The sequence below is a fragment of the Cupriavidus sp. 01L415 genome (assembly GCF_056400065.1).
In genome coordinates this window covers 1-113,419 of record NZ_JBFTSP010000001.1, presented here as the reverse complement: position 1 = coordinate 113,419, position 113,419 = coordinate 1, and the positions used below count along the sequence as shown (strand labels likewise).

The 113,419-nt window shown below is 64.0% G+C and carries 97 protein-coding genes, 1 tRNA gene and 3 pseudogenes; 53 read left to right on the top strand and 48 right to left on the bottom strand.

What is annotated here, in order from left to right:
- Positions 1-105 precede the first annotated feature (105 nt).
- Positions 106-737: pseudogene (locus tag AC1DOX_RS00505) on the bottom strand (ComF family protein).
- 150 nt (positions 738-887) lie between these two features.
- On the opposite strand from AC1DOX_RS00505, the gene AC1DOX_RS00500 reads away from it, so the two are divergent.
- The 8 genes from AC1DOX_RS00500 (at position 888) to AC1DOX_RS00465 (ending at position 7,656) form a co-directional block, all read left to right on the top strand.
- On the top strand, positions 888-1,826 hold the full coding sequence (locus tag AC1DOX_RS00500) for a methyltransferase domain-containing protein (protein ID WP_441623748.1): 939 nt from the start codon (positions 888-890) through the stop codon (positions 1,824-1,826).
- Between the two features lie 249 nt (positions 1,827-2,075).
- Positions 2,076-2,591 (top strand): DUF2244 domain-containing protein, encoded by a 516-nt coding sequence (locus AC1DOX_RS00495; protein ID WP_092135757.1) that lies wholly within the window; start codon positions 2,076-2,078, stop codon positions 2,589-2,591.
- Between the two features lie 61 nt (positions 2,592-2,652).
- Positions 2,653-3,930 (top strand): cytochrome c oxidase subunit II, encoded by a 1,278-nt coding sequence (gene coxB / locus AC1DOX_RS00490; RefSeq protein WP_092135758.1) that lies wholly within the window; start codon positions 2,653-2,655, stop codon positions 3,928-3,930.
- Positions 3,931-3,972: 42 nt separating this feature from the next.
- Positions 3,973-5,580, top strand: a complete 1,608-nt coding sequence (gene ctaD / locus AC1DOX_RS00485; RefSeq protein WP_092135760.1) for a cytochrome c oxidase subunit I — start codon at positions 3,973-3,975, stop codon at positions 5,578-5,580.
- A gap of 90 nt (positions 5,581-5,670) precedes the next feature.
- Positions 5,671-5,817 (top strand): cytochrome oxidase small assembly protein, encoded by a 147-nt coding sequence (locus AC1DOX_RS00480; RefSeq protein ID WP_176860894.1) that lies wholly within the window; start codon positions 5,671-5,673, stop codon positions 5,815-5,817.
- Between the two features lie 39 nt (positions 5,818-5,856).
- Positions 5,857-6,450, top strand: coding sequence for a cytochrome c oxidase assembly protein (locus tag AC1DOX_RS00475; protein WP_441623751.1), 594 nt, complete (start codon positions 5,857-5,859; stop codon positions 6,448-6,450).
- 1 nt (position 6,451) lies between these two features.
- Entirely contained in the window at positions 6,452-6,664 is a 213-nt protein-coding gene (locus AC1DOX_RS00470) for a DUF2970 domain-containing protein (RefSeq protein ID WP_441623753.1), read from the top strand.
- Positions 6,665-6,795: 131 nt separating this feature from the next.
- A complete protein-coding gene (locus AC1DOX_RS00465) occupies positions 6,796-7,656 on the top strand; it encodes a cytochrome c oxidase subunit 3 (protein ID WP_092135766.1) in 861 nt (286 codons plus the stop codon).
- Between the two features lie 138 nt (positions 7,657-7,794).
- Here AC1DOX_RS00465 and AC1DOX_RS00460 read toward each other — a convergent pair whose 3' ends face one another.
- Entirely contained in the window at positions 7,795-8,004 is a 210-nt protein-coding gene (locus AC1DOX_RS00460; protein ID WP_092135767.1) for a twin transmembrane helix small protein, read from the bottom strand.
- Between the two features lie 66 nt (positions 8,005-8,070).
- Between AC1DOX_RS00460 and AC1DOX_RS00455 the strand changes: the two genes are divergently transcribed.
- The 5 genes from AC1DOX_RS00455 (at position 8,071) to AC1DOX_RS00435 (ending at position 12,247) form a co-directional block, all read left to right on the top strand.
- On the top strand, positions 8,071-8,817 hold the full coding sequence (locus AC1DOX_RS00455) for an SURF1 family protein (protein ID WP_441623756.1): 747 nt from the start codon (positions 8,071-8,073) through the stop codon (positions 8,815-8,817).
- 10 nt (positions 8,818-8,827) lie between these two features.
- The gene (locus AC1DOX_RS00450) at positions 8,828-9,484 is read left to right on the top strand and encodes an SCO family protein (protein WP_441623758.1); all 657 of its coding nucleotides are present in this window, start codon (positions 8,828-8,830) and stop codon (positions 9,482-9,484) included.
- Between the two features lie 6 nt (positions 9,485-9,490).
- Positions 9,491-10,594, top strand: coding sequence for a COX15/CtaA family protein (locus tag AC1DOX_RS00445; protein ID WP_441623760.1), 1,104 nt, complete (start codon positions 9,491-9,493; stop codon positions 10,592-10,594).
- 8 nt (positions 10,595-10,602) lie between these two features.
- On the top strand, positions 10,603-11,529 hold the full coding sequence (gene cyoE, locus AC1DOX_RS00440; protein WP_441623762.1) for a heme o synthase: 927 nt from the start codon (positions 10,603-10,605) through the stop codon (positions 11,527-11,529).
- Positions 11,530-11,632: 103 nt separating this feature from the next.
- Positions 11,633-12,247, top strand: coding sequence for an SCO family protein (locus AC1DOX_RS00435; protein WP_441623764.1), 615 nt, complete (start codon positions 11,633-11,635; stop codon positions 12,245-12,247).
- An 84-nt stretch (positions 12,248-12,331) separates the two neighbouring features.
- On the opposite strand, the gene rpoH is transcribed toward AC1DOX_RS00435, so the two are convergent.
- Entirely contained in the window at positions 12,332-13,267 is a 936-nt protein-coding gene (gene rpoH / locus AC1DOX_RS00430) for an RNA polymerase sigma factor RpoH (protein ID WP_092135777.1), read from the bottom strand.
- A 361-nt stretch (positions 13,268-13,628) separates the two neighbouring features.
- On the opposite strand from rpoH, the gene AC1DOX_RS00425 reads away from it, so the two are divergent.
- Entirely contained in the window at positions 13,629-14,504 is an 876-nt protein-coding gene (locus AC1DOX_RS00425) for a pirin family protein (protein WP_441623766.1), read from the top strand.
- A gap of 19 nt (positions 14,505-14,523) precedes the next feature.
- Here the strand turns inward: AC1DOX_RS00425 and ybiB are convergent, their stop codons facing one another.
- The 5 genes from ybiB to AC1DOX_RS00400 all read right to left on the bottom strand — a co-directional run bounded on the left by ybiB (position 14,524) and on the right by AC1DOX_RS00400 (position 19,797).
- Positions 14,524-15,534 carry a DNA-binding protein YbiB gene (ybiB, locus tag AC1DOX_RS00420; RefSeq protein WP_441623768.1) on the bottom strand — a complete coding sequence of 337 codons (1,011 nt, stop codon included), beginning with the start codon at positions 15,532-15,534 and terminating at the stop codon, positions 14,524-14,526.
- A gap of 118 nt (positions 15,535-15,652) precedes the next feature.
- The gene (locus AC1DOX_RS00415) at positions 15,653-16,456 is read right to left on the bottom strand and encodes an ABC transporter ATP-binding protein (RefSeq protein WP_441623770.1); all 804 of its coding nucleotides are present in this window, start codon (positions 16,454-16,456) and stop codon (positions 15,653-15,655) included.
- Positions 16,457-16,471: 15 nt separating this feature from the next.
- Entirely contained in the window at positions 16,472-17,383 is a 912-nt protein-coding gene (ntrB, locus tag AC1DOX_RS00410; protein ID WP_441623772.1) for a nitrate ABC transporter permease, read from the bottom strand.
- Positions 17,384-17,459: 76 nt separating this feature from the next.
- Positions 17,460-18,767: a CmpA/NrtA family ABC transporter substrate-binding protein gene (locus AC1DOX_RS00405; protein ID WP_092135784.1), complete on the bottom strand. Its 1,308-nt coding sequence runs from the start codon at positions 18,765-18,767 to the stop codon at positions 17,460-17,462.
- 394 nt (positions 18,768-19,161) lie between these two features.
- Positions 19,162-19,797, bottom strand: a complete 636-nt coding sequence (locus AC1DOX_RS00400) for an ANTAR domain-containing response regulator (protein WP_441623775.1) — start codon at positions 19,795-19,797, stop codon at positions 19,162-19,164.
- A 189-nt stretch (positions 19,798-19,986) separates the two neighbouring features.
- On the opposite strand from AC1DOX_RS00400, the gene AC1DOX_RS00395 reads away from it, so the two are divergent.
- Positions 19,987-20,688 (top strand): fumarylacetoacetate hydrolase family protein, encoded by a 702-nt coding sequence (locus tag AC1DOX_RS00395; RefSeq protein ID WP_092135786.1) that lies wholly within the window; start codon positions 19,987-19,989, stop codon positions 20,686-20,688.
- A gap of 4 nt (positions 20,689-20,692) precedes the next feature.
- The gene (gene maiA / locus AC1DOX_RS00390; RefSeq protein ID WP_092135787.1) at positions 20,693-21,340 is read left to right on the top strand and encodes a maleylacetoacetate isomerase; all 648 of its coding nucleotides are present in this window, start codon (positions 20,693-20,695) and stop codon (positions 21,338-21,340) included.
- A 98-nt stretch (positions 21,341-21,438) separates the two neighbouring features.
- Here the strand turns inward: maiA and ftsY are convergent, their stop codons facing one another.
- On the bottom strand, positions 21,439-22,764 hold the full coding sequence (gene ftsY / locus AC1DOX_RS00385; RefSeq protein WP_477101345.1) for a signal recognition particle-docking protein FtsY: 1,326 nt from the start codon (positions 22,762-22,764) through the stop codon (positions 21,439-21,441).
- A gap of 60 nt (positions 22,765-22,824) precedes the next feature.
- Here ftsY and AC1DOX_RS00380 point away from each other — a divergent pair, with 60 nt between their 5' ends.
- The 5 genes from AC1DOX_RS00380 to AC1DOX_RS00360 all read left to right on the top strand — a co-directional run bounded on the left by AC1DOX_RS00380 (position 22,825) and on the right by AC1DOX_RS00360 (position 27,488).
- On the top strand, positions 22,825-24,378 hold the full coding sequence (locus tag AC1DOX_RS00380; RefSeq protein ID WP_441623608.1) for a M16 family metallopeptidase: 1,554 nt from the start codon (positions 22,825-22,827) through the stop codon (positions 24,376-24,378).
- A 9-nt stretch (positions 24,379-24,387) separates the two neighbouring features.
- The gene (locus AC1DOX_RS00375) at positions 24,388-25,752 is read left to right on the top strand and encodes a M16 family metallopeptidase (protein WP_441623606.1); all 1,365 of its coding nucleotides are present in this window, start codon (positions 24,388-24,390) and stop codon (positions 25,750-25,752) included.
- Between the two features lie 88 nt (positions 25,753-25,840).
- A complete protein-coding gene (gene rsmD / locus AC1DOX_RS00370; protein ID WP_441623604.1) occupies positions 25,841-26,479 on the top strand; it encodes a 16S rRNA (guanine(966)-N(2))-methyltransferase RsmD in 639 nt (212 codons plus the stop codon).
- 196 nt (positions 26,480-26,675) lie between these two features.
- Positions 26,676-27,161 (top strand): pantetheine-phosphate adenylyltransferase, encoded by a 486-nt coding sequence (gene coaD / locus AC1DOX_RS00365; protein WP_066739714.1) that lies wholly within the window; start codon positions 26,676-26,678, stop codon positions 27,159-27,161.
- A gap of 66 nt (positions 27,162-27,227) precedes the next feature.
- Positions 27,228-27,488: a YfhL family 4Fe-4S dicluster ferredoxin gene (locus AC1DOX_RS00360; protein ID WP_092135794.1), complete on the top strand. Its 261-nt coding sequence runs from the start codon at positions 27,228-27,230 to the stop codon at positions 27,486-27,488.
- A gap of 140 nt (positions 27,489-27,628) precedes the next feature.
- On the opposite strand, the gene pth is transcribed toward AC1DOX_RS00360, so the two are convergent.
- The 7 genes from pth to AC1DOX_RS00325 form a co-directional block, all read right to left on the bottom strand.
- Positions 27,629-28,225, bottom strand: coding sequence for an aminoacyl-tRNA hydrolase (gene pth, locus AC1DOX_RS00355; protein WP_092135795.1), 597 nt, complete (start codon positions 28,223-28,225; stop codon positions 27,629-27,631).
- A 151-nt stretch (positions 28,226-28,376) separates the two neighbouring features.
- Entirely contained in the window at positions 28,377-28,994 is a 618-nt protein-coding gene (locus AC1DOX_RS00350; RefSeq protein WP_092135797.1) for a 50S ribosomal protein L25/general stress protein Ctc, read from the bottom strand.
- 188 nt (positions 28,995-29,182) lie between these two features.
- Positions 29,183-30,136 carry a ribose-phosphate pyrophosphokinase gene (locus AC1DOX_RS00345; RefSeq protein WP_092135798.1) on the bottom strand — a complete coding sequence of 318 codons (954 nt, stop codon included), beginning with the start codon at positions 30,134-30,136 and terminating at the stop codon, positions 29,183-29,185.
- A 94-nt stretch (positions 30,137-30,230) separates the two neighbouring features.
- Positions 30,231-30,307 (bottom strand) — tRNA-Gln (locus AC1DOX_RS00340).
- A 67-nt stretch (positions 30,308-30,374) separates the two neighbouring features.
- Positions 30,375-31,253, bottom strand: a complete 879-nt coding sequence (gene ispE, locus AC1DOX_RS00335; RefSeq protein WP_441623600.1) for a 4-(cytidine 5'-diphospho)-2-C-methyl-D-erythritol kinase — start codon at positions 31,251-31,253, stop codon at positions 30,375-30,377.
- Positions 31,250-31,864, bottom strand: coding sequence for an outer membrane lipoprotein LolB (locus tag AC1DOX_RS00330; protein WP_441623598.1), 615 nt, complete (start codon positions 31,862-31,864; stop codon positions 31,250-31,252). The genes ispE and AC1DOX_RS00330 overlap by 4 nt, the downstream gene beginning before the upstream one ends.
- A gap of 138 nt (positions 31,865-32,002) precedes the next feature.
- Complete coding sequence (locus AC1DOX_RS00325) at positions 32,003-33,904, bottom strand: tetratricopeptide repeat protein (RefSeq protein WP_441623596.1); 1,902 nt, start codon at positions 33,902-33,904, stop codon at positions 32,003-32,005.
- 222 nt (positions 33,905-34,126) lie between these two features.
- On the opposite strand from AC1DOX_RS00325, the gene mutM reads away from it, so the two are divergent.
- From mutM to mutY, 3 genes are all read left to right on the top strand, one after another.
- Entirely contained in the window at positions 34,127-35,032 is a 906-nt protein-coding gene (mutM, locus tag AC1DOX_RS00320; protein ID WP_441623594.1) for a bifunctional DNA-formamidopyrimidine glycosylase/DNA-(apurinic or apyrimidinic site) lyase, read from the top strand.
- Positions 35,033-35,394: 362 nt separating this feature from the next.
- Positions 35,395-37,338, top strand: coding sequence for a dynamin family protein (locus tag AC1DOX_RS00315; protein ID WP_441623592.1), 1,944 nt, complete (start codon positions 35,395-35,397; stop codon positions 37,336-37,338).
- A 194-nt stretch (positions 37,339-37,532) separates the two neighbouring features.
- Positions 37,533-38,708, top strand: coding sequence for an A/G-specific adenine glycosylase (mutY, locus tag AC1DOX_RS00310; protein WP_441623590.1), 1,176 nt, complete (start codon positions 37,533-37,535; stop codon positions 38,706-38,708).
- 16 nt (positions 38,709-38,724) lie between these two features.
- On the opposite strand, the gene AC1DOX_RS00305 is transcribed toward mutY, so the two are convergent.
- The 11 genes from AC1DOX_RS00305 to AC1DOX_RS00255 all read right to left on the bottom strand — a co-directional run bounded on the left by AC1DOX_RS00305 (position 38,725) and on the right by AC1DOX_RS00255 (position 48,221).
- Positions 38,725-39,378: an LON peptidase substrate-binding domain-containing protein gene (locus tag AC1DOX_RS00305; protein WP_441623588.1), complete on the bottom strand. Its 654-nt coding sequence runs from the start codon at positions 39,376-39,378 to the stop codon at positions 38,725-38,727.
- A gap of 84 nt (positions 39,379-39,462) precedes the next feature.
- Complete coding sequence (gene rapZ, locus AC1DOX_RS00300; RefSeq protein WP_441623586.1) at positions 39,463-40,359, bottom strand: RNase adapter RapZ; 897 nt, start codon at positions 40,357-40,359, stop codon at positions 39,463-39,465.
- A gap of 105 nt (positions 40,360-40,464) precedes the next feature.
- The gene (locus AC1DOX_RS00295; protein ID WP_092135812.1) at positions 40,465-40,797 is read right to left on the bottom strand and encodes a PsiF family protein; all 333 of its coding nucleotides are present in this window, start codon (positions 40,795-40,797) and stop codon (positions 40,465-40,467) included.
- Positions 40,798-41,034: 237 nt separating this feature from the next.
- Positions 41,035-42,006, bottom strand: coding sequence for an HPr(Ser) kinase/phosphatase (gene hprK, locus AC1DOX_RS00290; RefSeq protein ID WP_008650955.1), 972 nt, complete (start codon positions 42,004-42,006; stop codon positions 41,035-41,037).
- 84 nt (positions 42,007-42,090) lie between these two features.
- Positions 42,091-42,546: a PTS sugar transporter subunit IIA gene (locus AC1DOX_RS00285; protein WP_092135813.1), complete on the bottom strand. Its 456-nt coding sequence runs from the start codon at positions 42,544-42,546 to the stop codon at positions 42,091-42,093.
- Positions 42,547-43,037: 491 nt separating this feature from the next.
- Positions 43,038-43,391, bottom strand: a complete 354-nt coding sequence (hpf, locus tag AC1DOX_RS00280; RefSeq protein WP_092135815.1) for a ribosome hibernation-promoting factor, HPF/YfiA family — start codon at positions 43,389-43,391, stop codon at positions 43,038-43,040.
- Between the two features lie 50 nt (positions 43,392-43,441).
- Positions 43,442-44,926: an RNA polymerase factor sigma-54 gene (locus tag AC1DOX_RS00275; RefSeq protein ID WP_441623583.1), complete on the bottom strand. Its 1,485-nt coding sequence runs from the start codon at positions 44,924-44,926 to the stop codon at positions 43,442-43,444.
- Positions 44,927-45,049: 123 nt separating this feature from the next.
- Positions 45,050-45,841, bottom strand: a complete 792-nt coding sequence (gene lptB, locus AC1DOX_RS00270) for an LPS export ABC transporter ATP-binding protein (RefSeq protein ID WP_441623581.1) — start codon at positions 45,839-45,841, stop codon at positions 45,050-45,052.
- A 44-nt stretch (positions 45,842-45,885) separates the two neighbouring features.
- Positions 45,886-46,530: a lipopolysaccharide transport periplasmic protein LptA gene (gene lptA, locus AC1DOX_RS00265; protein ID WP_441623579.1), complete on the bottom strand. Its 645-nt coding sequence runs from the start codon at positions 46,528-46,530 to the stop codon at positions 45,886-45,888.
- A 74-nt stretch (positions 46,531-46,604) separates the two neighbouring features.
- Complete coding sequence (gene lptC / locus AC1DOX_RS00260) at positions 46,605-47,234, bottom strand: LPS export ABC transporter periplasmic protein LptC (RefSeq protein WP_441623577.1); 630 nt, start codon at positions 47,232-47,234, stop codon at positions 46,605-46,607.
- 3 nt (positions 47,235-47,237) lie between these two features.
- Positions 47,238-48,221, bottom strand: coding sequence for a KpsF/GutQ family sugar-phosphate isomerase (locus AC1DOX_RS00255; protein WP_092136641.1), 984 nt, complete (start codon positions 48,219-48,221; stop codon positions 47,238-47,240).
- Positions 48,222-48,369: 148 nt separating this feature from the next.
- On the opposite strand from AC1DOX_RS00255, the gene AC1DOX_RS00250 reads away from it, so the two are divergent.
- Positions 48,370-50,349 (top strand): monovalent cation:proton antiporter family protein, encoded by a 1,980-nt coding sequence (locus AC1DOX_RS00250; RefSeq protein WP_441623574.1) that lies wholly within the window; start codon positions 48,370-48,372, stop codon positions 50,347-50,349.
- Here AC1DOX_RS00250 and AC1DOX_RS00245 read toward each other — a convergent pair.
- On the bottom strand, positions 50,346-50,771 hold the full coding sequence (locus AC1DOX_RS00245) for a ribbon-helix-helix domain-containing protein (RefSeq protein ID WP_441623572.1): 426 nt from the start codon (positions 50,769-50,771) through the stop codon (positions 50,346-50,348). The genes AC1DOX_RS00250 and AC1DOX_RS00245 overlap by 4 nt on opposite strands.
- A 38-nt stretch (positions 50,772-50,809) precedes the next feature.
- Positions 50,810-51,388 (bottom strand): DJ-1/PfpI family protein, encoded by a 579-nt coding sequence (locus AC1DOX_RS00240; RefSeq protein WP_441623570.1) that lies wholly within the window; start codon positions 51,386-51,388, stop codon positions 50,810-50,812.
- A gap of 246 nt (positions 51,389-51,634) precedes the next feature.
- On the opposite strand from AC1DOX_RS00240, the gene AC1DOX_RS00235 reads away from it, so the two are divergent.
- Both AC1DOX_RS00235 and AC1DOX_RS00230 read left to right on the top strand, forming a co-directional pair.
- Complete coding sequence (locus tag AC1DOX_RS00235; protein ID WP_092135827.1) at positions 51,635-52,207, top strand: adenine phosphoribosyltransferase; 573 nt, start codon at positions 51,635-51,637, stop codon at positions 52,205-52,207.
- Positions 52,208-52,622: 415 nt separating this feature from the next.
- Positions 52,623-54,311, top strand: coding sequence for a Na/Pi cotransporter family protein (locus AC1DOX_RS00230; protein WP_441623568.1), 1,689 nt, complete (start codon positions 52,623-52,625; stop codon positions 54,309-54,311).
- 99 nt (positions 54,312-54,410) lie between these two features.
- Here the strand turns inward: AC1DOX_RS00230 and uvrA are convergent, their stop codons facing one another.
- Positions 54,411-57,275, bottom strand: a complete 2,865-nt coding sequence (uvrA, locus tag AC1DOX_RS00225; protein ID WP_441623566.1) for an excinuclease ABC subunit UvrA — start codon at positions 57,273-57,275, stop codon at positions 54,411-54,413.
- A 438-nt stretch (positions 57,276-57,713) separates the two neighbouring features.
- Between uvrA and AC1DOX_RS00220 the strand changes: the two genes are divergently transcribed.
- From AC1DOX_RS00220 to AC1DOX_RS00185, 8 genes are all read left to right on the top strand, one after another.
- Positions 57,714-58,982 carry an MFS transporter gene (locus AC1DOX_RS00220; protein WP_441623564.1) on the top strand — a complete coding sequence of 423 codons (1,269 nt, stop codon included), beginning with the start codon at positions 57,714-57,716 and terminating at the stop codon, positions 58,980-58,982.
- A 317-nt stretch (positions 58,983-59,299) separates the two neighbouring features.
- On the top strand, positions 59,300-59,854 hold the full coding sequence (locus AC1DOX_RS00215) for a single-stranded DNA-binding protein (RefSeq protein ID WP_092135834.1): 555 nt from the start codon (positions 59,300-59,302) through the stop codon (positions 59,852-59,854).
- A 146-nt stretch (positions 59,855-60,000) separates the two neighbouring features.
- Positions 60,001-61,293: a site-specific integrase gene (locus AC1DOX_RS00210; protein ID WP_441623561.1), complete on the top strand. Its 1,293-nt coding sequence runs from the start codon at positions 60,001-60,003 to the stop codon at positions 61,291-61,293.
- Positions 61,283-62,860 carry a site-specific integrase gene (locus tag AC1DOX_RS00205; protein ID WP_441623559.1) on the top strand — a complete coding sequence of 526 codons (1,578 nt, stop codon included), beginning with the start codon at positions 61,283-61,285 and terminating at the stop codon, positions 62,858-62,860. Before AC1DOX_RS00210 ends, AC1DOX_RS00205 begins: the two co-directional genes overlap by 11 nt.
- Before the next feature lie 14 nt (positions 62,861-62,874).
- A complete protein-coding gene (locus tag AC1DOX_RS00200) occupies positions 62,875-64,197 on the top strand; it encodes a hypothetical protein (protein ID WP_441623557.1) in 1,323 nt (440 codons plus the stop codon).
- Between the two features lie 29 nt (positions 64,198-64,226).
- Complete coding sequence (locus AC1DOX_RS00195; RefSeq protein WP_477101343.1) at positions 64,227-65,387, top strand: IS30 family transposase; 1,161 nt, start codon at positions 64,227-64,229, stop codon at positions 65,385-65,387.
- A gap of 141 nt (positions 65,388-65,528) precedes the next feature.
- Positions 65,529-66,077 (top strand): hypothetical protein, encoded by a 549-nt coding sequence (locus AC1DOX_RS00190; protein WP_441623329.1) that lies wholly within the window; start codon positions 65,529-65,531, stop codon positions 66,075-66,077.
- Between the two features lies 1 nt (position 66,078).
- The gene (locus AC1DOX_RS00185; protein ID WP_441623331.1) at positions 66,079-66,537 is read left to right on the top strand and encodes a hypothetical protein; all 459 of its coding nucleotides are present in this window, start codon (positions 66,079-66,081) and stop codon (positions 66,535-66,537) included.
- A gap of 224 nt (positions 66,538-66,761) precedes the next feature.
- Here AC1DOX_RS00185 and AC1DOX_RS00180 read toward each other — a convergent pair whose 3' ends face one another.
- The gene (locus tag AC1DOX_RS00180) at positions 66,762-67,436 is read right to left on the bottom strand and encodes a metallophosphoesterase family protein (RefSeq protein WP_441623333.1); all 675 of its coding nucleotides are present in this window, start codon (positions 67,434-67,436) and stop codon (positions 66,762-66,764) included.
- Positions 67,437-68,182: 746 nt separating this feature from the next.
- Here AC1DOX_RS00180 and AC1DOX_RS00175 point away from each other — a divergent pair.
- On the top strand, positions 68,183-68,479 hold the full coding sequence (locus AC1DOX_RS00175) for a helix-turn-helix domain-containing protein (RefSeq protein WP_441623335.1): 297 nt from the start codon (positions 68,183-68,185) through the stop codon (positions 68,477-68,479).
- A 186-nt stretch (positions 68,480-68,665) separates the two neighbouring features.
- On the opposite strand, the gene AC1DOX_RS00170 is transcribed toward AC1DOX_RS00175, so the two are convergent.
- The gene (locus AC1DOX_RS00170) at positions 68,666-68,836 is read right to left on the bottom strand and encodes a hypothetical protein (protein WP_477101342.1); all 171 of its coding nucleotides are present in this window, start codon (positions 68,834-68,836) and stop codon (positions 68,666-68,668) included.
- Positions 68,837-69,463: 627 nt separating this feature from the next.
- Between AC1DOX_RS00170 and AC1DOX_RS00165 the strand changes: the two genes are divergently transcribed.
- Entirely contained in the window at positions 69,464-69,877 is a 414-nt protein-coding gene (locus AC1DOX_RS00165) for an immunity protein Imm33 domain-containing protein (protein WP_441623339.1), read from the top strand.
- A 369-nt stretch (positions 69,878-70,246) separates the two neighbouring features.
- Here the strand turns inward: AC1DOX_RS00165 and AC1DOX_RS00160 are convergent, their stop codons facing one another.
- The 4 genes and pseudogenes from AC1DOX_RS00160 to AC1DOX_RS00145 all read right to left on the bottom strand — a co-directional run bounded on the left by AC1DOX_RS00160 (position 70,247) and on the right by AC1DOX_RS00145 (position 76,044).
- Complete coding sequence (locus AC1DOX_RS00160; protein WP_441623341.1) at positions 70,247-71,443, bottom strand: hypothetical protein; 1,197 nt, start codon at positions 71,441-71,443, stop codon at positions 70,247-70,249.
- A gap of 452 nt (positions 71,444-71,895) precedes the next feature.
- Positions 71,896-72,343 (bottom strand): annotated as a pseudogene (locus AC1DOX_RS00155) (gamma-glutamyltransferase); the annotation flags it as partial.
- Positions 72,344-72,589: 246 nt separating this feature from the next.
- A complete protein-coding gene (locus AC1DOX_RS00150) occupies positions 72,590-73,702 on the bottom strand; it encodes a trypsin-like serine peptidase (RefSeq protein ID WP_441623343.1) in 1,113 nt (370 codons plus the stop codon).
- Between the two features lie 614 nt (positions 73,703-74,316).
- Entirely contained in the window at positions 74,317-76,044 is a 1,728-nt protein-coding gene (locus tag AC1DOX_RS00145; protein WP_441623345.1) for an AAA family ATPase, read from the bottom strand.
- Positions 76,045-76,510: 466 nt separating this feature from the next.
- Here AC1DOX_RS00145 and AC1DOX_RS00140 point away from each other — a divergent pair, with 466 nt between their 5' ends.
- The 5 genes from AC1DOX_RS00140 to AC1DOX_RS00120 are packed head-to-tail and all read left to right on the top strand — an operon-like array spanning position 76,511 to position 88,051.
- Positions 76,511-77,740, top strand: coding sequence for a Druantia anti-phage system protein DruA (locus AC1DOX_RS00140; RefSeq protein ID WP_441623347.1), 1,230 nt, complete (start codon positions 76,511-76,513; stop codon positions 77,738-77,740).
- Between the two features lie 56 nt (positions 77,741-77,796).
- On the top strand, positions 77,797-79,470 hold the full coding sequence (locus tag AC1DOX_RS00135) for a competence protein CoiA family protein (protein WP_441623349.1): 1,674 nt from the start codon (positions 77,797-77,799) through the stop codon (positions 79,468-79,470).
- Entirely contained in the window at positions 79,467-81,359 is a 1,893-nt protein-coding gene (locus tag AC1DOX_RS00130; protein WP_441623351.1) for a hypothetical protein, read from the top strand. The genes AC1DOX_RS00135 and AC1DOX_RS00130 overlap by 4 nt, the downstream gene beginning before the upstream one ends.
- Positions 81,360-81,371: 12 nt before the next feature.
- Positions 81,372-82,502: a hypothetical protein gene (locus tag AC1DOX_RS00125; RefSeq protein ID WP_441623353.1), complete on the top strand. Its 1,131-nt coding sequence runs from the start codon at positions 81,372-81,374 to the stop codon at positions 82,500-82,502.
- Entirely contained in the window at positions 82,499-88,051 is a 5,553-nt protein-coding gene (locus AC1DOX_RS00120; RefSeq protein WP_441623355.1) for a DEAD/DEAH box helicase, read from the top strand. Before AC1DOX_RS00125 ends, AC1DOX_RS00120 begins: the two co-directional genes overlap by 4 nt.
- A gap of 317 nt (positions 88,052-88,368) precedes the next feature.
- Here AC1DOX_RS00120 and AC1DOX_RS00115 read toward each other — a convergent pair whose 3' ends face one another.
- From AC1DOX_RS00115 to AC1DOX_RS00105, 3 genes are all read right to left on the bottom strand, one after another.
- Entirely contained in the window at positions 88,369-89,817 is a 1,449-nt protein-coding gene (locus tag AC1DOX_RS00115) for an N-acyl-D-amino-acid deacylase family protein (protein ID WP_441623357.1), read from the bottom strand.
- Between the two features lie 17 nt (positions 89,818-89,834).
- Complete coding sequence (locus AC1DOX_RS00110; RefSeq protein WP_477101340.1) at positions 89,835-90,878, bottom strand: asparaginase; 1,044 nt, start codon at positions 90,876-90,878, stop codon at positions 89,835-89,837.
- Positions 90,879-90,948: 70 nt separating this feature from the next.
- Positions 90,949-91,938 carry a Bug family tripartite tricarboxylate transporter substrate binding protein gene (locus tag AC1DOX_RS00105; protein ID WP_441623361.1) on the bottom strand — a complete coding sequence of 330 codons (990 nt, stop codon included), beginning with the start codon at positions 91,936-91,938 and terminating at the stop codon, positions 90,949-90,951.
- Between the two features lie 166 nt (positions 91,939-92,104).
- On the opposite strand from AC1DOX_RS00105, the gene AC1DOX_RS00100 reads away from it, so the two are divergent.
- Positions 92,105-93,004, top strand: coding sequence for a LysR substrate-binding domain-containing protein (locus AC1DOX_RS00100; RefSeq protein WP_441623363.1), 900 nt, complete (start codon positions 92,105-92,107; stop codon positions 93,002-93,004).
- A gap of 64 nt (positions 93,005-93,068) precedes the next feature.
- Here AC1DOX_RS00100 and AC1DOX_RS00095 read toward each other — a convergent pair whose 3' ends face one another.
- Both AC1DOX_RS00095 and AC1DOX_RS00090 read right to left on the bottom strand, forming a co-directional pair.
- Positions 93,069-93,917 (bottom strand): IclR family transcriptional regulator, encoded by an 849-nt coding sequence (locus AC1DOX_RS00095; protein WP_441623365.1) that lies wholly within the window; start codon positions 93,915-93,917, stop codon positions 93,069-93,071.
- Positions 93,914-94,717, bottom strand: a complete 804-nt coding sequence (locus AC1DOX_RS00090) for an IclR family transcriptional regulator (RefSeq protein WP_441623367.1) — start codon at positions 94,715-94,717, stop codon at positions 93,914-93,916. The genes AC1DOX_RS00095 and AC1DOX_RS00090 overlap by 4 nt, the downstream gene beginning before the upstream one ends.
- Positions 94,718-95,079: 362 nt before the next feature.
- Between AC1DOX_RS00090 and AC1DOX_RS00085 the strand changes: the two genes are divergently transcribed.
- The 6 genes from AC1DOX_RS00085 (at position 95,080) to AC1DOX_RS00060 (ending at position 101,334) form a co-directional block, all read left to right on the top strand.
- On the top strand, positions 95,080-96,039 hold the full coding sequence (locus tag AC1DOX_RS00085; protein WP_092135841.1) for an MBL fold metallo-hydrolase: 960 nt from the start codon (positions 95,080-95,082) through the stop codon (positions 96,037-96,039).
- Between the two features lie 61 nt (positions 96,040-96,100).
- Positions 96,101-97,855 carry an FAD-dependent oxidoreductase gene (locus AC1DOX_RS00080; RefSeq protein WP_441623369.1) on the top strand — a complete coding sequence of 585 codons (1,755 nt, stop codon included), beginning with the start codon at positions 96,101-96,103 and terminating at the stop codon, positions 97,853-97,855.
- 36 nt (positions 97,856-97,891) lie between these two features.
- Positions 97,892-98,119 (top strand): DUF2783 domain-containing protein, encoded by a 228-nt coding sequence (locus tag AC1DOX_RS00075; protein WP_441623371.1) that lies wholly within the window; start codon positions 97,892-97,894, stop codon positions 98,117-98,119.
- A 215-nt stretch (positions 98,120-98,334) separates the two neighbouring features.
- Positions 98,335-99,696, top strand: coding sequence for an MFS transporter (locus AC1DOX_RS00070; RefSeq protein ID WP_477113980.1), 1,362 nt, complete (start codon positions 98,335-98,337; stop codon positions 99,694-99,696).
- A 65-nt stretch (positions 99,697-99,761) separates the two neighbouring features.
- Positions 99,762-100,130 (top strand): hypothetical protein, encoded by a 369-nt coding sequence (locus AC1DOX_RS00065; protein ID WP_092135847.1) that lies wholly within the window; start codon positions 99,762-99,764, stop codon positions 100,128-100,130.
- Positions 100,131-100,410: 280 nt separating this feature from the next.
- The gene (locus tag AC1DOX_RS00060; protein WP_441623376.1) at positions 100,411-101,334 is read left to right on the top strand and encodes a transporter substrate-binding domain-containing protein; all 924 of its coding nucleotides are present in this window, start codon (positions 100,411-100,413) and stop codon (positions 101,332-101,334) included.
- A 134-nt stretch (positions 101,335-101,468) separates the two neighbouring features.
- Here the strand turns inward: AC1DOX_RS00060 and AC1DOX_RS00055 are convergent.
- Positions 101,469-102,364 (bottom strand): annotated as a pseudogene (locus AC1DOX_RS00055) (MurR/RpiR family transcriptional regulator).
- 181 nt (positions 102,365-102,545) lie between these two features.
- Here AC1DOX_RS00055 and AC1DOX_RS00050 point away from each other — a divergent pair.
- From AC1DOX_RS00050 to AC1DOX_RS00040, 3 genes are all read left to right on the top strand, one after another.
- Positions 102,546-103,871, top strand: a complete 1,326-nt coding sequence (locus AC1DOX_RS00050) for an aspartate aminotransferase family protein (protein WP_441623378.1) — start codon at positions 102,546-102,548, stop codon at positions 103,869-103,871.
- 12 nt (positions 103,872-103,883) lie between these two features.
- Positions 103,884-104,732 (top strand): beta-keto acid cleavage family enzyme, encoded by an 849-nt coding sequence (locus tag AC1DOX_RS00045; protein ID WP_441623380.1) that lies wholly within the window; start codon positions 103,884-103,886, stop codon positions 104,730-104,732.
- A 119-nt stretch (positions 104,733-104,851) separates the two neighbouring features.
- Positions 104,852-106,057: a pyridoxal phosphate-dependent aminotransferase gene (locus AC1DOX_RS00040; RefSeq protein ID WP_441623382.1), complete on the top strand. Its 1,206-nt coding sequence runs from the start codon at positions 104,852-104,854 to the stop codon at positions 106,055-106,057.
- A 36-nt stretch (positions 106,058-106,093) separates the two neighbouring features.
- On the opposite strand, the gene AC1DOX_RS00035 is transcribed toward AC1DOX_RS00040, so the two are convergent.
- From AC1DOX_RS00035 to AC1DOX_RS00015, 5 genes are read right to left on the bottom strand one after another with little or no spacing between them, the layout of a single operon-like run.
- Positions 106,094-107,626, bottom strand: coding sequence for an efflux transporter outer membrane subunit (locus tag AC1DOX_RS00035; protein WP_441623384.1), 1,533 nt, complete (start codon positions 107,624-107,626; stop codon positions 106,094-106,096).
- 11 nt (positions 107,627-107,637) lie between these two features.
- Positions 107,638-108,834 carry an ABC transporter permease gene (locus tag AC1DOX_RS00030; RefSeq protein ID WP_477101339.1) on the bottom strand — a complete coding sequence of 399 codons (1,197 nt, stop codon included), beginning with the start codon at positions 108,832-108,834 and terminating at the stop codon, positions 107,638-107,640.
- Positions 108,831-109,868, bottom strand: a complete 1,038-nt coding sequence (locus AC1DOX_RS00025) for an ABC transporter ATP-binding protein (RefSeq protein WP_441623388.1) — start codon at positions 109,866-109,868, stop codon at positions 108,831-108,833. Before AC1DOX_RS00025 ends, AC1DOX_RS00030 begins: the two co-directional genes overlap by 4 nt.
- Complete coding sequence (locus AC1DOX_RS00020; RefSeq protein ID WP_441623390.1) at positions 109,865-110,848, bottom strand: HlyD family secretion protein; 984 nt, start codon at positions 110,846-110,848, stop codon at positions 109,865-109,867. Before AC1DOX_RS00020 ends, AC1DOX_RS00025 begins: the two co-directional genes overlap by 4 nt.
- An 18-nt stretch (positions 110,849-110,866) precedes the next feature.
- Entirely contained in the window at positions 110,867-111,613 is a 747-nt protein-coding gene (locus AC1DOX_RS00015; RefSeq protein WP_441623392.1) for a TetR/AcrR family transcriptional regulator, read from the bottom strand.
- Positions 111,614-111,771: 158 nt separating this feature from the next.
- Here AC1DOX_RS00015 and AC1DOX_RS00010 point away from each other — a divergent pair, with 158 nt between their 5' ends.
- Positions 111,772-113,238, top strand: a complete 1,467-nt coding sequence (locus tag AC1DOX_RS00010; RefSeq protein WP_441623394.1) for a carbohydrate porin — start codon at positions 111,772-111,774, stop codon at positions 113,236-113,238.
- A gap of 54 nt (positions 113,239-113,292) precedes the next feature.
- On the opposite strand, the gene AC1DOX_RS00005 is transcribed toward AC1DOX_RS00010, so the two are convergent.
- Positions 113,293-113,419, bottom strand: a 127-nt coding sequence (locus tag AC1DOX_RS00005; RefSeq protein ID WP_477113992.1) for an IS3 family transposase, incomplete at its 5' end; no start/stop codon positions are given.

Here is a 113,419-nt window from a genome sequence, read left to right as displayed (position 1 = left end):
GGGATCTGGGGCTGGAAAACCGGAGCGCAGCTTACCGTGCGGCGCAGTGACTGTCACGGAGCGGCAGCTACCGGATCATTGTCACTGTTGTCACCGAATGCCCGGTCAGGGCGTGCGCAAGGCGGGTAGTGCGGTGACCCGTGAGGCCCCGTGCGCCTTGAGCACACGGGCGGCTTCCCGCAGCGTGGCGCCCGTCGTCATGACATCGTCGACCAGGCCGATATGCAATCCGTCGAGCCGCTCATCGTGTCTGACCGCGAATGCGTCGCGCAGGTTGGCCCGGCGCGGATGCCGAGCCGGCGCGAGAGCGGGCGGGCGATCTCCCACGCCTGATTGAATCCGCGTGCCGCCAGCCGCTGCGGCGACAGCGGCACGGGGACGAGTACGTCGGGAAACGTGTCGGACGCGGCGCAAAGGCGATCGGCCAGCCGGGCGGCGATCCATTTCGCCAGGGGCAGCGCGGCCCCGAATTTCAGGCGGAGCACCAGGGTGTCGAGCGGGCTCGCGTAGTCCCCGAGCGTCCGCGTCGCATCGAGCGGATCGTCGTCGACACAGGCGAGGCAGGCATGGCAAGCGGGCACAGGTCCGCGGGCATCGTCCTGACTGGCGCAGCGCGGACAGCGCGGCGTTGGCTGAAGCGCGATCTCCGCACTCGCCGCACAGACCACTTCCGACTGCACGGCACCGCACAGCGCGCAGGCTGACGGCAACAAGGTGCGCCACAGGCCCGCCACCAATCGCTGGCCGATGCCGCTGCCGGCACCCTGCGCGGCGGGCGCGTATACTTGCGCTCCTGTTGTCGGTGCGCCATGCGCAGCCGACATTTTTCCGCGTGCGACACTTTGTCGCAGCGCCCGCCGATCCGTCTCTTGTTGCCCAGCTTGTCCGTGTCCCTGCATGCCACCAATTCCCCTGATGCCTGGTTGCCGCCTGCGCGGCTGACCCGGCTTGCCTTTGATCGCCGTAGCGCCAGGTTTGGTCAGCTCGATTTCCTGCTGGGCGAGATTGGCCAGCGCATGCAGGAGCGGATGGAAGTCATCCGGCTGGCGCCGCGCCGGGCGCTCGATATCGGCTGCGGTCATGGCCAGGGCTTGGCGGGGCTGCGCGCCCGCTTTCCTGATGCCCAGATTGCAGGGCTGGATGTGTCAGGCGAGATGCTGCGGCAGGCCGGGCAGCGTGATCCGCAGCGCAGGCCCGGCTGGATCGGACGCATGCTCGGCAAGCGCCCCATGTTCGACCTGGTGCAGGGCGATCTTGCCACACTCCCCTTCGACGCCGCCAGCTTTGACCTGCTCTGGTCCAACCTGGCATTGCACTGGCATCCGGAGCCGCATCGCGTGTTCCCGGAATGGCATCGCGTCACCTGCGACGAGGGCCTCGTGCTGTTCTCGCTGTTCGGCCCTGACACGCTGCGTGAACTGCGCGCGGCGTTTGCCGAGGTGGACCTCGATGCGCATACGCTGCGCTTCGTCGACATGCATGACATTGGCGACATGCTGGTTCACAGCGGCTGGTCGACGCCGGTGATGGACATGGAGACGCTGACCGTGACCTATGAATCGCCCGAGACGCTGCTGCGCGAAGTTCAGGCGTTCGGCGGCTTCCGCCGTCCCGGCCCGGCGGGCCTGCGCGGACGCCGCTGGCATGCCGCCGTGCTGGCCGCGCTGGATCGTCAGCGCAATGCCGATGGCGTGATCCCGCTGACGTTCGAAATTGTCTACGGCCACGCGTGGAAGCTGGCGCCTCGCGGCAAGCAGGCGGTCGACGACCAGGGTCGCGCCGTCGTGCCGGTCGACAAAATCGGTCGCGCGCAGCCACGCCGGTAAGCGGTCGCCCGACAATCCGCGGGCATCGATTGTGTTGACTATCGCGCGCGTCGAGGTCATGCACAAAAATTTGAATAGCGCAAGCGCTGCGGTCAAATCCGGCCTTGTTCGAGTATGCGAAGCGCCATATAATGCGCCAGTTTGTCGCAGTGGTCCCCTGGCACAAGAACGCCCCCGGAATGCACTTCGCACGTGCCGGACGGGAGCGCCATTCGTCCCGGGTGTGCATCCGATGCAGAGTGGTTGGCGATGCAAGACTTGGGTATCGCATTCCAGACGGCAGTAGGTGACTCCGGCGGAAATCTCGACGGACGACCTCCCTTGCCGAGCAACGACTGGCTGATGAAGCGAAATTGCTCGCTGTCTCCACGCCAGGTCGGCTGGTTTTACTTCTCCATCGTATGTTTCTCGACTGCCATCGCGGTGTTTCTTGCCGTGTGGCAGGGGGCCTGGCTCGTGCTGCCGTTTGCCGGGCTGGAGCTGCTTGGGCTGGGGATTGCCCTGCTGGTGTATGCGCGCCATGCGGCGGATTATGAACGCGTGAGTGTGACTGACGGGATACTGGTCGTGGAGACAGCCAGTGCCACGCGGGTCACGCGTGAGGAATTCAACCCGCGCTGGGTGCGGGTCGAACTGGGTGAATCGTTCCGGGCGCTGGTGGTCTTGCGGTCGGACAAGCGAGCCGTGCGGGTGGGGTGTTATCTGGACCCGAGGCGGCGACGCAAGTTCGCGCAGGAACTCGCAGCGGCCTTGCATCGCGTCTGAATGGACGGGATGCCGGGCAGGGCGGGGACAGATTTGAATCTGTAAATTGGGTAGATAAACAATGAAAATGTGGAAGAAGGCATCCGCAGCATGTCTGGCAGGCGCGTCCCTGCTTGTCAGCCAGGCGGCCTCCGCGGTCAGTGACATGCCAGGCGGCCCCGCCGTCCGACAGCTGAACCTGACCGAACCCGTTACAAAAATCGCCGAACAGATTCACTGGCTGAACTGGATGATGCTGATCATCTGCACGGTGATCTTCGTCGCCGTGTTCGGCGTGATGTTCTATTCCATCTTCACGCACCGGAAGAGCCGCGGCGCCAAGTCGGCATCCTTCCACGAAAGCATTACCGTCGAAGTCGTCTGGACCATCGTCCCGTTCCTGATCGTGATTGCGATGGCGCTGCCCGCCACCAAGACCGTGGTCGCGATGAAGGACACCACCAACTCCGACATCACCATCAAGGCCACCGGATACCAGTGGAAGTGGGGCTACGACTACCTGAAGGGCCAGGGCGAGGGGATTTCCTTCGTGTCCACGCTGACCACGCCGCGCGAGCAGATCAACAACCAGCAGGAAAAATCGAACACCTACCTGATGGAGGTGGACAACGAGCTGGTGGTGCCGGTCAACAAGAAGATCCGTATCGTCACGACGGCCAACGACGTGATCCACGCGTGGATGATTCCGGCGTTCGGCGTCAAGCAGGACGCCATCCCGGGCTTCGTGCGCGACACCTGGTTCAAGGCCGAGAAGACCGGTATCTACCGCGGCCAGTGCGCGGAGCTGTGCGGCAAGGAACACGCCTTCATGCCGATCGTCGTGCGCGTCGTGTCTGACGCCGACTACACCAAGTGGGTCGACGAGAAGAAGAAGGCCCTGGCTGCGGCGGCGGATGATCCCAACAAGACCTGGACGCTCGACGAGATGAAGGTCCGGGGCGAGAAGGTCTATGCGTCCAACTGCGCGGTCTGCCACCAGCCGAACGGCAAGGGCGGCGGCGCGTTCCCGGCGCTCGACGGCTCCAAGGTCGTGAACGGGCCGAAGGCCGGCCAGATGCACATCCTGCTGGAAGGCAAGGGCGGCATGCCGTCGTGGAAGCAGCTCTCCGATACCGAGCTGGCCGCGGCCATGACGTACACGCGCAACAGCTGGAGCAACCGGACCGGCGAGGTGATCCAGCCGGCTGACTTCGTGAACGCCCGTGCGGGCAAGTTCCCCGAGGGCGGTGGCGCACCCACGGCCGGCGCAGGCGATGCCTCGCCCAAGGCCCAGGCCAAGCCGGCCGCCGCATCCACTGACAAGCAGGCCAGCCTCGCGGGCAACCGCGTCGCAGGCTGACCCGCGGAAGCACCCGCATTCAGGAATTCAGGAGTCATCGCGATGAGTACCGCTACCCCGGAAGCACTGGGTCATCCGCACGATCACGCCCACGATGATCACGCACACGATCATCCGCACGGCTGGCGCCGCTGGCTGTTTGCCACCAACCACAAGGACATCGGTACGCTGTACCTGCTGTTCTCGTTCACGATGCTGCTCTCGGGCGGCGTGCTGGCCCTGCTGATCCGCCTGGAGCTGTTCGAGCCGGGCCTGCAGTTCTTCCGCCCGGAACTGTTCAACCAGTTCACCACCATGCACGGCCTGATCATGGTGTTCGGCGCGATCATGCCGGCCTTCGTCGGCTTTGCGAACTGGATGATCCCGCTGCAGATCGGCGCATCCGACATGGCCTTTGCCCGGATGAACAACTTCAGCTTCTGGCTGATGCCGCCCGCCGCGCTGCTGCTGGTCGGATCGTTCTTCGTCCCGGGCGGCGCCACCGCCGCCGGCTGGACGCTGTACGCGCCGCTGTCGGTGCAGATGGGCCCCGGCATGGACATGGCCATCTTCGCCATGCACATCATGGGTGCATCGTCGATCATGGGCTCGATCAACATCATCGTGACCATCCTCAACATGCGTGCCCCCGGCATGACGCTGATGAAGATGCCGATGTTCTGCTGGACCTGGCTGATCACCGCCTACCTGCTGATCGCCGTGATGCCCGTGCTGGCCGGCGCCATCACCATGGTGCTGACCGATCGCCACTTCGGCACGAGCTTCTTCTCGGCAGCCGGTGGCGGTGACCCGGTGATGTACCAGCACATCTTCTGGTTCTTCGGCCATCCCGAGGTCTACATCATGATTCTGCCGGCGTTCGGGATCGTCTCGCACGTCGTGCCGGCCTTCGCGCGCAAGCGTCTGTTCGGCTACAGCTCGATGGTGTACGCCACGGCCTCCATCGCCATCCTGTCGTTCATCGTGTGGGCCCACCACATGTTCACGACCGGCATGCCGGTGACCGGCCAGCTGTTCTTCATGTACGCGACGATGCTGATCGCGGTGCCGACGGCCGTGAAGATCTTCAACTGGATCGCCACGATGTGGCGCGGCTCGATGACGTTCGAGACCCCGATGCTGTTCGCGATCGGCTTCATCTTCGTGTTCACGATCGGCGGCTTCACGGGCCTGATGCCGGCCGTCGCCCCGATCGACATCCAGCTGCAGGACACGTACTTCATCGTGGCGCACTTCCACTACGTGCTGGTGGCCGGTTCGCTGTTCGCGCTGTTCGCGGGCTTCTACTACTGGGGGCCGAAGTGGAGCGGGTTCATGTACAACGAGACCCGCGGCCAGATCCACTTCTGGGGTTCGCTGATCTTCTTCAACGTGACCTTCTTCCCGATGCACTTCCTGGGCCTGGCCGGTATGCCGCGTCGTTATGCGGACTATCCGACCCAGTTCACGGACTTCAACGCGATCGCGTCGATTGGTGCGCTGGGCTTTGGCCTGATGCAGGTGTATTTCTTCTTCTTCGTGGTGCTGCCGTCGTACCGTGGCGGCCAGCAGGCCGGCGACAAGCCGTGGGATGGCGCCGAAGGCCTGGAGTGGACCGTGCCGTCGCCGGCTCCGTTCCACACCTTCGAAGAGCCGCCGCGGGTCAGGTAATGCCCGGCCAGGTATCACGCAGCAGACAGTAACTGGCAACGGGTGCGTGGGCAGGATGCCCATGCACCCGGCGCCCGAGCAGGTATCGACATGCAGCCCTCAGAAAAAAGCCCGTCACAGCAGGACCGTCAAGCCACGCAGCAAGCCGCCAACCGCCGGCTGGGCTTGATCCTCCTGTCCATCGTGGTGGTCTTCTTCCTGGGATTCTTTGCCAAGATGGTGTTCCTTGGCGGCTGAAACCTTCAAGTCGTAGCAGTACGGAAGCAGGAGACTGGCGTGGACGCGCAGGACAAGGCTCTCGAGAAGCGCTTCAACCGCGGCATGCTGTTGCGGCTGCTGGTGGTGGTGGGTCTGATGTTCAGCTTTGGCTATGCGCTCGTGCCGCTGTACAAGAAGATTTGCGACCTCACCGGCCTCAACGTGGTGACCACGCGCGATCTGTATGGCGGATCGGTGAAGAACACGCAGATCGACAAGAGCCGGACGATCACCGTCGAATTCGATTCCAACGCGCGCGGCCCGTTTGCGTTCCGCCCCGTGAAGAATTCGATGGAGGTCCATCCGGGCGAGCTGACGACGATCGTGTACGAAGTGGCCAACGGGCAGTCGCGCGATATTTCCGCGCAGGCGATCCCGAGCTACGCGCCAAAGCAGGCGACGGAGTACTTCAAGAAGGTGGAGTGCTTCTGCTTCAAGCAGCAGACGCTCAAGGCCAACGAGGCGCGCGAGATGCCGGTGGTTTTCGTGATCGATCCGAACCTGCCGAAGGATGTGAAGAACATCACGCTGTCGTACACGTTCTTCGAGGTCGGCACGCCGGTCGCGCAGGCGCCGCAGGGCGAGTTGGAAGCCCCGGGGCAGGGTAGCTGAGATGGACAACATGGATGATCCGGTGCATCGCAAGGCATCGTTCATGCAGACCATGCGGGCGGTGCTCTGGTCATTCATCGGATTGCGCAAGGGGTCTGAGCATGAGACCGACATGGCGCGCCTGAATCCGGTGCACGTGATCATCGCCGGGCTGATTGCCGTGGCGGTGTTCGTGGCGATACTGATCGGCATCGTGCGCGCCGTGGTGGGGTAGGAGACCGCGGTCGCACGCGGAGCAGGGTTGGACAGAAGATAAGAAAGTAGAGCACGCCGCCGGCCAGCCGTTGGGGCCGGATGTGCGGATAACGACCACTGAATCAAAGACTCTGAGCTGGAGATAGAAGAATGAGTGCGAATCGCGCAAACGCTCCGTACTACTTCGTACCGGGCCCGTCGCGCCATCCGATCACGGCGGCATTCGGCCTGCTGATGACTGGCGCCGGCGCTGCCGGTTGGGTCAACGGGCAACCGTGGGCGCCGTATTTGTGCGGTTTCGGCCTGCTGTGGTTCCTGTTCGTGCTCAAGAGCTGGTTTGGCGATGCCATCCGCGAGTCCGAAGGCGGCCTGTACGGCAAGAACATCGACGTGTCGTTTCGCTGGTCGATGGGCTGGTTCATCTTCTCGGAGGTGATGTTCTTCGCGGCGTTCTTCGGCGCGCTGTTCTATGCCCGCACCATCGCCATGCCGTGGCTGGGTGACCTGAACAACAAGATCATCTGGCCGGATTTCGCGGCCGTGTGGCCCAACGTTGGCCCGGCGGGTACGGTGGAGAGCTTCCAGACGATGGGCCCGTGGCCGATCCCGACGATCAACACCGCGCTGCTGCTGACCTCGGGTGTAACGCTGACCTGGGCGCACCACGCGCTGCTGGCCGGCAAGCGCAGCCAGCTGATCCAGGGCCTGGTGCTGACCATCCTGCTGGGCGCGATCTTCATGTGCCTGCAGGTCTACGAGTACATGCACGCGTACCACGAACTGAACCTGAAGCTGACCTCGGGTGTCTATGGTTCGACGTTCTTCCTGCTGACCGGCTTCCACGGCTTCCATGTGACGATGGGCGCGATCATGCTGGCGGTGGTGCTGGGCCGCGTACTGCGTGGGCATTTCACGCCGGAGCATCACTTCGCGTTCGAAGGCGCCGCCTGGTACTGGCACTTCGTGGACGTGGTCTGGCTCGGTCTCTACGTGGTGGTGTACTGGCTGTAAGCCGTCAACGCGACGGATTGCGACCGATTGCGGCGGATGTCGGGAGATTCTCCCGCGCCCGCTGTGCATGCAGTACAAAAAAGAAGCGCCGCGAGAGACCTCCTCAGCGGCGCTTCTTTTTTGCGGAGCCTGCAATGCTCACGGCGACATCTGGATGCCGGTGCTTTGTATCCATCCCATCCAGTGCGAAAACAGGATGAACAGGAACAGCGCCACGGAGAAGCCGACGCGGAACATCAGCGATCGCATCATGTTGGGCGTGCGGCCCCGGTCGCGCATCATGAAAAATAGCGCGGAGGCAAGGCTGCCGATGATCAGGATGAAGGCAACGACGATGACGAAGCGCATGGGGGCCGTGATGGGGTCCGCTCTCGGAAGTCGTCATTATCGCACCGTGGTGGCCGGGGGGAAGTCGTGACGACCCGCAGGGGGTGGCGTGCGCCGGGTCCGGTGCCGATGGTGGCGGCGCTGGTGGTGATCGCCGTCACGTGCGCGCTGGGCAACTGGCAACTGAGGCGCGCGCACGAGAAGATCGACCGTGCCGCGCGCCTGGCCGCGCTGGCGGCGCAGCCGCCGGAGGAACTCGGCGCGGGCCATCGCGATGTGAGGCAACTGGCTGACCGCCGCGTTCGCGCGCGTGGCCGTCTCGATGCGGAAAAGACCGTGTTGCTGGACAATCGCCCGCACGGCAATGGCACCGACAGTCGCGCCGGCTTCCTCGTGCTGACCCCGCTGCAGCTTGCGGGCGGCGGGGGCAGCGTGCTGGTATTGAGGGGCTGGCTGCCGCGCGATGTACAGGACCGTACGCGCATCGCGCCGTTTCAGACGCCGTCGGGCGAGATCACGCTGGAAGGCACCGCGCTGGCGGCGGTTCCGCGCGTCTACAGCCTCGGGCAGGACGCTTCCGCAGAGGCCGGGCGAAAGATCCGTCAGAATGTCGACCTGGACGCGTATGGCAAGGAAATCGGCGCGCCGCTGCTGCCACTCGTGATCGAGCAGGCCACGGATAATGGCGACGGGCTGGCGCGCGACTGGGCACCGGCCGATCTTGGTGCCGATCGCCACTACGGATACGCCTTCCAGTGGTTCGGCCTGGCCGCGCTGACCGCGGTGCTGGTGGGCGTGCTGGGCTGGCGCCGCGCGCGGCGCGGCGAGAACTGACAACCGAACGATGAACGTACAGACGAACTCCATGTCGCAGCAAGACCCTACGGCCCCGCCGGATTCCCGCATCGACGCGCGCACGCGCCGTGGCCGCCTGCAGATGCTGATGCTGCTGCTGGTCTGCGCATCGCCGGTGATTTTTTCGTACTTCACGTTCTACGTGATCAAGCCGACCGGCGGCAGCACCAACTACGGCACGCTGATCGATCCGCAACGGCCCATGCCGGCCGTCCAGGTTGCCAACGAGCGCGCCGAGTCGGTGCCGCTGGCGGCGTTCCGGGGCAAGTGGCTGATGGTGATGACGGACCCGTCGGCCTGTGACGAAGCCTGCGCGAAAAAGCTCTTCACGATGCGCCAGATTCGCGCGGGGCAGGGCGAAGGCCGCGAGCGGATCGTGCCGGTCTGGCTGATTTCCGACAACGGCGCCGTGGACGAGCGGCTCTCCACTGCCTACAACGAACCCTATGCGGGTGTGCGGTTCCTGCGCATGGATCGCGAGACGATCCGGCAGTGGTTGCCGGCGGAGTCCGGCGCGCGCATCGAAGACGCGGTATTCCTGGTCGACCCGCTGGGCAACCTGATGATGCGCTGGCCGAAGGAGCCTGACCCCAAGCAGATGAGCAGTGACCTGAAGAAGCTGCTCAAGTATTCCCGAATTGGCTGATTTTCCATGCTGCTCCAACTCGCCATCATCGGCATCCTGATCGCGCTGCTGCCGCTGTCCTACGTACTGGTGCGCGGTGACCGCGACAAATACCGCAAGCTCGTCTGGATCACGGCGTTCCTGACGCTGGACCTCATCATGTTCGGCAGCTTTACCCGGCTGACCGATTCGGGCCTGGGCTGCCCGGACTGGCCGGGCTGCTATGGCCATTCGAATCCGCACGCGGCCATGGAGCCGATCCGTGCCGCCGAAACGGCGCTGCCCAGCGGCCCCGTGACGCTCGCGAAGGCGTGGATCGAAATGATCCATCGCTATTTCGCCATGGCGGTGGGGGTGCTCATCATCTCCCTGATGGTGCTGGCCTGGGTCAAGCGCCGCGAGTTGAAGCAGTCGCCGTGGTTTGCCACGGGCGTGCTGGTGCTGGTCTGCGTGCAGGGCGCGTTCGGCATGATGACCGTGACCATGAAGCTGCAACCGGTCATCGTCGTCACCCACCTGCTGCTGGCGATGGCGCTGCTGGCGTCGCTGATCTGGCTGGGGTCGCGTAACGATCCGCCGCATGTGGTGGCGCCGCAGGCAGCATCGCTGCGGTGGGCGGGCGCAATCGGGATCGTGCTGCTGGTGATCCAGATCTTCCTGGGCGGCTGGGTCAGCACCAACTACGCGGTGCTGGCCTGCACGGACTTCCCGCTCTGCAACGGGCAACTGGTGCCGGAGATGGACTTCCGTCATGGCTTCACGCTCTGGCGCCAGCTTGGCATGACGGCGGATGGCGACTACATCCCGCATGCCGCGCTGGTGGCCATCCACTGGGTACACCGCGGCTTTGCTTTCGTGGTGCTGGGCTACCTGGCCTGGTTCGGGCTGCGGGCCCGCCGGCTCGAGGGGCTCGCCCGTCATGCCAGATGGCTGTTGGCCGTGCTGGCGCTGCAACTGGCCACGGGGATGTCGAATATCGTGTTCGACTGGCCGCTGGTGGCGGCGGTCGCACATAACGGCGGAGCAGCCCTGCTGCTGATGCTGTTGCTCCGTCTCAACTACAATATCGGCCTCGCGACCCGTTTCGCCGGCGCCGCCGCCCAATCGTCCATTGCCGCGCGCGCCACATGAAGGACAAGATGCCCCCCGTGGTTACTGCTACCCACCCCCACTCTTCCGTGGGCCGATTACGTCATCTGGCCCGCCAATACGCCGCCCTGACCAAGCCGCGCGTGACCCAGCTTGCGGTCTTCTGCGCTGTCATCGGCATGTTCCTGGCCACGCCCGGCATGGTGCCTTGGTCCGTGCTGATCGGTGGTGCCGCCGGCATCTGGCTGCTTGCCGGCGCGGCGTTCGCCATCAATTGCCTGGTCGAACAGAAGATTGACGCGCTGATGCGCCGTACCGCGTGGCGGCCGTCCGCCACGGGCGAGATCACCACCACGCAGACGCTGATCTTCTCGGCCATCCTGGGTGGCGCGGGCATGTGGCTGCTGCACGTGTTTGCCAATGACCTGACGATGTGGCTAACCTTCGCCACGTTCCTGGGCTATGCGGTGGTGTACACGATCCTGCTGAAGCCGGCCACGCCGCAGAACATCGTCATCGGCGGCCTGTCGGGCGCCATGCCGCCCGCGCTGGGTTGGGCCGCCGTCGCCGGTACGGTGCCGGCCGAGGCCTGGTTCCTGGTGCTGATCATCTTCACGTGGACGCCGCCGCACTTCTGGGCGCTGGCGCTGTATCGCCGTGCGGACTACGCCAAATCCGGCCTGCCGATGCTGCCGATCACCCACGGGGAGCGCTACACGCTGCTTCATATCCTGCTGTACACGCTCGTCATGATCGCCGCCACGCTGTTGCCGTTCGTGTACGGCATGAGCGGCTACATCTACCTGGTGGCCGCGCTGGGGCTGGGGCTGGTGTTCCTCGGCTACGCCTGGAAGCTGTTCCGCAACTATTCGGACGGGTTGGCGCAACGCACCTTCCGCTACTCGATCCTGTACCTGTCGCTGCTGTTTGCCGCGCTGCTGGTGGATCACTACTTCAAGTTCGTGCCGCAGGTCTGAGCACGGCCCGCGGGGGCCATGTCCTGCGGCATCTTGCCGCGCCCGGAGGCCAGTGCCGGTTCCATCGGCGATACTTCCGGGCAACCTTTCCCGACGACCGCGCATGCCGACCTCTTCCCAAGGCCTCCTGGCCATGATCCGCCGCTTCTGCCTGCTGGCGCTCTGCACGGCCTTGCTGGCTGCCTGCGGGCAACCGAAGCCCTCGTTCCGCAATGTCGATATCTCCGGCGCCACCGAGTTCGGCAAGGACTTCGCCCTGACTGATCCGGCCGGCAAGACCCGCACGCTGGCGGACTTCAAGGGCAAGGCCGTGGTGATGTTCTTTGGCTACACGCATTGCCCGGATGTCTGCCCGACCACCATGGCCGAGCTGAAGGCCGTCATGGAGCAACTCGGGCCGGACGCGGACAAGGTGCAGGTGCTGTTCGTGACCCTGGATCCGGAGCGCGATACCGGCGCGTTGCTGGGCCAGTACGTTCCGGCCTTCGATGCGCGCTTCCTGGGCCTGCGCCCTGCCGACGAGGCGGCGCTGAAGAAGGTGACCAAGGACTTCAAGGTCTACTACGCCAAAGTGCCGGGAACGTCGCCCAATAACTACACGATGGATCATTCGGCGGGCAGCTATGTCTTTGATCCGAACGGCCAGCTGCGCCTGTTCATCCGCCACGGCCAAGGCCCGGAGCCGATCGCTCACGACCTGAAGGAACTGCTCTCGTAGGACGCGTAGGCGCCGCCAGGCGCGCGCCGAAACAAGAAGGGCCGGTCACATGACCGGCCCTTCGTTTTTGCTGCAGCGGTGGAATCAGGCGAAAGCCGCCAGCGCACCCTTCATCTTCTTCATCGCGGCCGCCTCGATCTGGCGGATGCGCTCGGCGGAGACGCCGAATTCGTCGGCCAGCTCATGCAGCGTGGAGCCGCCTGAGCCGTCGTCGTTCACGTCCAGCCAGCGTGCCTCGATGATGCGGCGGCTACGCGCGTCCAGGCGCTCCAGGGCCTCTTCCAGGCCTTCCACCTGCATGCGGTCCTGGCGCTTGGCCTCCAGCACGCGAGTCGGCTCGTTATGGTTGTCCGCCAGATAGGCGATGGGGGCGAATTCCTCCTCGCCGTCATCGATCTGGCCTTCCAGCGCCAGGTCGCCGCCCGACAGGCGGGTTTCCATCTCCATCACTTCCTCGGGCTTCACGTTGAGCTCGCGCGCAACGGCTTCCACCTGTTCGGGCGTGAAGGTGTGAGCACCCTGCTTGTGGCTGCGCAGATTGAAGAACAACTTGCGCTGGGCCTTGGTGGTCGCCACCTTGACCATGCGCCAGTTCTTCAGCACGTACTCGTGGATTTCGGCCTTGATCCAGTGCATCGCGTACGACACGAGACGCACACCCTGATCCGGGTCGAAGCGCTTCACGGCCTTCATCAGGCCAATGTTGCCTTCCTGGATCAGGTCCGCGTGCGGCAGGCCGTAGCCCAGGTACTGACGCGCGATGGACACCACCAGGCGGAGGTGGGACATCACCAGGCGACGGGCGGCATCGACGGAATCCGTGTCGCGCAGGTCACGTGCCAGACGCTGCTCTTCCTCGTGGGTGAGCAGCGGAATACGGTGGACAGCCTGGATGTAGCTGTCCAGATTCCCCAGCGTGCCGGGAAACGTCAGCGCGAAGCTGGCCGCGGCGGTACTCTGGGGCGCCGTCGGCAGACGGCGGGAAACTTGATTCTGATCGGCAGACAGGACTGCGTTCACTCAATTGCTCCTTTCGCATCCGGCGGTGGGTTGCCGGTGTGTCCCGTCAAAAACGAAGGGACACCGCATTGCAACGCATATTAGCACTCAGGCCGGGTGAGTGCTAAGTTGGAGAAGTTATAGGGGTGATAGTTCCCGACGATCAAAAGGCATTTTCGAATAGCGCAGAAACTATCGCCCGAATCGGCATGCCGCGTCCGATAAGGACTTGCGGGCAGGCCGTCTGGGGTACGAGGATTAGAGGGGAGCGGAGCCCGTCAGTTTCGCTTCGATTCCGGGATTCTGTATTGCGCGATTCGCTACACTCGAGTTGTTTTCTGATCTCACCCACAACGTTTATCTCATCCACGGAGTACCCGTCATGTCTGCCATCGAACACTTGCTAAAGCCCCATGTGCGGGACATCGGCGAATTCACGGTGCGGCGCTTGCTGCCCGCCGCCACCACCCAGACCGTTGGACCATTCATCTTCTTCGATCACATGGGGCCGGTGGCGATGCCTCCCGGCAATGGCATGGATGTGCGCCCGCATCCTCATATCGGCCTGGCGACCGTCACCTACCTGTTCGAGGGGGAAATCATGCACCGGGACAGCCTGGGCAGCGAACAGGTGATCCGGCCCGGCGACGTGAACTGGATGACGGCCGGCCGCGGCATCACGCATTCGGAGCGTTCGCCCGACGGCGCCCGCGAAGCCGGCCCGCGGCTGCATGGCATTCAGACCTGGGTGGCACTGCCCAAGGGGCACGAGAACGATCAGCCCTCGTTCCATCATCACCCGGGGGCGACCCTCCCCAAGCTGGAGCTGCCTGGCGTCCGGATGACGGTGATCGCCGGTGACGCATTCGGCGCCGAGTCCCCGGTCAGGGTGTACAGCCGGACGCTTTATGTGGCGATCGAGATGGATGCCGGGGCCAGCCTGGCAATTCCGCCCGAGCACGTCCAGCGGGGTGTCTATCCGGTCGAAGGCAACCTGACGCTCGATGGCGAGACCCTGCCGGCCGAGCACCTCGTCGTGCTGGTGCCGGGCGAGAGCGTGACGATCACGGCGACGATCCCCTCGCGCGTGATGCTGCTGGGTGGCGATCCGACTGACGGCCGACGCTTTATCTACTGGAATTTCGTGGCAAGCAGCAAGGAAGCCATCGAAGAGGCTGCCCAGCGCTGGCAGGACGACCAGTTTCCGCATGTGCCGGGCGAAACCGAGCGCATTCCGCTGCCGCCGCGCCGGTCATAAGCGGACGCAAGCCGAGCGCTCAGACCGGGCTGGCCCACGCCACCCGGGTCGCCTGCTTCAGGCAGTCCTTGATCGTTTCCACCTGGGTGACGATCGGCGCCGGCACTGGCACGGCGCCATCCATCACCTTGCGGATCCAGGCGGCGGTCTGGGCGGGGTCGTTGCCCGACGGCAGTTCCGGGACTTCGCCGATCGATCCGCCGACCGGATCGACCATCGTGCGCTGATGGCCGTCGTGCAGCCAGTCGATGCGGCTGCTGCGGCGCGCATCGGCCACGACTTCGCCCTCGGTGCCGCGCGCCAGCAGTACGTTGGCCGGCTCGTGCGAGAAGTAGTCGGTCAGCGTCTCGCGATATTCGGGATGGGTATAGCTGTAGAGGCGCAGCGCTTCGGCAGGCGTGTGGGCCCCGATGGGCTGCAGCATCTTGACGATCGTGTGCGACGAATTGCGCAGGCCGATGATCGATCGCTTCTCCAGCAGTCGCGCCAGTGCCGGTGACAGCACCTCGATCGGCAGCACGGCCAGCGGATTTGCCGCTGCACGCAACTGGTCCTGCGCCGCCTGGGTGGTCGCGCACAGCGGCACGCCCAGCGCCTCGAACAACGTCATGCTGGTCACGCGGCCATGAAACTGGCGCGTGCCATGCACCAGCGTCGGCACGCCATCGCGCGCCAGCAGCAATGCCAGCAGTGGTACCAGGTTGGGCTGCTTGCGCGCGCCGTTGTAGCTGGGAATCACCACCACGGGTTTGTCCGGCGGCGGCGCCAGCGGCGTGCAGTGGCCGTGAGCCGCCTCCAGCATGCCGGCCAGCTCATGGGGCGCCTCGCCCTTGATCCGGTACGCCATCAGCACGGCGCCCAGTTCGATGTCGGACACACGACCGGCCAGCATGGCATCGAACAGCGCCTGCGCATCCTCGCGCGGCAGCGCGCGGGCGCCATTCACGCCGCGTCCGATTTCCTTGATGAACTTCGCGGCGGGAAAGCTGTTGCCACCGGGGGTGGCGGGGGTGTCTGTGGAGGACGTCATGGCGCGGCGCTTGGATCGTGGGGTTTGGGGTTCATGATAGCGGAGCGGGGCGGCTTCGCCCACGCCTGCCTGATCCCATCGCCGCCGCGTCGGGTTGATATGGGGTGTGCGGTCCCGCCTATGCGGCCTCCTGCAGCGCCGGATTGCGCTGCTTCCGGTACAGGAAGTCCAGCACGGCCGTGCGGCAAGCGTGGTAGGTCTTGTCGTCGGCCAGCGCCACGCGGTCGCGCGGGCGCGGAATATCGACCTTCAGGATCTCGCCGATCGTCGCCGCGGGGCCGTTGGTCATCATGACGATACGATCGGCCAGCAGCACGGCCTCGTCCACGTCGTGCGTGACCATGACCACCGTGCTCCTGGTGCGGGCGACGATCTTGATCAGCTCGTCCTGAAGGTGGGCGCGCGTCAGCGCATCCAGCGCGCCGAACGGTTCGTCCATCAGCAGGACCTTGGGCTGCATCGCCAGCGCACGGGCAATGCCCACCCGCTGCTTCATCCCGCCCGAGATCTCGTGCGGATATTTGGCCTCCGCATGCGTCAGGCCAACCAGCGCGAGCGTGTCGTGGGTGCGCGCCTTCAACTGCGCCTTGCTTTCGGTGGCGCCGAACACGCGCTCCACGCCGAGGTGCACGTTCTCGAAGCAAGTCATCCACGGCAGCAGCGAATGGTTCTGGAATACGACCGCACGCTCCGGCCCCGGGCCGGCGATCTCGCGGCCCGCGCAGATCAGCGCGCCGGAGGTCGGGCTGGTCAGTCCGGCAATCAGGTTCAGCAGCGTGGACTTGCCGCAGCCGGAGTGCCCGATCAGCGTGATGAATTCCCCCTCGGCGATGGAGAGATGGATATCGCGCAGGGCCACGAACGGCCCCTTGCGCGTCTTGAACGTCTGCCCGACGTTCTCGATGCTGACAAACTTTTCCATGACGTCCGTCCCCGATCAGGTGTTGCCGTAGCTGAAGCGGCGGGCCAGCGCCAGCAGCAGGTGCTCCAGCACCAGGCCGACCACGCCGATGATGAAGATCGCGATCACGATGTGCTCGACCTTCAGGTTGTTCCATTCATCCCAGAGCCAGAAGCCGATGCCGGTGCCACCCGTCAGCATCTCCGCGGCGACGATCACGAGCCATGCCGTACCGATCGACAGCCGCACGCCGGTGAGCATGTAGGGCAGCACGGCCGGGAACAGCACGCGTCGGAACACCTTCCATTCGGACAGATCCAGCACACGCGCCACGTTCAGGTAGTCCTGCGGCACGCGCGTCACGCCCACGGCGGTGTTGATGATCATCGGCCAGATCGAGCAGATGAAGATCGCCCAGATGGCGGCAGGGTTGGCCGCCTTGAACAGCAGCAGGCCGATCGGCAGCCATGCCAGCGGCGACACCGGACGCAGCAGGCTGATCACGGGCGCGGCCATCGCGTTCAGGAACGCAAAACGCCCGAGCAGGAAGCCGGCCGGAATGCCGACCAGCGCGGCCAGGCCAAAGCCCGCCGCCACGCGGGTCAGCGATGCCAGCACGTTCCAGCCGATGCCCTGGTCGTTCGGCCCGTTGCGGTAGAACGGATCGGAGAACAGCGGCACCGCCGCATTCCACGTCGCGCCGGGCGTGGGGATGGCCGGGATCATGGTGGCGATGCCGTGCCACACGAGCAGGAACAACACAAAGCCAACCACCGGCGGTACGGCCTTGAGCACAACGCTACCGACCGCGTCGCGTCGCGCGGCGTGGCGCTCCTGCGCGGCGATCTCCAGCTTGCGGCGGCGCGTCTGCTCCTTGATATCGGGGTCGACGGACTCCGCGTTCATGGCGGTGGCGCCTTCCGGCGCGGCTTGGGCAATTGCGTTCACGTCTGGCTCCTGAAGGGGCGGGCAGGGAAAGGTAGGCGGAGCAAGCCGGGCAGGCTGCGCCGCCAGCGGAGCAGCGTCAGGCCTTGATCTTGAAGCCGTCGGCGTAGGCCTTCGGGTCCTTGGTCGCATCCCACGTCACGCCGTCGATCAGCCGGGCGGTGCGGAAGTCGCTCTTGGGCACCGCCACCTGCGCGGCCGCGGCCGCTTGCTTGAATACGTCGATCCGGTTCACCTGCCTGGCCACGGCCAGGTAGTCCGGGTGGTCCTTCAGCAGGCCCCAGCGCTTGTGCTGGGTCAGGAACCACATGCCGTCGGAGAGGAACGGGTAGTTCGCCGTGCCGTCCTGATAGAACTTCATGGAATCGGGGTCGTCCCAGGTCTTGCCCAGGCCGTTGCTGTAGCGGCCGAGCATGCGGTCCAGGATGATGTCCATGTCGGTATTGACGTAGGACTTGGCGGCGATGGTTTCCGCCGTCTTGCGACGGTTCGAGGCCGATGCGTCGATGTATTTCGACGCTTCCAGGATCGCGGCCACCATGGCACGCGCCGTGTTCGGATTCTTCTGAACGAAGTCGGCGGTGGTGCCGAGCGTCTTTTCCGGGTGATCCTTCCAGATGGCCTGCGTGGTTTCCACGGTGAAGCCAATCTTGTCGGCGATGGCGCGCGCGCCCCAGGGTTCGCCGACGCAGAAGCCGTCCATGTTGCCCACGCGCATGTTGGCCACCATCTGCGGCGGCGGCACCGTGATCGCCTTGGCGTCCTGCATCGGATTGATGCCGTTGGCCGCCAGCCAGTAGTAGAGCCACATCGCGTGCGTGCCGGTGGGGAAGGTCTGCGCGAACGTGTAGTCGCGCTTCTCCTTGGCCATCAGCGCGCGCAGGCTGGCGCCGTCGCGGACGCCCTTCTCGGACAGCTTGGACGACAGCGTGATGGCCTGGCCGTTGTGGTTCAGGTTCATCAGCACGGCCATATCCTTCTTGGGGCCGCCGATGCCCAGCTGCACGCCGTAGATGAGGCCATACAGCACGTGGGCCGCGTCCAGTTCGCCGTTGACCAGCTTGTCGCGCACGGCCGCCCAGGATGCTTCCTTGCTCGGCGTGATCTTGATGCCGTACTTCTTGTCCAGGCCCAGCGTCGATGCCATGACGACGGACGCGCAATCGGTCAGCGGGATGAAGCCGATTTTCACCTCGGACTTCTCCGGCGCGTCGGAGCCCGCCGCCCAGGCACCGCTGCGCACCAGCGGGTCCACCAGCGTCATCACGCTGGCACCGGCGATGGTGGCCAACGCGCGGCGACGGCCGTGGCTCGCGGGGGCCGTTTCGGCGGCGGCGGATTCCACGGCGGCGCGCGGGGTCTTGGCAATCTTCAGGCGAGAGGGCATTGCGATGGCTCCAGAAAGAAAAGGGCGTCCCGATCCGCATCCCGCCTTCGCCAGAAATCGGGGTGCAGTTCAGGACGCCGTTGTCCGATGCCGCGCGGTCGTCGTTGACCGCGTGCATATGTTGTTCGGTGATGCTTCAGACTTCGTACCGCGCAACCGTCGTTGGTCGCGACATCGATAACGCAAGCGACGTGCCAGCGGGATGGCGGAGGACGAAACGCGGGAAATTCACCACTCGGATGCGGCACGCGCTCAAGCGGTGCCGACGGCGTACCGCGAACGGGCGCGCCGGCTTTGCTGTCGGGCGCGAAGTGGGCGCGAAGTCGTGCGGGACGACCGGCCGGTGGCGCCGAAATTGTGCATTGCACCAGCCGCGTGCGGCCGGTGCGGGCGATCAGGTCATCACATCGATGACGCGCTGGGCGGCTTCCACCAGCTTGATGCCGCGCTCCATCGCCATGTTGCGCAGGCGCTTGAAGGCCTCTTCCTCATTGATGCCGCGCGCCTCCATCAGCAGCCCCTTGGCCCGCTCGACGGTCTTGCGCTCGGCCAGCTTGAGCTTGGTGGCGTCCAGTTCCGCGCGCAGTTGCTGGTCGAGTTCGAAACGGGCATAGGCAACGTTCAGCACGGTCTTCACGCGCTCGGCGCGCAGGCCGTCGACGATATAGGCGGTGATGCCGGCCGACAGCGCCCCCTTGATGCGCTGGGCGTCGTCGTTATCTGTGAACAGCACGATCGGGCGTGGCGCGTGCTGCGTGGAAACGCAGACGTGCTCGATGGTGTCGCGGGCGGCCGATTCGGAGGCAATGATGACCAGGTCCGGCTGGCTGGCGGCGATCACGTCTGGCAGGCGCAGGTCGGCATCGACGGTCTCCACCTCCGGGAAGCCGGCCTGCGCCAGTCCGGCGCGGATGGTCTCCACGTTGAGCGGATCGGCGTCATGCGGATCCCGCACCAGCAGGATGCGGAGCTGGCGGGGCGGCGCGGCCGGTGGTGCATTGGCGGATGGGGGCGGGTGGCGGCGGGTCATGGCGGTCGCTTGGTTGCGGTGCAATATGCAAGATTCGCGCCGGGACTACCTGTACTGTATGCCGCGGTACGCAAGGTGTATGCTTTTGCCCTGCTGCGCCGGGCGCGGCGCTCCCGTGGCACACCTGCCGCGGGAGGTGCCGGATGCGTCCGCCCAGCGTTCCATCAGAAAAAAAGTCTGGAGAGTTGGATGACCGAGTTCGTATTCGCCCCGCAAGCCCCCGTCGGCGTTCCCGTGCGAGGCAGCAGCGCCGCGTTTCCTGTGCGCCGTGTCTATTGCGTGGGCCGCAACTATGCCGCACACGCCCGCGAGATGGGTTCGGATCCCGATCGCGAACCGCCGTTTTTCTTCTGCAAGCCGTCTGACGCTGTCAGCTACATTGCCGACAACACCGAGGGCACCTTCCCGTACCCGCCCGGCACCGGCAACTGCCACTATGAAGTGGAACTGGTCGTGGCCATCGGCAAGGGCGGCAAGGACATCTCCGTGGAGCAAGCCGCCAGCCACGTCTATGGCTACGCCATTGGCCTGGACATGACGCGCCGCGATCTCCAGAACGAATCGAAGAAGACCGGCCGCCCCTGGGAGACCGGCAAGGCCTTCGACAAGTCGGCGCCGATCGGCCCGATCGTGCCCGTGTCCGCCATCGGCCATCCGGAGAAGGGCGCGGTGACGCTGGCCGTCAACGGCGCGGAGAAGCAGCGCGGCGACCTGTCGGACCTGATCTGGTCGGTGCCGGAGATGGTGTCGTATCTGTCGAAGCTGTTCGAGCTGCAGCCGGGCGACCTGATCTATAGCGGGACGCCTGAAGGCGTAGGCCCGGTGGTCAAGGGCGACGTCATGCAATGCCACATCGAGGGTGTGGGCGACCTGACCGTCAAGGTGGTCTGACGCGATGCTCAAGCTTTACAGCTACTTCCGCAGCTCGGCCTCCTTCCGGGTGCGCATCGCCCTCGGCCTGAAGGGCCTGCCCTATGAGTACGTGGGCGTGCATCTGCTGAAGGAGGGCGGCATGCAGCTGAAGCCGGAATACCGCGCGCTCAACGCGGATGGTGTGGTGCCGACGCTGGTCGTCGACGGTCAGCCGCTGATCCAGTCGATGGCGATCATCGAGTATCTGGACGAGGTACACCCGGAGCCGCCGCTGTTGCCAAAGGATGCGCTGGACCGTGCCATCGTGCGTGGCCTGGCGCAGGAGATCGCGTGCGAGATCCATCCGCTGAACAACCTGCGCGTGCTGAAGTACGTGAAGCACAAGCTGGGTGCGACGGACGAGGTCAAGGACGCGTGGTACAAGCACTGGGTCGAGGAGGGCTTTGCGTCGCTGGAGGTCAACCTGTCGCAACTCGGCCGTGTGGGCCGGTTCGCGTTCGGCGACACGCCGACGCTGATCGACCTGTGCCTGGTACCGCAGGTCTTCAACGCGCAACGCTTCAACGTCGACATGAGCCGTTTTCCGACGATCGCGAAGATCAACGATGCGTGCATGGCGCTGGAGGCGTTCCAGAAGGCGGCACCGGGCGTGCAGCCGGATAGCGAGTAAGCGCGAGCGCGCGCCCCGCGCGAGGCAAAGAAAAACCCCGGTAGCGATACCGGGGTTTTTTCTTTCGTGGCTTGTGCGACGTGGCGCGCTATCCCACGCTATCCCAGCAGCGCCTCCGCGAACTCGTCGGCCCTGAATGGCTGCAGGTCTTCCACCTTCTCGCCCACGCCGATGAAATACACCGGCACCGGGCGCTGGCGGGCGATCGCCGCCAGGATGCCGCCCTTGGCAGTGCCGTCGAGCTTGGTGACGATCAGGCCGGTCAGGCCGAGCGCATCGTCAAACGCGCGCGTCTGGGCCAGGGCGTTCTGGCCCGTGTTGGCGTCGATCACCAGCAGGCACTCGTGGGGTGCCGTGGGCATGGCCTTGGCGATCACGCGCTTGACCTTTTTCAACTCTTCCATCAGGTGCAGCTGCGTGGGCAGGCGGCCAGCGGTGTCGGCCATCACGACATCGATCTTGCGGGCGCGTGCCGCGTTCACCGCATCGAAGATCACCGCGGCCGGATCGCCGCTCTCCTGGGCGACCACCGTCACATTGTTGCGTTCGCCCCAGATGGTCAGCTGCTCGCGCGCGGCGGCACGGAACGTGTCGCCGGCGGCCAGCAGCACCGACTGGTGGTAGGCCTGGAAATGCTTGCAGAGCTTGCCGATGCTGGTGGTCTTGCCGGCGCCGTTCACGCCCGCGATCATCATGACCAGCGGCTGCTCGCGGCCCAGCTCCATCGTCTTCTCGAGCGGACGCAGCAGATCGGTTAACAGGTCCTTCAGCGCGGCTTTCACGCCCTCGGACGTCTCGATGCGCTCGCTCTTGACGCGGCGGCGCAGTTCGCCCAGCAGGTATTCCGTCGCCTCGACGCCCGCATCGGCCATCAGCAGCGCGGTCTCCAGTTCCTCGTACAGGGCTTCGTCGACCTTCACGCCAACGAACAGCGTGCCGATGTTCTTGCTGGTCTTCGACAACCCGGCGCGCAGGCGCGACATCCAGCCACGTTTAGCCTCAGGCGTCGGCGCGGGCGGCGGGGTCAGTTCCATGTCATCCGCCACCGGCGGATCGAAGGCAACCGGAGCCGGCCGGGGTGGCGGAACCTGCGCGGGGGCCGGTGCTGGCACTGGTGCTGGTACCGGAGCGGGCGCGGGAATGGGGGCCGGAGCGGGAATTGGCGCGGGGATCGGAGCTGGAGCTGGCGCGGGGATCGGAGCTGGAGCTGGCGCGGGAACTGGCGCCGGAACAGGGGCTGGCGAAGGGACGGGTGAAGGGGTTGGGGCCGCCGTCGGCGCAGGCGTGGGAGCCGGCGCGAGGGTCGGGGCGGGCGCGGGTGCGGCCAGGGGCGCCGGTGCCACGGCCGGCGCGGGCACGGCGGCCGGCGACTCGGCAGGCGCAGGGGCCGGCTCGGCCTTGCGCTTCTTCCAGAAACTAAACATTGGGAAAGGGGTCAATACCCCGGTAGAATCAATCGCCAAAATTCTAGCAGACGGGGTCGCATGAACCATTGCGCTGTCATGTCCGGACCGGGCGCCGCCCGTCCCGAATCGCTGCCCGCCGGCGCCGCCGCACTCGCGCGGCGCATCCATCCCACCATTGTTGTCGCCGCGTTCGTCGCTGCCCTGGCCGGTCTGCCGGCCGGGCCGGCGCTTGCCCAGCCATCGAACGAGACTGCCCGGACGACGTCCGCGCCCGCCCCCCAGGCGCCGCCATCGGGCGCCCGCACTGCGGCCGTGGGGCAGCCGGAGGCCGGCACCACGGAATTCCGCTTGTCCAACGGCATGCGCGTGATCGTCAAGGAAGACCATCGCGCGCCGACGGTGGCGCACCAGATCTGGTATCGGACCGGTGGCATCGACGAGGTCAGCGGAACCACCGGCGTGGCCCACATGCTCGAGCACATGATGTTCAAGGGGACGCCCAAGGTGCCGGTGGGCGAGTTCTCGCGCCAGATCGCCATGCTGGGCGGACGCGAGAACGCGATGACCAATCGGGACTTCACGCTTTATTACCAGCAAATCGCCAAGCAATACCTGCCGAAGATGATGGAGCTGGAGGCCGACCGCATGGCCAACCTCATCATCAAGAAGGATGAGTTCGACCGCGAAATGAAGGTCGTGATGGAGGAGCGCCGCCTGCGTACCGACGACTCCCCGCGCGGCACCGTCTACGAGCAGTTGCTGGCCACCGTCTACACGGCCGCACCGTACCGCCACCCGGTGATCGGCTGGATGGACGACCTCGTGAACATGCGGGTCGAGGATGTGCAGGAGTGGTACAAGGCCTGGTATGTGCCCAACAACGCGATGCTGGTGGTGACCGGCGACGTCCGCCCGGACGAGGTCCGCGCGATGGCCGAGCGCTACTACGGCAAGCTCAAGCCGCGCGCGCTGCCGCTGCGCAAGACGCAGCTGGAGGCCAAGCAGGAAGGGATCAAGCGCATCTGGGTCAAGGCGCCGGCCGAGAACCCGTACATGGTGATGGCCTACAAGGTGCCGCGCCTGCATGACGTGGAGAAGGATGTCGATCCGTACGCGCTGGAAGTCCTGTCCGCCGTGCTCAACGGCTACGACAACGCCCGCCTGACGCGCGAGCTGGTGCGCGAGCAGCGGCTGGCCGACGACGTCAACGTTGGCTACGACAGCATCAATCGTGGCGAATCGCTCTTCGTGCTCGACGGCACGCCCGCCAGCGGTCATACCACCGAGGAGATCGAGCGCGCGCTGCGCGAGGAAATCCAGCGGATTGCGAAGAACGGCGTGTCCGAAGAGGAGCTGAAGCGCGTGAAGGCGCAGGTCGTGGCCGGCCAGATCTACAAGCGCGACTCGGTCTTCGGGCAGGGCATGGAGATCGGCGTGGCCGAGATCGCAGGCCTCTCCTGGCGCCAGATCGACCGCATGCTCGACAAGATCAAGGAAGTCACGCCAGCCCAGGTGCAGGCCGTCGCCGGCAAGTATTTCAGCGACGACAACCTGACCGTGGCCACGCTGCTGCCGCAGCCGATCGACCCCAACAAGCCCAAGACCGCGGCCCCCGAGGGCCTGCGTCACTGAGGAGCGACGATGTCCGTATCCGTCATGACGATTGCATCGCCACGCATGGTGCGCCGGCTGGCTGGCGCCGCCTGCGGGGTGGTCGCGTTCCTCGCTGGTGCCGTGGCCCATGCCGCCATCCCGATCGAGAGCTGGACCGCATCCACCGGGGCAAAGGTATTTTTCGTACCGAGCCCGTCGATCCCGATGCTCGACGTCAATATCGACTTCGACGCCGGCAGCCGCTATGACCCGCCGGGCAAGGCCGGGCTGGCGACGCTCGCCGCCGCGTTGCTCGACAAGGGTGCCGCCGCGCAGGATGGCCAGCCGGCGCGCAACGAAGCGCAGATCGCCGATGCATTCGCCGATACCGGTGCCGATTTTGGCGGCGCGGCCGGGGGAGACCGCGGTGGCATCGGCCTGCGGACGCTGACGGCATCGCCGGAACGTGAGCAGTCACTGCGTCTGGCCGGGCAGCTCATCAAGGCGCCGACCTATCCGGACGCCGTGGTCGCTCGCGAAAAGCAGCGGCTGATCACCGCGATCCGCGAGGGCGATACGCGACCGGGCGTGATTGCCGACAAGACCGTGTCGAAGGCGATGTACCCGAACCATCCCTACGGGGTATCGGCCACGCCGGAGTCGGTCGGATCGATCACGCGCGACGACCTGATGAAGTTCTGGCGCGACAGCTACAGCGCAAAGCGTGCCGTCGTGACGCTGATCGGCGCGATCGACCGCAAGCAGGCCGAGCAGATCGCCGAAGACCTGACGAAGGGCCTGCCCGAAGGCGTCGCGCCGCCGGCGATCCCCGACGTGCAGATGACGATTCCGGCCAGCGAGAAGCGCATCCCGCATCCGGCGCAGCAGGCCAGCGTGGCGATGGGCCAGCCCGCTATCGCGCGTGGCGACCCCGACTACTTCGCGCTGCTGGTGGGCAACTACGTGCTGGGCGGAGGCGGTTTCAGCTCGCGCCTGACGGATCAGGTGCGCGAGAAGCGGGGGCTGACTTACGGCGTGGACAGCTATTTCGCACCGTCCAGGCAACCGGGTCCGTTCGGCATCACGCTGCAGACGAAGAAGGCCAACACCGATGAGGCGCTGACGCTGGTGCGCCAGATCGTCGCCCAGTTCGTGGCGCAGGGCCCGACCGACGCTGAACTGCGCGCTGCCAAGGACAACCTGGTCAACGGCTTTCCACTGCGAATCGACAGCAATCGCAAGCTGCTGACCAATGTGGCCAATATCGGCTGGTATGGCCTGCCGCTCGACTACCTCGACACGTGGACCGCGCAGATCAACAAGATCACGCGCGATCAGGTCCGTGCGGCATTCCAGCGCCATGTTCACCCGGACGCGATGGCCACCGTCATTGTCGGCGGCCCCGAAAAGTAGCCGTTGATCATCGTGCGCCCCATCCGATGGTGGGGCGCGCCGCCCCGCCGCCAGTGTGGCGCGGCGTGGCAGGCTCTACAATCACGGCATGAATTCGCGTTCCCGACCTTCGCCCGCGCCGCGCGTGCGATCCTCTTCCCCAGCGTCACGATCGACGACCGCCCAGGTGCGGATCATCGGCGGGCGCTGGAAGCGCTCCCTGTTGCCGGTGCTTGACGCCGAGGGCCTGCGCCCGACCCCGGACCGCGTCCGGGAAACCCTGTTCAACTGGCTTGGCCAGGACCTCTCCGGGCTGAGCTGCCTCGACCTGTTTGCGGGCTCCGGCGCACTTGGCTTCGAAGCGGCGTCGCGCGGCGCCGCCGCCGTGACGCTGGTGGAAGCCAACCCGCGTGTGGCGCGCCAGTTGCGTGACAACCAGTACCGGTTTGACGCCGCGCAGGTCAAGGTCATCCAGGGCGATGCCTTTGGCGTGGCGGCGCAGATGCCTGCCGCCAGCTTCGACGTGATCTTCCTGGACCCCCCGTTTGCGGAGGACTGGCTTGGGCCGGCACTGGAGCATGCCGCGCGGCTGTCACGTCCGGGCGGGGCCGTGTATGTGGAAACCGACCGTGCGCTGATCGGGCCGGATGCGCCGGTGCCGGCATCGCTGGAGATCGTGCGTCAGGCACGGGCCGGCGCGGTGCACTTCCACCTGTTGCAACATCGCCTGCCAGGCGGATCGGAATAGCGACGTCGTACGACGAGTTCCGCGCCGCATAAGCCTTTCCGGTCGTGCTGCAATGCCGCAAAAAGGGTGCGCGCTCCGACTTCCAAACGCGGCATTTGGCGTTACACTACGCCGCTGTTGTTTGTTCAACGCTCGTCACCAAGAATCATTCGAAACGGCAAGTGAAGCCGGCAACGGGCAGCCCAAAGGAGGAAATATGGTCGTCGCGGTCTATCCCGGTACATTCGATCCCATGACCCGGGGACACGAGGATCTCGTCCGCCGCGCGTCGAATATCTTCGACGAGCTGGTGGTCGGTGTGGCGCACAGCCCCAACAAACGCCCGTTCTTCTCTCTCGAGGAGCGCATCGGCATCGCGCGCGAGGTGCTCGGCCACTACCCCAACGTGCGGGTGGAAGGCTTCTCGGGCCTGCTCAAGGATTTCGTGCGCAAGAACAATGCGCGCGTGATCGTCCGCGGCCTGCGCGCCGTGTCGGATTTCGAATACGAGTTCCAGATGGCCGGCATGAACCGCTATCTGCTGCCGGACGTCGAAACCATGTTCCTGACGCCGTCTGACCAGTACCAGTTCATCTCGGGCACCTTCGTGCGCGAAATCGCGGTGCTGGGCGGCGACGTCAGCAAGTTCGTCTTTCCCTCCGTGGAGCGCTGGCTTCAGGAGAAGATTGGCAAACCGGAATAAAATAGAAGTCTTCGATCCCGCCGACGTGGCCAGTCGGGTGCGGGCGGGTCGCTGGAAGGAAATATCATGGCGCTGATCATCACCGACGACTGCATCAACTGCGACGTTTGTGAGCCCGAGTGCCCGAACGAAGCAATTTCGATGGGGCCCGAGATCTACGAGATCGACCCCAACAAGTGTACCGAGTGCGTCGGCCACTTTGACGAACCGCAGTGCCAGCAAGTCTGCCCCGTTGCGTGTATTCCCAAGGATCCCAACCGGGTGGAAACGCATGAAGTGCTGATGCAACGCTATCGGTTGCTGACCGCGGCAAGGCACGCGGCCTGAAGCCGGATCGCGTCGGCGGTCGACTCGTTGCTCGTTCCGGGCTATCCGGAAAAGAGAAACCCCGCTCAACGCATGTTGGCGGGGTTTTTTACTGGCCGCGTGGCGGATTGCTCCGCTCAGGCTCAGGAGATGAGGCGCGATCAGCGCCCCGTGTGCAGTTCCATCATCGCACGCTCGCTCTCGCCTCGCGCCAGCAGCCCCAGCGGGTCGATGCTGCGGTCGATGGCTTCGTCGATGGCTTGCTGTTCTTCCTTTCGCGGCGGCTTCAGCACATAGTTCACCACGTCCTCGCGGGCGGCTCCGGCGCCGCCCGGGGCATTGCGCGGATGGCCCACGCCCAGGCGCAGCCGCCAGTAGTCCTGTGTGGTCAGGTGAGCGGCGATGTCCTTCAGCCCGTTATGGCCGCCCGCACCGCCGCCGCGCTTGAGCTTGACGGCGCCCGCAGGCAGGTCCATCTCATCATGTGCCACGAGGATTTCGTCCGGCAGGACTTTATAGAAGCGCGCCAGCGATACCACGGCCAGGCCGGAACGATTCATGAATGTCGATGGCTTAAGCAGCCAGATGTCCTGGTCCCACAGCCGCGCGCGGCCGGCCAGGCCGTGGAAGCGGCCTTCTACGCGTAGTGTTGTGCCACCCATGCGGGCGAGCTGGTCGACGAGCCAGAATCCGGCGTTGTGCCGCGTGGCTTCGTATTCCGCCCCGGGATTGCCGAGGCCGACGATGAGCTTGATCATGCGTTATATCGGGAGTCGGGTGCCTGACGGCACCGGTTGGCGCCAGACAGGATACGCGAAAAATCCGCGCGAAAAAAAACCGCCGGCGAACCGGCGGTTTCTTCGATGCAGCAGCGGCGCTGGTCCGCTACGGCACCTGGTGCAATGTCGCTCAGGCAGCCGGCGTTTCGCCAGCGGCTGCTTCGCCGCCTTCAGCTGCCGCCACGCCGCCGGCTGGCAGCGAGATGTTGGCGATGGCGGGGTTCTCGTCACCGTGGGTGATGGCGGTCACGCCCTTCGGCAAGTTCAGGTCCGACAGGTGGATAGTCTGGTTCAGTTCGGCCTTGCCCAGATCCACTTCGATGAACTCGGGCAGGTCGCCCGGCAGGCACGACACTTCCAGGTCATTCAGGATGTGGTTGACGATGCCGTGGCCCAGCTTCACGCCAGGAGCGGATTCCTGGTTCATGAAGTGCAGGGGCACCTTCACGTGGATCTTGTCGGTGGCGGACACGCGCTGGAAGTCGACGTGCAGCACCAGCGGCTTGAACGGGTGCATCTGGAAGGCGCGCAGCAGGGCCTTCTCAGACTTGCCAGCCACTTCGAGGTCCAGGATCGACGAGTGGAACGCTTCCTTCTTCAGGGCGTGCCACAGGGCGTTGTGATCCAGCTCGATCATCTTCGGCTCGTTGGCGCCGCCGTAGATGATGCCGGGGGTCTTGCCGGAATTGCGCAGGCGGCGGCTCGCACCCGTACCCTGTACGCTACGCTCGAAAGCGATAACTTTCATTGTGAACTCCAAAAGTAAGAAGGCTGTCCGCGACCAGACAGCCTCGACTGGGCGACGCATCTTGAATGGTGCGCCGCCTGAATCACGTTGGCCGCCGATATGGCTGCCAACGCGGTAAAGCCTTGCATTTTAGCAGGATTTCACCCGCTCAAATCGCCCGCTCCATGTGAAACGGGCGAGCGGCCGGATCAGGCGTCGGCAAACAGCGACATGATCGAGTCGCCCTTCACGATCCGGGTAAAGGTCTCGGCCAGCAGCGGGGCGGTGGAGACCTGGCGGATCTTGCCGGACTGGCGTGCCTCGTCCGACAGCGGGATGGTGTCGCACACCACCACTTCGTCGAGTTCGGACGCCGCGATGCGTGCGGCAGCGCCGCCGGACAACACCGGGTGGGTGCAGTAGGCGAACACCTTCAGCGCGCCGCGTTCCTTCAGCACCTGGGCCGCCTTGCACAGCGTGCCGCCGGTGTCGATCATGTCGTCCATGATGACGCAGTTGCGGCCGGCGACTTCACCGATGATGTTCATCACCTCGGCCACGTTGGCCTTGGGGCGACGCTTGTCGATGATGGCCAGGTCGCAGTTCAGCTGCTTGGCCAGTGCACGGGCGCGTACCACGCCGCCAACGTCCGGCGACACGACCAGCAGGTCGCCGTAGTTCTTCTCGCGCAGGTCGCCCAGCAGTACCGGGGATGCGTAGATGTTGTCGACGGGGATATCGAAGAAACCCTGGATCTGGTCCGCGTGCAGGTCCATCGTCAGGACCCGTTCCACGCCGGCGACTTCCAGCATGTTGGCTACGATCTTGGCCGAGATGGCCACGCGCGCCGAACGCGGGCGGCGATCCTGGCGGGCATAGCCGAAGTACGGCATGGCGGCGGTGATGCTGCGTGCCGAAGCGCGCTTGAGGGCATCGACCATCACCATCAGTTCCATGAGGTTGTCGTTGGTCGGCGCGCAGGTCGACTGCAGCACGATGACGTGCTTGCCGCGAACGTTTTCCTGGATTTCGACCTGGACTTCACCGTCGGAGAAACGGCCTACCAGCGCTTTTCCCAGCGGAATGCCGAGGTGCTGTACGACAGCCTCCGCGAGTTTGGGGTTGGCGTTGCCGGTAAATACCATCAAGCCTTCGCTGCTCATTCGGGGCACCTGTCTTGCTGCTGGGGGAGCTTTGCGCTACCGGCTGGTGCCGGCAGCGATATCTGCGTATCCGTCAGGACACTATAGGAAGTAATGGCAGGGGAAGAAGGATTCGAACCTTCGAATGCCGGAATCAAAATCCGGTGCCTTGACCAACTTGGCGACTCCCCTACACAACCTTTATCGTCTGTCGCTGCGCCGTCTGAATACTTCCGGCACTTCGCCAAACGAAAACTTGCTATGCGAATGTTGCGAGCGGGTGGTGCGACAAACTTCTGACACACCTGCCATCCCATTCGGACGGCAACCGATCCACCACCTGCTGCGCAGTCTGCTCGTCATCAAATCGGGCAAACACGCAGGCTCCGGAACCGGTCATCCTTGCATGCGGACAATATTGTCTCAGCCATTCAAGGGCTCGGGCAACTTCGCCGAACTTCGCTGTTGCTACCGCTTGCAAGTCGTTGCGACCGAAAGCGAATTTGTTTGTGCAAGCAGCGAAGTCCGCAATTATGGAGATGGGCGTATTCCTTGTCAAGCATTCGTCGGAAAAAATTGCAGCAGTCGGGACATGCTGCCGAGGGTGGATGACGACGAACCAGCTCTCGGGCAATTCGACGGCCGTCAGCTCCTCGCCAACACCCTCCGCGAACGCGTTCTGGCCGAATACGAACACGGGCACATCAGCGCCCAGCGCAAGGCCGATGCGCATCAGCGCAGTGCGTTGTAAGCCCAATCCCCACAGGTGGTTCAGCGCGAGCAGCGTCGTCGCGGCATCCGACGATCCGCCGCCGATGCCACCGCCCATCGGCAGCCGCTTGTCGACCGCGATGTCGGCGCCGAAACGCGTTCCGCTGGCCTGCTGCAACGCGCGGGCCGCACGCACGACGAGATCGGTATCGGCCGGCACCCCAGGGATATCCGTGGTGCGCGCGATCACGCCATCCTCGCGGCGATGAAAGTGCAGTGTGTCCGACCAGTCCACCAGTTGGAAAACGGTCTGGAGCGTGTGATAGCCGTCGGGGCGGCGTCCCGTCACATGCAGGAACAGGTTGAGCTTGGCCGGCGCGGGGCAGTCGCGCAGTTCGGGCGGTGGCAGGGGTGTGCCAGCGGTCATTGCTTGGTCTCCGGATCGATCACGAGCCGCACGGACAGCGGCGAGTCGGCGCCGTCGCGCGCCATGTCGACGCGACGCGGCCGCGCGGTGGCCGGTGCAGCACCCTCGGGCGATTCCTGCCAGTCCACATAGCGCACGGTCCAGCCGCTTTGCATCAAGGTATCGAGGCGGCCATTCGCATCGCGCGTCGACTTCGATGGCGCGCCGCTCGCGGGCCGGCCATGCAGCCAGTCACGCATGCCGGCCACGGGCAGCGAAAAACCGAGCGCCTGCTCCATCAGGCTGTCCACCTCGGGCGCGTTACGCGGCGGTTCGTTGGGCAGGTCGAGCGTGGCGCCGGACGGCGTGGACGTCACGACGGCGAGCGTCTGGCCCAGCGGCGACACCAGGTCCAGCCGGACATTGCGGCCCTGTTCTTCCCAGCGGAAGCTGCCCTGCACGCCCTCGTTGCGGCCGTAGCGGACGTAGTTGGCGGCAAAGCGGCCGGAATACAGTTCGGCGCGGGCGGTTTCGCCGGCATCGAAGCTGCGGCTAGGCACAACGCTCGCACAGCCGGCGAGCCAGAGCGGGGCGGTCGCGCAAAGCAGGGCCAGGCGACGGAGTCGGAGCATGGTCACGAATGGGTGGGGATAAGTAGATGGACGATCGGCGTGGCCGTCACGCGAGTTGGCATGGCGCGTTGGCATGGCGGGCCGGCATGGCAAGCCCGGGCACGCGGCCCGGGCGCATCATGCTGCGTCGTCCTCGGATTACTTCGACAGCAGCACGTTCTGGTTGTAGCGACGCAGCGTGTCGAGCAGCGTCTGGTTTTCGGGCTCGGCCTTGGCGGCTTCGGTCCACGTCTTGCGTGCCTCTTCGTGCTGGCCAAGCTGCCAGAGCACCTCGCCCAGGTGCGCGCCGATCTCGGCCTCGGGAGCCTTGGCGTAGGCGCTCTTCAGCAGGTCTGCCGCCGGCTGGAGTTCGCCCTGCCGGTACTTGACCCAACCCAGGCTGTCCATGATGTAGGGATCGTCCGGGCCGAGTTCGGAGGCGCGTTCGAGCAGCTTGCGGGCCTCCGGCAGCCGTTCGTTGCGATCGGCCAGCGAATAGCCCAGTGCGTTGTAGCCCTGCTTCTGGTCGGGCTGCAGGTCGATAACCTTGCGCAGGCCGCGTTCCATGCTGTCATAGCGCTTCTCGCGTTCGTCCAGCATGGCCAGTTCGTAGACCCAGTCGGCGTTGTCGGGCTCGACCTTGACGCGTTCGTCCAGCAGCTTGCGTGCGCGGTCGTACGCCTTGCTGTCCATCAGCGTGGCCACCTCGGCCTGGCGGATCGCCGTCATGCGCTGCGCGCGCTGGCCGGGATCGGCGATGTCCTCGGCATCGGCCAGCATGTCGCCGAACACGGCCTGGGCGTCGTCGAGCTTGCCCATGCGCGCCAGCAACTGCGCGCGCTTGGCCTGTGCGGCGGGTGCCAGGCGGCTGTCCTCGATGCGGTCCAGCCACTCGATCGCGCCAGCGTAGTCCTTCTTTTCCTCGGCGATCTGGGCCAGATACTGGAAGGCCACGTCGGGGTTGGCGGCCGGCGACTTCGCCGCCATCTCCAGGTATTCCTTCAGATAGCGCTCGGCGTCATCGTAGCTGCGCGCCTGCAGGCTGGTCAGGCCCAGCGCCAGCGGCACGCGCGGGTCGTTGGGCGCAACCTTGCGCAGGACTTCGAATTCGGCGCGGGCGGCCTGCATGTCGTTCTTCTGCAGGTACACCCGAGCCAGCGTGATATGTCCATTCACCGACTTCGGCGACTTCGACAGGAAGCGCTTGAGCACCGCGATGGACTTGTCGGGATCGGACTCGACCTGCATCTCGGCGGCCATCAGCGCGGCGGGCTCCATATCCGGCTTCAGGCGCAGCGCTTCGTCGAGTTCGGCGAGCGATCCCGCATTGTCGCCGGCAGCTTCCTTGGCGCGGGCCATGGCCAGGTGCGTCTCCGCCAGCTTCATGTCGTTGGCGGTAACGCGCTGGAGCACGCCCACGGCGCCGGCCGGGTCGCTCGTGCGCGACAGCTGCTGCTGCATCTGCAGGATGGCGTCGCCGCGATGGCCCGCCGGCGCGCTGGCCAGTTGCTGGACCAGCAGCGGTTCAGCCTCGTCCCAGCGGCCGTTCAGCACGAGCAGCGTCGACAGGACCTGCCTGGCCGCAGGCGAGGTGGGCGCCAGTTCGGCCCACAGGCGGGCGCCATCCAGCGCCTGCTGCGAGATGCGCGCGTTGAACGCTATCTCCGTGGCGCGCTGGGCCAGGCGCGGATCGCGCGTCTGGCGGCCCAGGTCCAGGTATGTGCGGTACGCGGTGCCGACCAGGCCACGCTGCAGCGAGATCTCTGCCGCCAGCACCCGATAGAGGATGTCCGGCGTCAGCGTCACGTTGGGCAGCGGCGTGCGCGGCGCGCGGGATTTGGCCGCGGATGCCGGGACGTCGATGACTTCGTCTTCGGTCTGGGCAACGGTGGCGGGTGCGGCGTGCGCCAGCGAGGCAAACGCCAGGCAGGCGGCGACGCCCAGCGCACGCGCGTGGCGGCGGAACCGGGCGGCGGGCGAACCCATTGGGGCGGCGGCGAAAGCGGTCATTGGGAAAGAGTCCGGGCGCATGGCCTGAAGGGACGAACGGAAGTCCGGCATGAAATCAATGCTCCGGCGCACGGGGGCGTAGGAATGGATGAGAGGCATTGTAGCCTGCCGCTACAATGCCCTGCTTGCCCCGAAGGGCCGAAACGTATGAGAGCCCGCACAGCGCGTTGCCGCAAGGCACGGCGGCGTGCGGATTCCTGCGTGATTGGAGCGCCAAAGCGGGCAAGTGGTTCTTGAAAGCGGGCCGGATGCCGGCCGGGAGACACGGGCGCGATGCCAGAATTGCCGGAAGTCGAAGTCACGCGGCGCGGACTGCTGCCGCATGTGGTCGGGCGCCGTATCGTCGACGTGACGGTACGTCATCGTGGCCTGCGCTGGCCCGTGGAGCCCGAACTCGAGGGCCGGCTGGCCGGACGCGTGATCGGGCGGATCGAGCGACGTGGCAAGTACTTGCTGCTGGAGTGCCTGCCGCCAGTGCACGTGGCCGCGAGCGCGAACCGCCCCGAGGGTGATTACGAAACCGGTTGGCTGCTGGTCCACCTCGGCATGACCGGTACCTTGCGGGTCTATCCGGAGGCGCCTGCGCCGGGCCCGCACGACCACCTGGACCTGCTGCTGGCGCCTGAACCCGATGACGCCGGGGCCGACCCCCGGCCGGTCGTCCTGCGGTTTCGCGATCCGCGCCGTTTTGGGGCGATCGTGTGGAGCCCGCTGCCCGAGTCGGACCTCTCCGATCATCCACTGTTGCGCAAGCTTGGCATCGAGCCGTTCGATCCACGCTTTGACGGCGCGTGGCTGCATCGCCATACGCGTGGGCGCAGCGTGGCCATCAAGACCGCGCTGCTGGCCGGTGACATCGTGGTCGGGGTCGGCAACATCTACTGTTCCGAGAGCCTGTTCCGGGCCGGCATCCGGCCGACGACTCCAGCGGGCCGCCTCAGCCTGGCCCGTTGCGAGAAGCTCGCCGTCGCCGTGCGCGAGACGCTCGCCGAAGCCATTGCCCGGGGCGGGAGCACGCTGCGCGACTTTGTTGGCAGCGATGGCAGCAGTGGGTACTTCCAGCTGGACTGCTTCGTCTACGACCGCGCTGGCGAGGCCTGCCGCGTCTGCGGCACCCCCGTCCGCCAGATCGTGCAGGGACAGCGTTCCACGTTCTACTGCCCGCACTGCCAGCACTGACCGAGGGGCGGACGCCGGAAGGCGGAGGGCGGCGGCGGCCCTCCCGCACGTGCCTGACGCATCACAACGCGCGGCAATCCGGTGCAAGGCATTGTCGCAAGCCATTGCCGATGGGTCGGCGCAACACTCGCTCGTCACGGAAGCAACAAGGGACGCGAATTCCACAAAATTCGGCCAGAAACCTGTATCGTGTGCGCAGACATAAAAAGTTACAAAATGCACCGAATCCCACCGATATGACATGGATCCGGTGCGGCGTTTTGTTCCGGTTCCGCAGGGTCAGCGGGCCAAGCCGGGACGCGACGTGTTCTACGAGCCCGAAACGATAAATCCGAGCCGAACCAGCCAACGCGAACACCTCCATGACGAGCCTCGCCCACCAATTCGAACAATATGGCGCCTGGAGAACCGGGGTCCTTCAGTCTCTCGCCGAATTCCAGTCCTGGCTGCAACAGTACGACCTCTATGACGCCACTGCGGATGACCGCGTGCAGCGCATCCAGAGCGTCCTGAAGAGCGACCGGCTGAAGGTTGCGTTCATTGCCGAGTTCTCGCGCGGCAAGAGCGAACTGATCAACGCCATCTTCTTTGCCGACTACGGCCGCCGCATCCTGCCGTCGTCCGCCGGACGGACCACGATGTGTCCGACCGAACTGCGCTACGACGAGAACGAGCAGCCGTGCATCCGGCTGCTGCCGATCGAGACGCGCCTGCAGGATGCATCCACCGCGGACTTCATGGAGCCCGGTTCCGCCGGGTCCCACTGGACCACGGTGCCGCTGGACCCGTCGTCGCCCGATGGCATGCTGGCCGCGTTCCAGCACGTGGTGGAAACCACGCGCGTGGCGCCGGCCGTGGCCGAATCGCTTGGCCTGTACAACGAGAGCGACCCCGACGCTGCCTGGTCCGTCGATGCCGATGGCATGGTCGAGATTTCGCGCTGGCGCCATGCCGTCATCAACTTCCCGCATCCGCTGCTGCGCCAGGGTCTGGTGATCCTGGACACGCCGGGCCTGAACGCGATCGGTACGGAACCGGAACTGACGCTGCGCCTGATTCCGGATGCGCACGTGGTGGTGTTCGTGCTGGCCGCCGATGCCGGCGTGACCAAGAGCGACCTGGAACTGTGGCGCAGCCACGTGGGCGCGGGCCATCGCCGCGGCTGCCTGGCGGTGCTGAACAAGATCGACGGCCTGTGGGATCCGCTGAAGTCGTCGCCCGAGATCGCCAGCGAGATTTCGCGCCAAGTCCGTTCGACTGCGCAGATCCTTGGCATCGAGGAGCGTCGCGTCTATCCGGTCTCGGCCCAGAAGGGCCTGGTGGCCAAGGTCACGCATGACCAGCCGCTGCTCGTGCGCAGTAACCTGCCGCAGTTCGAGCATGTGCTTTCGGACCAGCTGATCCCGCAGCGCCGCGAGATCGTGTCCGACCAGGTCCAGCGGCTCGTGCAGGACATGTCGCGCGGCGCGCAGCAACTGCTGCAGAGCCGCCGACGCGACATCGTCGAGCAGCTCTTCGAGTTGCGCGGCCTGCGCGGCAAGAACCATGCGATGGTCAAGCACATGCTGCTGCGCGTGCAGGGCGAGAAGGAAGAATTCGAGCAGAGCATCTCCAAGTTCCAGGCCCTGCGTCTGGTGTTTGGCCGCCACAGCGCCGACATCATCAAGAGCCTGCAACTGCGCGACGTGCGCCGCACCATGCGCGATGCGCGCGAGCAGATGAAGGAGCGATTCTTCTCGCGTGGTCTGCGCGAAGACATGGAGGCGCTGTTTGGCCAGCTCACCGGGCTGATCACGGATGCAGACCAGAAGATCGCCGGGCTGCATCAGCTCGTGGACAGCATGTATCGCCGCTTCAATGCAGAGCATGGCTTTACGCTGCCGTCGCCGATGCAGTTCGTGACGTCGCGCTACGTTGCGGAGCTGCAGGAGACGCTGCAACTGGTCAACAATCACTTCGGCGCGGTCAACATGCTCACGCGCTCACGCCCGCAACTGGTGCAGAACGCATTTGCGACGATGGCCAGCCGCGTGCTGGAGAACTTCCGCGACCTCAACCGCGATATCGAGATCTGGCTGAAGTCGGTCATGACGCCGCTGGAGGCCCAGGTGCGCGAGCACCAGAAGCAACTGCGCCGCCGCGTCGATTCGATCGAGCGCATCCATGAGGCGACGGACACGCTGGAGAGCCGCATCTCGCAACTGGAGGAAGTGCTCAACGGGCTGGACGAGCGCAGCGGCAAGATCGAGTCGTATGCCAGGAAGCTGGTGGAACCGCAGGAGGAAGCCAGCGCGCGCGCCGCGTAAGGCTTTTGGCGGGGCGTCCCCGGCAGCACCGGGACGCCCGCGCGGTATCATGTGGCGCCGCCTTCGAGCGGCGCCTTGTTTTTTGGTCCGTCGCCCCCGGATGTTCGTCCCCGATTCGCCTCTGCGCGTCTGATTGGCCTCCGAGACGCTTCCGATTCGCCATTGGTGCCGCACACCCTACCTGTTCCCACGCAATGCCCCGCAAGTCCGCTGCCGCCTCTGTTCCCGCCGTCAACGTATCGCCCGACATCACCGTGCCGCCGGACTTCGGCGCGCGCGTGGTGCGCTGGCAGCGCGAGCACGGCCGGCATGACCTGCCGTGGCAGAACACGCGCGATCCCTACCGCATCTGGTTGTCGGAAATCATGCTGCAGCAGACGCAGGTCGCGGCGGTCATCGAGTACTTCCAGCGGTTTGTCACCGCGCTGCCCACGGTGGCCGCACTGGCTGCGGCGCCAGCGGACGAAGTGATGGCGCTCTGGGCCGGCCTGGGCTACTACTCGCGCGCGCGCAATCTGCATCGCTGCGCCAGATCGGTGATGGAAGACCACGGCGGCGTGTTTCCGACCGATCCCGCCGTGCTCGTCACGCTGCCCGGCATTGGCCGTTCCACCGCGGCTGCCATCGCGGCGTTCAGCGCGGGCGTGCGATCGCCGATTCTCGACGGCAACGTGAAACGCGTGTTTGCGCGAGTCTTCGGCATCCACGGATACCCGGGTGAGCGGGCGATCGAGACACGCATGTGGCAGTTGGCTGAGCTTGCGTTGCCCGCAGCGGGGCCGCGACAAGCAGAAGACATGGTTGCGTACACGCAGGGGCTGATGGATCTTGGCGCGACGATTTGCTCGCGCGGCAAGCCTGCCTGCCTGGTCGACGCCGAGGCTTGCCCGCTGTCGGCGGATTGCGTGGCGCGGCGCGATGGCCTGACAGCCGTGTTGCCCACGCCCAAGCCGCGTGCCGCAATTCCCGAGCGGAGCACGGTGATGCTGATCGTACGGCATGGGCGCGACGTGCTGGTCTCGCTTCGGCCGGACAGCGGCATCTGGGGAGGCCTCTGGAGCCTGCCAGAGATGGCGGTGACCTCGGTGCCGTTCGATGCGGAGGCCGCGGAGCTGGCGGCGCTGGATGCCGCCAGCGCGTTTGGAACACCCACGCGCGCCTGCCTGACCGGCGAACTGATCCACGTATTCACGCATTTCCGGCTGCTGATTCGCGCGATCCGCGTCGACCTTGGTGCGCTCGCGCTGCGCAGCGGTGCCGATGATGGCGTCAGCCGGCGCTGGCTGTCGCTCGATGACCTCGACGCGCTCGGCACGCCGGCGCCCGTGCGCCGGCTGCTTGAGGATCAGGCAAGAATCGGATTGTTCTGAAAATGAGCGAAGCGCGTCACATGATATGGTGTTGGCGCATGTAGCGATGAACGATCTCGATGCGCATGCCGGCATCGGGCAAGGCCATCAGCATTTGCTTGGCCTTGAGCGGCACGGGCAGCAGTTCGCAGAGCCGGTTGGCCACCCAGCTCGGGTCGTCCCAGAGGTACGGTTCGGCAAACGGCATCCTGGACTTGTCGGTCTGTTCCGCATGGATCGCGGTCACGAGGCGGCGCAACGCGGCCAGGCATTCGCCGAGCAACTCCAGCTTGCAATCGATGACGTCCGGCGGGATCAACTCCGCGCGTGCCACGATCAGGCCGTCTTCGCGCGTTTCGTGTGACAGCACCTGAAAGCGCTGGCGCCCGCGTGCCTCGATCAGCAGCACACCCAGCTGCTCCATGTTGCAGTCGACGATGTCGGCCAGGCAGCCAATGGGTTCGGGATCGGTGGGGTGGCCGGGACGGCTGACTTCCTCGCCGCTGGCAATCAGGCAGACACCGAACGGGGTGTGGTCGCGCATGCAGTTGCGCACCATGTCTACGTAGCGCTTCTCGAACACGCGCAACGGCAGGCGGCCATCCGGGAATAACACCGTGTGCAGCGGAAACAGTGGCAGGGCGTCCAGGTCGGAAGTCCTGGGTGCGGTGTCGGGCGGATGTGACGACATGCGGTGCCGGTTCCAGTGGCGGGTCGGCGGCGTCGGTGCGGCGCGCTTCGCCGAAACTCGGGTACAAAACCTCGGTACAACGCTTCAGCTTGCCGGGGCAAGCTCGCGGTGTCTGACCAGCACATTACCATGTGCCCGGAAGTAGTTGGCAAGTCTTTCCGCAATAAACACCGAGCGGTGCTGGCCGCCCGTGCAGCCGATTGCGACGGTCAGGTAGCTGCGGTTATCGGCAATGAAACTCGGCAGCCACTTCTCCACGTAGGCGCGAATGTCCTCGGCCATGGCCAGCACCATCGGCTGGCTTTGCAGGAAGTCGATAACGGGCTTGTCGCGGCCCGTCAACGGACGCAGTGCGAGGTCGTAGTAGGGATTCGGCAGCGAGCGTACGTCGAATACCAGGTCGGCATCGCTCGGCACGCCATGCTTGAAGCCAAAGGACTCGAACAGCAGCGTCAGCTGCTGCCTGTCATCGCGGATCAGTTCCTTGATCCAGCTGCGCAGCGCATTGGTGCGCACGTTGCTCGTATCGATGCGGTGCGCCGATTCCGCCAGCGGGCTGAGCAGCTCGCGCTCCATTTCGATGGCTTCGATCAGCGAGGTATTGATGCGGGTGTCGCCACCCTCCACGTTGTCTGTCGTCGCCAGGGGTGTATCGGTCTGGGCGGACAGGGGATGGCGGCGGCGTGTCTCCGAGTAGCGCTGGACCAGCGCATCGGTGCTGGCGGTCAGGAACAGGACCTGGACCTGGTGTTCGGCGGCCAGGCTGCGCACGGTATCCGGCAGGCGCGCGAGCGATTCGCGGCTGCGGATGTCGGTGGCCACGCCGAGGTGCGTGTAGCCCTGGTCGGCCAGGTAGCTGGTCAGCTCGGGGATGAACTGGGCCGGCAGGTTGTCGACACAGTAGTAGCCTGCATCTTCCAGGACGTTCAGGGCGACCGACTTGCCGGAGCCGGAAATTCCGGTGATGAGAATGATCCGCATATCAATGGAAGCATAGCATCGGGTGATGGCGGCGTCATGACAGCGTGACCCAAACAGCAAAGGCGAACCGTGTGGGGTTCGCCTTTGCTGGAGGGTGGGGACGGATCAGGCTGGTTTGGCCGACAGGCACTCGCTCTGGGCCTTCTTGTATTCGTCGCCCTTCTTGCCCTTGTTCTGCTTGGCACAGGCCGCCATCTTTTCCTGCTGGGTCTTCGGCTCGGCCGCGGCTGCCGGGCCACTGCCGGACAGGCACTCGCTCTGGGCCTTCTTGTATTCGTCGCCCTTCTTGCCCTTGTTCTGCTTGGCGCAGGCCGACATCTTTTCCTGCTGCGCGGTCTTGCCCGATTTCTCTGCGGCCGGAGCCGAAGCGCCTTGGGCAAATGCAGCCGTGGCGAACAGGGGGGTCACCAGCACACACATCGCGATCAGTTTCTTCATGCTTCTCTCCTGGCTGTGGAAAAACATCTTGGCCGCGCGCCATCTCTCGGATACTGAAAAGGTTGGCTGGCGGTACCGGACTGGGCTCGATGCCCATTACAGCACAAAACGGGGGGCACCCGTAGACCGTTGACGCAAGTCAGGCAGGCGCTTGTAAGCAAATGAAAAACGCCCGCGAGGTGCGGGCGTTGGCGGGCGTCGGCGGTCATTTGCCGGTGGCTGGAGCGGCTGGCGTGCCTAGAGCAGTCGTCCCTGGCCCCGGGAGACCACATCGGCCTGCATGGCGGCACGCTGGCGGTCCATGAAGTCGCGCAGGGTGTCGATGCCGCGCAGGCGCAGGATCGTGTTGCGTACGGCGGCTTCCACCAGCACGGCGAGGTTTCGGCCGGCCGCCACCTGGATCTTCACCATGTGGATCGGCAGGCCGAGCACATCGAGATACTGCGAGTCGAGCGGCAGGCGTTCGAACTCTCCATCATTGCGGCGCACCAGTTGCACCACAAGCTTGAGTTTCATCTTCCGGCGGACCGCCGTCTCACCGAAGATCGTCTTGATATCGAGCAGGCCCAGGCCGCGCACTTCCAGCAGGTTCTGCAGCAGCGGCGGGCAGCGGCCCTCGATGAAATCGGGACCCAGCCGGACAAAGTCCACGGCGTCGTCGGCCACCAGCCCGTGGCCGCGCGAGATCAGTTCCAGGCCCAGTTCGCTCTTGCCCAGGCCGGATTCGCCCATGATCAGCACGCCCATGCCCAGGATGTCCAGGAACACGCCGTGCATCGTCACGCGGGGCGCGGAGATGCGCGACAGGTACAGCCGGAGGTGATCGATCACGGCCGCCGAGGAAACCGGCGTGGTGAACAGCGGTGTGGACGAGCGCGTGCAGCGCAGTTCCAAGTCCGGCGGGGGCTCCATGCCATCGGCCACGACCAGGAACGGCGGCTCCAGCAGGATCAGTTCGCCCATCTGCCGCTTGCGCGGTTCGTCATCGAGCCGCTGGTAGTACAGGATCTCGGGCTTGCCGAGCACCTGGATCCGGTTCGGGTGGATGAGGTTCAGGTGGCCCACCAAATCGGCTGCGGATGTGGCTTCACGGGCGAATTCGACATCGAAGGCACGATCGGCTCCTTCGAGACCGGCGACCCACGAGAGTTTGATATCGGCTGCGTTGTCGTCGAAGATCGACTGCGAGGTGACGCCGGTGAGTTCCATGCGGGATGACTTTCGGGACTTGCTTTGCGCGTCAGACGGCGGTGGCCGCGATGCGCGAGGCGATGGGGCGGGCAATCACGGGGATCAGGGGTGCCACTGGGTCAGTAACTGGTGAACAGCTTCCGGGGTCGGCAACGTAGCCAGCCCTTCGCGCATGTCGCGGTCCGACAGCAGTTGCGCAATCTCCGAGAGGATTTCCAGATGTTGCTGCGTGGCCTGTTCCGGCACGAGCAGGAAGATCAGAAGCGAGACGGGCTTGCCATCGGGGGATTCGAACGGAATCGGCTCGGCCAGGCGCATGAAGCCGGCCAGCGGCTGCTTGAGGCCCTTGATGCGGCCGTGCGGAATGGCGACCCCGGCTCCAAGGCCGGTCGAGCCGAGCGATTCCCGGGCAAACAGGTTATCCGTCACGGTGGCACGCGCCACGCCATGGTTGTTCTCGAATAAGAGCCCGGCTTGCTCGAACACCCGCTTCTTGCTGGTGACGGTGACGTCGAGGTGGATGTTGCCGGGTGGCAGCAATTTGGCCAAACGATTCATGGGCGATGCACGAGAAGTCAGGTTAGCGGGCCGGGGCGCATTGGCCGTCCCGCCGCGTGGGGGCAATTCAGGATATCGAGTGCTTTGTCAGGACGCTCGCATTGGAGCGTCCGGCCATTATAGAGCAGGGTCACACCGCACTTGTGCGATGCAACGCCGGTTCTGCGGGTGGTGCCGCAAGAATTCCGGCCGGCTTGCCCACCCGTTGCCGCCGCCCGCCACGCATGGTCTCTTGCCGTGCGATATGTCGGTCCGGTGCGCCGGGGCCGTTCTGCCTTGTTTGTATGGCGCAGCATACACTGAGCGGGACGCGTTGCGAACACCCTGGACCCTTTGGCCGTGGCGCCAAGGTAACGAATGAAACAAGTGGAATCCGGAGTGCCGGTGGCGACACAAATCCGCGCGTCCATCAAAAAAGCCGCGCTGATTGCGCGGCTTGATCTCTTCTTTTCAGTCCTCTTCAAGGCAACCCGAATGGGATGCCGGCAAGGCTATTGCTGCTGTAGTTGCGCTTCAGCCATCTGGTACTTGACTGCTTCGCGATCGTGGCCTTGTACGCGGTCCTTGTAGCGGATCACTTGCCGGTCGAGCTTGTCGACCAGAGCGTCGATCGCCGCATACAGGTCTTCATGATGTGCTTCAACGAAGATGTCCTTGCCCTTGAGATGCAGATTGATTTCCGCGTACTGACGCCGGTCCTTTTCCTTATGGTTATCCACCGATAGCAGCACACTAACGCCAATGACTTGATCGAAATGCCTGACGATACGCTCCAGTTTCGTTTCCACATACTCACGCAGCGGCGGCGTGATGTCGAGGTGGTGTCCACTGATCTTGAAGTTCATAGCGCTTCTCCTTCTGAAAGAGCCGCACCAGGCAGGCGGTTGCGGCTCGGCTACAAAGTCTTGCGGAGATTGACTGCTGGGATCTTGAGCGCTTCGCGGTATTTGGCCACCGTGCGGCGTGCAACCACAAAGCCTTGCTCGCCAAGCAGTTCGGCGATCCGGCTGTCGGAAAGAGGATTCCTGGGGTCTTCGGCTCCTATCAGTTGCTTGATCAGCGCGCGGATTGCCGTGGATGAGGCCGCGCCGCCCGTCTCCGTGGAGACGTGGCTGCCAAAGAAGTACTTCAGTTCGAAAGTACCCATTGGCGTGGCCATGTATTTATTCGTCGTGACCCGGGAAATGGTTGACTCATGTAAACCCAGTGTATCGGCAATCTCCCTCAAAACCAAGGGGCGCATCGCGATTTCGCCGTGCGTGAAAAAGTTCTTTTGACGCTCCACAATCGCCTGCGCCACGCGCAGGATCGTGTCGAATCGCTGCTGGATGTTCTTGATGAGCCACCGCGCCTCCTGCAGTTTTTGTTGCAGCCCAGCAGTGCCCGATTCCCCTTTTGCACCGCGCAAAATCTGCGCATACATGTCGTTGATGCGCAGGCGTGGCATGACGTCGGGATTGAGCTGCGCGATCCATCCACCACCAGTCTTGCGCACGAACACATCGGGCACGACAAAGTCCGCTTCCGGGCGGCTGTATGCATGACCGGGGTAGGGCGCGAGCGAGCGAATCAGATCGTGCGCTGCCTTCAATGCTATTTCGTCCACCTGCAGCGCTTTCTTGAGTCGCGTGTAGTCACGGACGGCCAGCAGTTCCAGATGATGGTTGACGATGGACAGCGCCAGTTCACGCTGCGGATGCTGCAGTCGGCGCAATTGCAGGGCCAGGCATTCCGCGGCATTGCGCGCGCCCACGCCGGGCGGGTCGAAGCTCTGCAGCAGCGTCAGTATCGCGTGGACTTCGTCGATCTCGAACTCCAGTTCCTCGGGGAGTTCGGTGCAGATTTCCTCGAGCGACGCGCTCAGGTAGCCGTCGTCGTCCAGCGATTCGATCAGGAAGATGGCCAGGCCCTTGTCGCGCGTCGAAATCTTGAGCGGCGCAAGCTGTTCCATCAGGTATTCGCGCAGCGTCGGTTCGGCATCGCGCAACTGCATCGGCGTCTTTTCGTCCTCGTCGCCCTGGGGGCGGCGGGCAAAGTCATCGAGGCTCCAGTCGTTGCCGTAGTCCTCGCCGGAGTTGTCGCTATAGTTGTCTTCGTCGCCACCGGACGCGCCTTCCGCGCGGTCCTCGCCGTTGCCACCCTGCTGCTCGGCAGGGGCCGGCGCGGGCGCGCTCTGGAGGTTGACAGAGCCGTCCGCGGCCACGCGCAGCGGGCTCTCGATCCAGTCGTTTTCGCGTTCCAGCAGAGGGTTCTCGGTCAGCGCCTGCTCCACTTCCTGCTGCAGTTCCAGCGTCGAGAGTTGCAACAGCCGGATGGACTGCTGCAGCTGCGGAGTCAGGGCAAGGTGCTGGGAGAGGCGAAGCTGAAGCGACGGTTTCATAGCGACCTATTCTATGCGCATCTTTCCGTTGTTGGAACGGAAATTGCTATCGCCTATCGCTTTTGCTTCGTGATCGCCAACCACTGTCGGCGAGCGGTCCGCGCGGGGTGCGCGGCCGGGGCATCACATGCGGAAATTCTCGCCCAGGTACACGCGCCGCACGGACTCGTTGGCGATGATTTCCTCGGGCATGCCGGCGGCCAGCACGGTGCCTTCGCTGATGATGTACGCGTGGTCGCAGATCCCCAGCGTCTCCCGCACGTTGTGGTCCGTGATCAGCACGCCGATGTTGCGCGCCTTGAGGAAGCTGACGATGCGCTGGATTTCGCCCACGGCAATCGGGTCCACGCCGGCGAACGGCTCGTCCAGCAGGATGAAGCGCGGCGACGAGGCCAGCGCGCGCGCGATTTCCACCCGGCGACGCTCGCCGCCGGACAGCGACAGCGCCGGGTTGTTGCGCAGGTGGGCAATCTGCAAGTCGTCCAGCAGCGCATCCAGGCGGCGGTCCAGCTCCGCCTTGGATAGCGGCTTGCCGTTTTCCACCTGCAGCTCCAGCACGGCGCGGATGTTTTCCTCGACGTTGAGCTTGCGGAAGACCGACGCCTCCTGCGGCAGGTATGACAGGCCCATGCGCGCGCGCTCATGGATCGCCAGGCCGCTGATGTGCTGGTCGTCCAGCACGATGTCGCCTTCGTCCAGCGCCACCAGGCCCACGATCATGTAGAACGATGTGGTCTTGCCCGCGCCGTTGGGGCCCAGCAGGCCGACCACCTCGCCGCTCTTCACGTCCAGCGAGACGTCCTTGACCACGGTGCGCGAGCCGTAGCGCTTCTTCAGGTGGCGCACGACGAGGGTGCTGCTGTCGGTGCGGACGGCGGAAGCGTCGGGGGTGGCGAGCGTGGCGGTATCGTTCATCTCAGGCAATCATGCAGTGCGTGACGCTGCGGGCAGCGTGTCGTTCAGGGCTTGGCGGGCGCGGGCGCCGGCTTCAGTTCGAGGGGCGGGGCGGCAGGGCCGCTGGCCTGGTCCGCACGCGGCGACAGCACGGCGCGCACGCGGCCGGACGGATTGCCGGTGGACGTATTGTTGTCGCCGCCGGTGGCCGTATACAGCTCGTTGCGGCTGTCGTAGGTGATGACGGCCCCGCGGATCTCGTCGATGATCTTCGCGCCGGTGCCGGCCACGCGCGCCGCGCGGGCATGGCCGATCAGCTTGTTGATCTCGGCCTTGCCGTCGTATTCGATGCGGTCGCCCCAGCCGTCGATGTACTCGTCCACGCCATCGCGCTTCTGGCGGATATAGGCCTGCCGGCCCGGCTTGGCGGTGGCCACGGCGTACTGGTAGCCCTCGGGGTCGGTGCGGATCTCGGCCGCATCGGACTTCAGCACCATCGTGCCCTTGGTCAGCACCACGTTGCCAGTCAGCGTGTAGATCTGCTTGACGTCGTCGTAGCTGGCATTGTTGGCCTCCAGCACCAGCGGCTTGTCCTTGTCCGCGCGTTCGGCAAGGACCGGCTGGGCCAGGGTCATGCCGAGCGCGGCGGTTGCCGCCAGCAGGGCGGGCGCGATGCGGCGACAGGACAATGTCGTCAGGGATGAAGTCATGTTTGGCTAGCGGTGAGAAAGGGACGGCGATCAGGTCGGCACCTGACGGCGCTCTGGCATCGTCGCGGCGATGATTAGGGTGTCTTGGCCTGCCCTGACGGCGGATTCATGATGATCGTGCCGCGGACGTTGCCCAGCAATTGTACTTCGCGGGTGACGTTGTTGAAGATCAGGCCGTTGGCGGTCATCACCGACGGGCCGCGATGCAGTTCCACCGCCTTGTCGGTCTTGACGATATCGTCATTGACCAGCAACTGGAAATATTGAGAAGCGGCAGTCATGCGCGGGTCCTTGGACGGGTCCGGGCCGGCCTGCCGCACGACGAATGCATTGCCGTACAGGTCGATGATGGAGCCCTCGGCATTCATCACCCCGCGGTCGGAGTTGGCGGTGACGGGCGGGCGATCGGGCTGGTAGGCGCGCATGGCCGGACGGGTCACGTCGTAGGTCTGGTCGTCCTCGAAATGGATCATCTTGATGCCCGTGAAGCGCAGCTTCGTGGTGCCGTCTTCAGCCAGCTCCGTGGCGGAGAAGCGCTCCATCCAGTAGTCCGGCTCGTGCCGCTTGACGTTCTCGCGGGAGGTGTCTTCGCGCGGCGAATTCACCTGGACCAGCCAGAAGGTGCTGCCGGCGACGATTGCCATCAGCAGCAGCGGCAACAGCCGCATGATGAACCCGGTGAGCCTGGCGAAGAGGTCCCGCATCGTTCAGATGACCTTGGCGCGCGTCAGGTCGTGGATATGCAGGGCGCCCACCAGGCGGCCGTCGCCGTCCACCACCAGCAACTGGTTGATGCGGTTGGCTTCCATGACCTGCACGGCCTCCACGGCCAGCTGGTCCTGGTTGACCGTGTGCGGGTTGCGGTGCATGACGTCGCCAATCGGCACGGTCCGCCAGTCGCGCGGGGTTTCCAGCAGCCGGCGCAGGTCGCCGTCGGTGAACACGCCGATGGCATGGCCGTCCGGGTCCACCACGGCCGTCATGGCCATGCCCTTGCGGGTGATTTCCATCAGCGCCTGGGCCAGCGGCGTGTTTTCGCGCACTTCCGGCACGCCGTTGCCGGTGCGCATGACGTCGCGCACGTGGGTCAGCAGCTTGCGGCCCAGCGCGCCGCCCGGGTGGGACCGGGCAAAGTCTTCTTCGCCAAAGCCGCGCGCATCGAGCACGGCCACGGCGAGAGCGTCGCCCAGCGCCAGTGCGGCGGTGGTGCTGGCGGTCGGCGCCAGGTTCAGCGGGCAGGCTTCCTGGGCCACTGCACCGTCCAGGTGCGCGTCGGCCAGCTTGGCCAGGTTCGACTCCGGATTGCCGGTAACCGAGATCAGGCCGGCGCCGATGCGCTTGACGATGGGGATGATCGACAGCAATTCGGCGGTTTCGCCGGAATTGGAGAATGCGATCAGCACGTCGTCGCGCGTGATCATCCCGAGGTCGCCGTGGCTGGCCTCGGCCGGATGCACGAAGAACGACGGTGTGCCGGTGGAGGCCAGCGTGGCCGCCACCTTGCGGCCAATATGGCCCGACTTGCCAATGCCCGACACGACGACGCGCCCCGTGCAGGCCAGGATCATCTCCACGGCCTTGGTGAACGCGGGTGTCAGTCGGCCGGCCAGCGCGGAAACGGCCTCGGCTTCAATCTGGAGGGTATGGCGGGCGAGCCGGAGTGCTCGATCCGCATCGAAATTGGCTATCATGGCGACGAAGTATACCAACGAATGCGATGGCGTCTGGCCTGGCTCCCCGCCCGAGGGGCCCCGACGACCGCCGCGCTTGCCGTTTCGCCGGCAGGGCGCAAATGCCGGGACGGCGCGCGTGCCCGGTCGATCACTCTAAGCCTGCCGAATGCATTCTCCGCTGGAACTGACCCTGATGCTGCTGGCCGCCGCCGTGCTCGGCGTGGTGGCCTTCCGCATGCTGCAGCTGCCGCCCATGCTAGGCTACCTGGCGGTTGGCATCCTGATCGGTCCCCACGCCCTCGGCCTGGCCAGCGATTCGGGGCAGACCAAGTACCTGGCCGAATTCGGCGTCGTCTTCCTGATGTTCTCGATCGGGCTGGAATTCAGCCTGAGCAAGCTGCGCGCCATGCGGCGGCTGGTGTTCGGGCTGGGCGGGTCCCAGGTCGTGCTGTCGATGCTGGTCGTGATCCCCGCCAGCTGGCTGTTCAACTGGCTCTTCCCGCTGTCCTGGCAGGCGTCGGTGGCGCTGGGCGGCGCGCTGGCCATGTCGTCGACGGCCATCGTGTCGAAGATGCTGTCCGAGCGGATGGAGCTGGAAAGCGAACACGGCCGCAACATCATCAGCGTGCTGCTGTTCCAGGATCTGGCCGTGGTGCCGCTGCTGATCGTCATCCCGGCGTTGTCGCGCGATCCCGCGGATCTGGCCGCGGCGCTCGGGCTGGCCACGGTCAAGATCGTGGTGGCCCTGGGCGCGATCTTCTTCCTGGGCCAGAGGCTGATGAGCCGCTGGTTCCACGTGGTGGCGGCGCGCCGGTCGCAGGAGCTGTTCATGCTCAACCTGCTGCTGGTGACGCTGGGCATGGCCGCGCTGACCGAACGGCTGGGCCTGTCGATGGCACTGGGCGCGTTCATGGCCGGCATGCTGATCTCGGAGACGCCCTACCGCCATCAGGTGGAGGAGGACATCAAGCCGTTCCGCGACGTGCTGCTGGGGCTGTTTTTCGTCACCATCGGCATGTTGCTGAATATCCGCGTGGTGCTGGACCACATCTGGCTGGTGCTGGGCCTGCTGGCGGTGCCGATTCTGTTCAAGCTGGTGCTGATCACGGGGCTGGCGCGGCTGTTCGGCTCGCGCCAGGGGGTGGCCATCCGCACGGGCCTGGGGCTGGCGCAGGCCGGCGAATTCGGCTTCGTGCTGCTGAACCAGATCGACGGCATGGGTCTGGTGGACCCGGTGCTGATCCAGGTGATCCTGGCCTCGATGCTGTTGTCGATGCTGGCGGCGCCGTTCCTGATCCAGTACAGCGATGCCATCGTGCTGCGCTTTGCCGCCAACGAATGGCTGATGCAGTCGCTGAACATGACGCGGATCGCCGCGCAGAGCCTGCAGACGGAAAAGCACGCCATCATTTGCGGCTTCGGCCGCAGCGGGCAGAACCTGGCGCATATGCTGGAGCGCGAGGGCATCACCTATGTGGCGCTGGATCTTGATCCGGACCGCGTGCGGGAGGCCGCTGCCGCAGGCGACACCGTCGTGTACGGCGATGCGGGCCGGCGCGAGGCGCTGATCGCCGCCGGTATCCATCGCGCGGCCGCACTGGTGGTGACGTACGCCAATACGCCGTCCGCGCTCAAGGTGCTGCGCCACGTGCAGGAGCTGGCGCCGGCGCTGCCGGTGATCGTCCGCACGGTGGACGATTCCGAGCTCGACACCCTCCAGAAGGCCGGCGCCACCGAGGTGGTGCCGGAAATCATCGAAGGCAGCCTGATGCTGGCCTCTCATGCGCTGGTGCTGCTGGGCGTGCCGATGCGGCGCGTGGTGCGTGGCGTGCAGCAGGCGCGTGACGCGCGCTACAGCCTGCTGCGCGGCTACTTCCACGGGCGCGACGACGAGGAAGACATGGTCGAGCGCGACACGGTGCGGCTGCATTCGGTGTCGCTGGGGCCGGAACACACGGCGGTGGGGCGCCGGCTGGGCGCGCTGGGGCTGGACCGGATCGGCGTGGAGGTGACGGCGGTGCGCCGGCGCGGCATCCGGGCCTTCGATCCCCAGCCGGAAACGGTGCTGGAACCCGGCGACATCATCGTGCTGCGCGGTACCCCCGAAGCGCTGGAGTCCGCCGAGGAACGGCTGATCCGGGATTAGCGCGCGGCCGCGGCGTCCGCCTTGCGTGGTGATGCGGTGGTGCGGCGGCTGCCAGCGTCGGCCTCCACCCACGACGGCGGCAGACTGTCCAGCACGGCGCGCGCGTCCAGCGAGCGGAGCGGCACGGACGTATCGGCGGGAATCCGGCCTTCGCCCTGCAGCAGCAGGTAGCGCAGACAGCACACGCGCAGGAACGACGAGAAATTGGCCGACAGCGACGCCTCGCCGCGGTGCTCGGCCAGTTCGTCATGCAGCCGGGTCAGCAACTGGTTGACGCTCATGGCGTCGCGCTGGGCCAGCTCTTCCAGGACTTCCCAGAACAGGCTTTCCAGGCGGATGCTGGTCGCCACGCCGTGCAGGCGCAGCGACCGCGACTGGGTCTGGTACGAATCCGGATTGGCCCGGATGAAGATCTCACACATGCGAAGCCCCCGTGCGGCGGTGCCGCGTTCGGAAGTCTCTACTGTACGATCCGCGTCCCGAGCACGGCAAGGAACTGTGCCAGCCAGGCAGGATGGGCGGGCCAGGCCGGTGCCGTGACGAGGTTGCCGTCGGTGTGTGCCTGGTCGACCGGGATGTCGGCGTACTTGCCGCCCGCCAGCCGGACTTCCGGCGCGCAGGCGGGGTAGGCGGAGCAGGTGCGGCCTTCCAGGACTTCCGCCGCGGCCAGCAATTGTGCGCCATGACAGACGGCGGCAATCGGCTTGTCGGCCGTGGCGAAGTGCCGCACGATCTCGATGACGCGCGCGTTCAGCCGCAGGTATTCGGGCGCACGGCCGCCGGGGATGACGAGTGCGTCATACGCTGCGGGATCGACGTCCGCGAAGGTGGCGTTGAGCGTGAAGTTGTGGCCGCGCTTTTCGGTATAGGTCTGGTCGCCTTCGAAGTCGTGGATGGCCGTGGCACAGGCATCGCCTGCCTTCTTGTCGGGGCAGACCGCATGGACGGTGTGACCCACCATCTGCAGTGCCTGGAATGGCACCATGGTCTCGTAGTCCTCTGCAAAGTCGCCTACCAGCATCAGAATCTTCTTTGCCATCGCTGTCTCCTGTATGGTTACGGATGTCCGGGGCCCGTTGGGCCGGCCGGATCATTGTGCGGCGGCCTGACGCGGCACGGGTGGTAGCCCGTTACCGCAGGCGATTCGCAAAGCCGATGCGCGCAGCCGCTGCCGCACGGCACACAAGCCGCGCGGTTGTGACCCATAATGCGGGCCGGCGCGCGTCCCGGCGCTGGCCCTTGCCGTGCGTCCGCCGGCGCGATTACTTATTCCACGTATTTCCCCATGGCAGATTCCATCATCCAGTCCCCCGATCTTGGCGACGTCACCGGTTACCTGCGCGACCGCATCCGCACCGTGCCGGACTGGCCCCAGGCGGGCGTGATGTTCCGCGACATCACGCCGCTGCTGCAGAGCCCCAAGACGCTGCGCGTGCTGATCGACGTTTTTGTGCACCGCTACATGGATCAGCGGCTGGACCTCGTGGCCGGCATCGACGCGCGCGGCTTCATCCTCGGCTCGATCATCGCGTACGAGCTGAACCTGGGCTTTGTGCCGATCCGCAAGAAGGGAAAGCTGCCGTTCCAGACCGTGGCCGAGGAATACGAGCTCGAGTACGGCAGCGCCACGGTGGAAATCCACGCCGACGCCTGCAAGCCGGGCGACCGCGTGCTGCTGATCGATGACCTGATTGCCACCGGCGGCACCATGATGGCCGGCCGCAAGCTGCTGGAGCGCCTGGGCGCGACGGTGGTGGAGGGCGCCGCGATCGTCGATCTTCCCGAGCTGGGTGGCTCGAAGCTGCTGCAACGGAGCGGCCTGCCGCTGTTCACCGTCTGCAATTTCGAAGGCCACTAAGAGATCGTTTCAAAAGATCCTGGCGTCGTTGCGCGGCCTGGCCGTACTAGACAGAATGTATTGACCTGCCGCACGCCTAGCCAGGACCGCTTCGCTTCATTTTGAAACGATCTCCAAGAGGCACGGCCAAGAAGACCGCGCGGCGTCTTCTCGATACCCCGCCAAGGCCTTCTGCCTCGCGCGCATCCGCGCGCTTTCCCTACAGCTTCCGCCCGCCGATGCCGATGAATCCAGCACGCGGCGCGGCGGCTGTTGCCTGCACGCGGCGCGGCGGCTGTTGCCTGCACGCGCCAGCGCTGGGCCGTCCATTGCCCCACGGGGGGTGGGGGCGCATAATGCCTCATTGACAACAACACGATGACCGGGCGGCGCCTCCGTTGTTCCATGTCGGCACCGGTCACAACAAGGACGCACGATGGGCGTACTCCTTCATCTGCTTTCCGGCGTGGCGCTCCTGGTCTGGGGCACCAACATCGTCAAGGTCGGCATCCTGCGCGTGTACGGCGCCAATCTTCGGCACGTGCTTTCCGTCAGCGTTTCCAATCGCTTCACCGCCTTCGTCGCCGGACTGGGTGTGACCGGCCTCGTCCAGAGCAGCAATGCCACCGCCGTGATCGTCAGCTCGTTCGTGGGCCAGGGCCTGATCGCGGTGGCACCCGCGCTTGCCATCATGTTGGGCGCCAACGTGGGCACCGCGGTGATGGTGCAGGTGTTCTCGCTGGATTTGTCCTGGCTGTCGCCGTTGCTGATCTTCGTCGGCGTGATCTTCCATCTGTCGTGGAAGGGCAGCAAGGCGGGCCACGTGGGCCGCGTACTGATCGGGCTGGGCCTGATCACGCTGGCGCTGGAGCTGATCTCGATCGCCACGCGCCCCGTGGTGCAGGCCGCCGGCGTGAAGGTGCTGTTCAGCACGCTGACCGGCGATGCCGCGCTCGACATGCTGATCGGCGCATTCCTGACCATCCTTTGCTATTCGAGTCTGGCCGTGGTGCTGTTCTGCGGCGCGCTGGCGTCCGCGGGCGTGGTGTCGATCCACGTGGCGATGGCGCTGGTGCTTGGCGCCAACCTGGGCTCGGGCATCTCGGCGCTCCTGACCACGTCCGGCAACAACCAGCCGGGCAAGCGCGTGACGATGGGCAACCTGCTGTCGCGGCTGCTGGGTTGCGTGATCGCGCTGCCGCTGCTGACGCGGGCGGAGGAGCTGCTGGCGCTCGCCGATGCGGACCCGCAGCGCCTGATCGTCAATTTCCACCTCTTGTTCAACGTGGCGCTGGCCATCCTGCTGCTGGGCGCCACCGGGCCGATGGCGCGTGTCTGCGAGGCGATCCTGCCGGGCCGCAACACCGGCGACAGCCAGGTGACGCCGCGCCACCTGGACCCCGCCGCGCTGCCCACGCCCACGCTGGCGCTGGCCAATGCGGCGCGCGAGGTGCTGCGCATCGGCGACCGCGTCGAGCAGATGCTGGACAACATGCTGCGTGTGCTGCGCACCAACGACGTCAAGCTGGCCAATGCCACCTGCCGGATCGACAACGAGGTGGACGATCTCTACACCGCCATCAAGCTGTACCTGACGCGCATCAGCACCGAGGCCCTGGACGAGCGCGACGGCCAGCGCTGGACCGAAATCATCTCGCTGACGATCAACCTGGAGCATGCGGGCGACCTGATCGAGCGGATCGTGCTGGATGCCAAGGAAAAGAAGATTGCCCACAACCTGGCCTTCTCGGAGGCAGGCATGCAGGAGATCGCCGAGATGCACGGGCGGCTGGTGGCCAACCTGCGGCTGGGCTTGTCGGTGTTCCTGACCGGCGACCTCCGCAGCGCGCAGCAGCTGATGGCGGAAAAGGCCAACTTCCGCGACCTGGAGCGCAAGTACGCGCGCACCCATCTGCAGCGCGTGGCGATCCAGACGACGGAGAGCATCGAGACCAGTTCGCTGCACCTGGACGTGATCAGTGAACTCAAGCGGCTGAATTCGCTGTTCTGCGCCACGGCGTATCCGGTGCTGGAGCAGGCGGGGATGATGAACCGAAGCCGGATGAAGGAAGACGAGCCGCCAAAGGTGGCCGACGTGCCGGAGGCGCAGGCGCAGGCACGCTGAGGGGCTTTCTCTCCCGCGCTGCCGCTTGCCGTACACGCAGTACGGCAAGCGCGTGCGGCAAATCCGGCATCGACGCCGGATTTGCCGTGATCGTGCCGGTCAGGCCCGCTTCAGCAGCGGCGCCAGGTATTTCCCGGTAAAGCTGGCCTTGCTGCTGGCCACCGTCTCCGGCGTGCCCTTCGCAATGACCTGCCCGCCGCCCGCACCGCCCTCCGGACCCATGTCCAGCAGCCAGTCCGCCGTCTTGATGACGTCCAGGTTGTGCTCGATGATCACGACGGTGTTGCCCTGGTCGCGCAGCTTGTGGATGACCTTGAGCAGCAGTTCGATATCGTGGAAGTGCAGGCCCGTGGTCGGCTCGTCCAGGATGTAGAGCGTGCGCCCCGTGTCGCGCTTGGACAGTTCCAGCGACAGCTTGACGCGTTGCGCTTCGCCGCCGGACAACGTCGTGGCCGACTGCCCTAGTCGGATATAGCCCAGGCCCACATCCAGCAGCGTCTGCAGCTTGCGGCGCACCACCGGCACCGCGCTGAAGAACTCGTGCGCCTGCTCGACGGTCAGGTCCAGCACCTCGGAGATGCTCTTGCCCTTGTATTGCACCTCCAGGGTCTCGCGGTTGTAGCGCTGGCCGTGGCAGACATCGCACGGCACATAGACATCCGGCAGGAAGTGCATCTCCACCTTGATCACGCCATCGCCCTGGCAGGACTCGCAGCGGCCGCCCTTGACGTTGAACGAGAAACGGCCCGGATCGTAGCCGCGCTCCTTGGCCGACGGCACGCCGGCAAACAGTTCGCGAATCGGCGTGAACAGCCCCGTGTAGGTTGCGGGGTTCGATCGCGGTGTGCGGCCGATCGGGCTCTGGTCGACGTTGATGACCTTGTCGAAGTGCTCGAGGCCCTCGATGCGGTCGTGCGCGGCCGGTTCCGCCGTGGAGCCGTACAGGTGTCGCGCCACAGCGTGATAGAGCGTGTCGTTGATCAGCGTCGACTTGCCCGACCCGGACACGCCCGTGATGCAGGTCAGCAGGCCCACCGGAATGTCTGCCGTGACGTTGCGCAGGTTGTTGCCGGTTGCGTTGACGATGCGCAGCAGGCGTTCCTCGTCAGGCTCGGCGCGCGTCTTCGGCACCTCGATGCGCCGCTTGCCGGACAGGTACTGGCCCGTCAGCGATGCCACGGCGTCCTCGATCTGGTCCGGCGTGCCTTCGGCCACGATCATGCCGCCATGCACACCCGCGCCGGGGCCGATGTCGACCACGTAGTCGCACGCCCGGATCATGTCTTCGTCGTGCTCCACCACCAGCACCGAGTTGCCGATGTCGCGCAGGTGCTTGAGCGTGCCGATCAGCCGGTCGTTGTCGCGCTGGTGCAGGCCGATCGACGGCTCGTCCAGCACGTACATCACGCCGGTCAGGCCTGAGCCGATCTGGGACGCCAGCCGGATCCGCTGCGCCTCGCCGCCCGAGAGCGTATCGGCGCTGCGCTCCAGCGACAGGTAGTCCAGCCCGACGTTGTTCAGGAAATTCAGCCGTGCGGTGATTTCCTTGACGATCTTGTCGGCGATCTCGCGCTTGGCGCCGTGCAGGTTCAGCGTCAGGAAGTAGGTCAGTGCGTCGCGCAGCGGCCAGCCGTTGATCTCGTAGATCGCACGCGCCTGGTCGTCCTCGCCCACCTTGACGTGGCGCGCTTCCGTTCGCAGCCGCGTGCCATGGCAGACCGGGCAGGGCTGGTTGTTCTGGTACTTGGCCAGTTCCTCGCGCACGGCCACCGAATCGGTTTCACGGTAGCGGCGCTCCAGGTTGGGGATGATCCCTTCGAACACGTGCGCGCGCACCGTGGTGCGGCCTTTTTCGTTGATATAGGTGAACGGAATCTCTTCCTCGCCGGACCCGTGCAGCACTACCTGCTGAACATTGGGCGGCAGATCCTCGAACGACGTTTCCGTGTCGAAGTCGTAGAACGCCGCCAGGCTTTGCAGCATCTGGAAGTAGAACTGGTTGCGGCGATCCCACCCCTTGATGGCGCCGGAAGCCAGCGAGAGATTCGGGAAGGCCACCACGCGCTTCGGATCGAAGAACGTGATCTGGCCCAGGCCGTCGCAACTCGGGCAGGCGCCCATCGGGTTGTTGAACGAAAACAGCCGCGGCTCCAGCTCCTGCAGCGAGTACGAGCAGATCGGGCAGGCAAAGCGCGAGCTGAACACATGCTCGCGGCCGGTATCCATTTCCAGCGCGATGGCGCGGCCGTCGGCCAGGCGCAGCGCGGTTTCGAACGATTCCGCCAGGCGCTGCTTGATGTCCGCCCGCACCTTGACGCGGTCCACCACCACCTCGATGGTGTGCTTCTCGGTCTTCTTCAGCTTGGGCAGGGCGTCGACCTCATAGACCTTGGCCTCCGCCTCGTGCGCCGTACCACCACCCGAGCGGATGCGGAAGCGCACGAAACCCTGCGCCTGCATCGAATCGAACAGGTCAGAATGCTCGCCCTTGCGGTCGGACACCACCGGCGCCAGGATCATCAGCTTGGTGTCCTCGGGCATCGCCAGCGCCGCATCCACCATCTGGGCCACGCTCTGGGCCTGCAGGGCGAGGTTGTGGTCGGGGCAGTGGGGCGTGCCGGCGCGGGCAAACAGCAGGCGCAGGTAGTCGTGGATTTCGGTCACCGTGCCCACGGTGGAGCGCGGGTTGTGGCTGGTGGCCTTCTGCTCGATGGAAATGGCGGGAGACAGGCCCTCGATCAGGTCGACGTCGGGCTTTTCCATCAGTTGCAGGAATTGCCGGGCGTAGGCGGAGAGGGACTCCACATAGCGGCGCTGGCCCTCCGCGTAGAGGGTATCGAACGCCAGCGACGACTTGCCGGAACCGGACAGGCCCGTGATGACGATGAGCTTGTTGCGCGGCAGGTCGAGATTGATGTTCTTCAGGTTGTGGGTTCGCGCCCCACGGATCTTGATTTCTTCCATATACCGATAGTTCGCCCAGCCAGGCCGCCAATGCCGCCGGATGGCAGACAGGTCGGTCTCACGGAAATGTCAAAGTGCCTAAAGCAACGCCTGCGGCGCCCAAAAAACGGGCGCAAGCCCTGCCGCCCCACGCACTTTGGGGGTGGCCGACTGCGGCCACGTGACCCGGGAAGCGCGGGGAGCAAACCTGCTAATATACCGAACTTCGGTTTCCGGGGTTGCCCGGCGCAAGGCGGGTAGAAGACAACGTCCCCGCGGGTCCCGTGAGCGTTGCATCGGCGCCCGTCAGTGCACCGTCAGTGCCCCGCGCGGCATGCCGCCCGCAGGCAACTTCCCGGCGCCAGGACGATCGAAGCTCCCGTCGCTCACGCCATCCCGGCCTGGCGGCACCTTGTTTGCCCCAGGGCCGACCGCGCCAGAATTCCATTCACGACCGCAATGCCGTCGATCCCTTCTTCCCAACAGCCCGCGACCATCGCCGACGAGCCCGCCAAGACGGAAGCCGTGCGCGACCGCATGACCAAAAGCGAGTTGCGTGCCAGTCTCTCGCTGGCCAGCATCTTTGCCCTGCGCATGCTGGGCCTGTTCCTGATCCTGCCGGTATTCGCCGAATACGCGCGCGGCCTGCCCGACGGGCACGATGCCCAGCGCATCGGCATCGCCATGGGCATCTATGGGCTGATGCAGGCGTTCCTGCACATCCCGCTGGGCTGGCTCTCCGACCGCATCGGGCGCAAGCCGGTCATGGTGGGCGGGCTGCTGCTGTTCGTGGCGGGCGCGTTGATCGCCGCGTTCTCCGACACGCTGACCGGCATCACCGTCGGCCGCGCGCTACAGGGCATGGGCGCCATTTCGGCGGCCATCACGGCGTGCATTGCCGACCTGACGCGCGAACGGCATCGCACCAAGGCCATGGCGATGGTGGGCGGCAGCATCGGGCTGACCTTTGCCCTGTCGCTCGTGATCGCGTCGCCGCTGCTGCACAGCATTGGCATGCCGGGCATCTTTGGCCTGATGGCCGTGCTGGGCGTGCTCGCCATCGGCGTGACACTGTTCCTGGTGCCCGCGCCGCCGCCGCCGCATCCCGTGCAGATGCCGTTCCGCAAGGTTCTGCTTAACGGCGACCTGGCCCGCCTGAATGTCGGCGTGCTGGCGCTGCATGCCAGCCAGGTCGCCATGTTCATGGTGGTGCCCGCCATGCTGAAGGACGCCGGCATGCCGCTGGACCAGCACTGGAAGGTCTACCTGCCGGTGGTGCTGGTGTCGTTCGTTCTCATGCTGGGGCCGATGATGGCCGCCGAGCGCTACGGTCGCGTGCGCCCGGTGCTGCTGGCGTCCGTGGCGCTGATGACCGCGGTCCAGCTCCTGTTTGCCGTCGTGCACGGCCTCTGGCCGATTGTCGGCGTGCTGCTGCTGTTTTTCGTGGCGTTCAACGTGCTGGAGGCCATGCAGCCGTCGCTGGTATCGCGTTACGCGGCATCCGGCCGGGGCGCCGCACTGGGGATCTACAACACCACGCAGGCCATGGGGCTGTTCCTGGGCGGCGTGGTAGGCGGCTGGCTGCTCAAGCACGAAGGCCGGAGCGCCGTGTTCGTCGGCTGCGCGGCCGTGTTGATGGTCTGGCTTATAATCGCGTGGAGCATGAAGGCGCCGCCGGCCCGTGCGGGCACGGGCAACAACGGTGGCGCTTCGGCAGTGGCGGGTTAGACACAGTTTGTGGCGTATCCGTAGCAGCCCGAAACGCTTTTTCGTCTTATCGGGGTTAGCATGAGCACGCGCCCGACCGGGGGTCCGGAGGGCGCGTGATGTCGTTTACGTGAAGTGTCGCTTACCTGAAGCGTGGCGCCGATCGGTGATCGCCAGCAGGTGACGCCAACAAGCAAAGCGGTGAAGCGGTGAAGCAGGTGACGCGCTGAAGTGGATTGCGCATCCCTGCCGGTCATCCTTGACGAACAACCCACAGCAAATTCAGTATTGCCGCGCAACTGCCGCCGGACGGGGCGCGGTCCTTGGAGAACATTTACATGGCATCGGTCAACAAAGTCATTCTCGTCGGTAACCTGGGCGCCGACCCGGAAACCCGCTACATGCCCAGCGGCGATGCCGTGACCAACATCCGGCTGGCGACGACTGACCGCTACAAGGACAAGCAGTCCGGCGAGTTCAAGGAAGCGACCGAATGGCACCGTATTGCCTTCTTCGGCAAGCTGGCAGAGATCGCCGGCCAGTACCTGAAGAAGGGTTCGTCGGTCTACATCGAGGGCCGCATCCGCACGCGCAAGTGGCAGGACCAGTCGGGCCAGGAAAAGTACAGCACCGAAATCGTTGCGGACCAGATGCAGATGCTGGGTGGCCGTGGCGCGGGTGGCGGTGGTGAAGAAGGCAGCTTCGGCGGTGGTGGCGGTGGCTACAGCCGCGAGGCGCAGGGCGGTGCCGGTGGTGGCGGCTACGGCGGTGGTGCAAGCCGTGGCCAGGGCGGTGGCGCCCAGCAAGCCGGCGGTCAGCAGGGCGGCCAGCGCCGCCAGCCGCAAGCCCCGTCGAACGGGTTTGAGGATATGGATGACGATATCCCGTTCTAGGACCTACCGATCCTTATTTTGTTGAGTTTTGCCCTGAAGCCCGCTTGCTGCGGGCTTTTTTACGTCTGATCTGTAAATTTTCTTCTTGCATGTTTGCCGGTTTCTTTCCACCTTGAAGCATTGTAAGGTATCTGTGGGGCGGTGGCATGTACTCTCTGACTCACCCGCAGGTGGGGGACGACTCCGTCCGAATTCGGTTCATCAAGTTCTCTGATGGGGAACGGATCCCCTTACTGGTCGACAGCTGCGGCGTCCCCGTCTATCTGCCCACGCTATTTGTCACCACCCAGATCCGCAACGCCAGCAAGGCACCGAACACCATGCTGGCCGCGCTCCATGCGTTGCGGTTGCTGTACCGCTGGACGGCAGCGCAATCCATCGATCTCCAGGAGCGGTTTGAGGCGCAGAAGTTTCTGACCGATTCGGAGACCGAGTCTCTTCGGGCGTTTGCCCAGACACGAAGCGTTAACGACGGGCGCGCAACTCGCAAGCTCACTGGGCTGCCGCGTCGTACCGAAGGGGCGCGCATGTCACACGCCGCCAATCCACCTGCACGGATCAGCACGAGCGCGCATTACATTCGTCTGAGCTATATCGCCCAGTACGTGCATTGGTTGGGAAACTATCTTCTCGATCATTCTTGCGCTGATGAGGGAGGGCGCGCTTCTTTGGCGCGACTGGTGGCTCGCATTGAGATGAGCCGACCCCGCGTTCGCCGTGGAAGCAGTTTCACGGCGCGCCGATCTTTGGATGCCGCGGCGCAACAGAGGCTTGAGGAACTGGTCCGCCCGTCATTCGCTGGCAATCCGTTTACCCCCGCGCTGCGCACGCGCAATGCCTTGATCGTTAGCCTGCTCAGCGAACTGGGTATGCGCGCCGGCGAGCTGCTGGCCCTCAAGGTGCAAGACTTCGACCTGCAGGCCAATGAGGTAATCATCGCGCGTCGCCACGACGATCCGGAGGATCCCCGCCCGCATCAGCCCGTCGCGAAGACGCTGGACAGACGACTCCCTCTTTCACCGGCCCTGTCCAAGGCCGTCTACGAATACGTGTTGCATGACCGTAGCAGGCTACGGCGGGCTAAGCGCCATGACTTTCTGATCGTGACACATCAGCCTGGGCCGCATGAAGGATCGCCAATGTCGATCAAAGGCTTGGAGAAGGTCTTCGCACTGCTGAGGCGTGCAGAACCGAGCCTGATCGACTTGACGCCTCACGTATTGCGCCACACCTGGAACGAGCGCTTCTCCGCACGCATGGACGCCAGCAACACGCCCGTCGCAGACGAAGAGAAGATGCGTTCGTATTGGATGGGATGGCGCGAAGCCTCTGGCAGCGCCAGCACCTACTTGCGCCGACACACGGAACAGTTGGCCAAGCGCGCATCTTTGAAACTTCAGACCGCGAAGAAGGGTGGAGGCGGACGCCGTGAACCGTAGCGTTGCATATGGGCGTGACAACGCCAAGCGCGCCATTTCTAGGAACGGCCTGGAGTTTTGCCCGTCCGACGACCATTGGCACTTGTCGCGCGACGTAAATCTTTCGCTGCGATGGATCGAGGAAGAAACGGGCGAGCCAATCTGCACAAGCCTGCGCAAGGTGCTAATGCACTATGCTGTGACCGCCTCTGCAGCACATACTAATAATCTCGCTTGGCGTATGGCGGGATTCGTGCGATTCGTCAATAGTTCCTCATCGGGGGCGATGCGACGGATACGTACGCAAGATTTGATCTCCTATCGTGCTACGTTGGACCGCGCCCATGAGTGGTACATGGCCGTCATCTCGGGCGCGTTGAAAACTTGGTTCAAGTTGGGCTACTCAGGCATAGAGAATGGGGTCATAGCACTGCTTGGCGAGTGGCGATTCCGAGGGAACATAAAGGGCGAAGCAATCGCACTGAGTTGCCCGTTCAAGGGGGCGTTATCGGAACTCGAGTACGAAGCGTTGCTAGCGGGGCTGGATCGAAGCCATGAATCTGGAACGATTTGCCTGTCCGAGTACGTATTTACAAGATTAATGATTGCCACCGGCAGGCGTCCAGCGCAAGTGGGTGACCTCAAAGTGCGCGACTTCATTTGCGTGGCAGGGGAGTCGGGCGAACGGGAATACGTACTGAATGTGCCTAGGCGAAAGCAGCGCGGGGCCGATTGGCGCAGCGAATTCAAGCCTTGCGCGCTGACTGCAGATCTTGGAGAGGCGTTGCAGCAATGGTTGGATGAACAGCGAGTACTGTTGATCCAGAGAGTTCCTGTACTTCGCCAGTGCCCCGACTTGATCGAAGATATGCCGATGTTTCCGAAATGGGCGGATATCGACAAAATCGGGCGTGAATCGGCGGTCGCTGTCGGGCAGATCCTGCAATCAGAGACATTGCACATGGAGACCGCTGCGCTTAAACGTTGCTTAGCCCGTATCGCTGAGACCTCGCAAGTACGCTCGGAGCGAACGGGGACGTCGCTACGCGTATTCCCCACACGTCTTCGTCGCACGTTGGGCACACGCGCAGCGAGGGAAGGCTACGGGGAATTGGTGATCGCCGAGCTGTTGGATCATTCAGACACACTGAATGTGAGGGTCTACGTCGAGAATGTGCCGGAGCATGTCGACGCGATCAATGCTGCCGTGGCGATGCAACTGGCACCAATGGCCCAAGCGTTTGCGGGCATCCTGGTCGATCGCGAGAGCGCGGCGGTGCGCGGCGATGACCTGTCCAGTCGCGTGAGGACCAATGACGGACATGGCGTGGGGACCTGTGGACACTACGGATTCTGTGGTGCCCTCGCGCCCATTGCGTGTTACACCTGTCAGCACTTTCAACCGTGGTTGGATGGTCCACACTGCGAGGTATTGGCGTGGCTTGAGGCTGATCGCGCCCGGGTTAGTCAACTGACGGGTGACAACACAATTGCCTCGGTGACGGATCGCACGATGGTAGCCGTCGCCCAGGTCATTCGGCTTTGTGACGAACGAAAGGCTAGCGCGAGAGTGAAAGGCGCGCTATGACGATAGTTCATTTCATGCCCCGCAGCCGAACCAAGGCTGAGTCCAATCTCAAGGACTTCATCCACTATTGCCGTCATGAGCTTACGGTGCTAGGGCGGGATCTGGACTGGGACAGTCATGTGTGGTCTGCGGCAGGGGTAACATTCGGAAACGTCGATCAGCGCACGGGGAAGTTGGACGATAGGCTGGTACTGAGGGCCCCCTTCGTCGACTTCGCAAAGGCCTATTGTCGGTACCATGAGGGGCTGCGGCCCAAGTCGGCGGTGCGGAAGGCGTTTGCACTCAGATGTCTGGAGCGCGCCTTACTCGACTGCACCGGGACAGCTACGTTGGCACGGGCGGACATTGCGACCTTTGATCGCGCTGCTGTCATTGCACGGGAATACTACTCCAAGGGCTTCGCGTACATGGTCGGCAGGGAGCTCCGACTGCTCGCAGCCTTCCTGACCTCGATGCGGTTTGTGCAGCAGTCGATAGATTGGAAGAATGCGATCGCCCGTCCGAATAGCACCGTGCGAACTGGTGCTAAGGCAAAGGCGCTAAGGGATCGTCGGCTTCCGGAGCAGGAGGCGCTCGAGGCCATGGCCGCCATCTTCGCGTCGAATCCTACGCACCCTCGCGATATATTCAGTTCCAGCGTGGCAGCCATGTTGCTCTGCGCGCCCTGTCGCATTTCGGAATTGTTGTCTCTGCGCGCTGACTGCGAGGTCTGGGAAGAAAAGAAAGATGGTATGCGCGCATACGGATGGCGATTTCAGCCGGGAAAAGGCGCATCTGCGGGGATCAAGTGGATTCCGTCCGCAATGGAGAACATTGCGCGTGAGGCGCTTGCGAGGATACGGCACGTGACAGAGGCAGCGCGTCGCCTGGCGGTATGGCTGGAGGACGAGCCCGATCGATTTTTCCGACACGAATGTTGTCCTAGCGTGAACGAATGCCAGCCGCTGAACGGCAAGGAACTGCTCGACGCCCTTGGTCTCGGCAGCCGATCCCCCCGGGGCACATTCTTGACCTGGCTGGGCTTGTCGAGGGCCGAAGGTGCGCATACGCTGTACGATCTGAATAGATGGGCGCACGAGAGACTGCCAGAGAGCTTCCCATTTCGCGACGTCGGCCGGGGCATCAGATGCAGAGAGGCGCTATTCATATTCCTCAGGGGGCAGTTACGCACGGACTGCAAATGCCCCAGTGCGATCGAGCTGTCATGGCCAAGCTCAGACGTGTTTAACAATGACTTGGGAGACTGCCGGCAAGTGCAACGTCAATCGATCTTTGAGCGCCATGGCTATCGAAGGTCCGATGGGTCTCGTGGATTCAATGGGTCGATGCAACACTAGACACTGCGTGTGCAGTGGAGGTGTTGAAAATGAAACAGAGGCGCAGGATCTACTACACCGAGACTCAAAAGGCACTAATGTGGGAGCGGTGGCGAAAAGGTGACACCCTTGCGCAGATTGCCAGACTGTTTGATCGCTACCACTCAGCAGTACAACGAGTTCTCGCGAGGAATGGCGGGATACAGCCAACGCCACGACACCGCTCCAGGCTCGCTTTGACGATTGCCGAGCGAGAAGAGATTTCGCGCGCAGTCGTCGCCGGCCGGTCGATTCGCTCAATAGCGGCGCGATTAGGCCGCGCTCCTTCTACTATCAGCCGCGAGCTCCAGCGAAATGGTGGTCGACAGGACTATCTGGCGACCCAGGCCGACCAACTCGCTTGGGAGCGCGCACGGCGCCCAAAGACATGTAAGCTCGTCAGGAATCGGACACTCGCCCAAGTGGTGGCGAGCAAGCTCCGATTGCAGTGGTCGCCAGAGCAAATTGCGGGTTGGCTCAAGCACGTGTATGCGGTCAACAAGGACTATCAGGTGTCGCACGAGAGCATCTATCGGAGCCTCTACATCCAGGCCCGTGGCGCACTCAAAAGAGAGTTGCTGGAACACCTGCGCCGTTCTCGAGCCATGCGGAGGTCGCGCCACCATACACTGAAGACCGAAGACCGGACGAACATCCGAGATGCTGTATCGATCAGTGAACGGCCTGCCACTGCGGAGGATCGCGCAATACCAGGACACTGGGAAGGCGATCTACTATTCGGCAGCGCCAACAGCCAGATTGCAACACTGGTCGAACGCCAGACCCGGTTCGTGATGCTTGTGAAGATTGCGAGCAAGGACTCCGAGGCTGTCGTCAACGCTCTGATCAAGCATGCCGGCAAGCTCCCACAGGAACTCTACAAGTCGCTGACTTGGGATCGTGGCACGGAGATGGCCGGCCACCAACGTTTCACCGTGGCCACGGACATCCAGGTCTACTTCTGCGATCCTCAGCATCCGTGGCAACGCGGCTCCAACGAGAACACTAATGGTTTATTGAGACAATACTTCCCGAAAGGCACCGATCTGTCGGTCTATTCGCAAGCTAAGCTCAACGCCATTGCCAGGCGGCTCAACGAACGTCCGCGCAAGACACTAAACTTCGATACACCGGCTGAACGATTCCAACAAGCTGTTGCATCGACCGGTTGAATCTGCACTTCTTACAAGATCACTTCACATCAATTCCGTCACTATCTGAACACACTGGCGCAACGAGGAGGGTTGGGGCAAGGGGAGATAGCGCGATGGTCCGGACGCATCGACGTGCGGCAAAACCGTGCGTACGATCACATGTCGGAATTTGAGCTTGTTGATATGCTGCGCGTCCACGACAGTGATCTCAGGCTGGATCGCCCCCTCCAGGAAATATCAGAACGACTTGCTGAGAAGCTGCCAATGACGCAGCAGGAGTTCAATGCGCTGGCCATGCCGACAGCCCACGTCACTGAATTCGGCTTCTGCATTCATGATTACGTGATGTCACCGTGTCAACGCTTCCGCGACTGTCTGAACTGCACTGAGCAGGTGTGCATTAAGGGAGATCGCCGGCTGGATCGTCTGCGTCATCGCTTTCAGCAAGTGTCGGAACTCGTGGATCGCGCGGAACACGAGATCGCTCAAGACACAGCTGGTGCGGATCGATGGTACGAGATCCATCTCAAGACCAAGACAAGATTAGCCGAGCTGCTTTCCATACTGCAGAATCACGACATCCCAGATGGAACCATTGTCAGCTTGCGGGATGGCAGCGATTTCAGCCCGTTGCGGCGCACGTTGCGTGGCCGATCGAAGGCGCTGGAATCGTCAACGCCTCCTATGCTGCGCCGCAAAGGGGGCTGAGATGGGACGGCATCTCAGAGACGCTGATATTCTCCAGATCGTGGAGCTTTTGGACGGTTGGAAGGATGGTCTGACATGGGAGGCCTTAAGCGAAGCCAGTTTGCGCGTAGTTGGCATGAGCCCGACGAGACAGACCCTGTCCCGGATCGTGCGGATACAAGACGCATTTGCCTTAGCGAAGGCGCGGATCAAATCTGGAGGTGGCGAGGCAGGGAAGGCGCCGCATTCCATCCGCCTCGCGGCGGATCGCATTAAGCGGCTGGAAAATGAGAACGCTCGCTTGAAGCAAGAGAACTCGGCGTTGCTGCAGCAGTTCTTGGTCTGGCAATACAACGCGCACGTCAGAGGTATGTCACAAGAGGAGCTGGATCGGCCATTGCCTCTTGTGGACCGAGCAGTGACAGTACCGCTGGAAGTCAGAAAGCAACGCGCTGCGACGAAGCAAAAGAACCGGCCCTAAATTCGCAGATACCGGTGGGTGCCGCTATATGGCGGAATCATTTCAAGGCCACGGACATGAGCACGTGGCGGTTGGCAATGCGGCGACGCCCGCCGCGCAGCCTTCACATCGTTTGCCGGACGTCACCACGCAGTGCCTTTGCTGTGGGTACTTCAGGCACTAATGCCACTTTCTCTTGATTTGCACTGAATGCCGTCCGCGCTGTTGAGATATCGTGTCCACCGTCAGATCACGATGTCGCCGTTTAGCGTGAAGATAGCGCATTCCCCCAATCCGATGATCTTGCAGCCTCCTGCGTTGGGGTACACGATAGATTCGTGATGATGACCGTGGAAGGCCCTGCGTACGCCGAGAGTTTCGATGAGAGTACTAATTTGAGAAAAGCCGTGCGGATGGCATGCTGGCGCCTCATGGGACACCAGTACATCGGCGTTTTGCCCCGATAGATCGCAAAAGGTGCTCCAGAAGATGCTGCTGCGATGGCGGCGAGGGAGACCGCCGCGCCAATAGTTCCCTTTCCCGCATTGGAGCAAATACTCCTGCTCGCTAGCGTAGCGAGGGGCATCGGGCGGCATCCACACTTGCCCGCGGAAGATTCCGCCGAGACCTGCAATACGAACTCCCGCAATTCTCACGACTCTGCCGTGCAAGTTTCTCTCGGCCAATCGTGAACCATACAGGTTGTCGTAGTCAGCGTCGCTATCCGTATCATGATTGCCTGGAACCCACCAGACATCCGTTATCTGCAGCACATCAGCAAGCTCCTGGTCCAGTGGTCTCCGAGCCTGAATATCTCCGGCGAGGACAACTGCATCTGGGCGGTGCTGATGGATAGCATCAATTAGATGCTCGAACCTCCCATGCAGATCACCGCAGAAAAAAATCTTGCCTTCGTGCATAAGCCCGCATTCTTCTTCTGATAGCCCGATACCTTGACCACTGCTACGGTCAAGGGTTGACAGCCAAGTTTCGGCGCATCGCCTCGCTTCGTACCGCCATCAGACTCGTCGCGGCATCTCTGCAGCGGCGAGTCTGGTGGCGTGACGTGCATCACAATGAACTGCTCACTACGAAGTCAGCATACTACTGATCATCTACGACCACCTCCTCACAGCCAAGGCACCGGTGAAGCAGCGAGTCAGCGAACATACCACTCCCGACGCGTGCACGATGCCTGTGGCCTGTGTGGGAAGGAATACCTTGCACCCCGCACCTCGGTGTGACACTCAAATCCTGACCGATCCCCTAACGTCCATTCCTCAACTTTGGCCAGTTTCTCGAGGCTCCAGCAGCCACTGGCATGCATCCCGCCGGGGACAAGAACATGCACCACACCAACTCTATCCGGAGCATTGGCCAAAAAGTCCACTAGCGTCTCGACTGAAGAGGACAAAATCCACTCTATGCCCGTCAATTCGCCTCCATTCATATGCTTGACCTCAAGCAGCAGACTTGGCCGGATCTCGTCTACGCCGACATGCTCCCAGGCTTGGGCAGGAGCCACAAGGGCCTGAATCGCGGGATTTGAATGGCGCCAGCCTTCAAGCGTGAGGAACACAGATCTCTCCATAAAATTGAACACTATAGATTGTAGTCCTATAGTGTTCAATTGATCGAGATTCTGGGATTTGCGCCTGTAGATCCCATGACAACCAAAGAGAATTTCGGTCTCGCCCTCCGGGCTGTGCGGCGGCTGCGAAAAGTTCCCCAAGAGGCGCTTGACCAAGTCTCGAGCAGAACATATGTCAGTAGCCTCGAACGAGGACTTAAGAGCCCGACACTCGATAAGGTAAATTCAATCGCAGAAGCGCTAGATATCCACCCTCTGACGTTGGTGGCATACACGTACCTGCGTCAGTCCTCGATAGCGGACCAGCAGGCACTATTACGGCGAGTGCAGACAGAACTAGCGGAACTCGCTGCGAACGATGCCAACAGGTAGACTTGTTGATTTTGCATGGCCGCGTTCAAGGAATCTGAATGGCTGTTCAGGGTTGTGGATTCAACCGGTGGCATCGTGGCCGTCAGAAGCGATCGGCCTGGACGAACTGGCGCAGTGACGGGGCCGAACTGCCGGTAAGGGCAGTCAGGCTATTCTTGACCCGGGACTTGAGCGGGTGGTTGCATCTCAGATGCCGCCTCGATAAACGTCGCAGACGTGATAGTGCGCATTGCTGAAAAAACCGGACGTGTTGTGTAACGCCAAACGTCGGTCCAAAAGGTCGGCCGGTTCTGCTGCCCTTGCTGCAATCTGTTGGTTGACCTCAGCAAGTTCGCTGCGCGCGGAGCGTGCATCCATCATTTTCTCGTGGCTCCAGAATGCGCGGCTCTGGGAGGGCGAGAGTCCGAGTCTTCCGACGGCCACCCACGTCAGCGCGCGCACCACGCTTATGATCTGCCCGTAAGACACTGAAGCTACGAGGTGGCATCCGTTGCTGATATCAGCGGAAGATTGGCGCAAGGTGCACCCTGGGCGGCAAAGCAAAAAAATCGAGTAGTCTGTCTCGTGTGTTCCCCAAAAATGGCGCCTCTTGGCGGAGGAGTTTGAACGACATGCCATCCCGAGTGGAGGAAGCAGAGATTGTCGATCGCTGTGTCGCGGTCGCGTTGCTCGGTGCTGCGGGGGCTTTATCGCAGCGCGAAGCGAATGTGCTTCGGCTTGCCGCGATGATTTTGCGGCCGCGGTTTCCCGCCGAGTCCGAAAGGCTTCTGGCCGAGTGCGATAGGTACTTTCTGTCGCATCCTGCTGACCTCGTCGAGAGTGCGCAGATTGTCCGGAATGGGTGGGTGGCGAGCCCTTCACGCTTCAGGGATATGTTGGAGCTTCGACTGAACTGCCGCCTAGGTCGCCTAAGGGCATCGCGTATGGTCGAGTAAGGTTATCGGGATTCGGCGGCGCCTATCGATCTATAGCAACCCACACCTGGTGTCTGACACATCAAGTTTCTGCTGGCGCGACCAGCCTTTGTTGAATGCGGTCAAATTCCAGATGCATCTATCATTAGCCGATGAGCAGCGTGTCATCTGCGCTAGGTTCGGCGCCCAATTCACCGAATGCGACATGCGTCTGAAAGTGGGCGTGTCATCGAACGTGGTAAGCAGAGTCCGCCCACTGAACGGTATGCGAATCGAGGGAGATCCGGGCACGACAGGCCGGTTTATCTGGGGTGGCGAGACATTATCCGAAGACCCGGACTTCTTCGTTCCGCTGCATGGCGAGCATCTCCATCAATGGGCTCCACTGGTCTTGCCGTACCTGGCGCTGCCGGCGGGATGGCGATTCCTGATTGCCGAAGGTTACGCGGATGTTTGGCAGGATACCCGTCTCCTCGCCTGTTAGAGGCCAGTGGCGATCTGACGGGTGTATCTGGCCGAACGCGGAAGTTCACCGGTCGCCAGGCCCTTAGCAACCACGGACTCCCGCTTTCGACCCTTATGAGTCTTTCGATGAGCAGTGCTGAACGGCCGCTTTCAAGGGGTGGAAATGGCCACGGAGCGCTTCTCGGCTAGCAGTACAGCGGCCATGATAGTTGTGCGTACGGAGAGGGCACTGATCAGCCCTACCCCTGTTCCGTCAGCATATTTGCGTCACCCTACGTAGCGCTCCGCTGGCTCGGACTCGACCCATCCGAACTTCCATCGTGCGCTCTGGCTTGCCCCTCCGGGCCTCCGGCTATGGGCAGGCGGGCAGCGCCCGCCTTTTCTCCCGCTACCCGCCGGCTGAACCAACAAGGTTTCTCAACCGCAATTGTGCGGTGCCCAGGCTATCGACAACCAGTTGCAGCTTTCTAAGCTGTTCTGCGTTTTCCAATAAAACGCTCCTGCGAGAATTGAGATCCTTAACCATCAATATGGCTCTGAAGGCTGCGGTGCTATCGCCACCAACGATTTTATTATTCTGCAAATGCATACATCCACCAGGCCCGTGGTAGGTATAAGGGAATGGGAAGAGTTCTGTTGGTATTGACGCCCCGATTTGATGGGTATCATATTCTTCAACGTCAACCCTCTCGAACTTGAATGGCTTGTCTATTCCACCGTCAATAACGCCATAGCAGATAGAGGCCATATTTCCGCCCGTGCAGTCGAATAAGGTCGGACTATTCTTTGGACCGCCACCTTCCAAGGCTCCCCGATGCGGGAATCCAATTAGAAAAGCAGTCTCGGCATTTATCTTGCCAAGCCAAGCATCTGCATCTGTTTTCAAAACAGATTGCCACTCTGCGAAAGTTCCGATATACGTCTCGACCTGAGCTTTAGTCGTTCCGTCAGGTATCTCGAGAGCTTTATGCGCGATGATTAGCATGATCAGGCCCGCCTCAATAGACGCATATAGCGGAATGCCTAGCGGTCGATCAGACTCAGGTTCCTGGTACTTTACGACTCGAGATAAACCCAACGTTAAATCGTTGGTTGCGAGTTCGAATAGCCTCCGGAGGCTGTCGTCTAGCTCCCCGGCCGCGCGGATGCCCCTCATATAGTCGGTCAATGTTATGATTGGGCCGATAAGATCGGCTTGAAGTGCTGCGCGTGTATTTGCGCGATTGCTATCTCGTATATATTTTCTGAGCTCGCGAATTTCATCCAGGATGACGTCGAGCTTGCTTATTACTTTTTGTAGGTCCTCGGCGATCTGCTGCTCCCAACGGTTGGAGCCGAGGATCATGCTTATAACGCCGGCACCGAGGCCTTCCGCAGCAGAATTTGCGGCACGTTGAAGTATTTCGTCCCAATCTAGATTATTTATTGCGTCGGCTATGACATTGCCGGCGAATGGTTGTAGTTCTGAAATAAATGTTTGGCTATCGAAGCGATATTTCAACGGTATTGACGGATGTTCAAGTAAGTTCACGGTCACCCTCCCAAACGACGCACGATTATTTTGCTTCTGGTACATCTCTTTCATAGACGACCCAGGCTCGTTTGTCCATGCTCGGTCAAATGTTCTATCATCTGACCACCACAATGGCGTCACCCTACGCAACGTTCCAGGTCGGGCTCTCGTGCTCCTTCGTCAGCGATCCTTGTTCGAAGCCGTGCAGGCAACTACGGATGTCCTGCCCGGCGTGGCATCTAAGCCCCCCGCTTGGGCACGGACGACGATGATTGGCGCCTCCCGGCGTTGACGGCACTACTACAGGCGGAGGGATTGGAGAAATCGAGCGCAGCAGGCAGATCCTTCCCCAACTCCGTTTCGGCCATCGACAATTCGAGGCCGGATGACTCAAACTGGCCGGGACCGGTCGTAGCGACTTGGCGCAAAGGGCCGGAGGTCGATCGTTCCCGAGTTCAACGCGGCGGAAGTGATGGCGCCGCCAACCCGTAGGCCGCGGCTGGACGACGCCGCGGCCAGGATCTTCACAGACCGAGTGCCATTCCGTCACTGCGTGGATCATGTGCCCCGGTCATGCTTCCGTCCGCATCGATGCGGATCGCCCCGGGATGGCCGGCAAGCTGACTCTGGGCCGAAAGTCGGCTGAGTTCGTGTCCACGCCTTGCAAGTTCCGTGAACACCGGCATGCCCGCGTCCTGCTCCAGTGAGGCTATCCCGGCTGTGGGAGAACGTCTTGCCCAGCAGGAAGCGCGGGCGGCGCAGGGCGGTGAGCGGGTCCATGCCGTAGTCGATCAGCCGTGTCAGGACTGCAGCCAGAGTCTGTGGCTGGCCATCGGCCCCCTGCGTGCCGTAGAGCGGGTGTGGCTGCCCGTTCTTAAGGTAGATGCCGGGGTTCAGGGTGTGGAACGGACGCTTGCCGCCCCGCAATACGTTTGGGCTCGCCGGGTCGAGACTGAACGCCGCGCCGCGATTGACCAAGGAGACATCGACCAAGTACGGCGCCAACACGCCCAAGTAGGACATGCATGCGACCGGCAAGCACGGCGAGTTCGCCAGGTCAAGGCGCTGATCTCCGAGGCAGCGACGGCAGCGCTGGCTGACTGATCGACCTGGTACGTCTGGTGAGTGAACCGGACAAATTATGAAAAATGCCGCGCTTCCGAAAGGAGTGCGGCGTTTTTCACTCTAGTAATTTTTTTGGATATCGTTTGTAACTGGTTAATTTTTCGGACAAGTATTTGCGAATTTTTTAAGCGCGGGCTGTATGGCATGCCACCAATGCTTGGAGAAATTCACGGCCTCTGCGTTAGCTCCGAAAGATCGCGATGCGATGATTCCTATCGCAAGAAGATCTCCGTTGCTCTCCCTGCATAAAAGCGGACCACCAGAATTACCGGGGGTTGCTGGACACCGCAATATAAACTGCCATTCGCTGCTCAAATCCTTCTCCAAGGGGCAACGAGACTGCCACCACAGTTGATCAACGGATTTGCTTCCCGGATAGCCTGCAACTTCGAGAGCAGTACAAGTTAGCGCTTCCTCTACGGTGTACTGCCATGTAGCAATCGTTCCAACCTTTTTCCCTAGCGGGTCGTCAAGTTTTATCAATGCCCAATCATCGCTTATGGAGTTTCCTGATTCCCCCGCGTCTACTACGACGCCCGTAGACTGATAAGCGAAGCTTTTATCCTGCGATGGAGAATTTCCGACATAAAACGAAACCTGGACGCCAATAGCAGATCTCCGCGGTCTATCGTCCGAGCCTGTAATCACATGCTTAGCAGTTACAACCAAGCAGTCGCTTGTTAGCCATCCTGTCCCTCGATTGAATCTAGACTTTGTTACGTTAGGAAGACGTACAACTCCGATTGGGTTATATTCCGGATGCGCATGTCTATCTATTGGCGTACGAGGATCGGACCGTTTCAGAGATTTATCGGTGTAGCCAGGATTCGCTTTGAGTTCTTCTATCCTGGTGAGCTGCCGCTTTGTAGCGGCCTGCTCCGCAAATTCCTCGGCTTCCAGCTTCAATACCTCAAGGGCACATTCTCGAGTTTTTTCAGTACAAAGTGTGCAGGTTCTCGGCCGATGTGCCCGAGAACAGATTTCTTGATAGTCTTCGTTGGATGCGCGCGCCATATCTAGAATATTTTTGGCCGCGTCTGCATCTCGCTCGAGCCAATTTGCTTGGCACGCATCATCTTTTAAGGCGCACGTTTTCAAACAGGCGTTAGCGTCCCGGGCTACTTTACACCAATTCCATACGTACGAAGCGGCCGTTGCACTTCCACTAGCTAAGAGCAGAAGGAAGAGTGGAAGAAGATTTTTCATCTGAATCCCCGACGCCTACGGCCGTATTCAAGCGCGATGTCGAGCATGCACCATACATGAGCAGGTTTGCTTGCGCCTGTGTGTGATGCCGCACGCAACTCTTCCCTTGATCTGAAGAATTGCTGAAAGCAGTGCCAAGAAAGAGCAGTCCGGACCGACGGTCACCCAGATCCCAAGCAGTTCCACTGCCCAATCGTTATCTGCAACGAGTGCTGCGGTAAGGAGAACCACTTGTAGCGCGTGCGGCGGGACCGGGCCTGTACGATGAGGACTGATGAAGCAACTCGTGGCGAACCGCGCGGCATAACGCCCGCTCCCGGAAGGGGGCGCGCTCTATTCTCCTACTTCTTTTTTTGCTTGACAGGAAGATAGACCGAGGTGGGTCCGCAGCGCCGGCTTTCCGCCGTCCGCCTCAATCTCGCTCAGGGGCGAGGGCACTCGGGCCAGATGATTCGCACTAGTCCCGACTGGGCCAACCTAGATGCCGCGGCGCGGGCCCGGCAGTCCCAGAACGACCCCAAAGGGTCGGTCGCCACGCCACGAATCGACGACCGCTATCGAAGCAATTTGACTGAGGGCGCGAACTAGCTTGCGGCAGCAGCCCAACACGCTGTTTAAGCAGCAGCGGCCGGCGCCGCAGCAGTAACAAGAGCCTTGATAGCCGCGATCCTGTCGCGCAGAGGCGAATGGACAAGTGCTGGAGACGCAGTAGCCGTGAGATGAACCGGGTTGTGACCTGCCTGTTGAATGGCGGCCAGAACCAGTGCAAGTAGCCGCTTTCCTTTGACGTGCTCAAACTTCACTCCCTGAGCCAGCATATCGGTGGCAGATTGGACACCATCCATCTTCCTCAATGCAGTATCCTTTAGACTACTTCTCTTCTGCGCAAATTCAGCCCCAAATACAGCGCTATTTGCGGCAAGAATGGTTGTCAATATTTCTTCGGCATCGGCTTGAGGAATGCCATAGACGGCAGCAATATGATCGGCTTTCAAGAACGTGTGTTCAACATCCGTCAACGGAGTTATGAATGCCGTCGCTCTATCAGGAAGCTTTTTCGATTCCCTTTCCAACCACCATGCTTTCTCTGCGTCCGTCATACCATCACCATCGCGATGTATTAAAACGTGTGTGTTATCTCCCTGTCGCGTGAAATAGTCCGCGATGGGAAATGCAGCGGCGAGATTGTTAACGCCGTGAAGCGGCTGAAGGAAATATTCATCTTCATTAAGTCCATTCGCCTGAAGGAAGATTTTTAGCTTCGCTACCTTTGTATCCTCCGTCAGGACGACGATCCGGCGCTGACCCGCATGAAGAAGTTCAAAGCTATCTAGCGCGCCTAAATCTAGAAGAACCGAAAGGTTGCTCCTGTCCGCACCGCTTTGCTTCCCGCCGCCTTTAAGCCAAATAATCTGTGTCGTTTCTTCACGCGCGAGAGCGTCGAACATATGGCGACTGTGTGTAGCAAGAATGATCTTAGTTCTGCCGGCTTCGGCGATGCGTTGTAGCGTCAATGCCAAGAGCTTCTGGTTCGACGGATGCAAGTGAGCGTCGGGCTCATCAAGGAGCAGTAATGCTGGGTCGTAGGCCGTTACATAGGCCACCAACTGAATAGCCTGCAGTACACCGGTACCGACCATTTCTAGCGGGACAGTTCGATCATCCTGGTGTACCGAGATATCAATGTACAGGTGCGCTTCTGGATCGAAAGTCGTTGAGATCGTCAGTCCAGGGAATACAGATGCAATTACTTCGTGAAAGCGGGTCAGCTTCTCATTATCTTTGCAGATCCGGTACAGGACATTGCGAAGGTAGACGTTCGAATCACCTTGAGCAATCCCATTCGCGACGATTGACGCTGTCCTCAGTTCTTCTCGTAGCGCTACTCCGGCTAGTCCGGGCACAAAAACTGAAAACGGCTGACTACGGCTAGCTGCTCGAATGAAAAAGGTACTTTCATCTTCGAAGGTAATGGCTATGTTAGCGTTCTTTCCTCTACGAAGCTTTAATTTAAACTCTCGATGCTCAATCGAACCAGCATCCGTATAGGTGAATGTAAACTCCGGGCCGGTCTTCGACGTAATCGGACCTCCATGATGAAGCTTAATCAAATCTCCGGTTGGTTTATAGATGAATTGATCAAAACCAAGTGTATTCATCGGCTTTCCTCCATCGGCTGAAAGGCGCGCCGATTGCAGGACCGTAACCGCGAAATGGATGGCCTGAAGAAGCGAAGACTTTCCAGAATTATTTCCACCAACCAATACGGTCATCGAAGGCGTAAGCAACTCAATTTTTTCTAGGCGTTTGAACCCCAACACCTCTACAGCCTGTAGTTCCATTATTGCCCTCTTTTTTAATGCATTTTTATTTGGTAAATATGATTGTATCGCTGACTCCGCGATATAATATATCGATTTGGTGCAATCAGAAAGCAGTCGTTAGGATGAACTGTCCATCCGTCCGCTTCTGGCCGTTAGCAGCCCGTGGCCACCATGCCCCACTCATATCCGCTGCGCTCATGGTTCGATGTCCCCGAACGGCTGTCTGAGCCAATTCCAGTTTGTCAGGCAATGGGTGCGGCTCAAATCGCGTTCCGCGAGGCGGCCGCGTTGCTGATTGGCTCCCCCTATATGGTGGCTGACACGTGGCGGATTCCGTGGCAGCATTGTTCGATGGCCAAAATTTGACGACGGCCGAAGACATCGCTTGCCGGCTAGGTCGAAGCTATTCCTAAAAGAGGAACGCGCAAATATCCGTGGGCACACGGCAGGCGGCATATACCGTAAGTGTGACGCGAGACAAAAGATGCCAAAAGGCGCAGCCACAGTGGTCAGGGTCAACCCACGTGAAGCAACATTAAAGAGGAAGCTGCGGACGCACCTGCGCACCTTGGGCTTCACGAGATCCGATACCGGAATTCTTCAGGCGCCCGGGAACGGCAAGGAAGCGATTCGTTCCCTGCACCGCGCCCAACGACAGGAACGGCTTTCCGCGAGCGAACAGTTTGTTGCCCAACGGGGTGCCAACCTGATGCGACACTTCGCATCGGGCATGGAAGTCGACCCGCAGAAAATATCGCCCGTGCTCGAACGCGTCTCATCGGGCACCCAGCATGGCGATCTCTTCCGCCTCGCATCGCTGTCATGGTCCGTGCCGGTTTCCAGCGGATTTGGCCGGCGTCTCCGATACCTCGTCTGGGACGAACACAACGGAAAGCTGATGGGACTGATTGCTATTGGCGATCCAGTCTTCAATCTTGCGGTACGGGACAATTTCATCGGCTGGGACACGCACGACCGCAGTGCCCGCCTGGTGAATCTGATGGACGCCTACGTGCTTGGGGCACTTCCCCCCTATAACACGTTGCTCGGCGGCAAACTGGTGGCGTGCCTGCTGCGTAGCCGCGACCTGTACGACGACTTCGCGCGTGCCTATGGCGGTTCGACCGGTGTCATTTCCGGGGAAGAAAAAAAGGCGCGCCTGCTGGCCATCACCACCACATCGTCCATGGGGCGATCTTCGGTCTACAACCGACTCAAGCTCGATGGCGTCCCATACCTCGAGCCCATCGGTTACACGGGCGGTTGGGGGCACTTTCATATTCCGGATCGGCTGTTTGGCGAGTTGCGCGACTATCTGCGAGATATCGACCACACCTACGCCGACCAGCACGCCTTTGGCCAAGGGCCCAACTGGCGCCTGCGCACGACGCGTGCAGCGCTTGCATCGCTCGGTTTCAAGGATGACCTGCTCAAGCACGGCATCCAGCGCGAAGTGTTCCTCAGCCGGCTCGCGAGCAATGCCACCCGCATCCTGCAAACCGGTAAAGGGCGACCCGATGTGGCCGGCCTGCTTTCGGCCAGGCAGATTGCAGCGTCGGCTGTGGACAGGTGGATGATCCCGCGGGCGATGCGCCGCCCGGAGTACCGCACCTGGAGCGCAGCGAACCTCATTGAGCTTTTCGGCAATCAGGCCCGGCTGCTGCGCAATCAGGTCGAGGCCGAGCAATCGTACAGGCGGGCCGCTGGGCGCTAGACGCAAAGCATAAGACGAACCCAGGCGCGGCGGCAGATTTTTAGGGGAGAGGGGCTGTGGAGTATGCCTACGACGGGGTGACGGGCAACCTGGAGTCTGCGGGACAGGCGCGCGGCTCGCGCCGCTATACCTGTCCGGTCTGCGCGGCGCCGGTCAATCTGCGCGCCGGCGCCTTCCGGCAAGCGCATTTCTCGCACTGGCCGGGGTACGGGTCGCCCGCGTGCGAACGGTTTGTGCCAGGCCAACAGGGCATTCATCCGCACGGCAAAGCGGGTAGCGTCGTGGCGAGCCGGCGGAAGATGGAACTGCGTCTCTGGATTCCCCCGGCCCCGGAACGAGCGGCGTGGCAACTCGAATTGATCCTCCCCTCCTGCCGGGAGTGTGCGGCCGTGCTTACGCTTGACGTTGGCGCTCGCCTGCAACACGTGAACATGCGCGGCATGGGGTCCCCCCGTCGCGTCGGTGCTGACCCGTCCGTGGCGCCATACCGCATCGTCTCCTTTGAAGGAAAGCCCGATCCCGCGTTCGTCAACGGCGTGGAGCCCGAGTGCCCGGGGTTGCCTGCGTCCGGGGCCGTTGCATTCAGCGCGTCGGGAAGCGGTGAACTCAGAGGGTTTCCCCGCGCGCAGACCTTGCGGCACGGCCAGGCGTTCGCGCTGCTTTGGCATTCGCCAGCCGACCCGGATTTCCCGGACGAACTGGTGATCGAGCCGTTAGGTGACCAGAAGGGATGGCGCCTGGCACTCGCCACCCTTCCAGACGAGCCTTCCGAGTCCTGCGTGGCGTGGCTGAAGACCTTCACCGGGCTTCCCATGGCACCGCCCTTACCCTTGATCCTGCCGGTCTGGCCATTCTTCACAAGACAGGGCAGCATCAACGCAATCGATTGCGTTCGCGCAGAGGTGGTCGTAGTGTCCGCGCTCGGGATGTCACCGGCCGCGTCGGGCACGGGCCCCGCCATGCAGGCCCAGATTCGTACGACAAAGCGCACCGCCATTGGCGTGGAGGCATCGCCTGCATTTTTTTCGCTACGCGCGGAGGGTGCGAACTTTGTCAGGGTGGCCGACGTCTCGGATACCGACAGCGAGGCCTTCCTGGACTTTTCCTTGCACGTGGCTCCCCCAACATCGGTGCCGGCTGTCGAACTTGCATTCCGGACAGCCGAGGGCGATCGCCGGCTCGTCGCGCTGCACGCGGCGAGGTCTGCCACTATCGCGGCCGAATTCAGACGCACAGGGGTGGTTCCCGAATATCTTTCCATGCCCGCCGGCACGCCGGGCGAGCTGCGCGTCGATGCCGCAGGCCGATTGCGCACCTATGCGCTGCGCTTTGGAAGCGAAGCGGCACCGCATGCTCCTCACATGCGTCTTGCTGATGCCCAGACATTCCCCACGCTGGTGGAGGTATGGGGCAACGCCGCCTATCGCCTCGACATCGATTTCCACGGATTCGGCCGGCTGCGGCTTGAAAGTTTCGAGGGGGGCGCACAAGCCACCGCGCAATGCGAACTCCCCGCGGCACTGCGTACGCGACTGCGCTGCTTTCTTTCCCAATTGCATGTGTCCACGCGGGTGGCGGTGGACGTGATGGGGGACGATATGGGATTGGTGCACGCGTTTGCGGCGGCCAGGCCGCGGCCGGGGCTGATTCCGCAATACCGCTCGCTGGTGAAGGAACTTCTCGCCTGCGGCTTTGAACTTGAACGCCTGCAAGAAGGGGCCATGATATGAGCTACCAGTACAGTAAGGAGGCCCGGGAACGGATCCGCGCATTGGGGCAAGCGGCCATCGCCGAGTTCATTGTGGAGGTGCCGCAAGGTGTACGCATGACCTTGTATCGACGCTTCCCGAAGGTCGATGGTTTCAGGCCCGGCGAGCAGGCCGAGCTCAAGGCAAAGCAGAAACGCTTGATCAGCCTTCTCACGCATCCCCAGGCCAGCCCCAAGGGGGCGCCTGAATGGGAGCAATTCGCCCGTACTTGGGAAGCGTGGGCGATAGAGCGCCTGGGGCGGCCGCTGCCGCGGGGAGACGACACGACGCTGACCGCGGAGGCCGGTCTCGCCTTCCTGCGTGGCCTTGTCGAACACTGCCCGCAGACTTCTCGTGAAGACGTGGCGCGACTTTTTGCATTCAGCGGATTCCCCGACCACTCGGATGTGGAAACGGCGCTTGCACGTTTTCGCACGGCCGCCGTGCTGGAGCGAGATCGGATGCTGGATGGCATGCCCGTCCGGCTGGCCGGCATCGAAGCCAGTGTGGATGCGATCGAAGTAGGTGCAAGTGCCGCATCGCAGCGAATTGGGCGAGTCGAGGCTGCCTGCAACGCGCTCGCAAGGACAGTGGAGCAAACGCGCAATAGCGAGGCCGAGCGCACCACCGAACTATCACAGTTGCGTGGCGTCGTGGATGACAAATCCGGCCGCCTTCGCCAACTCGAGAACTCTGTCGGAGCACTGGGTACGGCCGCACGCCAATTGGCCGAGACCGCCAAGGACGCAGTTGCCAGGATCGCCGCCCACGATGATGCCTTGCGCGCGCTCGACGCACGACACGAAGGCTTCGCCCACGCGCTCGCCGAGGTGACTTCGATCAGTTCAGCCGTCGATGGGCTTTCCGTGCAGGGTGCCGGCTGGGCGGAACTTGCCGCATCGGTGGCCGACCTGAGCACACGCTTGGCCGGCCAGGAAGCTTCCCTGACATCTGCGCGTGCTGGGGCAACGGCCGTTCAGGGCGATGTCAGCCAGTGGGCCACCCTCGTGGAGACCTGCCGCGATGGCGCATTCGTTGACCTGCATCGCGTTGAGGACGTGTGCGACGCGATCGCCTCGAACCTGCAGGCGACCGGTGTCACGAAGGGCGCGGCGATCTCTATAGCCCGTCAGAGTGTGGCCGCACTCGTCGCAGGCCAACTGATTCAGCTATCGGGTTCGCTCGCCGATCTGATGGCGGATGCCATTGCCGCTGCGATTGGTGGGGCGGTCCACCAGGCATGGCGCGTGCCAGTCGGGCTGATTTCCGATGAGGTGGCTGCCGAGTGTATGCGTTCCGTTGCCGGCAACTCAGGATGCCTGGTGCTAAAGGGCGCGAATCGCTCTGCATTTGAAGTGTATGGCAGTGCCATTCGGGACATCGTCGTGCGCCGACAGTTTGGCCTGGATGATGAGAACGGCTTTGCGCTAATCGCTACCTGGGCCCAGGGCCCTGCAACCTTCAGCGAGGGCGGCACGCTCGCCGAACTTGGCCCCGTGTTTGATACGGATGCGCTTGCCATGCGCGGCGCCTTTGCACGATTGCCGCAGCTTCGGTATGGACGTCTTGCCCGAAAGGCCTGGTCGCAACTCGACGGCATCGACACAAAGGCCGGCTCGCCGGCATCAGGTGAGCTGGAAGCGCTACTGGACGAGGCCGCCTTTGGGGGCGGCGCGCTATGGCGGCGAATAATCTATCGGGCCGGCGCGATGCTGGGCAGCATGCCGCAGGGAAGCCCGGAAGCGGACATTCACGCTTTGCTCACGGCGTGGGCACTTCCCTGGGCCAAGGCCTCCAGTGGTCCGGTCGAGGATATCCGCAAACTCGCTGCGCGCGAACTGGCGGCGCGGCAGACAGACGAAGCGGCCTGAGGAGGATACGTGATGCAATGGCAGGCCGTCTCGCGCGACAGGGCGTGCAACATCTTGGCAGCCGGCATGCAATGTGCGCTGGGAGGCGAGGGTCTGCGCATATCAAGCGTTGCGGAATGCTTGCGCGCCATGCTGTACCAGTGTTCGGCGCCCACCGAGTGCGATGGCGCATGGGAAGCGCCGACTTCATTGCGGGTGACCGGCATGGTCCGGCGCAGGTTGGTGCCGTTGTGGCCGGCCCTTGCGGGGCCAGGTGAGCCGACCCGCCCGTCTGTGCTGGAAGTCCTGGAGAGCCTCGCCGAACTGGGCGATATGGTCAGGCTCGAAGGCGGACGATGGCTTGCCGCGCCGGTCCATGCCGTGCGCGCTGCGACTGGGACAGCGGTGATCCTCGGTGGTGGTCCGCTTGACGCATTGCCCCGCAGGCTGGCGAGCAACATTGCGGTGGCCGGGCGGGCCAGGATTCTGTCGCTGGCCGGAAGCGAAGACATGGTCGAGCTTTGGGAGCCAAGCGCATGGATCGGCGCGCCAGTCGAAGGCCTTCATACCTGGTCACAGCGCTGCATGGCCGAGGCTGCGGTGCGCCTCACGGATGCGCCTGCCGATATGGGCGAAGTCCAAGTGTATCTGCGCCGTGAATGGGTGCCTGTCGCGCAGTTGCCAACGATGGAAACGGGAATGCTGCTGGGTCGCGCGCAGATCGGCGCGAGCCGGTCGTATTTCCTGGGCAGGTTCTCGAATAGGCGTCTGGGCCGACTTGCCACCATCGGCGCAGAGCAAGCCAGACGTCTGCGTTTCAGCCTGGACGCTCAGGCGCACTGCTGTGTGCGGATCGAAGCGGTGCCATCCAGGGGGCTGCTCAGGCTGCGGCTCGCGCGTTGGCTGCCGCAAGAGGAGGCCCGGGTGTTGCAATTGGGCTGGAGGGTTGCTGCGCCGGAAGGCGAGCGATCCGCATTCGCGCATCACGTGTTTCCGGCGCCGGTATTTCCGATCGTCCGGCAGGCATTCGAAGGGCTAGGCATCGTGGTCGATGAGCGGGTGGAGGAACTCGCGCAAAAGAGCAAGGAAATGGGCGAGGGAACGGGTGAGCGCATGGCGGATCGCGGAGCCCAACGCATGAATGATCGCAAAGGACACAGATGAGCGCGACAAAACGAGGCGAGGCGGCCGGGGTACACGAAACGGCGAGAAGCCTAGCGGACAACCTGCGCCAGTACATCGAAGCGCAATATCACATCCGGGACGAGGGGCTGATCCGCGAGCGCCACGCTCTCCTTGAGCAGGATGCGACGGTCGCTCAGAGGCCATATGTGGAGGCTACGCCTGTCTACAAGGTTAGCGCCCCCTACGAGACGCTGCCGATCCCCCAGCCCGCCATCGAGGCGCTGACGGCGTTGGCGGCGCTGGATGTCGGTATCTATCCGCGACCTTACGAGCACCAGGCGCAGGCACTGACGTCATTTCTGGGCGAGGAAGCTGCGGACCTGGTGGTCGCCACCGGCACGGGGTCAGGCAAGACTGAGAGCTTTCTGATGCCGATTGTCGGGCAACTGGCCATCGAGCGAGCCGAGCGACCGGCATCTGCGGCACTCCTTGGGTGCCGGGCGATGCTCCTCTATCCGATGAATGCGCTGGTGAACGACCAGCTTGCACGCATCCGGCGGCTGCTGGGCAATCAGAAGGCTGCGAAGGTGCTGACGCGCGCCCAGTCGCGGCCGGTACGATTCGGCAGCTATACCGGGCGCACGCCCTATCCGGGGCGGCGCACCGCCGCGCGTGATGATCGCTTCGTCAAGCCGCTGTTCGAGGAGTTCTATCGCAAGATCGCGAGTGATACGGCGTTGCAAAGCCAACTTGAAAAAATCGGCCGCTGGCCGAGCAAGGATCTCGACGCCTTCTATGGCGGTGATCTGGTTCAGAGCAAGACCTACGCATCGGGCAAGAAAGCGGGTAAGTCGTTTGTCGCGAAACATTGGGACGAACGGCTCGTCACGCAAGACGATGACCGGGAACTGATGATGCGCCACGAGATGCAGCAACGCTGCCCGGACTTGCTCATCACCAACTACTCGATGCTCGAGTACATGCTCATGCGCCCGATCGAGCGGGACATTTTTGCGCAGACCCGGGACTGGCTTCGGGCCGATCCACGCAATGAATTTGTCCTAGTCCTGGACGAAGCGCACATGTATAGAGGTGCGGGTGGTGCCGAGGTGGCGCTCCTCATCCGGCGGCTGTGCGCGCGCCTGGAGATCCCAAGAGAGCGGATGCGCTGCATTCTCACCAGTGCGAGTCTGGGAACCGGGGAGACGGCAATCGCCGATGGCGAGCGCTTCGCCCGCGACCTGACAGGGCTTTCGCAGACCTCGACGCGACGGGTGAAGGTCATCCAGGGCACCCGGGAACTACGCGCCCCCGCGCGGCCCGCCACCCGGGGAGAGGCGCAGGCGCTGGCGGCCTTTGATCTGCTTGCCTTCGAGAACGTGGCCGAAGATCTGGAGGCAGCGCGACAGGCCGCGAGGGCGTTGGCGCGGGAGCTCGGCTGGGGCGAACCGGGCGCAGGCGACCATGCCGCGTTCCGGGCGTGGCTGTTCGAGGCGTTGACCGGCTTCGGGCCGCTCGAGACGCTGATCGAAACGGTGTCAGGCAAGGCGGTGAGACTGGATGCGCTGAGCACGCTGCTGTTTCCGGAGTGCGAGTCCGGGATTGCGCAGCGGGCGGCTGATGCACTGCTGGCGCTGGGCAGCCACGCACGACGAGAGGACGGTCGCGTGCTGATCCCCACACGCCTGCATCTGTTTCATCGCGGGTTGCCGGGGCTCTATGCCTGCATGGACCCTAGTTGTTCGCAGCGCCTCTCCGCCAGGGACAAGCCAACGATTCTTGGTCGGCTTCACACGACGTCGCGCGGCCAATGTTCTTGCACCGCAAAGGCGCGTGTGTATGAGTTGTACACGCACCGCGATTGCGGTGCGGCATTTGTGCGTGGCTACGTCAGCGCGGGCCTGGACTTCGTATGGCATCAGCCCAGCGGCCCGTTGTCTGCGAGCGAAACTGTGGATCTGATCCCTCTGGACATGCTGGTCGAGGAGGGTGTCCACCCGCGCAGTCGCCACAAAGACATGTGGCTGCACGTGGCGACGGGTCGCTTGTCGCCGGTCAGGCCGCCGGATGCCACAGGATTCCGGCGGGTGCGGGTTCCGGACAAGCCCGCAGCGGCCGGCGCAGAGATGCTGTTTGACGATTGTCCGGTGTGCATGCGCCCCACGCGCGGGGGGCGGGATGAGCCGTCCAAGGTCATGGACCATGTGACCAAGGGGGAGGCGCCATTCACGACGCTCGTACGCACGCAGATGGAGCGTCAGCCGCTAAGCCGTACGGTCGACACTGCGCATCCCAATGGCGGGCGCAAGGTCCTAATTTTTTCCGATGGTCGGCAAAAGGCCGCACGGCTCGCCCGCGATATCCCGCGCGACATCGAGCTCGACGTATTTCGGCGCGCGATTGCGCGCGCCTGCAGACGGCTCGAGGCGATTCGCCAGGAACCCAAGCCGAATCAGTATCTATACATCGCGTTCCTGTCCGTTCTTTGCGACGAAGACTTGCCGATCTTCGACGGCATCGATGCGAAGAAGGTCGCGGCGGGGCGAGCGGAGTTTGTGAGCGAATGCGACGGTGAACTGGAGCAAGCCTTCGGTGGCTTCTCGCTGACCGATCCGATACCCTCCCGGTATCGCATTGCAATGCTCAAGCTCCTGGGCAGTACCTACTATTCGCTGTCCGGGACAACCGTTGGCTTTGTCGAGCCCGCCAAGGGCAAGCTCCTGAAACTCAAGGAAAGCATGAAGGCGACAAGCGTCACGTTGACCGACGAAGACGTGCGCGCACTGGCGGTCGCCTGGATCGACGGGCTGCTCCAGGAATTTGCCTTTGACCCGTCGCTCGATGCATTCCTGCGCAACAAGGCCGGCGGATATTACAAGCCACTGTGGGGAAGCAAGGGGCAGTTTGTGCGCCTGTTTCGCCAGGCGCTTGCCAGGCGTGCGGGCTGGAGCCAGCCGGCGGTCGAAGCGATAGAGGCCGCGCTTCGCGAGCAGTTGGCCACGGAAAAAGAGGGTCTGTGGTTTCTCGCGCCGAACGCCCTGCGCCTGACGGTCGATCTGGCGCACATCTGGGCGCAGTGTCCCGAGTGTACGGTGCTGACGCCGCTGGCGCTTGGCAAGACATCGTGTGTGGCTTGTGGGGGAGAGGGCGTCAAGCTGGTCGATCCTACGACAAGCGATTACATTGCCGCGCGCAAGGGATTCTGGCGGCAGCCAGTGCAGGAGACTCTGGATGGAGGGAAGCTTTCGAACCTGAGCGTCGAGGAACATACGGCGCAGCTCTCCAATCGGGATCGCAGCAGCGTTCATGCCACCACCGAGCGCTACGAATTGAGATTCCAGGACGTGCTGATCGAGAAGGACGATAGGCCGATCGATGTGCTCAGTTGCACCACCACCATGGAGGTGGGTGTGGACATCGGATCATTGGTGGCAGTGGCGCTCAGAAATGTCCCGCCTCAGCGCGAGAACTACCAGCAACGGGCAGGCCGGGCGGGGCGGCGCGGCGCCTCCGTATCGACCGTTGTAACGTACTCGCAGACCGGACCACACGACAGCCACTATTTCCTGAACCCGGCACACATCGTCGCGGGCGCGCCGCGTACGCCGGAAGTCAAGGTGGACAACGAGAAGATTGCGCGCAGGCACGTGCACGCCTACCTGATCCAGACGTTCTTCCATGAACGGATGGACCAGGGCGACCGTGGCACGGGAGCACAGACTGCAAGTCTCGAAAAGGCGTTGGGCCCGACGCGAGTTTTCTTTCATGGGGGTAGGGATACCAGCCTCACGCTCAAGACGTTCGAGGCGTGGGTGTCCCGGCGCATCCTTGCCGCCGACGGCGATTTGCGCGCATCGGTGGCGGCATGGCTGCCGCCTTCCCTGGATACTGGTGGGGCAACTATCGAGCAATGGCTCGCCAAAACGAGCGCGGCATTCGTGGCGGATCTCTATCGCCTCGGCAAGGGCGTGCCGCATCCGCCGGCACAGGGGATTGGGCAAGTCGATGCGAATGATACGAGCGAGGGGGGGGATCCAGGGGGCGCCGACGGTGTACCTGTGAGCCCGAAGCTTGAGCAGGAAGAATTGCTGGAGTTCCTCTTCTTCCACGGGTTGCTGCCCAGCTACGCCTTTCCGACCAGCCTGTGTAGCTTTTTAGTCGAAAAGATCGAAAAGAATCCGAACGGCGTGACGGAGGTGCGTACGGTGCAGCGACCGCAGCAGTCAATCTCGCAGGCGCTAAGCGAGTATGCGCCCGGCCGGCTCATCGTCATCGACAAGAAGACATACCGTTCCGGCGGCGTGTTTGCGGACGTGCCGCCGACCGAGACGCACCGCGCCCGGCCCTTGTTTGCGAACCCCAGGCGGCTTGTTCACTGCGAAGCCTGCTCGTTTGTCCGCAACCCGCATGCCGCTCACGCAGCGGACAGTGCCTGCCCAGTATGCGGTGGGGCGCTCAAGGAAGAGGCCATGATCGAGCCGGAGGTGTTCGGCCCGGAAGCCGCGCGCGAACTGCTCGAGGACGATCGCGAGCAGGAGATCACCTATGCCACGATGGCGCAGTTTCCCCAGCCGGTGGATCCTGAGGCCTTCGAGTTTATCGAGTGCGGTCCCAACGCGCGCTATACCCATGCCACCGACCGCAGGCTGGTGACGGTCAACCAGGGCAAGGAGGGTGGGCCGCTGGGTGGCTTCTCGGTGTGCGTGGACTGTGGCGCGGCCAAGGTCTTCGATAGCCACGCTCCGGCCGGCGGTCCCCACGAGCGCCCGTACAAGCTCTTGGGAGCCCAGGGGGGAAAGCCGTGCGTTGGCGAGTACCGGCGGGTGCTGCTGGGCCACGATTTCACCACGGACTTGCTGCTGATGCGGATTCGGCTTGCGGCACCGATGGTGACGAACACGGCTGAACCCGTCGTGCTTCGCATGCTCGAAGGTGCGCTCCACACGATTGCCGAGGGGCTGCGGCTCGCGGCAAGCCGGCATCGGCAACTGGATCTGGACCCTGCCGAATTTGGTGCAGGCTTTCGGATCGTGCCCGCGCTGCAGGATGGCGCCCGCATGGTCGACCTCTTCCTGTACGACACGCTCTCGGGTGGGGCAGGGTACGCAGAGGTCGCGGCCCGCAACTTACCCGAGATTCTCGAGGCCACGCTGGAACTGCTTGAAGGCTGCGAGTGCGACACCTCGTGCACCGAGTGCCTAGACCATTTCCACAACCAACACATTCAGAGTCAACTTGACCGCAAGCTCGGTGCATCCTTGTTGCGCTACGCGATTCATGGCGAGGCCCCGCAATGCGCGTTGCCTGAGGTTCAGGCCGAGAGACTGTATCAGCTGCGTGCCAGTCTAGAGTTGGATAGCTTCGTATGCGTGGAAGGGGGGGCACCGGATATGCCGCTAGTGGTCGAGCGCGGCGGTCGCCGACTTGCGCTCGGCTGCTATCCGGGGCTGATTGGACGGGCAGATTTCAAGCACTCGGTAACGTCGGCCGGTGGCATTGACGACCATCTCGCCCTTAATGAGTTCGTATTGCAATCGAATCTTCCGGACGCACACCAGCAGGTACGAGAAAAATTCCGGATGGCGTGAAGGGGAAGCCGTGTTGAACTGGGTGAGCCACGTCTGGTCGTTCGCGCACGAGATGTAGCACGGTGAGACTCGAAATCAGTCAAACAGGGATAGAAATGAGACACTTTTCGTCAATGTTTGTAGCATTTTTATGGAATTTTAATGAATATTCAAAGCATTACAGAACGCTAAGTATATTGAGGTGGAAAGAACCGATCTGACCTTGCGTAAGCAGAATCTGTAAAGAAGAACCCCGCCTTTGCGCGGGGTTTTTTCTTTTGCCTCAGTACCTTATGTGGCAGTAAGGCAGCCGGCCAGCATGGCAGCCCGACCGCGTGTCAGTTGGAGCGACCGTGCCGAAGCACCCTGCCGGCGTGCACCTCCATGGTCTCTCCGTCCCGGCAGGCGAGCTTCCCGTTGATGAACACTGCCTTGATGCCAGTGCTCACCGCGGTCGGATTTTCGAAAGTGGCCGCATCGCCCACGGATTGCTCATCGAAAACAGCGATATCGGCGTAGTGGTTCTCGGCGAGGATCCCCCTTTCCGTGATACCGAAACGGCTGGCACTCAACCCGGTCATCTTGTGAACAGCTGTCTCAAGGGAAAACAGGCGACGCTCGCGAACATAGTGGCCGAGGACCCGTGGGAAAGTGCCCCACAGGCGCGGATGCGGACTCACATCGTGTGCCAGGCCGTCGGAGCCCACCATCGTTGCCGGATACTGAAGAATGCGACCGACATCGTCTTCGCTCATGGCGAAGTAGATCGCGCCGGCCGGCTGCAAGGTCTCCGCCAGCATCTCAGGAGGCAACCCGCGTTCCCTTGCCAGGGCAAACAACGAGCGACCGGCGGCGCTGGGATCGGCCTGCGACCAGGTCACCCGTACATCATCGGACTGTGCGATTCGGCCCGGTAACAGCATCGTCGAGGAAGCGTTGTAGGGATAGCAGTCGAGACAGACAGACTGACTCCTCGATGCGGCGTCTATCATGGACAGGGTTTCCACGGAGCGTCCATGATTCGCCTTGCCGACCAGCTTGTGGTGTGACAGCACGGCTTCGATACCGAGTGCGCGTCCAATCAGCAACGCCTCGCTCAATGCGTCGGCAATGGCATCGCCCTCATCCCGGATGTGCATGGTGATGATTCCCCGGGCGGCCGTAAGCGGCGCACCAACCGCGATGACTTCGTCGGTATTCGCGGCCGTGGCGGGCGGGTAGTAGAGCCCCGTGGACATGCCGATGGCTCCCGCGTCCAATGCCATCGCGAGGTCGCTCGCCATGAGTCGCTGCTCCCTCATCGTCGCGACACGATCCAGTCGCTCCATACGGTTGACACGCAAGGTGGAATGCCCGACCAGGCAGGCGGCGTTGACCGCCGGCCCGGACTCCTCAAGGTCGTTCAGATAGTCGCCAAATCTCCCGTAACGCCAGGGGCCCGCACCCAGCAGATCGAGCGGTGCTGGCGGGGTTCCCAGCGAATGGAGCGGCGCCAGACTGATACCGCAATTTCCAGTGATGACAGTCGTCACCCCTTGCGACAGCTTCGGATGCGCACCCTCGGGGGCCTCCAGCAAGAGCCGGTCATCATGCGTATGGACATCGATGAAACCGGGCGCAACGATACAGCCGGTTGCATCGAAGCGCCTGGTAGCCGGGACACGCGACAAGTCTCCTAGCCGAACGATGCGGTCCGCGGCAATGCCAACGTCCAGGCGTTGGCGGGGAGCCCCGGTGCCATCGATGACGGTGCCGCGTTCGAGAATCAGATCCAGCGTCGTATTCATGCGCTCGCCCCTGTCATTCATTGCTGTGCGAAGAACTCGGAGATCTGCCCCAGGTCTTTGGTCCGCGTCAGCGCGAGCATCAACAGGATCCGGGCCTTCTGGGCCGTGAGGCTGCCGGTGGCCATGCTTCCCGACACCTTCGGCGTGACGATGCCGCTCACCACGCGTGAGCTTCGAACGACCGGAACCCCCTTGCTGCCGAACTCGCGGATCAGCGCCTCATGGTCCGGACTGGCATTGCCGTTGCCCGTGAATCCGATGACCACGCCCTGGGCGCCCTCCCTTACGGCATCGCGCACGAGCTGCATTTCCTGCCCCTGATAGCGATACACCAGCTCGACATGCGGCAGCTTCGTGACCGCCGACACATCGAAGTACAGTTCACCCCTGGCCCGCGCGGGCTCGAAGTAGAAGAGCACGCGCTCTCCGGCGATGGCACCGAGGTAGCCCTGTTCCAGTGCACCCATGGTGTCGACGTTGAGGGTGTTCATCTTGGTCACGTACCGGGCCGCGCTGATACGGTCGTTCATCACCACCATCACGCCCCGGTCGCGCGAGCCGGGATCTGCAGCCACCATGACGGCATCGAGGAGATTGACGGGCCCGTCGGCGCTGAGCGATGTCGCCGGACGCATCGATCCGGTGATGACGATCGGCTTGCTCGAGCGGGTGGCCAGGCTCAGGAAATAAGCCGTTTCCTCCATCGTGTCAGTGCCATGCGTGATGACGACACCGGCGACATCCGGCTCCGCCAGCACTGCGTTGACCCGCTTGGCGAGATTGAGGATGTTCTCGCTGGTAATGACGTTGCTGCCGACGTTGACGATCTGCTCGGCGCGAACATTCGCGTAGTTGTGAATCTGGGGAACCGCCTTCAACAGCGAATCGACGCCGGCCAACTGGCCAGTGTAGTTGGCCATGTCGGTTGGCGAGGGGGTGGCGCTGACAATCGTGCCGCCGGTGGCAAGGATGACGACACCAGGCTTGCGGGCGTTGCCGGGCTGTTCCGGCTGGCCTTTGACCTGTTGAGCTGCGGCAGGGAGTACGAACAGATTCGCCAACGCAAACCACGTCAGGAACGCGCGAATGGAAGTCTTCATGATGTCGGGGGGATGGATGAAATTCGAGTCGTCAGTCAACTTGTGCGCCGGAGCGCTTCACGACACCGGCCCAGAGCGGTGTCTCGCGCGCCACGCGCTCGGTGAGCCGCGCAGGAGGACCCGTTAGCGTCTCGAAACCGATGGTGGCATACCGTTCGCGGACAGCGGGCCTGGCCAGAATGGCGTTGATGACGCTGTTCAGCTGCGCGATGATGTCCGGCGATGTTCGCGCCGGCGCAACGATTCCGCCCCACGCCACGATGTCGTAGCCTTGGACACCTGATTCGGCGAGCGTGGGAATGTCGGGGAACAGCGCGCTGCGCTGCGCACCCGTCACGGCCAGCGCCTTGAGTCGTCCCGCCTTGATATGCGGCGAAATCGAGCTCAGGTTGTCAAACATCAAATCCACCTGGCCACCCAGCAGATCCTGGATGGCTTGTGGACTGCCGCGATACGGGACATGGGTGATCGACGTCCCCGTCATGCTCTTGAACAGTTCCCCGCTCAGATGTCCCGTCGTGCCATTGCCAGCCGACCCCATGGTCAGCGCGCCAGGCTTGGCCTTGGCCCGGGCGATCAGTGCCTGGACACTGTCGACACCGAGGTCCTTGCGTACCACCAATGCGTTCTGCACATAGCCGAGCAAGGCCACCGGTGCGAGCTGCTTGTCGGGATCGTAGGGAAGTTTCCTGAACAGCGCCTTGTTGATGGCAAGGGTGCCAACGTTGCCGTAGCCGAGCGTGTAGCCGTCGGGCGCTGCATGGACCAAGTCGACCATGCCCGCGTTGCCCGCGCCGCCGGGCTTGTTATCCACGATAAAGGACTGACCCAGTGAGAGTGAAAGTTCCTCGGTAAGTATCCGGCATATGGCATCGGGCGAGCCCCCAGCGGCGGATGGCACAACGAGTCTGACTGGTCGGCCGGGCCAGCCGGCGGCGCGGGCCAGGCCTGGAAGGACCAGGGATGTGGCGGCAATTCCCAGCGTCATCATCTCGCGCCGGGTGAAGCGTCTTGTGGTCATTGGCTCCTCTCTTCTCCTTGGATAACCGTGGGTGTGTCGATCAGATCCTAGAATTGCAGTCGGTGTTGGACAAACCATGTTTACTGGGGATAGCATGAGATTTCCTCATGGATGCGCTGCTGACATCGCGATCCCGGTTGCCACCTGACAAGCCAGCATCATTCCAATGAACTTCCACGTGCGTGCCCCATCGACGATGTCCTTGCTATGCCTGGAAGCGAGCGCGCGCCTGCTTTCCTTTACGGCGGCAGCCAAGGAGCTCCGGCTCACACAGGGGGCGGTGAGCCGGCAAATTCAGACACTGGAAGATCGACTCGGCGTCAGGCTGTTCACTCGCCGACGCGACGCATTGGTATTGACCGACGCCGGCCGCTACTACCTGGGCGAGATCGCCCCGCTGCTGCAAAGGCTCGAGCGAGCCACGGCCAATGTGATGGCCCTCAAGGGACGAGGGGGGACCCTGTCGCTGTCGGTCGGCGCATCGGTCGGCACATACTGGCTGATTCCGCGCCTGCCCGGCTTCACGAGAGACCATGGTGAAATCACGCTGAATCTCGGCACGCGTGTAGGCCCGGTGGATTTCCGCACCACGGCCGTGGATGCGTCGCTGGAATTCGGTGATGGCCAGCGCGAGGGGCTGCACAATGAATTCGTGCTGCCATTGATTCTCTCGCCCTACGCGGCGCCTGAATGGATTGGCAAGCACGGAAAGACGATCGACGCGCGTACGCCTCGATCATCGCTGATTCACCACCAGACCTTGCCTGATGCGTGGGATGAGTGGTTCACGCTCGAAGGCATCGAGGGCGAAGCCGGTCGGGAAGGCCCCCGATACGAGATCATGTCGATGGCGCTGAACGCTTCGGTCGCCGGCATGGGCGTTGCATTGCTGCCGCCCTACATGGCGGACGACATGGTTGCACTGGGGCGATTGAAACGCCTTTCTCGTCGAAGGTGGCGCTACGCAAAGGGTTACTACCTGGTATATCCAGACGAGTCCGCACAGTTGCAATCGCTGCAGGTCTTCAGGCAGTGGCTGAAGGACCAGGCAACGGAGAGTACATAGTCGCACCGCATGAAGAACCCCGCCTTTGCGCGGGGTTTTTTCATTTGAAGCGGACGGTGACGGTCTAGGCCGGCGCGCCGAATCGCCATGACAGCCGCTGCGCGGCCTGGCGGACCACCGTGGCGGTATCGCTGCCGGTGTCGCTGTCGAAGCTGCCGCTGCTGCCCATCACCGCAATCACGACGGCGAGTGCGCCCGTGTGGTCGAACACCGGTGCGGCCAGCGTATCGATGCCGGGCACGGGCCGGCTCACGGCGTTGTCGATGCCGGCCTCGCGCACGTCTCGCAACCGCTCCGCATAGTGCGTCTGCAGCGTGCCGTCCGCAGACAGCACCGTGTCAGGCGCCACGCCCGCCATGCGGATGGCATCCTGCGCCAGCGCGCCGGCCAGCACGTCGGCCGACAGATGCGCCGCCACGGTTCGGCCGATTGCCGTGTTCACCATCGACAGCACGGTGCCCACACGCAGGCTGACGTGCTGCGGACGCGCCGATTCCTCCAGGCGGATCACGGTGGGCCCGAGCGGGCCATGCACCGCCATCGCCACGGACAACCCGGTGGCATGCGCCAATGCGATGACCTCGGGTTCTGCCTCGCGGGTGGGGGAGAGCCGCTGCAGCGCGATGAGTCCCAGTTCCAGGCCCAGTGGCCCCGCCAGGAAGTCCCCCGACGCATCGCGCGACAGCAATCCGATCTTCTGCAGGCTCACCAGGTGCGGGAACGCCTTGGCCGGCACCATGCCCGCAGCGCGCGCCAGTTCTCCCAAGGGTAACGGGCGGCCCGCCGCGACCAGCGCGGCCAGCAACTGCCCCGTGTTGTCGAGCGACTGGATGCCGCGCTGGGGTTTGCCGCTGTCGGCCAGCGTGTTGTCCGCGATGTCGCTCATGTCAGTGATGTCGGTGATGGCCGTCATGCGTGGGTGTCCGCGTGCGCAAAGACATCGGCGATGTCGTCCAGCGCGGCGCGCAGGGCTCGGGCGACCGGTCCCGCCCAGTCCACATCGATCGCACCCGTCGATCCGATCGCCGTCAGGATCAGCCGCAACGCGCCCGCATCGTCGAGTAACGGCATTGCCAGGCTGCTGACCGCAGGGCTCGGCGAATCGATGCTGCGTTCCATGCCACGCTCGCGGATGGTGGCAAGGGCCTCCTGGAACGCCGGCAGGCCGGGGACATTCGTCGTGGCCTGCTGGCGCGTCCAGGTCGACTGCCAGTGCGCCGCCGGCTGGAAGGCGCAGTAGGTCCGCCCGGTAGCCGTCGCTGCCAGCGCCATCACCGTGCCCACGTGCAGGTTCACGTGCAAGGGGCTGCCGGCGTGCGCGAAATGGACGATGGTCGGTCCCTGCGGCGTGGGCAGACTGATCGCCACGCTGTGCCCGATATCGGCCGCCAGTGCCTGCGTGCGCGGAACGGCGGCGCGATAGGCCGGATCATGATCGAGGTGCAGCATGCCGAGCCGCAGCGCGAGCGGGCCAGGCTCGTAGTGGCCATCGATATGGTCGCGCTTGATCAGGCCAAGCCGGGTCAGGCTCACCAGGTAGGTATGGGCCTGGGCCGGGGCGATCTGCGCGGCGGCGGCCAGGTCCGCCAGCGCCATCGGACGGCGTGCGTCGGCCAGCGCACGCAGCACGCGGCCGCCTACCTCCACGCTCTGGATGCCGCGCTGTGTCTTGTCGCCGGTCTCGGAAGACCCCGTGCCCGCGTTTCTTGCCATGCGTGTGTGCCTTGCCCGACCAGGCGTTGAAAGCCCAGATATTAAAGGAAGCGACCCCGCGTGCCCCCGGCCCTCCCGACTTGCGGCGCTGGGGTTTTCCCGGGGTCTGCCACGGTGGAAAGCGCCTTCGCAGAATATTAGTCATTGGCAACTGTATTTGTCATTGACTAATAACGACTGACTTCCTAAGATTCCCTTACCCCGACATCCGGTGCAGTCCAGAAAACGAACGGGGCGAGACAACGCCACAAAAGCCAGCTGCTGTCCGTGACCACTGAGTCTCGACCGCAAACCATGCAGGCCGTGCCCGCCGTCCCGCCTCGACCCCATCCAACGATTCGAACATCTCATACGAGGCAGACATGGCAAAAGCCTTCGCGTCCCAGGCCGATCTGGAAGCCAAGCAGATCACGTTCACCCAGCTTTCCGAAAACGCCTACGCCTATACGGCCGAGGGCGATCCCAATTCCGGCGTGATCATCGGCGACGACGGCGTGATGATCGTCGACACCACCGCCACGCCCGCCATGGCGCAGGACCTGATCGCCAGGATCCGCGCGGTGACCGACAAGCCCATCAAGTATGTCGTGCTGTCTCACTACCACGCGGTGCGCGTGCTGGGCGCGTCGGCCTATTTTGCCGAGGGTGCGCAGCAGGTCATCGCCAGCCGTGGCACCTACGAGATGATCGTGGAGCGTGGCGAGGCCGACATGAAGTCCGAGATCGAACGCTTTCCGCGCCTGTTCGCCGGCGTGGAGACCGTGCCGGGGCTGACGTGGCCGACGCTGGTGTTCGACAAGGAGATCACGCTGTTCATGGGCAAGCTGGAGGTCCGCATCGCGCATCTGGGCGCCGGCCACACCAAGGGCGACACCGTGGTCTGGCTGCCGCAACAGAAGGTGTTGTTCTCCGGCGATCTGGTCGAGTACGACGCTGCCTGCTATTGCGGCGACGCGCAGCTCGAACAATGGCCGGCCACGCTCGACGCGCTGGCGGCGCTGCAGCCCGAAAAGCTGGTCCCCGGCCGTGGTCCGGCGCTGACCACACCCGAGGACGTATCGCGGGGCCTGGCCTACACCAAGGATTTCGTCTCCACGCTGTTCCAGGCCGGCAAGGATGCCGTGGCCGACCGGATGGACCTGAAGGCCGCGATGGCGCACGCGCGCAAGTCGATGGATCCGAAGTTTGGCCAGGTGTTCATCTACGAACACTGCTTGCCGTTCGATGTCTCGCGCGCCTTCGACGAGGCCGCCGGCATCACGCATCCGCGCATCTGGACAGCCCAGCGCGACCAGGAGATGTGGGCGGCGCTGCAGGACTGACGCCGACCCGACACCCAGCACAAAACTTGCCGCCAAGGCAGTGGACGGAGACAACCGCATCATGAGCAGTACCGCAGTCGACATCGATTATCAGCGCCAGACGTATGACTACGTGCCGTGCGCCGAACAGCGCCCCGGGCAGGCAGCCGGGGTCGCGCATCCCGTGATCGTCGTGGGTGCCGGCCCGGTCGGGCTGGCCACGGCCATCGACCTGGCCCGGCATGGCGTGCCGGTGGTGCTCGTCGATGACGACTGCACGCTGTCCACCGGATCGCGCGCCATTTGCTTCGCCAAGCGCACGCTCGACATCTTCGACCGCCTGGGCTGTGGCGACCGCATGGTGGACAAGGGCGTGCGCTGGCACCTCGGCAAGGTCTTCCTGCGCGACCGGCAGGTCTACGCGTTCGACCTGCTGCCGGAAGATGGCCACCATCGCCCGGCGTTCATCAACCTGCAGCAGTACTACGTGGAGGGCTACCTGCTGGATCGGGCCCGCACGCTGCCGAATATCGAGATCCGCTGGAAGAGCCGGGTGGCCGGCATCGAGATGCGGGATGACCACGTGGCGCTGACCGTGGAAACGCCCGATGGCAGCTACACGCTGTGCGGCCGATATGTGGTGGCCGCCGATGGCTCGCGGAGTCCGCTGCGCAAGATGATGGGGCTGGAAACCCACGGTCATACATTCCGCGACCGCTTCCTGATCGCCGACGTGAAGATGGAAGCGCCGTTCCCGGCCGAGCGCTGGTTCTGGTTCGATCCGCCGTTTCATCCGAACCAGTCGGTGCTGCTGCATCGCCAGCCGGACAATGTGTGGCGCATCGACTTCCAGCTGGGCTGGGACGCCGACCCGGTGCTGGAAAAAACGCCCGAGCGCGTGATTCCCCGCGTGCAGGCGCTGCTGGGCCCCGATGCGAAATTCGAACTGGAATGGGTCAGCGTCTACACGTTCGCGTGCACGCGCATGGACAGCTTCCGTCATGGCCGCGTGCTGTTCGCCGGCGACGCCGCGCACGGGGTCTCGCCCTTCGGCGCACGCGGTGCCAACAGCGGCGTGCAGGATGCCGAGAACCTGGCGTGGAAGCTGGCCTACGTGCTGCAAGGCAAGGCGCCGGACAGCCTGCTCGACACCTATGCCAGCGAGCGCGAATACGCCGCCGACGAGAACATCCGCAACTCCACGCGATCGACCGACTTCATCACACCCAAGAGCGCGGTCAGCAAGATCTTCCGCGACGCCGTGCTGACGCTGGCACGCGATCACGCGTTCGCGCGCCAGCTGGTCAACAGCGGCCGGCTATCGGTGCCGGCGGTACTGCACGGATCGACGCTGAACACGGCGGACACCGACGGGTTTGCCGGCGCGATGGTGCCCGGTGCCGCATGCGCCGATGCTCCGGTCGCCGGGCCGCAGGGCCAGCAATGGCTGTTGCCTCAACTTGGCGATGCGTTTGTGGCGCTGATCTTTGGCGCCCCTGCGGGGCTCGACATGGCGTGCCGTGAAGCGCTGATGCGGCTGCAACAGGACGCCGTGCCGCTGCGGCTGGTGTTCGTCACCGATGCCGACATGGCCGCGTCGGCCGAAGCGTGGCCCGGTGCGATGGTGGTTCGCGATGCCGAGGGACTGGCGGCAAAGCGCTATGACGCACGCCCCGGCACCTGCTATCTGGTGCGTCCCGACCAACACGTATGCGCCCGCTGGCGTGCCGTGGATGCCGGGCGCATTGCCGAAGCGCTCGCGCAGGCCACCGGCCGTGCGTCGGCGCAACCGTCCATCGCACAGGCGCCCGCGACGCGAGCGCCCGTGCTCGCCTGATCCATCGGGTACCACGCAAGAGAAGGAGACAAGCCGATGGCCCTCATCACCACCCCCAACCTGGCTCGCCCCGACGATTTCTACGAGGCGCTGATCGATATGCACCGTGATCTCGACGATGCCGAAAGCCAGGCCGTCAATGCACGCCTGATCCTGCTGCTGGCCAATCACATCGGCGACCACGAGACGCTGGTGCAGGCGATGGCACTGGCGCGGGACGCCGCAACGGTGCCCGCTGCAGCGCCGTTGCCAACGCCGGCCTAGCCACTGGCCAATCCGGTCGCGTGATGGCGTCGTGATCGCTGCATGATGGAAGACGCGATCCGCTGACGAGATCCGCCGCTCCCGGACTTCCGCCGGCGAGTGCCGCCGGCACATTCCGCTTCATCCGCTTTATCCGATTCATTCCCTGACAGGGACGCGACAGACGTCCCGGGGCCGCGTTTTGCCCGCGTGCCCCGCATTACCGGAGACAACGCATGAATACCCCGAGCCTGGGCGCCGCCGCGCCCGTGGGCAATGCCCCCTTCTTGCCCGAAACCCGCGCACTGGCCTCGCACGAGGAGGACGCGCTGTACCGCAAGGTCTGGCTGCGCATCATCCCGTTCCTGTTCATCTGCTACGTGGTGTCGTTCCTGGACCGCATCAACATCGGCTTTGCCCAGCTGCAGATGAAGCAGGACCTCGGCTTCAGCGACGCGATGTACGGCCTCGGCGCCGCCGTGTTCTACGTTGGCTACGTGCTGTGCGAGGTGCCGAGCAACATGCTGCTGGCGCGCTTTGGTGCTCGCCGTACATTCACACGGATCATGCTGCTGTGGGGTGCGGCATCGGTCGGGATGATGATGGTGTCGCAGCCCTCGCACTTCTACGCGCTGCGCTTTCTGCTCGGGGTGTTCGAGGCGGGCTTCTTTCCGGGCATCGTCCTGTACCTGACCTACTGGTTCCCGGCACGGCGCCGTGCTTCGGTGATGGCCATCTTCTTTGCTGGTGTGGCGGTGGCTGGTGTGCTGGGCGGACTGGTGTCGGGCTGGATCATGCGCGACATGGCCGGCGTCATGGGCCTGCATGGCTGGCAATGGATGTTCGCGATCGAAGGCGCGCCAGCGGTGCTGCTGGCCCTGGTCGCCGCGACTTGCCTGGTCGACGGGCCCCGCCAGGCGCGCTGGCTGTCGAAGGACGAACAGGACTTCCTCGTGGCGCAGCACGCGGCCGAAGCGAAGGGCAGTGGCGCCCACGCGCATTCCGTCGCCGCGCTGGTGCAGGCGCTGCGCAATCCGCGCGTCTATCTGTTCGCCTTCATCTACTTTGCGCTGACCTGCGGATCGCTGACACTGTCGTTCTGGATGCCGTTGATGATCCGCGACTTCGGCATCCGCGACGTCATGGCGATCAGCCTCTACTCGGTGATCCCCAACGCCATCGGCGCCGTGGGCCTGATCTGGATTGCACGCCGGTCCGACCGGCGCGGCGAACGGCACGGCCATTTCCTGTTCTGCACGGCTGGCGGCGCGCTGGCACTGGCGGCGCTGACACTGCATGTGCCGAGCCTGGGCATCTCGCTGGCGATCCTCTCGGTGGCGGCCGTGCTGATCTTTGCCGCGCTGCCGATCTTCTGGGCGCTGCCGCCGAGCCATCTGCCCGCGCAGACGGCCGCCACCGGCATCGCGTTCATCTCGAGCATCGGTATCACCAGCGGCATCGTCAGCCCGTGGGTGATCGGCCAGATCAAGACGCACACGGGCAGCATGGACAACGCGCTCTATCTGCTGGCGGGCCTGCTGCTGGCCAGCGGCGTGGCGATGTGGAAGGGCGTGCCGCGTCAAACTACGTCCGGATAAGCCCCCCGCACGGCCGGGACGGCGCTACCATGGCGGCATCCTTCTACCGAGGAAAGGAGTCCGTCATGTCGAGCCGTCGCCTTGCCGCAGTGAAATGCCGTGCCGCCGTACTCCTTGCGCTGGGCGCCAGCGCGCCCGGCTTCGCCCAGACGCCGCCGTCTGGTGAAGCAGCGATCGACAGCGCGATCAGCGATGCGGTCAAGGAAGGCAGTTCGCCGTATCGCCCGACGCCGCGCCCGTCGGGACCGCCCCAGGATCCCCAGCTGGAAGAGTGCAAGCAACTGCTCGCGCAGATCAACGAAACCCCCAAGCGCAGTTACCGGCCGTCAGACGCCCCGGTGGAAAACAGCCAGGGCAACGACGTGCTGGCGGTGGAGCGAGATCGCACGCGCCGCCAGTTGCAGCGCACGTTCAACGAGAAGTGCGGGCGCTAGCCACCCTCCGCACGTTCCCCGCCAGTCATTCGTCCGGGCACTCCTGACAGGAGCGCTCGGATCCCCTCCCGCGGTACAAACGCTTCTTGCACCGCAACATCCACGTCGTGACCGCAGGCGCCCCAATACCGGGCGCTGCCGCCCCATTTCCGTGAGAAATACATTTGTTTCATGGTAATCCATGATGGAACAGTTGTTGCTCAATGCCTAGCATTGCAACACCTCACGCATTCGAGGTCGCCTTGTCGTCTCGCGTGCTCGCCAACCAGGAGTGTTTTCCATGAAGCAGCCGTCCCTCTTTGCCCGTTCCGCCCTGACATTCGCTGCGGCCGCCGTCGCCGTGCTGGCCGCTGCCCCGGCGCAGGCGGTCGATGTGGCCGCCAGCCCCACGCTCAGCAAGATCAAGTCGTCCGGAACGATATCGATCGGCCACCGGACCTCGTCGATCCCGTTCTCCTACTACGACGCCAACCAGAAAGTGATCGGCTTTTCGCAGGACATTTGCGATCGGGTGATTGACGCGGTAAAGAAGGAAACCGGCGCGGCCGGCTTGCAGGTGCGGATGGTGCCGGTCACGTCGCAGAACCGCATCTCGCTGGTGCAGAACGGCACGGTGGATCTGGAATGCGGGGTGACGACCAACCTGAAGTCGCGACAGCAGCAAGTGGCGTTCTCGACCACGTTCTTCGTGGCCGGTACGCGCCTGCTGGTGAAGAAGGGTAGCCCGGTCCACGATTTTGGCGACCTCTCGGGCAAGACCGTGGTCACCAATGCCGGCACCACGTCGGAACGTATCCTGCGCAAGCTCAATGACGAGAAGCAGGCCAACATCACGATCCAGAGCGCCAAGGATTACGGCGAATCGTTCCTGATCCTGCAGTCGGGCCGCGTGGCGGCATTCATGATGGATGACGTGCTGCTGTCGGGCGCACGCACGCTGGCGCCGAATCCCAACGACTGGGCCGTGGTCGGCACGCCGCAATCGTTCGAGGCCTACGCCTTCATGATGCGCAAGGACGATCCGGGCTTCAAGCAGGTGGTGGACGGCGCGATCAACGGGCTGATCAAGAGCGGCGAGATCAATACGCTCTACGCCAAGTGGTTCGCCAGGCCGGTGCCGCCGAAGAACATCAGCTTCGACCTGCCGCAGAGCGATCCGCTGAAGAAGGCCTACGCCAGTCCGAACGACGAAGCGTTCGAGTAAGAGGCACTCTCAAATGATTCTGGCGTCGTTGCCGGGGTTGCCACACTCGCTTGCCGTACTGGTTGTACTCCCTGCGGCCGCGCGTCTAGCCAGGACCGCTTCGCTTCGTTTTGAAACAGCCTCCGAGAGAACCTTCAGCCACGTCGCGCGGGCACGTAGGCGCCCGTGCGGTGGAGCTGGCCTTCTGTCTGCTCCAGCGCGCGGACGCGCCCTTGCCCTTCTTCGCCAGCAACTGTTCCACGAGTGCCTCGACCATCGCAATGCCGGCAGTGATCGACGGGAAGAACGACGGGCTGTCGATGGCAAACAGCAGCGTGCAGTCGGCTTTCAGTGCGATCGGGGCAACGGTGCTGTCCGTCAGGGCGATCACCTTGCAGCCGGCCTCGCGCGCGGCGGTGGCCACGCGCAGGCTTTCCTGCGAGTAAGGCGCAAAGCCGGCCACCAGGACGGCGTCCTTGGCCGTCAGCGCGCGCAACTCCATCTCCAGCGTGCCGGCATCGCCGCGAATCAGGTGCACCGAGCTGCGGAACAGCCGGTAGATGTAGTGGAACGTGAACGCGATGGGAAAGCAGGAGCGGAAGCCGGCCACATGGACCGTCGGCGCCGCGGCCAGCAGGTCGGCGGCACGCGGCAGCGTATCGGCATTGCTGGCCAGCAGCGCGTCCAGGTTGTGATGCTGGACCTCCATCATCTCCGCCAGCATGCGGCTGGAGCCGCTCTCCTTGACCACTTTCCTTGCCCGGCGCGCGTAGGGCTGGCTGCCGCCATCGCGCAAGGCCTCCACGAACAGCTCGCGCAACCCTTGCCATCCGTCGAACCCCAGCGACTGCGACAGCCGCACCAGCGTGGCCGGCTGCACGCCGGCATTGGCGGCAACCTTGCGCATGGAATGAATGGCGATGTCCTGCGGGTGGTCCAGCAGGTATCGCGCACCGCTCTGGAACTGCGTGCTCAATGACGGGAAATCGGCCCGCAGCTGGGCGAGCAGGGTGTCGAGGGACTGCGGCGGGGTCTGGTTGTCGGTAGGCATCTGGCGGATGAAAATCGCGTAATGCAACGATTGTTGCACAGGTCGTCGTCGGCGCCGCCTCGTTGCTTGGTATCAGGTGTTTCTTTTCGATCTATTTATGAAACACTTGTTGCGCGACGGGCCGTCTTCTTCCTATACTCACACCTGTTTCGCGCCTCGCACAGGACAGGTTTCCCCCACCATGACGCACGTATTCCATCGCAACCCCAAGCAAACCATGCCGGTCGCCGTGGCTGGCCAGGGCATTGAACTGGTCGACAGCACCGGTCGCCACTATCTGGACGCCTCGGGCGGGGCAGCCGTGTCCTGCCTCGGTCACGGCCACCCGCGCGTCATCGCGGCGATCAAGGCGCAGCTGGACACCATCGCGTACGCGCATACCTCGTTCTTCACCACGGAAGTCTCGGAAACGCTGGCCCGGACGCTGGCCGAAGCGGCACCTGGCGACCTGGACCACGTCTACTTTGTCTCGGGCGGCTCCGAGGCCGTGGAGGCGGCGCTGAAGCTGGCCCGCCAGTACTTTGTCGAAACCAGCCAGCCGCAACGCCGGCATTTCATCGCGCGCCGCCAGAGCTATCACGGCAACACCCTCGGCGCGTTGGCGATCGGTGGCAACGCGTGGCGCCGGGAGCCGTTCCTGCCGCTGCTGGTGCCCGCGCATCACGTATCGCCCTGCTATGCCTACCGTGACCAGGTTGGCGGCGAAACCGATACGCAGTACGCGCAGCGCCTGGCCGATGAGCTGGAGGCCAAGATCCTCGAACTGGGGCCGGAAACGGTGGCAGGCTTCGTGGCGGAAACCGTGGTCGGTGCCACGGCCGGCGCGGTGCCGCCGGTGGCGGACTACCTGAAGCGCATCCGCGCGGTGTGCGACAAGTACGGCGTGCTGCTGATCCTGGACGAAGTGATGTCCGGCATGGGCCGCACGGGCTACCTGTTCGCTTGCGAGGAAGACGGCGTGGTGCCGGATATCGTCACGATCGCCAAGGGTCTAGGCGCCGGCTACCAGCCGATCGGCGCGATGCTGTCCACCGCGCGCATCTATGACGCGATCGTCGGCGGCAGCGGCTTCTTCCAGCACGGCCACACCTACATCGGCCACGCCACGGCGTGCGCGGCCGCGCTGGCTGTGCAGCAGACGATTGCCGAGGAAAAGCTGCTCGACAACGTGCTGGCGCGCGGCGAGCAACTCCGCGCGCGTCTGCGCGAGGCGCTGGGTGATCATCCCAATCTTGGCGATGTGCGCGGGCGCGGCCTGTTCGTCGGCGTGGAGTTCGTCGCCGACCGCGCCACCAAGGCCACGCTCGACCCGGCCAGGAAGACGCATGCGGCGCTCAAGCGCGCGTGCATGGAACACGGCTTGCTGGTCTATCCGATGGGCGGCACGGTCGATGGCATCCATGGCGATCACGTGCTGTTTGCCCCGCCGTTCATCTGCACGGCGGCCCATATCGACAACATCGTCGATCGTTTTGCGCAGGCCGTGAAGACGGTCCTGCCAGCATAAGGAGGCATGGCGATGAGCGACGATATCCTGCGCCGCCCGTTTGCGCTGGCCGTGGCCCCGAACGGCGCGCGCAAGACCCACGCCGACCACCCGCGGCTGCCGATGACGCCCGACGAGCTCGCGCAGTGCGCGCGGGAATGCGTGGACGCCGGTGCCGCGATGATCCACCTGCATGTGCGGCGCGCGGACGGCACGCATAGCCTGGAAGTCGGCGACTACGAGCCGGCCATGACTGCCGTGCGCAAGGCCGTGGGCGACGCCCTGGTGCTGCAACTGACAACGGAAGCCGTCGGCATCTACCAGCCCGCGCAGCAGATCGCGACGGTTCGCGCGCTGCGTCCGGAAGCCGCCTCTGTGGCGGTGCGCGAACTGGCGCCGGACGACGCCGCGCTGCCCGCCGCCGCCGACTTCTTCCAGTGGATGCATCGGGAGCGCGTGGTGGCGCAGTACATCCTTTATGACGCCAACGATGTCCACCGTTACGCTGCGCTGCGCGCGAGCGGGGCGATTCCGGCCGGGCGCCACTGGGTGTTGTTCGTGCTCGGGCGCTATTCGGCGGGCCAGAAGTCGTCGCCGTCGGACCTGCTGCCGTTCCTGGCGGCATGGCAGGAGACCGGGCTCGACAAGTCGGGCACGGAGTGGGCCGTCTGCGCCTTTGGCCGACAGGAGGCGGACTGCGCTGCCGCGGCGGTGATGATGGGCGGCCACGCACGGATCGGCTTCGAGAACAATATGTTCCTTCCGGACGGCACCACGGCACCGGACAACGCGGCGCTGCTCCATGCGGTGCGCGCGCCGCTCGACGGACTCGGGTATGCATCGATGACAGCCGACGACTTGCGCGGACGCTTCGCCGACTGAGGGGCTGCAGGCATCTTCGGCGGCCCCTTTTAAGTGCGTGGCGCCGGCGGAGGGGTACGCAACCTTCCGCTCTTTCCGGTACGCTAGGCGCTTCATCGCATCCACCCTCAGGAGCCCCGATGTCCGCCAGCCCGTCCCGCCTTCCTTCCTCCACCGAAGCCGCGCCGCTGGCGCGCGATGTCGTGCGCGGCCTGCGGGCCTCCCGCATCCGCGAGGTCGCCAACGCCGGCATCGGGTTGCCGGACGTGTTGCCCTTCTGGTTCGGCGAATCGGATCAGGTCACGCCATCCTTCATTCGCGATGCGGCCGGCCGCGCGCTGGCCGGCGGCGCCACGTTCTACACCCATAACCTCGGCATCCCCCCGCTGCGTGCTGCGCTGGCGGACTACGCCAGCCGCCTGCATGGCCCCACGGCGGTCGGCAACGTCGCCGTCACCAGTGCCGGCGTCAACGCGCTGATGCTGGCGGCGCAGCTGGTCACCGGCCCCGGCGACCGCGTCGTCGCGGTCACGCCGCTGTGGCCGAACCTCGTCGAAATTCCGCGCATTCTCGGCGCCACGGTGGAGACCGTGAGCCTCGACTACGGTCCGCACGGCTGGACGCTCGATGTCGACAAGCTGCTGGCCGCGCTCACCCCGGGCACGCGGGCGGTCATGATCAATTCGCCGAATAACCCGACCGGTTGGGTGATGCCGCGCGCCGCCCAGCAGGTGGTGCTCGATCACTGCCGCCGGCATGGCATCTGGATCATCGCCGACGAGGTGTATGAGCGGCTGTACTACGGCCACGAAGGCACCGGCGTGACCGCGCCGTCATTCCTCGACATCGCCGGCCGCGAGGAACGTGTGATCGCGGTGAATTCGTTTTCCAAGGCATGGCTGATGACGGGCTGGCGGCTCGGGTGGATGGTGCTGCCGTCCGCGCTGATGGACGACCTGAGCAAGCTCGTCGAGTACAACACGTCGTGCGCGCCGTCGTTCGTGCAGGAGGCCGGCGTCGTGGCCGTGCAGGAGGGCGAATCGTTCACGCAGGACCTGGTGAAGCGGCTGCGCGGCGCGCGGGACCATCTTGTCGCCGCGCTGGAGGCGATGCCCGGCGTCGATGCGCACACGCCCGAAGGTGCGATGTATGTGTTCTTCCGTCTCGATGGCGCCAAGGACAGTCTCGCGCTGTGCAAGCAACTCGTGCGCGAGGCGCATCTCGGCCTGGCCCCCGGCAGCGCGTTCGGCGACGAGGGCGAGGGCTTCGTCCGCTGGTGCTATGCGTGCGACGTGGCGCGGCTGGACGAGGGGGTGAAGCGATTGAGGGATTTCCTCGGACGCTGACCGGTCCTAAGAGGTCGCTTCATTTTGAAACGACCTCTATTTTGCAGGTGGCGCGGTCATGCCCACCGTGGCGGGCTCCTGCCACCATCCGCCGCCGAGCGCCAGCATCAGCGCGGCGGAGTCCGCCAGCCGGTTTGCCTTCGCCTGCGCCAGATCCAGCGCGGCCTGTCGCGCCTGCCGCTCCGCATCGAGCAGCGTTAACTGGCTCACGCCACCCAGCCGATACTGCTCCGAGACGATCGACAGCGTGTCGCGGGTCTGCCGCGCGTTATCCGCGCGCGCTTGCAGCGTGCCGGCGTCGGCCTCCAGCGTCCGCAGCGCATCGGCCACGTTCTGCAATCCCTGTAGCACGGCCTGCTGGTACGCGCCCAGCGACTGCTCGTAGGCCGCTTCCTTCGCACGCTTCTGGGCGCGCAGCTCGCCACCGTGAAAGATCGGCTGCACCACGCCCGCGGCCAGGCTCCACACATTCATGCTGCTGAACAGGTCGCGTGCCCGCATCTGCTGTGTTCCGCCGCTGGCGGTCAGCGTGATTTGCGGATAGAGGTTGGCCGTCGCCACGCCGATGTCGGCGGAGGCCTGGTGCAACAGCGCTTCCGCCGCGCGGATATCCGGCCGGCGCCGAGCCAGTTCCGACGGCAGGCTCACCGGCAGCGTGTCCGGCAACTGCATATCCTCGAGCCGGAATTCCGGCAGTTGCGCGCTGGCTGGCGTCTGCCCGGTGTACACCGCCAGCTGATGACGCGCCGCATCGATCTGCTGCGACAGCCCCGGGATCAGCGCCTGCGTCTGCGCCAGTTCGGCCTGCTGGCGCTGTACGTCGACGCGTGCCACGCCGCCCTGTTGCAGGCGTTGCCGAATGATGCCGAGCTGGCGTTGCTGGGCCTCGGCGATGGCCACTGTATCGGCCAGCTGCGCACGCAGCCCCGCTTCACGGATGGCCGTCGTGGCGACGTTCGCGGCTAGCGACAGCCTGGCGGCCTCCAGCTCGTAACGCTGGTAATCGACCGCCGCGCGCAGGCCTTCCAGCTCGCGACGCTGGCCACCAAACAGGTCGAGCGCATAGGACACCTGCACGGTGGCGTTGTAGAGCGTGAACGGGCCGGGGCTCGGGAATTGCGTGACGCCGATGGACGTCAGGTCCACCTGCTGCCGCGTGGCGCTGAGCTTGGCGTCCACGCTGGGGAACTGCGTGGCACCGGTGCGCGCGGCCAGGTTCTCCTGCGCCTCGCGCAGACGGGCGCTGGCTTGCCGCAGTGTCGGACTTGATGCCAGCGCCGCGCGGATCGTCTCGTCCAGGGCCGGGTTGCGATACAGCGCCCACCATTGCGCCGGGACGTCGCCGTCGACGAACGACTGGGACTCGCCGAAGCGGGCGTCCCGGCTGTCCGGCATGGTGGCCGCTACCGTCTGCGTGGGCTGCGGGCCGGTCGTGTAGCGCGTATCGGGTACCGCATCGGGGGTCTTGAAATCGGGCCCGACGGCGCAGCCGGATACCAGCGCAACGAGCGCAACGAGCGTGAAGCGCGCCGTGGCCGTGCGGGCCGGCGGGGTTGGGATCGCACGCATGGCGGTCTCCTTCAGTCCAGCGTGCGCTTGTAGAAGCGCACGGCGATGGTCATGACGATCACGGTGAACAGCGCCACCGGCCACACGTTGGGCCACAGCTCGGTCCAGCCGCTGCCCTTGAGCAGGATGCTGCGGATCATCCGGTTGAAGTAGGTCATCGGCAGCACGTTGCCGATCCATTGCGCCCACGTGGGCATGCCGGCGAACGGAAACATGAATCCGGACAGCAGGATGTTGGGCAGGAAATAGAAGAACGTGAGCTGCACGGCCTGCAACTGGTTCTTGGCCAGCGACGACAGCGTGATGCCCACCGTCAGGTTGGCGGCGATAAACAGCAACGCGGCCAGGTACACGGCCACCACGGAGCCGAGGAACGGCACCTCGAACACATAACGGGACGCCAGCAGGATGATGGTCGACTGGATCAGCCCGATGAAGATGTACGGGACGATCTTGCCGGAGATCACCTCGACCGGCTGCACCGGCGTGGCCAGCAGGTTTTCCATGGTGCCGCGCTCGCGCTCGCGGGTCATGGCGAGGCCGGTCATCATCACCATCGTCATGGTCAGGATCACGCCCATCAGGCCCGGCACGATGTTGTACTGCGTGATGCCCTCGGGGTTGTACAGGTGCTGCACGTTGACGTCGAACGCGGACTTGCCGCCAGCCAGCGGCGCCAGCGCGCCCTTGAGGTCGATGCGCGCGACGCTGGCCGGCAACTGGGTCAGCGCGGCGATGGCGGGACCCGTGGCGGACGGGTCGGTTGCATCGGCTTCCACGAGAATCGATGGTCGCTCGCCACGCAGCAGGCGCCGCGAGAAATCCGTGGGGATGCTGACGACGAACTGCACATCGCCGCGCATCAGCGCGTCGCGGCCCGTAGCCTCATCGGGCATCGTGCGGACGACCTTGAAGTACGTGGTGTTCTCCAGTGCGGTGATGAACGTACGGGAGAAGTCGCTGTGCTCGGCGACGATCACGGCAGTGGGCATGTGGCGCGGATCGCTGTTGATCGCAAAGCCGAACAGCAGCAGCTGCATGATCGGCAGACCGACGATCATCCCGAAGGTGACGCGGTCGCGCCGCAGCTGCAGGAATTCCTTCAGCACGATGCTCCACCAGCGCTGCACCGAGAACACGGTGCGGGTCCGCGCCGGACGGGCCGGTGCCGGGCCGGTCGGGGGAGGGGGGATGGCGGATGCCGTCATGGCGCCTCCTTGCGATCGGGCGCGGGGGGCGTGGTCTTCTTGCGCGCCGCCGGCGGTGCAGCCATGTTGTCCTGCGCGCCGCCCATCATGTGGATGAACACGTCTTCCAGGCTGGTCTCGGTCTGCAGAATCCGTTGATGCGGCCGGGCATATTGCTTCAGGGTCTGCTCGAGCAGGTCCGCATCCTTGCCGGTGACATGCAGCGCGGTGCCGAACGCCACGGTCTGGTCGACGCCGGGCTTGCCTTGCAACTGCGCAGACAGCTCGGCCAGCTCATCCCCTTCCACGCTCCACGTCGCGAGGTTCTGGCTCGCCACGACTTCCGCCGACGTGCCCTGGGCAAGCAGCTTGCCGTAGGCGATATACGCCAGCTTGTGGCAGCGCTCCGCTTCATCCATGTAGTGCGTGCTGACCAGCACGGAGATGCCGCGTGCGGCCAGCTGGTGCAACTGTTCCCAGAAGTCGCGGCGCGCCTTGGGGTCCACGCCCGCCGTGGGTTCGTCGAGCAGCAGCAGACGCGGGTCGTGCAGCAGGCAGGCCGCCAGCGCCAGCCGTTGCTTCCAGCCGCCCGAGAGCGATCCGGCCAGCTGCGCGGCACGCGATTGCAGGCCCAGGTCTTCCAGCGCGCGGTCGACCGCCTCGCGGCGGTTGGGCATGTCGTAGACGCGGGCGACGAAGTCGAGGTTCTCGCGGATCGACAGGTCTTCCCAGTACGAGAAGCGTTGCGTCATATAGCCGACGTTGCGCTTGATCTCGGCGGCCTGCTTCAGGATGTCGTAGCCCAGGCAGGTGCCGGAGCCGGAGTCCGGCGTCAGCAGGCCGCACATCATGCGGATCGACGTGGTCTTGCCGCTGCCATTAGGGCCGAGAAAGCCGAAGATCTCGCCACGGGCCACCTGCATGGTCAGGTTGTTGACCACGTGCTTGTCGCCAAAGCGCTTGTTCAGGTCATGCACGTCGATGGCGAGCTCGCCATTCCGGCCATTCCGGCCGTCGTGGTGATTCGTCTGCGGTGAGGACGCTGGCGTGTTCATGACTGCGTGACCTCCACGGGCTGACCCGGACGCAGCTTGGGCGCGTCATCGGTGGCGGGCCGGGCTTCGATCAGGAACACGAGCTTGCGGCGCGTCTCGTTGCTGTAGATGACGGGCGGCGTGAACTCGGCCTCGTTCGACACATAGGTGATTTTCGCCAGCACGGGCGCGGCGCAGCCATCGCAATGGATCCGCACGGACTGGCCGTTCTTCAGCGATCCGACCACCGCTTCGGGCACATAGAAGCGGACCTTCACATTGCCCGGCGGCAGCATCCGCACGACGGCGCTGCCCGCCGGCACCCACTCGCCCGGGCGGAATGGCACGTCGTAGACCAGACCTGCCGCAGTGGCATTGACGAACTTGCGCGACAGCTTCCATTCGGCCTGCGCGAGTGCGGCGCGGGCGGACGCCACCTGCGCGGTCTGCGCGGCGAGCTGGTCCTTGCGGCCCGGCAGGCGGGCCACGTCGATATCGCGTTGCATCTCGCGCACGCGCGCCGCGTCGGCATCGGCGGTGGCGCGGCTTTCGTCAAGCTGCGCCTTCGAAATGCCGCCGATCTCGAACTGTGCCTCGTCGCGCTTGCGCTGGGCCGCGCTGCGGACCGCCTGCGCCTGGGCCTGCGCCAGCTGGGCCTGGTTGACCGCCACCTCGACGGGCCGCTTGCCCGTCTGGATGTCGGCCAATTGCGCTTCGGCCACGCGGACCTGCTCGGCGGCCTGCTGGCGGGCGGCCCGCTCGTCGTCGGATTCGAGGATGAACAGCGGCGCGCCGTTGGCAACCTGCTGGCCGCGATCGACGGCGAGTTTCTCCAGGCGGCCCGCGAACGGCGAGGCCACGGCGACGAATTCGCCTTCGACATAGCCTTGCCAGCTGGCCGGCTTGTCGTTGCTGCAGGCGGCCAGCGTTGCGCAGGCGGCGAGCATGGCCAGCACGGACCAGGGCCGGGCGGCGGCGGGGAGGAGGGGTGACGTAAACATACGGGCTCCGGGGCGGCTTTATTGCGAGTCGAGTGGGGAGGCGGGAGTCGATGCAGGAGGCGCGGCGGGTGGGGCGCCGGTCAGCCCGTGGGCGAGCAACGCGGTGACGTGGCGCACGAGCGTTTCCGTATCGATGGCAGCGGCGCCGGGTAGCTGTCGCCAGATATGGGTGGTCGCCAGCGGCAGCAGGGTCAGGCCGATCAGGGACACAATGATGAGCGCTGGCTCCAGGCCGGGATTGAGCTTGCCGTGGGCCTGGGCCGCCGCGAACGGGCCGAGGATGAGCGTGGCGCGCTGCAGGGCCACGCGTTGCAGCATGCGTTCGCGTAACTGGCCATCGGTGCCGACGATTTCCCGGATCCACAGGCCGGGAAACCACGGGGTGGCGGATGCCACGCGGATCAGCCGGGCGGCCAATCCCTGAATCAGCGTCATGATATCGGGTGCCGCGCTCGCGGCGGTGCTGAACACCTGCTCGATCAGGGGCTGCAGGCGTTCGTCGAATACCGCGTCGAGCAGTTGATCGCGGTCGCGAAAGTAGTAATGGACCAGCGCGGGGGTGACGCCGGCTTCCGTGGCAATGGCCTTGACGGGTGTCGCAGCCACGCCGTGCTGCGCAAACAATGTCACGGCGGCTTCAATCAGGCGGTCGCGCTGGCCGGCATCGGTCGCGCGGGAGGTGGGCCGGCCGGGGCGGCGCTGAGGTGGCGTGGCGTCGGAGGGCTGGTCGGGAGGCGCGGGGGGCGGAGCGGACTTGGCGGACATGGATGTTTTCCTTCACTGTCCTAGAATATTAATTTTTGAGTTAATTAATTCAAGGCTCGTTACAATGTCGGATCGCCAGCACTGCTGCGCCGCAACAATGCACGGTAGACATGTCATGGCGCCGCGGCTATCCTCGCGCCAGTCCAACGGATGTCCGCATGTGGCGCATCCGCTTTTCCCTTATTCCCATGTCGCGTTTTCGTCCCCTGGCCGCCCTGATGCGGCTGCGCCCCGGTTTTGCCCTCTGTCTCGCCAGCGCGCTGCTGACGGGCGGACTGATGCCGCCGGTGTTTGCGCAGGAGACGCCGGCGGCCGGCAACCAGGCCGGAGCCACAACCGACATCGGCGCCGGCACCAAGGCCGACACGACAGCCGATAGCGACGTGGAAAGCCCGTTCGCGATCCACGGGCAGGCGACCTACATCTGGCAGCGCAAGCCGTCGTTCGGCGCCGCCTATTCGGGCGAGAACAGCCTGACTGCGGCGCGTGCCAAGAGCTATTCCTTCACGGCCACGCTCGATCTCGGCCTGCGGCTCTGGCAGGGCGCGGAGTTTCACTTCAACCCCGAGGTGGCGCAGGGGGTGCCGTTCTCGAACCTGCATGGCCTGGGCGGGCTCTCCAACGGCGAGCTGGCCAAGACGGCCAGCACCAGCCCCAAGTTCTATCGCGCGCGGGCGTTTGTCCGGCAGACGTGGGGCCTGGGGGGTGGCGAGGAAAAGCTCGAGTCGGACTTCAACCAGTTCGCGCGGACGGTCGACAAGCAGCGCGTGGTGCTGACCGCCGGCAATTTCGGCGTGCTCGACGTGTTCGACCAGAACCCCTATGGATCGGACCCCCGTACGCAGTTCATGAACTGGTCGTTCCTCACGCACGGCTCGTTTGACTACGCGGCGGATTCGCGCGGCTACAACTGGGGCGCTGCGATCGAGTACATCGGCGATGGCTGGTCGGCGCGCTACGGCCATTTCCTGCAGCCGCTTGAGTCGAACGGCCGCGAGCTCGACACGCGCATGTTCGAACACTACGGCGACATCATCGAGCTGGAGAAGCGCTATGCGCTGGCCGGGCGGCCGGGGCAGGCGCGGCTGCTGCTGTGGCGGAATAAGGCGAAGATGGGATCGTTCAACGATGCCATTGCCTTCGGGCAGGCCAACGGCGTGACGCCGGATGTGGGGGATGTGCGCCGCGAACACACCAAGCTTGGTGTGGGCGTCGCCGTGCTGCAGGAAGTCTCCGATTCATTTGGGGTATTCTTCCGCGCGAATATGTCCGACGACAAGACGGAGACGTACGCCTTCACGGAAATCGGCCGGCAGGTGTCCGGCGGCGGCACGCTGCGGGGAACGTCGTGGGGCCGCCCCAACGATGAAGTGGGTCTGGCCGTCGCGGTCAACATGCTGGGGTCATCGCACCGCAACTACCTGGCCGCAGGAGGCCTGGGCGCATTCCTTGGCGACGGCGCGCTGCGCTACGGGCCCGAACAGGTGTTCGAGATCTACTACAGCCTGGCGGTGTGGAAGACGCTGAGTCTGAGCCCGGACTTCCAGTACATCCGCAACCCCGGCTACAACCGCGACCGCGGACCGGCGAAGTTCATCGGTATTCGCGCGCACGCCGAGTTCTGACGCAAAAAAAGCCGGCCAAAATTGAACTGACCCCAAGAAGTTGGACAGTTTGAGTTAGGCGGCTGAGGGCTGAGTCCTGTATTGCACGGGACTCAGCCCGTTTAGTTTGAGCTTGATGCGGTCGTGATTGTAGTAGTGAATGTATTGGCGCAGTCCGGCCTGCAGTTGCTCTGCAGTTGCT

Excerpts from the sequence above, each read along its gene's own strand:
- AC1DOX_RS00360 (WP_092135794.1), top strand. The coding sequence starts at position 27,228 with ATGGCGCTGATCATCACCGACGACTGCATCAACTGCGACGTTTGTGAG.
- AC1DOX_RS00435 (WP_441623764.1), top strand. The coding sequence starts at position 11,633 with ATGCCGACCTCTTCCCAAGGCCTCCTGGCCATGATCCGCCGCTTCTGC.
- AC1DOX_RS00030 (WP_477101339.1), bottom strand. The coding sequence starts at position 108,834 with ATGACGGCATCCGCCATCCCCCCTCCCCCGACCGGCCCGGCACCGGCC.
- AC1DOX_RS00250 (WP_441623574.1), top strand. The coding sequence starts at position 48,370 with ATGCATTCTCCGCTGGAACTGACCCTGATGCTGCTGGCCGCCGCCGTG.
- AC1DOX_RS00235 (WP_092135827.1), top strand. The coding sequence starts at position 51,635 with ATGGCAGATTCCATCATCCAGTCCCCCGATCTTGGCGACGTCACCGGT.
- AC1DOX_RS00075 (WP_441623371.1), top strand. The coding sequence starts at position 97,892 with ATGGCCCTCATCACCACCCCCAACCTGGCTCGCCCCGACGATTTCTAC.
- AC1DOX_RS00215 (WP_092135834.1), top strand. The coding sequence starts at position 59,300 with ATGGCATCGGTCAACAAAGTCATTCTCGTCGGTAACCTGGGCGCCGAC.
- lptB (WP_441623581.1), bottom strand. The coding sequence starts at position 45,841 with ATGAACGATACCGCCACGCTCGCCACCCCCGACGCTTCCGCCGTCCGC.
- AC1DOX_RS00190 (WP_441623329.1), top strand. The coding sequence starts at position 65,529 with ATGTCGGAATTTGAGCTTGTTGATATGCTGCGCGTCCACGACAGTGAT.
- AC1DOX_RS00315 (WP_441623592.1), top strand. The coding sequence starts at position 35,395 with ATGACGAGCCTCGCCCACCAATTCGAACAATATGGCGCCTGGAGAACC.
- AC1DOX_RS00125 (WP_441623353.1), top strand. The coding sequence starts at position 81,372 with ATGCAATGGCAGGCCGTCTCGCGCGACAGGGCGTGCAACATCTTGGCA.
- hpf (WP_092135815.1), bottom strand. The coding sequence starts at position 43,391 with ATGAACTTCAAGATCAGTGGACACCACCTCGACATCACGCCGCCGCTG.
- AC1DOX_RS00020 (WP_441623390.1), bottom strand. The coding sequence starts at position 110,848 with ATGTTTACGTCACCCCTCCTCCCCGCCGCCGCCCGGCCCTGGTCCGTG.
- AC1DOX_RS00035 (WP_441623384.1), bottom strand. The coding sequence starts at position 107,626 with ATGCGTGCGATCCCAACCCCGCCGGCCCGCACGGCCACGGCGCGCTTC.
- AC1DOX_RS00395 (WP_092135786.1), top strand. The coding sequence starts at position 19,987 with ATGACCGAGTTCGTATTCGCCCCGCAAGCCCCCGTCGGCGTTCCCGTG.
- AC1DOX_RS00220 (WP_441623564.1), top strand. The coding sequence starts at position 57,714 with ATGCCGTCGATCCCTTCTTCCCAACAGCCCGCGACCATCGCCGACGAG.
- AC1DOX_RS00275 (WP_441623583.1), bottom strand. The coding sequence starts at position 44,926 with ATGAAACCGTCGCTTCAGCTTCGCCTCTCCCAGCACCTTGCCCTGACT.
- AC1DOX_RS00305 (WP_441623588.1), bottom strand. The coding sequence starts at position 39,378 with ATGTCGTCACATCCGCCCGACACCGCACCCAGGACTTCCGACCTGGAC.
- ftsY (WP_477101345.1), bottom strand. The coding sequence starts at position 22,764 with ATGTTTAGTTTCTGGAAGAAGCGCAAGGCCGAGCCGGCCCCTGCGCCT.
- AC1DOX_RS00375 (WP_441623606.1), top strand. The coding sequence starts at position 24,388 with ATGTCCGTATCCGTCATGACGATTGCATCGCCACGCATGGTGCGCCGG.
- AC1DOX_RS00325 (WP_441623596.1), bottom strand. The coding sequence starts at position 33,904 with ATGCCGGACTTCCGTTCGTCCCTTCAGGCCATGCGCCCGGACTCTTTC.
- rsmD (WP_441623604.1), top strand. The coding sequence starts at position 25,841 with ATGAATTCGCGTTCCCGACCTTCGCCCGCGCCGCGCGTGCGATCCTCT.
- AC1DOX_RS00465 (WP_092135766.1), top strand. The coding sequence starts at position 6,796 with ATGAGTGCGAATCGCGCAAACGCTCCGTACTACTTCGTACCGGGCCCG.
- AC1DOX_RS00380 (WP_441623608.1), top strand. The coding sequence starts at position 22,825 with ATGAACCATTGCGCTGTCATGTCCGGACCGGGCGCCGCCCGTCCCGAA.
- AC1DOX_RS00470 (WP_441623753.1), top strand. The coding sequence starts at position 6,452 with ATGGACAACATGGATGATCCGGTGCATCGCAAGGCATCGTTCATGCAG.
- AC1DOX_RS00345 (WP_092135798.1), bottom strand. The coding sequence starts at position 30,136 with ATGAGCAGCGAAGGCTTGATGGTATTTACCGGCAACGCCAACCCCAAA.
- AC1DOX_RS00170 (WP_477101342.1), bottom strand. The coding sequence starts at position 68,836 with ATGGATGCACGCTCCGCGCGCAGCGAACTTGCTGAGGTCAACCAACAG.
- rapZ (WP_441623586.1), bottom strand. The coding sequence starts at position 40,359 with ATGCGGATCATTCTCATCACCGGAATTTCCGGCTCCGGCAAGTCGGTC.
- hprK (WP_008650955.1), bottom strand. The coding sequence starts at position 42,006 with ATGGAACTCACCGGCGTCACCTCGCAGTCGATCTTCGACGACAACGCA.
- AC1DOX_RS00085 (WP_092135841.1), top strand. The coding sequence starts at position 95,080 with ATGGCAAAAGCCTTCGCGTCCCAGGCCGATCTGGAAGCCAAGCAGATC.
- uvrA (WP_441623566.1), bottom strand. The coding sequence starts at position 57,275 with ATGGAAGAAATCAAGATCCGTGGGGCGCGAACCCACAACCTGAAGAAC.
- AC1DOX_RS00150 (WP_441623343.1), bottom strand. The coding sequence starts at position 73,702 with ATGAAAAATCTTCTTCCACTCTTCCTTCTGCTCTTAGCTAGTGGAAGT.
- maiA (WP_092135787.1), top strand. The coding sequence starts at position 20,693 with ATGCTCAAGCTTTACAGCTACTTCCGCAGCTCGGCCTCCTTCCGGGTG.
- AC1DOX_RS00200 (WP_441623557.1), top strand. The coding sequence starts at position 62,875 with ATGCCCCGCAGCCGAACCAAGGCTGAGTCCAATCTCAAGGACTTCATC.
- AC1DOX_RS00045 (WP_441623380.1), top strand. The coding sequence starts at position 103,884 with ATGAGCGACGATATCCTGCGCCGCCCGTTTGCGCTGGCCGTGGCCCCG.
- AC1DOX_RS00180 (WP_441623333.1), bottom strand. The coding sequence starts at position 67,436 with ATGCACGAAGGCAAGATTTTTTTCTGCGGTGATCTGCATGGGAGGTTC.
- AC1DOX_RS00185 (WP_441623331.1), top strand. The coding sequence starts at position 66,079 with ATGGGACGGCATCTCAGAGACGCTGATATTCTCCAGATCGTGGAGCTT.
- AC1DOX_RS00145 (WP_441623345.1), bottom strand. The coding sequence starts at position 76,044 with ATGGAACTACAGGCTGTAGAGGTGTTGGGGTTCAAACGCCTAGAAAAA.
- AC1DOX_RS00090 (WP_441623367.1), bottom strand. The coding sequence starts at position 94,717 with ATGGCAAGAAACGCGGGCACGGGGTCTTCCGAGACCGGCGACAAGACA.
- AC1DOX_RS00450 (WP_441623758.1), top strand. The coding sequence starts at position 8,828 with ATGAACGTACAGACGAACTCCATGTCGCAGCAAGACCCTACGGCCCCG.
- AC1DOX_RS00195 (WP_477101343.1), top strand. The coding sequence starts at position 64,227 with ATGAAACAGAGGCGCAGGATCTACTACACCGAGACTCAAAAGGCACTA.
- ispE (WP_441623600.1), bottom strand. The coding sequence starts at position 31,253 with ATGACCGCTGGCACACCCCTGCCACCGCCCGAACTGCGCGACTGCCCC.
- AC1DOX_RS00065 (WP_092135847.1), top strand. The coding sequence starts at position 99,762 with ATGTCGAGCCGTCGCCTTGCCGCAGTGAAATGCCGTGCCGCCGTACTC.
- AC1DOX_RS00415 (WP_441623770.1), bottom strand. The coding sequence starts at position 16,456 with ATGGAAAAGTTTGTCAGCATCGAGAACGTCGGGCAGACGTTCAAGACG.
- AC1DOX_RS00025 (WP_441623388.1), bottom strand. The coding sequence starts at position 109,868 with ATGAACACGCCAGCGTCCTCACCGCAGACGAATCACCACGACGGCCGG.
- AC1DOX_RS00460 (WP_092135767.1), bottom strand. The coding sequence starts at position 8,004 with ATGCGCTTCGTCATCGTCGTTGCCTTCATCCTGATCATCGGCAGCCTT.
- AC1DOX_RS00240 (WP_441623570.1), bottom strand. The coding sequence starts at position 51,388 with ATGGCAAAGAAGATTCTGATGCTGGTAGGCGACTTTGCAGAGGACTAC.
- AC1DOX_RS00160 (WP_441623341.1), bottom strand. The coding sequence starts at position 71,443 with ATGAAAGAGATGTACCAGAAGCAAAATAATCGTGCGTCGTTTGGGAGG.
- AC1DOX_RS00100 (WP_441623363.1), top strand. The coding sequence starts at position 92,105 with ATGAACTTCCACGTGCGTGCCCCATCGACGATGTCCTTGCTATGCCTG.
- AC1DOX_RS00230 (WP_441623568.1), top strand. The coding sequence starts at position 52,623 with ATGGGCGTACTCCTTCATCTGCTTTCCGGCGTGGCGCTCCTGGTCTGG.
- mutM (WP_441623594.1), top strand. The coding sequence starts at position 34,127 with ATGCCAGAATTGCCGGAAGTCGAAGTCACGCGGCGCGGACTGCTGCCG.
- AC1DOX_RS00040 (WP_441623382.1), top strand. The coding sequence starts at position 104,852 with ATGTCCGCCAGCCCGTCCCGCCTTCCTTCCTCCACCGAAGCCGCGCCG.
- AC1DOX_RS00175 (WP_441623335.1), top strand. The coding sequence starts at position 68,183 with ATGACAACCAAAGAGAATTTCGGTCTCGCCCTCCGGGCTGTGCGGCGG.
- lptC (WP_441623577.1), bottom strand. The coding sequence starts at position 47,234 with ATGCGGGACCTCTTCGCCAGGCTCACCGGGTTCATCATGCGGCTGTTG.
- AC1DOX_RS00405 (WP_092135784.1), bottom strand. The coding sequence starts at position 18,767 with ATGCCCTCTCGCCTGAAGATTGCCAAGACCCCGCGCGCCGCCGTGGAA.
- AC1DOX_RS00480 (WP_176860894.1), top strand. The coding sequence starts at position 5,671 with ATGCAGCCCTCAGAAAAAAGCCCGTCACAGCAGGACCGTCAAGCCACG.
- AC1DOX_RS00295 (WP_092135812.1), bottom strand. The coding sequence starts at position 40,797 with ATGAAGAAACTGATCGCGATGTGTGTGCTGGTGACCCCCCTGTTCGCC.
- pth (WP_092135795.1), bottom strand. The coding sequence starts at position 28,225 with ATGATCAAGCTCATCGTCGGCCTCGGCAATCCCGGGGCGGAATACGAA.
- AC1DOX_RS00115 (WP_441623357.1), bottom strand. The coding sequence starts at position 89,817 with ATGAATACGACGCTGGATCTGATTCTCGAACGCGGCACCGTCATCGAT.
- ctaD (WP_092135760.1), top strand. The coding sequence starts at position 3,973 with ATGAGTACCGCTACCCCGGAAGCACTGGGTCATCCGCACGATCACGCC.
- AC1DOX_RS00210 (WP_441623561.1), top strand. The coding sequence starts at position 60,001 with ATGTACTCTCTGACTCACCCGCAGGTGGGGGACGACTCCGTCCGAATT.
- AC1DOX_RS00495 (WP_092135757.1), top strand. The coding sequence starts at position 2,076 with ATGCAAGACTTGGGTATCGCATTCCAGACGGCAGTAGGTGACTCCGGC.
- AC1DOX_RS00350 (WP_092135797.1), bottom strand. The coding sequence starts at position 28,994 with ATGAAAGTTATCGCTTTCGAGCGTAGCGTACAGGGTACGGGTGCGAGC.
- AC1DOX_RS00010 (WP_441623394.1), top strand. The coding sequence starts at position 111,772 with ATGTGGCGCATCCGCTTTTCCCTTATTCCCATGTCGCGTTTTCGTCCC.
- AC1DOX_RS00120 (WP_441623355.1), top strand. The coding sequence starts at position 82,499 with ATGAGCGCGACAAAACGAGGCGAGGCGGCCGGGGTACACGAAACGGCG.
- AC1DOX_RS00070 (WP_477113980.1), top strand. The coding sequence starts at position 98,335 with ATGAATACCCCGAGCCTGGGCGCCGCCGCGCCCGTGGGCAATGCCCCC.
- AC1DOX_RS00060 (WP_441623376.1), top strand. The coding sequence starts at position 100,411 with ATGAAGCAGCCGTCCCTCTTTGCCCGTTCCGCCCTGACATTCGCTGCG.
- AC1DOX_RS00255 (WP_092136641.1), bottom strand. The coding sequence starts at position 48,221 with ATGATAGCCAATTTCGATGCGGATCGAGCACTCCGGCTCGCCCGCCAT.
- AC1DOX_RS00095 (WP_441623365.1), bottom strand. The coding sequence starts at position 93,917 with ATGACGGCCATCACCGACATCACTGACATGAGCGACATCGCGGACAAC.
- AC1DOX_RS00330 (WP_441623598.1), bottom strand. The coding sequence starts at position 31,864 with ATGCTCCGACTCCGTCGCCTGGCCCTGCTTTGCGCGACCGCCCCGCTC.
- AC1DOX_RS00130 (WP_441623351.1), top strand. The coding sequence starts at position 79,467 with ATGAGCTACCAGTACAGTAAGGAGGCCCGGGAACGGATCCGCGCATTG.
- lptA (WP_441623579.1), bottom strand. The coding sequence starts at position 46,530 with ATGACTTCATCCCTGACGACATTGTCCTGTCGCCGCATCGCGCCCGCC.
- cyoE (WP_441623762.1), top strand. The coding sequence starts at position 10,603 with ATGCCCCCCGTGGTTACTGCTACCCACCCCCACTCTTCCGTGGGCCGA.
- coaD (WP_066739714.1), top strand. The coding sequence starts at position 26,676 with ATGGTCGTCGCGGTCTATCCCGGTACATTCGATCCCATGACCCGGGGA.
- AC1DOX_RS00105 (WP_441623361.1), bottom strand. The coding sequence starts at position 91,938 with ATGACCACAAGACGCTTCACCCGGCGCGAGATGATGACGCTGGGAATT.
- mutY (WP_441623590.1), top strand. The coding sequence starts at position 37,533 with ATGCCCCGCAAGTCCGCTGCCGCCTCTGTTCCCGCCGTCAACGTATCG.
- AC1DOX_RS00050 (WP_441623378.1), top strand. The coding sequence starts at position 102,546 with ATGACGCACGTATTCCATCGCAACCCCAAGCAAACCATGCCGGTCGCC.
- AC1DOX_RS00445 (WP_441623760.1), top strand. The coding sequence starts at position 9,491 with ATGCTGCTCCAACTCGCCATCATCGGCATCCTGATCGCGCTGCTGCCG.
- AC1DOX_RS00425 (WP_441623766.1), top strand. The coding sequence starts at position 13,629 with ATGTCTGCCATCGAACACTTGCTAAAGCCCCATGTGCGGGACATCGGC.
- AC1DOX_RS00080 (WP_441623369.1), top strand. The coding sequence starts at position 96,101 with ATGAGCAGTACCGCAGTCGACATCGATTATCAGCGCCAGACGTATGAC.
- coxB (WP_092135758.1), top strand. The coding sequence starts at position 2,653 with ATGAAAATGTGGAAGAAGGCATCCGCAGCATGTCTGGCAGGCGCGTCC.
- ybiB (WP_441623768.1), bottom strand. The coding sequence starts at position 15,534 with ATGACGTCCTCCACAGACACCCCCGCCACCCCCGGTGGCAACAGCTTT.
- AC1DOX_RS00015 (WP_441623392.1), bottom strand. The coding sequence starts at position 111,613 with ATGTCCGCCAAGTCCGCTCCGCCCCCCGCGCCTCCCGACCAGCCCTCC.
- AC1DOX_RS00400 (WP_441623775.1), bottom strand. The coding sequence starts at position 19,797 with ATGACCCGCCGCCACCCGCCCCCATCCGCCAATGCACCACCGGCCGCG.
- AC1DOX_RS00285 (WP_092135813.1), bottom strand. The coding sequence starts at position 42,546 with ATGAATCGTTTGGCCAAATTGCTGCCACCCGGCAACATCCACCTCGAC.
- AC1DOX_RS00140 (WP_441623347.1), top strand. The coding sequence starts at position 76,511 with ATGCCAAAAGGCGCAGCCACAGTGGTCAGGGTCAACCCACGTGAAGCA.
- AC1DOX_RS00245 (WP_441623572.1), bottom strand. The coding sequence starts at position 50,771 with ATGTGTGAGATCTTCATCCGGGCCAATCCGGATTCGTACCAGACCCAG.